The 114,206-nt window shown below is 57.6% G+C and carries 100 protein-coding genes (1 of these 100 running past the window's edge); 51 read left to right on the top strand and 49 right to left on the bottom strand.

Features of this window, described 5'->3' with window-relative positions; translation table 11 throughout:
* Nucleotides 1-386: the 3' portion of a hypothetical protein gene (locus E5J99_RS04960; RefSeq protein ID WP_135496617.1), read on the top strand. The gene continues 208 nt to the left of window position 1, outside the view; the window shows 386 of its 594 coding nt (coding positions 209-594); the start codon falls outside the window, past its left edge; its stop codon occupies nucleotides 384-386.
* A gap of 117 nt (nucleotides 387-503) precedes the next feature.
* Nucleotides 504-989 (top strand): hypothetical protein, encoded by a 486-nt coding sequence (locus E5J99_RS04955; protein ID WP_135496616.1) that lies wholly within the window; start codon nucleotides 504-506, stop codon nucleotides 987-989.
* Nucleotides 990-1,180: 191 nt separating this feature from the next.
* Here E5J99_RS04955 and E5J99_RS04950 read toward each other — a convergent pair whose 3' ends face one another.
* Entirely contained in the window at nucleotides 1,181-2,926 is a 1,746-nt protein-coding gene (locus E5J99_RS04950; protein ID WP_245318714.1) for a M3 family oligoendopeptidase, read from the bottom strand.
* A 180-nt stretch (nucleotides 2,927-3,106) separates the two neighbouring features.
* Entirely contained in the window at nucleotides 3,107-4,210 is a 1,104-nt protein-coding gene (locus E5J99_RS04945; protein ID WP_135496615.1) for a ferredoxin--NADP reductase, read from the bottom strand.
* 165 nt (nucleotides 4,211-4,375) lie between these two features.
* On the opposite strand from E5J99_RS04945, the gene E5J99_RS04940 reads away from it, so the two are divergent.
* Nucleotides 4,376-5,074 carry a peptidoglycan DD-metalloendopeptidase family protein gene (locus E5J99_RS04940; RefSeq protein ID WP_135496614.1) on the top strand — a complete coding sequence of 233 codons (699 nt, stop codon included), beginning with the start codon at nucleotides 4,376-4,378 and terminating at the stop codon, nucleotides 5,072-5,074.
* A 340-nt stretch (nucleotides 5,075-5,414) separates the two neighbouring features.
* Here E5J99_RS04940 and E5J99_RS04935 read toward each other — a convergent pair whose 3' ends face one another.
* The gene (locus tag E5J99_RS04935; protein WP_135496613.1) at nucleotides 5,415-6,629 is read right to left on the bottom strand and encodes an ABC transporter permease; all 1,215 of its coding nucleotides are present in this window, start codon (nucleotides 6,627-6,629) and stop codon (nucleotides 5,415-5,417) included.
* Between the two features lie 48 nt (nucleotides 6,630-6,677).
* On the opposite strand from E5J99_RS04935, the gene E5J99_RS04930 reads away from it, so the two are divergent.
* Nucleotides 6,678-7,913 carry an exo-beta-N-acetylmuramidase NamZ family protein gene (locus E5J99_RS04930; protein WP_135496612.1) on the top strand — a complete coding sequence of 412 codons (1,236 nt, stop codon included), beginning with the start codon at nucleotides 6,678-6,680 and terminating at the stop codon, nucleotides 7,911-7,913.
* Nucleotides 7,914-8,093: 180 nt separating this feature from the next.
* On the opposite strand, the gene E5J99_RS04925 is transcribed toward E5J99_RS04930, so the two are convergent.
* Complete coding sequence (locus E5J99_RS04925; protein ID WP_135496611.1) at nucleotides 8,094-9,482, bottom strand: hypothetical protein; 1,389 nt, start codon at nucleotides 9,480-9,482, stop codon at nucleotides 8,094-8,096.
* Nucleotides 9,483-9,696: 214 nt separating this feature from the next.
* On the opposite strand from E5J99_RS04925, the gene fmt reads away from it, so the two are divergent.
* Both fmt and E5J99_RS04915 read left to right on the top strand, forming a co-directional pair.
* Nucleotides 9,697-10,644: a methionyl-tRNA formyltransferase gene (gene fmt / locus E5J99_RS04920; RefSeq protein WP_135496610.1), complete on the top strand. Its 948-nt coding sequence runs from the start codon at nucleotides 9,697-9,699 to the stop codon at nucleotides 10,642-10,644.
* 73 nt (nucleotides 10,645-10,717) lie between these two features.
* Nucleotides 10,718-11,203, top strand: coding sequence for a dihydrofolate reductase (locus E5J99_RS04915; protein WP_135496609.1), 486 nt, complete (start codon nucleotides 10,718-10,720; stop codon nucleotides 11,201-11,203).
* Here E5J99_RS04915 and E5J99_RS04910 read toward each other — a convergent pair.
* The 3 genes from E5J99_RS04910 to E5J99_RS04900 all read right to left on the bottom strand — a co-directional run bounded on the left by E5J99_RS04910 (nucleotide 11,175) and on the right by E5J99_RS04900 (nucleotide 19,057).
* Complete coding sequence (locus tag E5J99_RS04910; protein ID WP_167851992.1) at nucleotides 11,175-12,446, bottom strand: acyltransferase family protein; 1,272 nt, start codon at nucleotides 12,444-12,446, stop codon at nucleotides 11,175-11,177. The genes E5J99_RS04915 and E5J99_RS04910 overlap by 29 nt on opposite strands.
* 242 nt (nucleotides 12,447-12,688) lie before the next feature.
* Complete coding sequence (gene porU2 / locus E5J99_RS04905; RefSeq protein ID WP_135496607.1) at nucleotides 12,689-17,875, bottom strand: putative type IX secretion system sortase PorU2; 5,187 nt, start codon at nucleotides 17,873-17,875, stop codon at nucleotides 12,689-12,691.
* Between the two features lie 69 nt (nucleotides 17,876-17,944).
* Nucleotides 17,945-19,057: a putative type IX sorting system protein PorV2 gene (locus tag E5J99_RS04900; protein WP_135496606.1), complete on the bottom strand. Its 1,113-nt coding sequence runs from the start codon at nucleotides 19,055-19,057 to the stop codon at nucleotides 17,945-17,947.
* A 324-nt stretch (nucleotides 19,058-19,381) separates the two neighbouring features.
* Here E5J99_RS04900 and E5J99_RS04895 point away from each other — a divergent pair, with 324 nt between their 5' ends.
* Nucleotides 19,382-19,741 carry a PadR family transcriptional regulator gene (locus E5J99_RS04895; protein ID WP_135496605.1) on the top strand — a complete coding sequence of 120 codons (360 nt, stop codon included), beginning with the start codon at nucleotides 19,382-19,384 and terminating at the stop codon, nucleotides 19,739-19,741.
* A 61-nt stretch (nucleotides 19,742-19,802) separates the two neighbouring features.
* A complete protein-coding gene (locus tag E5J99_RS04890; RefSeq protein WP_135496604.1) occupies nucleotides 19,803-22,469 on the top strand; it encodes a PspC domain-containing protein in 2,667 nt (888 codons plus the stop codon).
* A 167-nt stretch (nucleotides 22,470-22,636) separates the two neighbouring features.
* Here E5J99_RS04890 and E5J99_RS04885 read toward each other — a convergent pair whose 3' ends face one another.
* From E5J99_RS04885 to mce, 3 genes are all read right to left on the bottom strand, one after another.
* Nucleotides 22,637-24,067, bottom strand: a complete 1,431-nt coding sequence (locus E5J99_RS04885) for a CCA tRNA nucleotidyltransferase (protein WP_135496603.1) — start codon at nucleotides 24,065-24,067, stop codon at nucleotides 22,637-22,639.
* 241 nt (nucleotides 24,068-24,308) lie between these two features.
* Entirely contained in the window at nucleotides 24,309-24,890 is a 582-nt protein-coding gene (locus tag E5J99_RS04880; RefSeq protein WP_135496602.1) for an L-threonylcarbamoyladenylate synthase, read from the bottom strand.
* Nucleotides 24,891-24,894: 4 nt separating this feature from the next.
* A complete protein-coding gene (mce, locus tag E5J99_RS04875; protein ID WP_135496601.1) occupies nucleotides 24,895-25,314 on the bottom strand; it encodes a methylmalonyl-CoA epimerase in 420 nt (139 codons plus the stop codon).
* A gap of 164 nt (nucleotides 25,315-25,478) precedes the next feature.
* Between mce and E5J99_RS04870 the strand changes: the two genes are divergently transcribed.
* The 4 genes from E5J99_RS04870 to E5J99_RS04855 all read left to right on the top strand — a co-directional run bounded on the left by E5J99_RS04870 (nucleotide 25,479) and on the right by E5J99_RS04855 (nucleotide 28,150).
* Entirely contained in the window at nucleotides 25,479-26,693 is a 1,215-nt protein-coding gene (locus tag E5J99_RS04870; protein WP_135496600.1) for an IscS subfamily cysteine desulfurase, read from the top strand.
* Between the two features lie 108 nt (nucleotides 26,694-26,801).
* Nucleotides 26,802-27,218, top strand: a complete 417-nt coding sequence (gene iscU / locus E5J99_RS04865) for a Fe-S cluster assembly scaffold IscU (RefSeq protein WP_135496599.1) — start codon at nucleotides 26,802-26,804, stop codon at nucleotides 27,216-27,218.
* 95 nt (nucleotides 27,219-27,313) lie between these two features.
* Complete coding sequence (locus E5J99_RS04860) at nucleotides 27,314-27,721, top strand: hypothetical protein (RefSeq protein ID WP_135496598.1); 408 nt, start codon at nucleotides 27,314-27,316, stop codon at nucleotides 27,719-27,721.
* A 102-nt stretch (nucleotides 27,722-27,823) separates the two neighbouring features.
* Nucleotides 27,824-28,150 carry a HesB/IscA family protein gene (locus tag E5J99_RS04855; protein ID WP_135496597.1) on the top strand — a complete coding sequence of 109 codons (327 nt, stop codon included), beginning with the start codon at nucleotides 27,824-27,826 and terminating at the stop codon, nucleotides 28,148-28,150.
* An 87-nt stretch (nucleotides 28,151-28,237) separates the two neighbouring features.
* On the opposite strand, the gene E5J99_RS04850 is transcribed toward E5J99_RS04855, so the two are convergent.
* The 13 genes from E5J99_RS04850 to murI form a co-directional block, all read right to left on the bottom strand.
* Nucleotides 28,238-29,509 (bottom strand): T9SS type A sorting domain-containing protein, encoded by a 1,272-nt coding sequence (locus tag E5J99_RS04850; RefSeq protein WP_135496596.1) that lies wholly within the window; start codon nucleotides 29,507-29,509, stop codon nucleotides 28,238-28,240.
* Nucleotides 29,510-29,767: 258 nt separating this feature from the next.
* The gene (locus E5J99_RS04845; protein ID WP_167851991.1) at nucleotides 29,768-34,489 is read right to left on the bottom strand and encodes a choice-of-anchor D domain-containing protein; all 4,722 of its coding nucleotides are present in this window, start codon (nucleotides 34,487-34,489) and stop codon (nucleotides 29,768-29,770) included.
* 165 nt (nucleotides 34,490-34,654) lie between these two features.
* Nucleotides 34,655-37,816, bottom strand: coding sequence for a T9SS type A sorting domain-containing protein (locus E5J99_RS04835; RefSeq protein WP_135496593.1), 3,162 nt, complete (start codon nucleotides 37,814-37,816; stop codon nucleotides 34,655-34,657).
* Nucleotides 37,817-38,468: 652 nt separating this feature from the next.
* Complete coding sequence (locus E5J99_RS04830; RefSeq protein ID WP_135496592.1) at nucleotides 38,469-40,004, bottom strand: carboxypeptidase regulatory-like domain-containing protein; 1,536 nt, start codon at nucleotides 40,002-40,004, stop codon at nucleotides 38,469-38,471.
* Between the two features lie 45 nt (nucleotides 40,005-40,049).
* Nucleotides 40,050-40,445 carry a curli-like amyloid fiber formation chaperone CsgH gene (csgH, locus tag E5J99_RS04825; protein ID WP_135496591.1) on the bottom strand — a complete coding sequence of 132 codons (396 nt, stop codon included), beginning with the start codon at nucleotides 40,443-40,445 and terminating at the stop codon, nucleotides 40,050-40,052.
* A gap of 108 nt (nucleotides 40,446-40,553) precedes the next feature.
* Complete coding sequence (locus E5J99_RS04820) at nucleotides 40,554-41,147, bottom strand: hypothetical protein (protein ID WP_135496590.1); 594 nt, start codon at nucleotides 41,145-41,147, stop codon at nucleotides 40,554-40,556.
* A 229-nt stretch (nucleotides 41,148-41,376) separates the two neighbouring features.
* Nucleotides 41,377-42,285: a hypothetical protein gene (locus E5J99_RS04815; protein ID WP_167851990.1), complete on the bottom strand. Its 909-nt coding sequence runs from the start codon at nucleotides 42,283-42,285 to the stop codon at nucleotides 41,377-41,379.
* A gap of 309 nt (nucleotides 42,286-42,594) precedes the next feature.
* Nucleotides 42,595-44,007: a CsgG/HfaB family protein gene (locus tag E5J99_RS04810; protein ID WP_135496588.1), complete on the bottom strand. Its 1,413-nt coding sequence runs from the start codon at nucleotides 44,005-44,007 to the stop codon at nucleotides 42,595-42,597.
* A gap of 18 nt (nucleotides 44,008-44,025) precedes the next feature.
* Nucleotides 44,026-44,463: a curli assembly protein CsgF gene (locus E5J99_RS04805; RefSeq protein ID WP_135496587.1), complete on the bottom strand. Its 438-nt coding sequence runs from the start codon at nucleotides 44,461-44,463 to the stop codon at nucleotides 44,026-44,028.
* A gap of 29 nt (nucleotides 44,464-44,492) precedes the next feature.
* Nucleotides 44,493-45,131, bottom strand: coding sequence for a CsgE family curli-type amyloid fiber assembly protein (locus E5J99_RS04800; RefSeq protein ID WP_135496586.1), 639 nt, complete (start codon nucleotides 45,129-45,131; stop codon nucleotides 44,493-44,495).
* A gap of 511 nt (nucleotides 45,132-45,642) precedes the next feature.
* A complete protein-coding gene (locus E5J99_RS04795) occupies nucleotides 45,643-46,821 on the bottom strand; it encodes a glutathionylspermidine synthase family protein (RefSeq protein ID WP_135496585.1) in 1,179 nt (392 codons plus the stop codon).
* 21 nt (nucleotides 46,822-46,842) lie between these two features.
* Nucleotides 46,843-47,520: a hypothetical protein gene (locus E5J99_RS04790; protein ID WP_135496584.1), complete on the bottom strand. Its 678-nt coding sequence runs from the start codon at nucleotides 47,518-47,520 to the stop codon at nucleotides 46,843-46,845.
* Between the two features lie 120 nt (nucleotides 47,521-47,640).
* Nucleotides 47,641-48,468, bottom strand: a complete 828-nt coding sequence (murI, locus tag E5J99_RS04785; protein WP_135496583.1) for a glutamate racemase — start codon at nucleotides 48,466-48,468, stop codon at nucleotides 47,641-47,643.
* A 121-nt stretch (nucleotides 48,469-48,589) separates the two neighbouring features.
* On the opposite strand from murI, the gene E5J99_RS04780 reads away from it, so the two are divergent.
* On the top strand, nucleotides 48,590-48,823 hold the full coding sequence (locus tag E5J99_RS04780) for a hypothetical protein (RefSeq protein ID WP_135496582.1): 234 nt from the start codon (nucleotides 48,590-48,592) through the stop codon (nucleotides 48,821-48,823).
* Nucleotides 48,824-48,942: 119 nt separating this feature from the next.
* Nucleotides 48,943-50,859, top strand: coding sequence for an ABC-F family ATP-binding cassette domain-containing protein (locus tag E5J99_RS04775; RefSeq protein ID WP_135496581.1), 1,917 nt, complete (start codon nucleotides 48,943-48,945; stop codon nucleotides 50,857-50,859).
* A gap of 60 nt (nucleotides 50,860-50,919) precedes the next feature.
* Here the strand turns inward: E5J99_RS04775 and E5J99_RS04770 are convergent, their stop codons facing one another.
* The 3 genes from E5J99_RS04770 to E5J99_RS04760 form a co-directional block, all read right to left on the bottom strand.
* Nucleotides 50,920-51,780: a hypothetical protein gene (locus tag E5J99_RS04770; RefSeq protein WP_135496580.1), complete on the bottom strand. Its 861-nt coding sequence runs from the start codon at nucleotides 51,778-51,780 to the stop codon at nucleotides 50,920-50,922.
* A 500-nt stretch (nucleotides 51,781-52,280) separates the two neighbouring features.
* Nucleotides 52,281-52,628, bottom strand: a complete 348-nt coding sequence (locus tag E5J99_RS04765; RefSeq protein ID WP_135496579.1) for a DUF952 domain-containing protein — start codon at nucleotides 52,626-52,628, stop codon at nucleotides 52,281-52,283.
* Nucleotides 52,629-52,726: 98 nt separating this feature from the next.
* Entirely contained in the window at nucleotides 52,727-53,125 is a 399-nt protein-coding gene (locus E5J99_RS04760; protein WP_135496578.1) for a hypothetical protein, read from the bottom strand.
* Between the two features lie 184 nt (nucleotides 53,126-53,309).
* Between E5J99_RS04760 and hppD the strand changes: the two genes are divergently transcribed.
* The 3 genes from hppD (at nucleotide 53,310) to E5J99_RS04745 (ending at nucleotide 58,190) form a co-directional block, all read left to right on the top strand.
* Nucleotides 53,310-54,443 (top strand): 4-hydroxyphenylpyruvate dioxygenase, encoded by a 1,134-nt coding sequence (gene hppD / locus E5J99_RS04755; RefSeq protein ID WP_135496577.1) that lies wholly within the window; start codon nucleotides 53,310-53,312, stop codon nucleotides 54,441-54,443.
* A 667-nt stretch (nucleotides 54,444-55,110) separates the two neighbouring features.
* The gene (locus tag E5J99_RS04750; protein ID WP_135496576.1) at nucleotides 55,111-56,847 is read left to right on the top strand and encodes a phospho-sugar mutase; all 1,737 of its coding nucleotides are present in this window, start codon (nucleotides 55,111-55,113) and stop codon (nucleotides 56,845-56,847) included.
* Nucleotides 56,848-57,029: 182 nt separating this feature from the next.
* Nucleotides 57,030-58,190 (top strand): hypothetical protein, encoded by a 1,161-nt coding sequence (locus tag E5J99_RS04745; RefSeq protein WP_135496575.1) that lies wholly within the window; start codon nucleotides 57,030-57,032, stop codon nucleotides 58,188-58,190.
* Here the strand turns inward: E5J99_RS04745 and E5J99_RS04740 are convergent.
* Nucleotides 58,187-58,489 (bottom strand): hypothetical protein, encoded by a 303-nt coding sequence (locus tag E5J99_RS04740; protein WP_135496574.1) that lies wholly within the window; start codon nucleotides 58,487-58,489, stop codon nucleotides 58,187-58,189. The genes E5J99_RS04745 and E5J99_RS04740 overlap by 4 nt on opposite strands.
* A 250-nt stretch (nucleotides 58,490-58,739) precedes the next feature.
* On the opposite strand from E5J99_RS04740, the gene E5J99_RS04735 reads away from it, so the two are divergent.
* On the top strand, nucleotides 58,740-59,258 hold the full coding sequence (locus tag E5J99_RS04735; RefSeq protein WP_135496573.1) for a hypothetical protein: 519 nt from the start codon (nucleotides 58,740-58,742) through the stop codon (nucleotides 59,256-59,258).
* Nucleotides 59,259-59,379: 121 nt separating this feature from the next.
* Here the strand turns inward: E5J99_RS04735 and E5J99_RS04730 are convergent, their stop codons facing one another.
* On the bottom strand, nucleotides 59,380-60,447 hold the full coding sequence (locus E5J99_RS04730) for a hypothetical protein (protein ID WP_135496572.1): 1,068 nt from the start codon (nucleotides 60,445-60,447) through the stop codon (nucleotides 59,380-59,382).
* Nucleotides 60,448-60,795: 348 nt separating this feature from the next.
* Between E5J99_RS04730 and E5J99_RS04725 the strand changes: the two genes are divergently transcribed.
* Nucleotides 60,796-61,284 carry a nuclear transport factor 2 family protein gene (locus E5J99_RS04725; protein WP_135496571.1) on the top strand — a complete coding sequence of 163 codons (489 nt, stop codon included), beginning with the start codon at nucleotides 60,796-60,798 and terminating at the stop codon, nucleotides 61,282-61,284.
* A gap of 93 nt (nucleotides 61,285-61,377) precedes the next feature.
* Here E5J99_RS04725 and E5J99_RS04720 read toward each other — a convergent pair whose 3' ends face one another.
* From E5J99_RS04720 to E5J99_RS04690, 7 genes are all read right to left on the bottom strand, one after another.
* Nucleotides 61,378-63,060 carry an ABC1 kinase family protein gene (locus E5J99_RS04720; RefSeq protein ID WP_135496570.1) on the bottom strand — a complete coding sequence of 561 codons (1,683 nt, stop codon included), beginning with the start codon at nucleotides 63,058-63,060 and terminating at the stop codon, nucleotides 61,378-61,380.
* 151 nt (nucleotides 63,061-63,211) lie between these two features.
* Nucleotides 63,212-63,730 carry a phasin family protein gene (locus E5J99_RS04715; protein WP_135496569.1) on the bottom strand — a complete coding sequence of 173 codons (519 nt, stop codon included), beginning with the start codon at nucleotides 63,728-63,730 and terminating at the stop codon, nucleotides 63,212-63,214.
* 233 nt (nucleotides 63,731-63,963) lie between these two features.
* The gene (locus E5J99_RS04710) at nucleotides 63,964-64,953 is read right to left on the bottom strand and encodes an alpha/beta hydrolase (protein WP_135496568.1); all 990 of its coding nucleotides are present in this window, start codon (nucleotides 64,951-64,953) and stop codon (nucleotides 63,964-63,966) included.
* Nucleotides 64,954-65,135: 182 nt separating this feature from the next.
* Nucleotides 65,136-66,302 carry a lysophospholipid acyltransferase family protein gene (locus tag E5J99_RS04705; RefSeq protein WP_135496567.1) on the bottom strand — a complete coding sequence of 389 codons (1,167 nt, stop codon included), beginning with the start codon at nucleotides 66,300-66,302 and terminating at the stop codon, nucleotides 65,136-65,138.
* 174 nt (nucleotides 66,303-66,476) lie between these two features.
* Nucleotides 66,477-67,610, bottom strand: coding sequence for an aspartyl protease family protein (locus E5J99_RS04700; protein WP_167851989.1), 1,134 nt, complete (start codon nucleotides 67,608-67,610; stop codon nucleotides 66,477-66,479).
* Between the two features lie 221 nt (nucleotides 67,611-67,831).
* Complete coding sequence (locus E5J99_RS04695) at nucleotides 67,832-68,902, bottom strand: o-succinylbenzoate synthase (RefSeq protein WP_135496565.1); 1,071 nt, start codon at nucleotides 68,900-68,902, stop codon at nucleotides 67,832-67,834.
* A 154-nt stretch (nucleotides 68,903-69,056) separates the two neighbouring features.
* Nucleotides 69,057-69,341: a KGG domain-containing protein gene (locus tag E5J99_RS04690; RefSeq protein WP_135496564.1), complete on the bottom strand. Its 285-nt coding sequence runs from the start codon at nucleotides 69,339-69,341 to the stop codon at nucleotides 69,057-69,059.
* A gap of 305 nt (nucleotides 69,342-69,646) precedes the next feature.
* Between E5J99_RS04690 and egtB the strand changes: the two genes are divergently transcribed.
* The 6 genes from egtB to E5J99_RS04660 all read left to right on the top strand — a co-directional run bounded on the left by egtB (nucleotide 69,647) and on the right by E5J99_RS04660 (nucleotide 75,900).
* Entirely contained in the window at nucleotides 69,647-70,963 is a 1,317-nt protein-coding gene (gene egtB, locus E5J99_RS04685; RefSeq protein ID WP_135496563.1) for an ergothioneine biosynthesis protein EgtB, read from the top strand.
* A 47-nt stretch (nucleotides 70,964-71,010) separates the two neighbouring features.
* Nucleotides 71,011-71,988 (top strand): L-histidine N(alpha)-methyltransferase, encoded by a 978-nt coding sequence (egtD, locus tag E5J99_RS04680; RefSeq protein WP_135496562.1) that lies wholly within the window; start codon nucleotides 71,011-71,013, stop codon nucleotides 71,986-71,988.
* 190 nt (nucleotides 71,989-72,178) lie between these two features.
* Nucleotides 72,179-73,282 (top strand): pyridoxal phosphate-dependent aminotransferase, encoded by a 1,104-nt coding sequence (locus E5J99_RS04675; RefSeq protein ID WP_135496561.1) that lies wholly within the window; start codon nucleotides 72,179-72,181, stop codon nucleotides 73,280-73,282.
* A 78-nt stretch (nucleotides 73,283-73,360) separates the two neighbouring features.
* A complete protein-coding gene (locus E5J99_RS04670; protein WP_135496560.1) occupies nucleotides 73,361-74,731 on the top strand; it encodes an MATE family efflux transporter in 1,371 nt (456 codons plus the stop codon).
* Nucleotides 74,732-74,882: 151 nt separating this feature from the next.
* Nucleotides 74,883-75,413, top strand: coding sequence for a DUF922 domain-containing protein (locus E5J99_RS04665; RefSeq protein ID WP_167851988.1), 531 nt, complete (start codon nucleotides 74,883-74,885; stop codon nucleotides 75,411-75,413).
* Nucleotides 75,414-75,552: 139 nt separating this feature from the next.
* Nucleotides 75,553-75,900 (top strand): tRNA-binding protein, encoded by a 348-nt coding sequence (locus tag E5J99_RS04660; RefSeq protein ID WP_135496558.1) that lies wholly within the window; start codon nucleotides 75,553-75,555, stop codon nucleotides 75,898-75,900.
* A gap of 7 nt (nucleotides 75,901-75,907) precedes the next feature.
* Here the strand turns inward: E5J99_RS04660 and E5J99_RS04655 are convergent, their stop codons facing one another.
* Nucleotides 75,908-76,273, bottom strand: a complete 366-nt coding sequence (locus tag E5J99_RS04655) for a DUF4296 domain-containing protein (protein ID WP_135496557.1) — start codon at nucleotides 76,271-76,273, stop codon at nucleotides 75,908-75,910.
* A 37-nt stretch (nucleotides 76,274-76,310) separates the two neighbouring features.
* Between E5J99_RS04655 and E5J99_RS04650 the strand changes: the two genes are divergently transcribed.
* The 5 genes from E5J99_RS04650 to E5J99_RS04630 all read left to right on the top strand — a co-directional run bounded on the left by E5J99_RS04650 (nucleotide 76,311) and on the right by E5J99_RS04630 (nucleotide 80,589).
* Nucleotides 76,311-77,213, top strand: a complete 903-nt coding sequence (locus tag E5J99_RS04650; RefSeq protein ID WP_135496556.1) for a DUF58 domain-containing protein — start codon at nucleotides 76,311-76,313, stop codon at nucleotides 77,211-77,213.
* A 1-nt stretch (nucleotide 77,214) separates the two neighbouring features.
* Nucleotides 77,215-78,132 (top strand): hypothetical protein, encoded by a 918-nt coding sequence (locus tag E5J99_RS04645; protein ID WP_135496555.1) that lies wholly within the window; start codon nucleotides 77,215-77,217, stop codon nucleotides 78,130-78,132.
* Nucleotides 78,133-78,162: 30 nt separating this feature from the next.
* On the top strand, nucleotides 78,163-79,212 hold the full coding sequence (locus E5J99_RS04640) for a vWA domain-containing protein (RefSeq protein ID WP_167851987.1): 1,050 nt from the start codon (nucleotides 78,163-78,165) through the stop codon (nucleotides 79,210-79,212).
* A gap of 72 nt (nucleotides 79,213-79,284) precedes the next feature.
* Entirely contained in the window at nucleotides 79,285-79,965 is a 681-nt protein-coding gene (locus E5J99_RS04635; protein WP_135496554.1) for a YggS family pyridoxal phosphate-dependent enzyme, read from the top strand.
* A gap of 246 nt (nucleotides 79,966-80,211) precedes the next feature.
* The gene (locus E5J99_RS04630; RefSeq protein WP_135496553.1) at nucleotides 80,212-80,589 is read left to right on the top strand and encodes a DUF423 domain-containing protein; all 378 of its coding nucleotides are present in this window, start codon (nucleotides 80,212-80,214) and stop codon (nucleotides 80,587-80,589) included.
* Nucleotides 80,590-80,702: 113 nt separating this feature from the next.
* Here E5J99_RS04630 and E5J99_RS04625 read toward each other — a convergent pair whose 3' ends face one another.
* The 3 genes from E5J99_RS04625 to E5J99_RS04615 all read right to left on the bottom strand — a co-directional run bounded on the left by E5J99_RS04625 (nucleotide 80,703) and on the right by E5J99_RS04615 (nucleotide 83,600).
* Nucleotides 80,703-81,245: a DUF1573 domain-containing protein gene (locus E5J99_RS04625; RefSeq protein ID WP_135496552.1), complete on the bottom strand. Its 543-nt coding sequence runs from the start codon at nucleotides 81,243-81,245 to the stop codon at nucleotides 80,703-80,705.
* Between the two features lie 298 nt (nucleotides 81,246-81,543).
* Complete coding sequence (locus tag E5J99_RS04620; RefSeq protein WP_135496551.1) at nucleotides 81,544-82,977, bottom strand: ATP-dependent DNA helicase; 1,434 nt, start codon at nucleotides 82,975-82,977, stop codon at nucleotides 81,544-81,546.
* Nucleotides 82,978-83,162: 185 nt separating this feature from the next.
* A complete protein-coding gene (locus tag E5J99_RS04615) occupies nucleotides 83,163-83,600 on the bottom strand; it encodes a PaaI family thioesterase (RefSeq protein ID WP_135496550.1) in 438 nt (145 codons plus the stop codon).
* A gap of 91 nt (nucleotides 83,601-83,691) precedes the next feature.
* On the opposite strand from E5J99_RS04615, the gene E5J99_RS04610 reads away from it, so the two are divergent.
* The 4 genes from E5J99_RS04610 (at nucleotide 83,692) to coaD (ending at nucleotide 86,586) form a co-directional block, all read left to right on the top strand.
* Nucleotides 83,692-84,279: a DUF4126 domain-containing protein gene (locus E5J99_RS04610; RefSeq protein ID WP_135496549.1), complete on the top strand. Its 588-nt coding sequence runs from the start codon at nucleotides 83,692-83,694 to the stop codon at nucleotides 84,277-84,279.
* A 19-nt stretch (nucleotides 84,280-84,298) separates the two neighbouring features.
* Nucleotides 84,299-84,817, top strand: a complete 519-nt coding sequence (locus E5J99_RS04605) for an NUDIX domain-containing protein (RefSeq protein ID WP_135496548.1) — start codon at nucleotides 84,299-84,301, stop codon at nucleotides 84,815-84,817.
* 93 nt (nucleotides 84,818-84,910) lie between these two features.
* On the top strand, nucleotides 84,911-85,807 hold the full coding sequence (locus tag E5J99_RS04600) for a DUF3822 family protein (RefSeq protein ID WP_135496547.1): 897 nt from the start codon (nucleotides 84,911-84,913) through the stop codon (nucleotides 85,805-85,807).
* Between the two features lie 302 nt (nucleotides 85,808-86,109).
* Entirely contained in the window at nucleotides 86,110-86,586 is a 477-nt protein-coding gene (coaD, locus tag E5J99_RS04595; RefSeq protein ID WP_135496546.1) for a pantetheine-phosphate adenylyltransferase, read from the top strand.
* Here coaD and E5J99_RS04590 read toward each other — a convergent pair.
* On the bottom strand, nucleotides 86,583-87,065 hold the full coding sequence (locus tag E5J99_RS04590; RefSeq protein WP_135496545.1) for a hypothetical protein: 483 nt from the start codon (nucleotides 87,063-87,065) through the stop codon (nucleotides 86,583-86,585). The genes coaD and E5J99_RS04590 overlap by 4 nt on opposite strands.
* A gap of 20 nt (nucleotides 87,066-87,085) precedes the next feature.
* The gene (locus E5J99_RS04585) at nucleotides 87,086-87,790 is read right to left on the bottom strand and encodes an NUDIX hydrolase (protein ID WP_135496544.1); all 705 of its coding nucleotides are present in this window, start codon (nucleotides 87,788-87,790) and stop codon (nucleotides 87,086-87,088) included.
* 204 nt (nucleotides 87,791-87,994) lie between these two features.
* Here E5J99_RS04585 and E5J99_RS04580 point away from each other — a divergent pair, with 204 nt between their 5' ends.
* Nucleotides 87,995-88,501: a metallophosphoesterase family protein gene (locus E5J99_RS04580; protein WP_135496543.1), complete on the top strand. Its 507-nt coding sequence runs from the start codon at nucleotides 87,995-87,997 to the stop codon at nucleotides 88,499-88,501.
* A 154-nt stretch (nucleotides 88,502-88,655) separates the two neighbouring features.
* Here the strand turns inward: E5J99_RS04580 and E5J99_RS04575 are convergent, their stop codons facing one another.
* Nucleotides 88,656-88,973 carry a hypothetical protein gene (locus E5J99_RS04575; protein WP_135496542.1) on the bottom strand — a complete coding sequence of 106 codons (318 nt, stop codon included), beginning with the start codon at nucleotides 88,971-88,973 and terminating at the stop codon, nucleotides 88,656-88,658.
* Nucleotides 88,974-89,089: 116 nt separating this feature from the next.
* Here E5J99_RS04575 and E5J99_RS04570 point away from each other — a divergent pair, with 116 nt between their 5' ends.
* The 3 genes from E5J99_RS04570 (at nucleotide 89,090) to E5J99_RS04560 (ending at nucleotide 91,665) form a co-directional block, all read left to right on the top strand.
* The gene (locus tag E5J99_RS04570; RefSeq protein WP_135496541.1) at nucleotides 89,090-90,130 is read left to right on the top strand and encodes a threonine aldolase family protein; all 1,041 of its coding nucleotides are present in this window, start codon (nucleotides 89,090-89,092) and stop codon (nucleotides 90,128-90,130) included.
* A 223-nt stretch (nucleotides 90,131-90,353) separates the two neighbouring features.
* Entirely contained in the window at nucleotides 90,354-91,013 is a 660-nt protein-coding gene (locus E5J99_RS04565) for a metallophosphoesterase (protein ID WP_167851986.1), read from the top strand.
* Complete coding sequence (locus E5J99_RS04560) at nucleotides 91,000-91,665, top strand: DNA-3-methyladenine glycosylase family protein (protein WP_135496539.1); 666 nt, start codon at nucleotides 91,000-91,002, stop codon at nucleotides 91,663-91,665. Before E5J99_RS04565 ends, E5J99_RS04560 begins: the two co-directional genes overlap by 14 nt.
* Before the next feature lie 40 nt (nucleotides 91,666-91,705).
* Here E5J99_RS04560 and E5J99_RS21170 read toward each other — a convergent pair whose 3' ends face one another.
* From E5J99_RS21170 to E5J99_RS04545, 4 genes are all read right to left on the bottom strand, one after another.
* A complete protein-coding gene (locus E5J99_RS21170; protein ID WP_167851985.1) occupies nucleotides 91,706-91,879 on the bottom strand; it encodes a hypothetical protein in 174 nt (57 codons plus the stop codon).
* Between the two features lie 45 nt (nucleotides 91,880-91,924).
* Nucleotides 91,925-92,152, bottom strand: a complete 228-nt coding sequence (locus E5J99_RS04555) for a hypothetical protein (protein WP_135496538.1) — start codon at nucleotides 92,150-92,152, stop codon at nucleotides 91,925-91,927.
* 273 nt (nucleotides 92,153-92,425) lie between these two features.
* Entirely contained in the window at nucleotides 92,426-92,683 is a 258-nt protein-coding gene (locus tag E5J99_RS04550) for a hypothetical protein (RefSeq protein WP_135496537.1), read from the bottom strand.
* A gap of 5 nt (nucleotides 92,684-92,688) precedes the next feature.
* Nucleotides 92,689-93,606: a DUF58 domain-containing protein gene (locus tag E5J99_RS04545; protein ID WP_135496536.1), complete on the bottom strand. Its 918-nt coding sequence runs from the start codon at nucleotides 93,604-93,606 to the stop codon at nucleotides 92,689-92,691.
* A 266-nt stretch (nucleotides 93,607-93,872) separates the two neighbouring features.
* Between E5J99_RS04545 and E5J99_RS04540 the strand changes: the two genes are divergently transcribed.
* The 3 genes from E5J99_RS04540 to E5J99_RS04530 all read left to right on the top strand — a co-directional run bounded on the left by E5J99_RS04540 (nucleotide 93,873) and on the right by E5J99_RS04530 (nucleotide 96,006).
* Nucleotides 93,873-94,226, top strand: a complete 354-nt coding sequence (locus tag E5J99_RS04540) for a DUF3276 family protein (protein WP_135496535.1) — start codon at nucleotides 93,873-93,875, stop codon at nucleotides 94,224-94,226.
* A 257-nt stretch (nucleotides 94,227-94,483) separates the two neighbouring features.
* Nucleotides 94,484-95,584: a redox-regulated ATPase YchF gene (gene ychF / locus E5J99_RS04535; RefSeq protein ID WP_135496534.1), complete on the top strand. Its 1,101-nt coding sequence runs from the start codon at nucleotides 94,484-94,486 to the stop codon at nucleotides 95,582-95,584.
* A 212-nt stretch (nucleotides 95,585-95,796) separates the two neighbouring features.
* Entirely contained in the window at nucleotides 95,797-96,006 is a 210-nt protein-coding gene (locus E5J99_RS04530) for a zinc ribbon domain-containing protein YjdM (protein WP_135496533.1), read from the top strand.
* A 634-nt stretch (nucleotides 96,007-96,640) separates the two neighbouring features.
* On the opposite strand, the gene E5J99_RS04525 is transcribed toward E5J99_RS04530, so the two are convergent.
* Together E5J99_RS04525 and E5J99_RS04520 are read right to left on the bottom strand one after the other, a co-directional pair.
* Nucleotides 96,641-98,074: a M48 family metalloprotease gene (locus tag E5J99_RS04525; RefSeq protein ID WP_245318712.1), complete on the bottom strand. Its 1,434-nt coding sequence runs from the start codon at nucleotides 98,072-98,074 to the stop codon at nucleotides 96,641-96,643.
* A gap of 294 nt (nucleotides 98,075-98,368) precedes the next feature.
* The gene (locus tag E5J99_RS04520) at nucleotides 98,369-99,823 is read right to left on the bottom strand and encodes a M48 family metalloprotease (protein WP_135496531.1); all 1,455 of its coding nucleotides are present in this window, start codon (nucleotides 99,821-99,823) and stop codon (nucleotides 98,369-98,371) included.
* A gap of 984 nt (nucleotides 99,824-100,807) precedes the next feature.
* On the opposite strand from E5J99_RS04520, the gene E5J99_RS04515 reads away from it, so the two are divergent.
* The 3 genes from E5J99_RS04515 to E5J99_RS22190 are packed head-to-tail and all read left to right on the top strand — an operon-like array spanning nucleotide 100,808 to nucleotide 103,292.
* Nucleotides 100,808-101,806: a DUF2157 domain-containing protein gene (locus E5J99_RS04515; protein ID WP_135496530.1), complete on the top strand. Its 999-nt coding sequence runs from the start codon at nucleotides 100,808-100,810 to the stop codon at nucleotides 101,804-101,806.
* The gene (locus E5J99_RS04510) at nucleotides 101,787-103,013 is read left to right on the top strand and encodes a hypothetical protein (protein ID WP_135496529.1); all 1,227 of its coding nucleotides are present in this window, start codon (nucleotides 101,787-101,789) and stop codon (nucleotides 103,011-103,013) included. Before E5J99_RS04515 ends, E5J99_RS04510 begins: the two co-directional genes overlap by 20 nt.
* A gap of 3 nt (nucleotides 103,014-103,016) precedes the next feature.
* Nucleotides 103,017-103,292: a DoxX family protein gene (locus tag E5J99_RS22190; RefSeq protein ID WP_394345940.1), complete on the top strand. Its 276-nt coding sequence runs from the start codon at nucleotides 103,017-103,019 to the stop codon at nucleotides 103,290-103,292.
* Between the two features lie 258 nt (nucleotides 103,293-103,550).
* Here E5J99_RS22190 and E5J99_RS04500 read toward each other — a convergent pair whose 3' ends face one another.
* A complete protein-coding gene (locus E5J99_RS04500) occupies nucleotides 103,551-104,888 on the bottom strand; it encodes a type IX secretion system plug protein (RefSeq protein ID WP_135496527.1) in 1,338 nt (445 codons plus the stop codon).
* A 275-nt stretch (nucleotides 104,889-105,163) separates the two neighbouring features.
* On the opposite strand from E5J99_RS04500, the gene E5J99_RS22130 reads away from it, so the two are divergent.
* The 7 genes from E5J99_RS22130 (at nucleotide 105,164) to E5J99_RS04465 (ending at nucleotide 113,819) form a co-directional block, all read left to right on the top strand.
* Nucleotides 105,164-105,559, top strand: a complete 396-nt coding sequence (locus tag E5J99_RS22130) for a site-specific integrase (RefSeq protein WP_167851984.1) — start codon at nucleotides 105,164-105,166, stop codon at nucleotides 105,557-105,559.
* A gap of 241 nt (nucleotides 105,560-105,800) precedes the next feature.
* Nucleotides 105,801-106,400, top strand: a complete 600-nt coding sequence (locus tag E5J99_RS04490; protein WP_135496526.1) for a hypothetical protein — start codon at nucleotides 105,801-105,803, stop codon at nucleotides 106,398-106,400.
* Between the two features lie 212 nt (nucleotides 106,401-106,612).
* The gene (locus tag E5J99_RS04485; protein ID WP_167851983.1) at nucleotides 106,613-107,800 is read left to right on the top strand and encodes an immunity 26/phosphotriesterase HocA family protein; all 1,188 of its coding nucleotides are present in this window, start codon (nucleotides 106,613-106,615) and stop codon (nucleotides 107,798-107,800) included.
* Nucleotides 107,801-108,576: 776 nt separating this feature from the next.
* Nucleotides 108,577-108,945 carry a hypothetical protein gene (locus tag E5J99_RS04480; RefSeq protein WP_135496524.1) on the top strand — a complete coding sequence of 123 codons (369 nt, stop codon included), beginning with the start codon at nucleotides 108,577-108,579 and terminating at the stop codon, nucleotides 108,943-108,945.
* Between the two features lie 457 nt (nucleotides 108,946-109,402).
* Nucleotides 109,403-111,067 carry an alkaline phosphatase PhoX gene (locus tag E5J99_RS04475; protein WP_135496523.1) on the top strand — a complete coding sequence of 555 codons (1,665 nt, stop codon included), beginning with the start codon at nucleotides 109,403-109,405 and terminating at the stop codon, nucleotides 111,065-111,067.
* Complete coding sequence (locus E5J99_RS04470; RefSeq protein ID WP_135496522.1) at nucleotides 111,064-111,999, top strand: leucine-rich repeat domain-containing protein; 936 nt, start codon at nucleotides 111,064-111,066, stop codon at nucleotides 111,997-111,999. The genes E5J99_RS04475 and E5J99_RS04470 overlap by 4 nt, the downstream gene beginning before the upstream one ends.
* Entirely contained in the window at nucleotides 111,999-113,819 is a 1,821-nt protein-coding gene (locus E5J99_RS04465; RefSeq protein ID WP_135496521.1) for a cytochrome c peroxidase, read from the top strand. Before E5J99_RS04470 ends, E5J99_RS04465 begins: the two co-directional genes overlap by 1 nt.
* The last annotated feature ends 387 nt before the right edge of the window (nucleotides 113,820-114,206 follow it).

Below are 114,206 nucleotides of genomic sequence, written 5' to 3'. Positions count from 1 at the left end.
GCGCCCTGGAAAGCCAGCCCACCGCCGATAAAGCCCAGCTTAAAGCCCTGGCCCGCGCCAACGACCAACTCAGAAATCGGCGCTACGACCAGCAGTCGATGACAGCCTCCGACAAGATCGACGCCTACGATACCGCGCAGGATTCGGTGCTGCGGGTTGTGTATGCGCTGGCCCTGCCCGCCGCCGGCCAGCCCGATGCCACCGTCCAGCAGCTCACCACCGATATTCAGACGGCCGATAGCCAAGTAGTAGGCTTCCGCCTGCGCTACGACCAGGCGGCCAAGCAGTTCAACAACTATGTTCAGCTCCACCAGGAGGCGCTGACTACGCTGGGCGGCAAATACAGTAAGCTCCAGCCCCTGCCTCTGTTCGAGCTACAGCAATAGCAATAAAAAGGCGGCAAGTAGTTGTCCCATTCGGGCCGGGAAGGCATCGTGCCTATAGCTGCCCACCCACGAGGTTGGAGGTAGCTGCCGAGTACGCCCAACTACTCAACTGCACCTATGAAATTCCTCCTTCTCTTACTAGCACTGCTGACTGCAGGCACAGGCCACGCCCAATCAGCCGGCGAAATCGTGCATGGCAACGAGTATCACGGCGTTATTTTCTCCGCCGCGCTCAAACTGCAGCCGGAGGACACCGTGCGCCGCTGGACCCCAACTGCGGCCGATATTCAGCGCCTTGAGCAGGACCTCATCGGGTTTATGCATAAACAGCCGAAAAAATCACTCGTAAACCACGCCACCCAAGGTCCGTCAATTCGCCAACATCTGGGCCAGTATACCAGGCAATACGCCGGCTATATTTCCCCCAAAGGAGAAAGAATAATCTATGTAAACTGTGTTTGGGACGTGGACAACGACCCTTTCGCTAAAGACTGGCCAAGTCGTTTCATTCAGGTATTTGACGGTGGCAGTTCTTACTGGCACATCCACTACAATGTAGCCAAACGCAAGTTTTTGGCGCTGGCCATCAATGGCGTTGCGTAGTACACGGCGACCAAAGCGCAGCTTCTGCACTCCAACCCCAGCCGAAACAAATTCGCAATGTTTTTTGAGCGGTGCAACCTGACCCAGTTTCCGGGCCTCTTCCAGGCAGTGCTTATGGGTTGAGTTGGTTATAAAAAAAGCCTTTGGATGGTTCCAAAGGCCTTTTTTATGTTGGATTTCGGCTCTGGCGGCTACAGCTTAGCCATTTCCTCGCGCACAAAATCAGCCAGCGTCCGCAGATACGCGGTACTGAAGTCGAAGCGGATGCCAGCGGCGGCGTAGATTTCACCGATGGGCGCAGTATAGCCCAGGGCTAGGGCCCGCTTATACGCATCGAGGCCCTGCTCCGGATTGAGGCGGAAGTTGCGCCACACGGCAATGGCCCCGAGTTGGGCCATGGCGTACTCAATGTAATAGAAAGGCACTTCGTAGAGGTGCAGCTGTTTCTGCCACAAATAGGGCTTATAGCCTTCCAGGCCCTTCCAGCTCACGGTGCGCTGGTTGAACTCATCGAAGGTTTTTGTCCATTGAGCGTGGCGCTGCTCCGTGCTGTGGGCGGGGTTTTCGTATATCCAGTGCTGAAACTTATCAATGGTTGCTACCCAAGGAAAGGTTTCCAACACGCTTTCCAGATGGGTTTTCTTGGCCCGGCGCAATTCGTCAGCATCGGGGAAAAACAAGTCCCACTGATCCATCGAAATAAGCTCCATGCTCATCGATGCCAGCTCGGCTACCTCGGATGGCGGGTGCTTGTCGGCCGACAGCGGCAGGGAGCGAGTCAGGAATGAATGCACCGCGTGGCCTCCCTCGTGCAGCATCGTAATCACGTCGCGCAACGAGGAAGTGGCGTTCATAAAAATGAACGGCACGCCGGTTTCATCCAGCGGATAGTTGTAGCCGCCGGGCGCTTTCCCCTTGCGCGACTCCAGATCAAGGTGGCCCATCTGCCGCATGGTTTTCAGGCAGTCGCCCAAATACGGGTCGAGGCGCTGAAATACGGTGATGGTCTTTTCGAGCAGTTCCTCCCCGGTTTCAAACGGCCGCAGCGGGGCTTTGCCCGTCACGTCCACATCCAGGTCCCAGGGCCGCAGCTCGGGCAGCCCCAAATCCTGGCGACGCTCCAGGTCAATATCGTCAAGCAGCGGCACTACCGTTTCGCGAATGGCGCGGTGGAAGGCAAAGCAATCCTCGGGCGTGTAGTCGAAGCGGCCCAGAGCAGCGAACATATAGTCGCGGAAGTTGGGAAAATCCGCATTGCGGGCCACTTGATGGCGCAGCTCCACCAGCTCGTCAAACAGCTGATCGAGAGGCTTGGCATCCTGCAGGCGGCGCTGCTGCACGGCCCGGTAGGCCTCTTCCCGCACAGCCCGGTCGGGGCTTTTGAGGCGGTCGGAAGCGCGGGGCAGGGTTATTTCCTCGCCGTCGAGCAGCACCGTCATGGCTCCCACCGTGGCCGCGTACTGCTGCTGCTTGGTGCTGATTTCAGTTTTGAGGGGAATGTTCTCGGGACGGTAGATTTCCAGCGCTTGCCGCACCGAGCGCACAAAAATGCGGTAGCGCTGCTGGTCGAGTCCGGGCAGAAACTCCGACTCCACCATCTTCTCGTTGAGGGCGTGGTCGTAGGGCGCTACGTTGGGCTCAATCTCGCTCACGAAGTACTGAAACGAGTCGGCCCGCTTCGCGTCCTGGGTGTCGCAGGTCATCCGGATGTAGCGCCAGGCCAGGTCTTCGCTCAGCACACTCTCCAGCTCGCTGCGGTCGAGCAGCCACCGCTCCAGCTCGTGGGCCGAGCCAATATTCCGGTCGCGCAGCTCTACGAAATAGGGCTCCAACGATGCCCAGTCGGTCACGGAGAAGGACTCGGGTAAATATTGCCGGGGCGGACGCTGGGTATCGGTAGCCGAAGCAAGCGCAGTTTCGGGGGCGGAATTCATCATAAAAAACAAGATACGTCGGGAGACGAAACTAGCGAACCAAAGCCAACACAGCCTTAGTGAGCGACGACAATAACACCAGAAATCTCTCCCGATGCGCAAGCTTATTTCTACGGGGCTAGGGCGAAGTCGTTGACTTATTCCGACCAGAAAAACGAGACCTTCTACGAGCAGCGCTACGAACTAGTCGATTTCGATAACTACGTCGTTCGTCATGGGGTGCCCCACGCAGGTCAGGATGTAGCCCTGCTTCATTTCCGAGTCGGAGAGGCCCTCCCGCTCATCCAGATGCACTTTGCCCGACAGGCACTTGCCCCGGCAAGCCGTGCATAAGCCAGCCTGGCAGCTGTAGGGCAGGTCAATATCCTGATTCAAGGCCGCTTCCAGAATCGTTTGGCTGGGCTTCACGACCAGCTCATACTCCGTGCCTTCGTAGTGAATGGTGACGGTGCGGGAGCTGATGGCATCGGAGTCGTCGGACGATACGTCGCCGTGGCCGTTGGGCTGGCCCGCGGCAGCTTCGATGGTTTCGGCGGCGGCTACGAAACTCTCGCGCCGGATGCGGGCCGTGGGCACTCCCAGCAACTCCAGGGCGGAGCGCGCTTCGGTCATCATGCCCTCGGGGCCGCACAGAAAATACTCGCCCTGCTCGGCCGGGAACTGGTGGCGCTGTTCCAGAATGCGCAGCAGCATCGTGCGGTTCAGGCGGCCGGTGTGGCGGCTGGTAGCCGGATTAGTAGGCTGGCTGAATACGTGCTCTACCTGGAGCCGGCCGCCGGCCTGCGCTTCAAGCTGCTGCAGCTGCTGCCGAAAAATCACCGATTCCTCGTTGCGGTTGCCGTACACGAGCAATACATGGCTCTGGGGCTCGTCGCGCACCACCGCTTTCAGAATAGACATGAGCGGCGTGATGCCGCTACCCGCCCCGACCAATACCACCGAGCGGGCGGCTTTGGGGCTGGTTTTGAGCGTAAAATTTCCCAGCGGGGCCATTACTTCCAGTTGCTGGCCCACCTGCACGGTATCGAGCAGGTAGTTGCTCACCAAACCTCCGCTGACACGCTTCACCGTTACGGACAGGCGCGGTGCTTCGGAAGGAGTACTGCTGAGCGAATACGCCCGGCGTTCCTTTTTGCCACCGGGTCCGCAGGGCAAAATCAGGGTCAGAAACTGCCCCGGCTCGCAGGCCACGGGTTGGCGGTCGGCCCGTTCGAGGTGAATAGTGGCGGCATCGGTGGTTTCGTGGGTGATTTCCACGACGTTAAGCGTCAGGTACGGGCTGCTCATCGGGGGGGAGAAACTTCGGGGATTAGGAAGGAGTAAGCGGGTGTTACGGTAGCTTTTTGGCTACGGGCGTGCAAAGTACGGCAAATAGGGCATCTTGGTCGGCATCGGGGAAGGGTTTAGCTTGCATCCTCGCTCGCCTCAACTCCAGCAATAACCAATTTTTGTATGCCTGGTTCTGCCCTCGCCTCACTTCTTGCCCGCCATCAATCCACTTTCGGCCCGGTTCTGCCCGTTGATCTGAACTCTGCGGCGGTTGCCCGGCTCGATTTTACGGCTCATAACCCCACCCTAGCCAGCGCCGACCTGCGCGACACAGCCGCTTTCGAAGCGCTGGTAACCCAGCTGCTGGCCGAGCAAAACGCCCTGATTGGCGTGGGCGGCTACCTCGAAAACCGCGTTATCTACCGCCGCAGCCCCGGCCTGTTTGGCGACCCGGCCGTGCCCGCCCGCTCCCTGCACCTGGGCGTAGATGTGTGGCTTCGGGCCGGCACCCCGGTGCTGGCTCCGCTGGCCGCCGTAGTTCACAGTGTGGCCGACAACAACAATTTTGGCGACTACGGCCCCACCGTTATTCTGGAGCACCAGCTCGAAGAAACTGCGTTTTATACACTCTATGGCCACTTGGGCCGGGCTGAAGTGGCGCTGCTACGCCCGGGCATGACCCTGGAAAAAGGCGAGAAATTCGCCGAAGTCGGTCCTCACCCCGAAAATGGCGACTGGCCGCCCCACCTGCACTTCCAGGTGATGGCCGATATGCAGGGCCGCGTCGGCGACTTCCCCGGCGTAGCGCTGCCAGAAGAAAAAGCACAGTGGGCCGAGCTATGCCCCGACCCGAATTTGCTATTACAAAGCAAGTGGCTGTAGTCCCTCCCGATCATTACCAGCGGCCGTTAGCCCGAGCAGAATCAGGAGATTTATCGTGTTCAGGCCAGGCTTATCAACGAAGCTGTTTAGGAAGTTGCCAACCCTAATCAGAACGTCATGCTTCATCTGGCGTCCGCTTGTCGAAGCATCTCGCGTACAGCAGTAATTAATTTTACCACGGCGGTAGAGATGCTTCGGCAAGCGGGCGCCAGATGAAGCATGACGTTCTTTTGACTTTCTAAACAGCTTCAACACAAAAAAAGCCCTTTGCCATGATCTGGCAAAGGGCTTTTTCTAGTCAGAATAGCAGCTGCGAAACCCGTCAGGCGCCGGGCAGCGCTTAGTCGAACTTGATGGCGGCCACGGGGCGAATCCGGGAAATGAGGTAGGTCGGAATCAGGACGGCCAGCAGGGAAGTGAGGAAAGTGGCCACGTTGAGCACCACCACCATCGTCAGGTCCCAGTAAATCGGCACGCGGTCCATGTAGTAGTTCTCGGGATCCAGCGGAATCGGGTGGAAAAAGTACTGGATGGCGCAAAAGCCGATGCCGACCAGATTGCCGTAGAGCATGCCCCGCAGCGTGAGGCTCAGGCCGCGGTAGAAGAACATGCTCCGGATCTGGTTATCGGTAGCCCCCAGCGCTTTGAGCACGCCAATCATGTTGGTGCGCTCCAGAATCATAATAAAAATAGTGGCTACCATGTTGAAGGTGGCCACGAAGATGATCAGAATCAGGAAGATGACTACGTTGCGGTTCAGCAGCTTGAGCCAGTCGAAAAGCTGGGCGTACTGGTCCGTAATTTTGTCCAGCTTGAGGTCGTAGCGCAGGTTTTCGTACATGTTGTCCGAAACCGGGTCGAGTTGGTTGAAATCCTTGAGCACAACTTCCACGCCGCCCACCAGCGAGTCGGGCCAGGCATTGAGCTCCCGAATCTGGCGGATGTCACCGATGATATACACCTCATCGAACTCGTCGAGGCCGGTTTGGTAGATGCCGCGCACGTTGAACTTGCGGATGCGTGGCGGATTCTGAATGAAATAGAACAGGGCCTCGTCGCCCACGTTCAGCCGCAGCTTATCGGCCACTTTGCGGCTGAGCAGCACGTCGTTGCTCGCCGCCGAGTCGGGGAAAGACAGAAATTTGCCGGCCACCATATTGGTGCGCATCGGCGAAATACCGTCTTTTTCATCAATGCCCTTGAGCACCACGCCCAGCACTTCCTCCTTGGTCTTGATGATGGCCGTTTTGCGGGCAAACGACTGCGTGGACTTCACCTGCCCAAAGCGGTGCAGATCCTTAATCAGGCGCGGCCCGCCGATGGGCTCCACTTCCAGCGAATTGTTGGTATCGTACTTGCTGACCTGCAGGTGGGCTCCGAAGGAAAAGATCTTGCTTTGAATCTCATTGCGGAAGCCCTCCAGAATGGCAAACGACACAATCATGACGGCCACGCCCAGCGCAATGCTGATAATGGCTATTTTTGTCACCGACGAGGTAAAAGACCCGGTGTCGGCCCCGTCAATCTTATTGGATATGTACCGCGAGATGTTCACTGGCGTAAAGCTACGCGTCTACGTTCAGTTTCCTAGCTTCGTTTCCCGATGGCCTCTTCTATCTTCTGTAGTCTGCTCAGCTTAGCGCTGTTTCTGGGCGATTGTACCCGCCCCGCCGCCAGCTCGGCCACTGCTCCCACCGGCCCGCAACCGCCCGTAGCCGCCGCTACGCCGGCTCCTGCCGGCCTGCAGATGGGCGCGGCGCAGTTCAATAGCTACCTGCCCCAGCTGCGGGGCAAGCGCGTCGGGCTGGTCGTGAACCAGACTTCCCTGGTGGGCCGTACGCACCTCGTGGACACGCTGCTGGCCCAGGGCGTGGCGGTGAAAGCCATTTTCGCGCCCGAGCACGGCTTTCGGGGCGAAGAGGCCGACGGGGCTACGATTAAGGACGGGCGCGACACGCGCAGCGGCCTGCCGGTGAAGTCGCTGTACGGGAAAAGCAAAAAGCCCACTCCCGAAATGCTGGCCGACGTGGATGTGCTGATCTTCGACATTCAGGACGTGGGCGTGCGGTTTTACACCTTCATTAGCACGATGCACTACGTGATGGAAGCGGCCGCCGAGCAGGGCAAAACCGTCATCGTGCTGGACCGCCCCAACCCCAACGGCTTCTACGTGGATGGCCCGGTGCTGGAACCCAAGCACAAGTCGTTCGTGGGCATGCACCCGATTCCGGTGGTGCATGGCCTGACGGTGGGCGAGCTGGCCCAGATGATAAACGGCGAGAAGTGGCTGGCCGGCGGCCGGCAGTGCCCGCTGACGGTGGTGCCGGTGCTGGGCTACACCCACGCCACGCGCTACGAGCTGCCGGTGCGGCCTTCGCCCAATTTGCCCAACGCCCACGCGGTGCTGCTCTACCCTACGGTTTGTCTGTTTGAAGGCACCAATGTGAGCGTCGGGCGGGGCACAGATGCCCCTTTCGAGCAGATCGGGGCACCGACCCAGCCGGTTTCCCGGCCCTTCAGCTTTACGCCCCACCCTACTACCGGCTCACCTACCCCGCCTTTGAACGGGCAGAAATGCTACGGCCAGGATTTGCGCCAGCTTTCCAGCGCCGAATCCAGCGGCTTTACGTTGCGCTACCTCATCGACTTTTACCAGCAGAGCACCGCCAAGGACAAGTTTTTTGGTAAGTACTTCGAGCAGTTGACCGGCACGAGCTCCCTGCGGGAAATGGTAGTGGCCGGCAAGTCGGAAAAGGAAATTCGCAAGGCCTGGGAGCCGGGTCTGAAAGCGTACAAAGCAGTGCGCACAAAGTACTTGCTGTACCCTGACTTCAAGTAGCAGAATTGCCTGCTAACACGCCAACAGCCGCTAACAACACAGGTCGTGGAACCTGGCTGTTAGCGGCTGTTGGCGTATAGAGCCATTGGAACATTATGCTACCGAAGCATAACGAAACGGCTCTTTTTGTAACGGCTAGAATCTGCTCGCTGCGCTTATGCGCTAAGCCACGCAGTCGAATCAGAATACGATACTGGCGTACATCTTGGCCACGTTCACGACTTCCACCGTTAGCCGGTCTTGCACGCCGCCCGCGCCGCCCGGCACGGCAATAGTCACTTTCGACATGCCGTCGGGTAGGGTCACCGTGTTCGTTTTGGTGTAGCCATCGGTACCCACTACCATGATGATAGCCTTGGTGCCGGCTTTGCCACAGTATATCTGGGCCGAAGCAGTATAGCTTTCCTTGGGCGAAGGATCGGCCGGAACCGTGGCGAAGTTCTCTATTTTAGGCTTGTTGGGCAGCATTACGGTAATTTCAGGAAAGGGCCCGGAAACCGGGAAGCTGGCCGTTTTTTCTCCTTCGAACACTGGTTCGCCCTGCACATACACCATGGGTTTGAAAGTGAAAGACTGTGGGGTACTTTCTGCTTTCTTAGCCAGCTTGCACAGGTTTTCCAGCAACGATGGCGCGAGGATATCTGCACTGCCGCCCAAGGTTTCGCAATAGATAGTCAGCGCCCCGAATATGGATTCACAGCCCGCGAACAGTGGAATGGACTCTCCGGTCGGACCAAAAACCGCAAAGTCGATGGCGAGAGATATCTGCGTGCATACGAGGACTTGGCCAGCCAGATCCTTTGTAAAAGGATTCACAAAATTACACAGACCGCCCAGCACAGTTTCAATGCCGCCGCACACATCCGATAGCTTAATATTGTCGTTGGGATTCTCAATTCTGAAGGTGGAAACCCCATTTGCCAGCGAAGTACCATACTTATGACCGGTATATTTTCCGTCGTTGCTACTCATCAATAGGTTTACATAGCCGCTGTTGAAAGGCTGGCCGCAGCGCATCACTTTCACTTTCAAATCGGCGGCTTGCGCCCCTTGCACTACTCCACTGCCCGCATCGACCGGGTTGACGGCCACGGTTAGCTCCCCGGTTCTTTTTTCGGCCGTTAACCCGGTTGAAGTGCCTCTCTTACCTATTTGCTTGAGGTTGACCGGAATACTGACCTGCACTTCTCCCTTGGGGGTTACGGCCAAAATGCGTACCTCCTCATTCGAGAGCCAGTCCATTTTCACGAACGAGCCATCGGGAGAATGAATTACCACCGGTCTTCCGGTTTTGTCTATTTCGATTAAGGTCGGGAAAAGAGCATCCGCCTTTTGCACACTTATCGTGTTGCAATTCAAGGCCACGCCGGTGGCTGATTTTTCGCCGAAATACTGAACCACCGTTTTGTCCTTTCTGGTTACGCGCAGCAGCAGCGGGTCGGCAGGATTCGTGGATACCTCGGCAGAGCTTGTTACTTCCTCCGTCGGCGGGTTCTCATCCGCATCCTTGCTACAGGCGGCCGGAATAAGTAAAAGCAGGAAATACAGCAGGTAGTGTTTGTGTGTCATGGTGTGCGAGTTTAAACGTCAGAAATCAGTTGGTCACTTGTGTTTTTTCATGGCATTATGGCTTATCCATCAAATACTTACCTCTTTTTTCACAAACTTAATTTAAGGTCGATTCAGACCAATAGCTATACCTACAACTAGGTATTTTTAGGAGATTTTTCACGTATATCGTTGTAGTTTTGCGGGCTTCTTGTGCTATTCTATTACCCACCGCATGACTCCTCTCCGCCTCGTCTTTATGGGCACGCCCGAATTTGCCGTGCCCACGCTCACCACGCTGCTCACCTGGCCGGGCTGTGCGGTAGTAGCCGTCATTACGGCCCCCGACAAGCCCGCCGGGCGCGGGCGGCAGCTGGCCGAGTCGGCGGTGAAGCAGGCGGCAGTGGCCCACGGCATTCCGGTGTTGCAGCCCACCAATCTGAAATCGCCGGAGTTTCAGGCGGAGCTGCGCGGCTACGCGGCCGATCTGCAGGTCGTCGTGGCGTTCCGGATGCTGCCGGAAGCGGTGTGGAATATGCCCCGGCTGGGCTCCATCAACATTCATGCGTCCCTGCTGCCGCAGTACCGGGGCGCCGCGCCCATCAATTGGGCCCTCATTCGGGGAGAGAAGCAAACCGGGGTCACCTCGTTTTTTCTGCGGCACGAAATCGATACCGGCAACCTGATTTTTCAGGATGTGGTAGCAATTGCCGACGAAGATGATTTCGGCATGTTGTATGAAAAGCTGAAAGCGGCCGGTGCACAGTTAGCTCTGCGCACCGTGCAGGCCATTGCAGCGGGCAACGCGCCCAGCATTCCGCAGGTGATGGACCAAGAGCTGCGCACGGCCCCCAAGATTCAGAAGGAAACCGGCCGGCTGGATGTGGCGCGGCCCGCTTCGGAGCTCGTAGATCTGGTGCGGGGCCTCTCCCCGCTTCCGACGGCATTTACGCAGCTACCCGACGGCCGCACGCTCAAGATTTTCCGGGCCCAGGCACTACCCGAGCCTGAGAGTGCCGCACAGCCCGGCACCTGGTCTACCGACGGCCGGACCCAGCTGCGACTGCAAACTTCGTACGGCCGACTCGACTTGCTAGACGTGCAGCTAGAGGGCAAAAAGCGGATGCCGATAGGTGATTTTTTGCGCGGCTTCAATCCTTCTGCTTTGGGCGGCCAAGCCTAACTGCCCCCGTCTTCCGCGCTTCGCAGCAACGTTTTGGTGGCTGCCGCTGCTTCCATATTAACCGACGAAACCAATGATTGCTTTAGTAGTTGCCGTAGCCGATAATGGGGTCATTGGGCGGGATAACCAGTTGATCTGGCACCTGCCGGCTGATCTACGCCATTTCAAAAAGCTCACCCTGGGCCACCCTATTATCATGGGCCGCCGCACGTTTGAGGCCATCGGGCGGCCGTTGCCAGGGCGGCGCAACATCGTGGTTACCCGCCAGGCCAGCTGGCAGGCCGAGGGCTGCGAAGCCAGCTTCTCCGTGCCCGCTGCCCTAGAAGCGGCCCGCACTTCCGACGAGCAGGTATTCGTGATTGGCGGCGGCGAAATCTACCGCCAGGCCTTGCCCGCCGCCGATGTAGTATACTTGACGGAAGTGCACCACGACTTTGAAGGGGACGTAGTCTTTCCGGATTTATCGCCGGCGGAATGGCGCGAAGAAACCCGGGAACGTCACGAGCCCGACGACAAGCACGCCTACGCGTTTAGCTTCGTAACGCTTCGGCGGCGCTAGCGGCCGGTATCGGCACTAGGGGCGCAGCTGGCTTTTGGGGCCGAAAAAATGTATCGTATAGCCACTGGGCCAGCCGGATGCCGGGCAAGTCGACCAGCCGGTACATGGCATAGGAAACCAGCAGCAACACGGGCAGGGAGGCCAGAATGGTGAGGGCGACGCTGGTAGCGTAGGTGAACTGCGCTTGCAGGGCCAGAAACACGGCGCTGGAAAAGGACCCCAGCACCGGAAAATGCAGCAGGTAGAGCGAAAAGGAAATCGCACCGAGGCCGCGCAACCACCGCAGGCTGAGCAGTCGGCGCAACGTCGGCAGCCTGAACACGGCCAGCAGCAGCAGCGCGGCTCCCAGCAGGTGCCACATCTGAATGGCGCGCTCATTGCCCAGCCACTCGGGACGCAGAAAGCTATAGATGGTATCCTCCACCCGAATCAGCTCGGCCGTAGGGTACGAGCCCAGAAACAGGCCACCCGCCAGCAGCAGCCCGCCCACTGCCACACGCAGTCGGCCGGACACCTGCAACGAGGCCGAATTATGCCGACGGTCATTGATCCAGACGCCCAGAATAAAGCCGGCGTAGTAAAAATTCAGCTCCGATACGCACAGCACCAGAATAGCCACGGCGTAGACAACGGCGCGGTGGCGTAGGGTGCCAAACAACGCCAGCAGCGTGAAGACCACGAACGAGCCGAATAGCTCGATGGTCAACGTCCAGAACACCGGGTTATAGCTCGACTCGCCGCTGAGGGGAATTCCGACTACCAGGTCGTGCAGCACTTGTTTCCAGCCCGGCAGCTCGGCCCAATACTCGCCGAAGCGTCTGGCTCCGGTAATTTCTCCTACTTCCGTGTTGTAGTAGGCACCGGCCCACCACAGCAACAGGGCCACGCAAGCCGCGAAGGTTACGGGCAGCATCAGGCGCACGTAGCGTCGGCAGGCCTGCGAATACAGCGCTTCCATAGTGCCGGCGCGCCAGAATTTTTCGCTCAGCACCAGCCCGCTCAGCACGAAAAACAGACACACGGCGAAGTTGCCTCCTAGCAGAATGCTGGCGGGACTACTCGCCACGGCTACCTCCACGCCGGCCCCCAGCCGCGCCGAATACTGGTCGCCGGAGAGCAGTGCGGGGTAGAAAAAGCCCGCGAAATGGTGCGCCACCACCACGGCGGCAGCCAGACCGCGCAGCCCGTCGAGGTAGCTTAGCGTGTGTTGAGTGGTGGTCGAAGAAGGCAAGGAAGCAGGCACGGCAGAAATTCAGGAGGTACTTAAGGATGCAGCACCACAGTGCCCGGCAGCAGCGCCGGCGCGGGCATCGGGCCATAGCGCAGCACTTCCGGGCCGCCAAACGATTCGAAGTACAGGGCATTCATAGTATCGGTAGACATAAGCTCGACGGGAAAGGTATCGGCACCAAGGCCGGATGACTACAAAGTAAAAGAGGCAGCCGGACTTGGCTGCCTCTTTTGGGGAAAGTAGTGCGGAAAAGCTTAGCGCAGCAGCACCAGCTTGCCCCAGCCATTCTTGAATGCCTTGTCGGCCACGGTGGTACGACGCTCAAACTTGTTCTGGGCATCATCCATCACCACGCGGTAGAGGTAGGTACCATTGGCCAGCCGGTCGCCAAACTCGTCGGTGCCGTCCCAGGCGTACTCGGTCATATTGTTGCCGATGCGCAGCAGCCCCATTTCCTCCATCATAATTTGCCGTACCACTTTGCCAGTGAGCGTCATGATCTGGATCTTCATGTTGCGCGGCAGCTCGGCCCCGGTTAGGGTAAAGACGAACTTCGCCTTGTGCGTAATCGGGTTTGGATAGGGGAAGAAATTCGTGATGGTAGACGCATTAATGACTTCGAAGGCCACCTTGTAGGCCTCGGTGCCAGCTGAGCGGCCACTGGCGTCGCGACCCTGTACTTCCAGCGTATACTGGCCGTCAGCCAGCGGCGTCGTTTGCCCCGGCTCGTAGTCGATGCGGGCAGTACCCTTGGCGGCGTCAGCCGTGAAAGTCACGTTGGGCGAGTTCAGGTTGATCTTTACCGGCGTACCGTTGCGCGGCGTCAGAATCAGGTCGAAGGCACTCCGGTCGGTGATGGGCCGCAGCTTATCCTCGTCCGTCATTACCACCGAAATGATAGGCCGGGGCGAAATAATATCACCATTGAGAATGTGCTGCCCGTCGAAGGCCACATCCAACACCGGTGGAATGCTAGTGTCCTCCACCCGGAAGGTCGGAATGGCCAAGTCGTTGTTGAAATAGAACAGCTCGGGCAAGCGGCGGCCGTTCTTGTTGCGGTTCAGCGTTACCGAGCCGCTGATATCTCCGAACAGATCGAGTACGCTCAGCGTAGCGTCGAAGCTCACACGGCCACTGGCGTCGAAGGCCGGCACGTCTATTTCTTTCGTGGCTTCCTTGGTGCCGCTACGGAGCGTGATGGTGGCCTTCAGCGGGGTGCCAAAGGGCAGGTCTGATACGTTCTGGAAGATAACCGGCACCGTTACGGTTCCTTTCTCCGAGGCTTGCTTCGCCAGCGCAGCCGGGGCAAAAGCGGCCGGAGTCTTGGCTAGTATCTCATCGAGCCGCACGATGCCTTCCGGCGTGCCCTTATAAGTTACCAGCAGCTGCTCCAGCTGGGGGGCAGTCCGGTTGAGCGTGTCGCGCAAGGTTAGCTCCAGCTGCAGATATGGGTACTGCTTGGCCGGAATACCCGCCAGCGAGAAGCTCCTGGCCGTCACGTTCGGATACCACACTTTGGCCGCGCCCAGCGTATCAATGCCAACCACGCGGAGCGTGTAGCTATCCGAAGGCTCGGTGCGAATAGTGTGGTGCAGCGTGGTCCACTCCTGGGCTGGCCCGATGCGCGTAGACGTGACGCTGCCACTGCCGCTCTTGGTACCCATCGTGCCGCTCAGACTCACTATCTGTTCGGAGCGCGGTACCGAGCTCGTCGGGTCGGCGGTAGCTTCAAACGCCGCCTGGCTTCCGGAGCCTTTCTGGCCCACGAACACGAACGGGTCACTATCCTGCAGCTGGGCAATCTTCTGGGAACCCAGCGCCGTTAGCGCCGTTTTCAGCGCCGCCGGAAAAGAAGAGAAATTCACCTTATTGACCGAGGTGAGAGCCACATAGGCGCCCTGCGGCACGTTGTTCAGCAGCGTAAGCAGTTGCTGCTGGCGGGCGGGCGAGTTAATATTATCAGTAGCTGAGCGGGCAAACTGGTAGATACGATTGGGAGCAACGCCACAGGAATCGTAGGAACCGGGCACCGTGCGCAGAGACTTCAGGGAGCTACCGTCAAAAACGCTAACCAGAATGTTAGGGAACGTGACGCCGCACTCAAGCACCGACACCGGAGTATTGCCAACCTGAATACCGTAGGAATCCCGGAACGTAACGCCCGCGCCGCTGCCACCGCCCTGGGTTTGCAGCGTCAGCGTGCGGGTTATGTCGTCGAAGCTCCACTTGCCGCCGGGCTCCGACACGCTGATGCGCTTGCGCTCATTGCGCTTAAACTGCCCGTGGTGGCTTTGCGACCATCCGCCGGGGCTGCCATTGATAACGCGGAACGACCGGACGGTCCACTCCACATTCTCATCGGGCGAGAGCTTGGTTTCGAACCGCATACGCCAATACCACACCACACTGTCGCGGCCCGTGATGACGGGGAGCGTGGGCTGCCACTCGGCTACCAACGGCGCTTGCACGCTGGTGCGCTGCACCAAGGTACTGTTGAAGGTCAAGGTCGTATCGGCTTCCAGCAGAAAGGTGCGCCGGGGGCCGGCGGGGTTATTGGTTTGCCCTACCAGCCGGGGCGTGCGGTTGGGCACGATGGCAAATTCGGGCGGGCTCAACAGCGTAACGCCGTCTTTCAAAAACACAAAGCTGGTCGTTGCCTGGTTGTTGGTCTCACTCAGCTCATCGACACGGTTCTGATAGTCGAGCGTGACAGTGAACTGGTTGTTGCCAAACACGTTGCCGTTGTTGTTCAGCACCAGCGTGTAGGTGGTATCGTGCAGCGCCTGGCGCAGATTATTGAAGGTGTACGTCGTGTCGGCGCGGGCGGGCAGCGTCGTGTTGTCATAGCCACGCTTCACCGAGATATCCAGCCGGTCGTAGGTTACTTTACCGGGGTTGCGCACCTGCACCAGCAGCTTAAACTGCTTCGAATTGGTACGCACCGGCTCAGTCCCGATGGGTGCTACGGTCGGAGGCGTGGTCCCGAAGGCGAAATCGGGCTTCAGCGGCGAGAACAACCGCACAGCCGGGTCGGCGTGCCAGATGGTATTCATGATGGTAGAATACAGCACCGGGTTGTTTACCGTGCTGGGCTGCAAGCGCCGGGCAGCCTCATTCTGGACTTCCGCTATCGGGCGACCATACCACACCGGGTCGTTCAACAACAGAGCAAACACCTGTTTTTGAATGATGTGCATTGGATTCTGGAACCCGAAATACGATTCGGACATAAAGCCGATCAGGCCCTTTTTCGGGACCAGCAGCCAGTCTTCCGGATACAGGGCCGTAGCGATGGAGTAGGTATTGCCGGCGGCACAGCCATTGGCAAACATCACGGGGTATTTGCCCCGGTTGTTGTATCCCTTAGACGGGTTTGTGCGGATGTTGCCCAACGACAGGGAAAGATCCCCAATAGCGCCGTGGCCAAAATAATTGATAATGGACAGCCCCTCGTTCAGCTCCTTGCCGATGTTGATATCCTGAGGCAAGCCGGCGGTGGTGCGGGCGTAGGTTTTCACTACCCTGCCGGCGAAGAAAGGCCGCTCGATTTGCGCCTTGTACTCATCCAGGTAGTCGCCAAACAGCTTGTATTCATACGGTTCTTGACCGCCACCCAGATGCAGCACATTTTTCCGCCACGTCAGGTCGGGGGCATCGGGGCGGCTGATGACGGCTTCATGCTCGACGAGCTTGTTGAGATAATCGAGAACCTCCCGGGGGGTCTGGGCCGCAATACGGCCCGTGGCCATGCGGGCCGCGTAGTTATCGTTCGGCCAGTCGGCCGTGAAGAAGGAATCGGAAGCACCCAACGTACTGGTGGGCACCAGGTCCCGTACAGTAGCCGAATACCCTATCGGATCTTTCCGGTGGTAGATGAAGGTGGGGGCGTATCCTGCCTCCCCGGTTATCAACCCCTTACCTAACAGCAGCAAATACTTCGGCCGGTTGTTGGTGAGCATGTAGAGGGCGAACTGGCGAATAGCCAGGGCCGATTTTTCCCCGTAGTGAAACTGGTTGTAGAGCTGGTCGGAGGTAACGACCAGCGTGTCGTAGCGCCCGCCCGGCGCGGAGGCCCGGTAGCGGGCATATTCGCGTACGGGATTCAGCGTGTCGCCCGCGGGCTTCATCAACGCCTGGTGGCTTACAATCAGAAAGTTGTGGGCAGCGGGCGAAATAGCGCGGAACCGTACGGGCTGCGCCTTCAGCGGCGTCAGAGGAACGGTCACATCGGCCAGCATCAGATTCCGCGTGCGGTTGCCGGCTATAGCATTCGGAAACACGTAGCTCCGACGGCGGCCCGTACCGGCGATGCCCTCGATGCGCTGGATGTTGTACGGGTCCGTAATATCGAACCCGCGCACCGTGGCCGGAATGCTGTCGAGCGTGTAGTAGGCCGGGGCAGAGCCCAGCGTGGAGTCGTTGCTGAATATGTGGCTCCGCCGATTGGCAAACCAGCGGGGCGTCTGCGAGTACGATACTTTCAGATAGGCCAGACTGACGAGGTTGTTCTGGTCGGCGGGCGTGGCGGCTGTATTCACCTCTATCAGCATCAGCGCACTGCCGTTATCCTTAATATCGGTCCGTTGCAGGCGCTCCACTATTTTGCGCTGCTCGTAGCCTTGCAGCACAAACGTCCGGAACAAGCGCCACTGCGTGGTTCCCTGGGGCTGCACATACAGGTTCACCGTATGCGACGAGTTGCTGGCACCTACCACCAGCGTTTCCAGGAGCGGAAGCGGACCGCTGGCCGACTTGCTTTTGATGGAATCTATTCTATAAACGTCGCCGGTACGAGTAACGGTACCGAAATTATCAAATCCCCGGCCCCAATGCTGCGACAGGAACCCCTCGCCAACCTCGGCCCAAGGCTGATTGACAAAAGCCTCCAGCGCTACGTTGTTGTAGCGGTCGGCAATAATATTCGTTTCCGGCTTCATCCAGTAAGGATGCTGCCCGCCCACCGGGTTCAGGGCCGGCTGGGCCATGCGCTTGCCCTGGGCCGTAGCCGACCAGGTCAGGAAATAGGAAGCCGTGTCGGTGTAGAGGCTGTAGCCGCGCTGTGCCTGGTCGCCCGGGTTTTTGTACATGCCCCGGTCAAGCGCGCCATCGTTGCGCTGGCCATAAAACTCAATGTAGGTTGAGTTATCGAGCACGGTGGCGCTGTTGCCACCCACGAAAATGGCAGCCTCCCGGCCGCGCCGCCACAGCTGAAACCGCTGCGGATTGACGCCGCTAATGCCCGCCTGCGTCAGGTAAGTGTAATCGAGGCGGTAGAGGCCCTCACGGGTCACGCGAATCTTATAGTACTGTTGGCTGGGCACAATCCACTCGTTGCCATAGGGCCCCGATTGTGCCGTTGCCGCATTGCCGCTCAGCAGCACGATTCCCATCAGGAAAACGCACCAGCCAAGCAGACTGTGGAAACGGTAAGGGTGTTTCATAGATGCTATTCGAACAAAGCCCGGCGCGGCCTACGCCCATATGGCGGGACGCACCGGGCGTTTTTGTGGTTACTTAAAGGCGTAGCCCAACGAAACGATGACGGAGTTGGTAGCGCTCTGGTCGCCCACTTTCTCAATGGCTAGGCGCGACAAGGCCAGATCCAGACGCAGGCCGCTGAAGGCCACGCCGACGCCCAGACTGGGCTGCGGCCGCCAGCCGCCCTTGCCGTCAAACGATTTGCTGGCGTCGATTTTCTGCACGTTGCTGACACCGCCCCGCAGGAAGATGAGGTTTTTGTAGCCCAGCTCCAGGCCCACCTTGGGGTCGATGCTGACCACGTCGCTCGACACGAGCGTATTGCGCTTGCCGTCGGTGGTCATTTCCAGATCGACGGCTACCAGGGCTGTGAGCGAGCCGGGCAGCTGCACGCTGCGGCCGACGCCCAGCACGAACCGGGGCAGGGTAATTTCGGTGCTGTTGGTCGGAATGGAGTCGTTGGTGGCGGCCACGCCCTGAAACTCCTCCGAATTAATAGACCAAGCGTTGAAGGTGGTCGTAATGTCGCGGGCCATCAGGCCCAGCCGCCAGCCTTTGTAGTCGTATTGCAGGCCGGCGTCGATGCCGAACCCCCAGGCGTTGGCAAACTTGCCCACGTTGCGGTAGATAATCTTGCCGTTGCCGGCCACCTTGAGGCCCTCAATAGAGCCAATCCGACGGGCATACGACAGCAGCAGCGCATAGTCAGCCACCGAGAAGTAGCTGATCCGGTCGTAGGAAATCTGGCCGTACTCATTCACCAGCGCCCGGGTATCGGCAATGTTGTCGACGCCCACGCGAATAATGCTGGCCCCAATGGCGCTCTGCTCGTCGAGCGGCATGGAAAAAGCCGCGTAGTCGTTCTTCACAATACCCGAAAACAGCTCGGAGTGCATCAATACCGCGTCGTACTTGGCCTTCTGGTTCAGCAGGCCGGCGGGGTTCCAGTAGCCGGCCGTGGCATCACCCACCAGGCTCACCTGCACGTTGCCCATGCCGAGGGCCCGGCCCCCTACCCCAATATTGAGAAAGTCGTTGCTGTATTTGGGCGTCAGGTCTTTGGTTTGGGCCAGGCCAGTAGTAGCCAGGCCCAGACTCAGGCCAACCCCTACGAGTGCAGAGGCAGTTCGGGTAAAGTGCAGCATAGAGATGAAAGAATAAAAAGAAGAATTTGTCCGCAGCAGCAACGCAAGATACTTATTAATAGTGCGCTGCTGCGCTATTAACTCCCCCTCTGAGTCCGGCCCAACAGCACAAATCGGGCCGAGTAGCGCCCCTCAGCCGGTGTGAAGGCCAAGCAGATCAGGCAGATGCCGGGCGTCACCGTTTCACTCCTTCTTTACGACAGCCGGCCCAACCTAGGATTGGGGGCTCCACCACAGCCGAAAAATAAATTTCGCAAGTACCTTGCGTCACATAGTACCTTCTGTTATCTTTGTTTCATTCTTCACCGATTTCTGCCCCAGCCCATGAAAGTAGAGAACACCCAAGTGCAGATGCGGAAGGGCATCCTAGAGTTCTGCATTCTGGAAATTATTGCCCGTGGCGAGGTGTATGCGTCCGACATGCTGGAGGAGCTTACCGCTGCCCGCATGATTGTAGTAGAAGGCACGCTCTATCCACTGCTGACACGCCTCAAAAATGCCGGCTTGCTCGATTACACCTGGAAAGAGTCCACCTCCGGGCCACCGCGCAAGTACTACACCCTCACCCAGGACGGCCAGGACTTCCTGCACCAGCTGCGCCTGACCTGGGAGGATGTGCAGGATTCGATCCGCATTATCCGCCAGAAACCTCACCTCAATGGCGCCGCAACCCCCACGCCCTAGCGGCACTTAGTCGGCCCGGTCCATTCCTTCTTTCGAGTTACTCTTGATTTGCAGCACTGAGATGAAAAAGAACATCAGTATTAACCTCCAAGGTCTTATCTTCCATATTGAAGAAGATGGCTATGAAGTGCTCAGCCGCTACCTGGCGGAAGTACGGGCACATTTTTCCGGCTACCGGGGACACGAGGAAATCGTATCCGACATCGAAGGCCGTATCGCCGAGCTGTTTGCCGCCCGCACTTCCGCCACCAAGCAAATCATTTCGCTGGACGACGTGCAGGAGATGGTCGGTAAGATGGGGCGGGTCAGCGACTTCCAGTCGGCCGATGATGCCGAGGAAGAGGAAGAAGCCCTTGCTGGCGGCCCCACCGTGTATACCAACTACGCCAAAGCCAGCGCAGCCACGGCTGCTGCCACGGCCACTGAAACGGAGCCCAAGCGTCTGTACCGCGACATGGCCAACCGCAAGATTGCCGGCGTGGCCGCTGGCGTAGCCCGCTACTTCGCCGTCAACCCGCTCTGGATTCGGTTGGGCTTCCTGGCAGCGCTGCTCTTCCCGCCCATTATCTTCGGCGATAACCATAATGACTTCGGGGGTAACATCTCGGGTATTGCCCTGCTCAGCTACATCATCCTCTGGATTGCGCTGCCCAAGCGCTACGACACAACGCCGGCCGAGGAAGATCCGACCTTCAAAAAGCTGTACCGGGACACCGATACGGGTAAAGTAGGGGGCGTTTCGGCGGGCCTGGCGGCTTACTTCAAAGTTGATGTAGTGCTGATCCGGGTGCTGTTCATCATCTTCATCTTCGCCGGCGGCTTCGCTATTCCGCTCTATATCGTGCTCTGGATTCTGCTGCCCGAGGCCAAAACCGTATCCGACCGGATGCGGATGCGCGGCGACGCCCTCACCCTATCGAGCATCGACAGCACATTGCGCAGCAATACGTACGACGAGGGCGCGGAAACCATGGGCAACAACCGCCCGGTGGGTACTTTCCTCGAAAACGGCTTCCGCAACATCCGGCCGCTGCTCAACTTCCTGGGCACCATTCTGCGGGTATTCATCGGCATAATGATGACCATCGTCGGCTTCGCCATCGTGCTGGCCCTCACCATTATGCTGGGCATGGGCCTGGGCATGATTCCCGAGTCTCAGAACTTCGTAATGGGCGACGTACCAGCCTACGTGCTGATGAACGAAGTACCGGGCTGGGCTCTGTTGGCCTTCTATCTGGTGGGCGTTATTCCTCCCCTGGCCTTGATGCTCTCCGGCCTCGGCCTACTGCTGCGCCGCTCCATCCTGAGCCGCACCGCCGGCCTGACGATGCTGGGCCTGTGGCTGCTGGGTGTAGTGGGCTCGTCGGTGGCTGCCACCCGCATCAGCCGTGAGTTCCAGGAAGAGTCGCAGGTAGTACAGAATCAAAGCTTCCCGGCTCTTTCGGCCGCACCTGGCATCTACCTCGATGCCCGCAACGTTGACCGGGGCTATTCCCAGTGGGTGGATGTGGAGCTGGCCGCCGCCGACAGCGGCACGGTAGTGCAGGTCGACAAGACATTCTCGGCCACTGGTGCCACGGAAGAACAGGCCCGGCAGACGGCCGCAAGCTCTATTGCCTACACCGTGCGCCAAGGCAACGACACCACCCTGCTGTTCGACGACCACTTTTCCTTCCGGCCGGGAGCCAGCTTCCGCGAGCAGAACCTGAGCTTGCTCGTGCATTTGCCCCGCAACAAAACGTTCCGCATCAGCCGCGGCTTCAGCTCCATGCTCGGCACCAATGATTTCGTGAATGAGCAAATGCCCACCGAGCCCCAGGCGCACGCCTACCGACTGCGCGGCAACCTGCTGGAGTGCATCGATTGTGACCCGGAAGATCTGGAAAACGATGATTTCGGCAACTTTGACGAGGACGAAGACCAGCAGGAAGGCGACACGACCGTAAACGTGGACACCGGCGACGAGAACTACCGTATTCGGATTAACACCGACGACGACGAGGATGGCAACGTGGGCGTTGACATTGATATTGATGACAAAGGTTTTCCCACCGATCTGGGCCGCTACGGCTCGGGCCGGCGCACCTTCAACCTGCGCAGCTTCCGCACCATTGAGGCCAGCGGTGCCTACCGAGTATATGTTCGCCAAGGGCCCGAGTTTAAGGTCGATGCCGCCGGCGAGGAGCGCGACCTGCGCAACCTGCGCGTAGAAACCAATGGCGACGAGCTGTTTGTCCGCACCCGCGACCGGAACTCGTTTATGCCCAGCTTCAGCTTCAACCGCAAGCCCGTTCTGATTCGGATACAAATGCCCGAGCTGACCAATCTCGACCTGAACGGGGCCTGCCAAGCCAACGTGGCCGGTTTCAAGGACAGCGCCCTGCACGTAGAGCAGTCGGGGGCTTGCAACGCGGTACTGAACGTAAACGTGCCGCGCCTGGACCTGGATTTGAACGGATTCTGCCGCACCGACTTGCGCGGTACCGCCACCGACCTGAACGTGGACGGCTCCGGAGCCTGCTCGGTGCAGGGCCTGCGCATGAGCACGCAGACCGCCGACTTCGATCTTTCGGGTGGGAGCAAAGCACGCATTCGGGTAGCCCGCCGGCTGCGGGCCGAGCTAAGCGGGGCCAGCCGGGTAGAGTACGCCGGCAACCCGGACAAGATTCAGAAAGAGCTGTCGGGCTCTTCGCGCGTAACACGCCTGAATACTTCTGATGGCGAGTAGGGAATTTGCCGGCAACGCCTACGCTTCAGCTTGGCCCTGGCACAGCCCGGCGGCCCCTGCCTGCGCGCTGCCTGCCTAATAGGATAGCGGTATACTGATGCTGGCCGGGCAACCTTTAGGCCCCGGCCAGCATCTTCCCACAGTGCAACGCGAGAAAATGGGTTTACTTACTGGTGAGTAAGAAGGTGACCCGGAGGAAGTCCTTTTGCCTGGCCGAGCTGCAACAGGTAGGCAAGGGCTTCCTCAAACTCGTTGCGAACCTTACCATCCAGAATAGCCTCCAGCACGGCTTCTTTCAGCTCGCCCACTTCGCGGGAGGGCTTCAGCCCAAAGGTTTCCATGATGACTTCGCCCGTAATTACGGGCCTGAAGTTGCGCAAATGGTCTTTGGCCTCTACTTCCCTCAGCTTTTCTTCCACCTGCCCGAAGTTGCGTAAATACCGCTCTTTGCGCAGGTGGTCTTTGCTTGTAATATCGGCCCGGCACAGCAGCATCAGGCGGTCAATGTCGTCGCCGGTTTCAAACAGCAGCCGGCGCACGGCCGAGTCGGTCACGGTTTCCTTAACCAAAGCAATAGGCCGCAGATGCAGGCGCACGAGCTTCTGCACCTGCCGCATTTCTTCGCCCAGCGGCAGTTTCAGATCCGTGAAAATCTGCGGTACCCAGCGGGCACCTTTGTCTTCGTGGCCATGAAACGTCCAGCCCACTTTTTTGTCGTAGCGCTTGGTGGCGGGCTTGGCGATATCGTGCAGAATAGCTGCCCAGCGCAGCCACAAGTCGCCGCCGGCGGCCACCACGTTGTCGAGCACTTGTAGGGTGTGGTAGAAATTATCCTTGTGCGCGTGCTGGCCCACTTTTTCCACGCCGTGGAGCTGGGCCATCTTCGGAAAAATCAGCTGCAACAAGCCCGTCTGAAACAGCAGCTTGAAGCCGTAGCTGGGCTTGGGGGCGTTAATAATCTTGTTCAGCTCGTCGGTAATGCGTTCCTGCGACACGATTTTGATGCGGTCCTTATTGCGGGCAATGGCATCGTAGGTATCGGGCTCGATATCGAAGTCGAGCTGGGTGGCAAAGCGCACGGCCCGCATCATGCGCAGCGGGTCGTCGGAGAAAGTTATATCGGGGTCGAGGGGGGTGCGGATGATTTTCTGCTGCAAGTCCTGCATGCCCGCGTAGTGGTCGACGAGCGTGCCAAAATCCTGGGGATTCAGACTCAGCGCCAGGGCGTTGATGGTGAAGTCGCGGCGGGCCAGGTCTTCTGCCAGCGTGCCGGCCTCCACTTCGGGCTTGCGCGACTCGGCCCGGTAGCTTTCCTTGCGGGCCCCTACAAACTCCAGCTCAACGGTTTCGGTGGGCAGCATCGCCGTGCCAAAGTTCTTGAACACCGTTACCCGCGGTCGGCCCGGCAGCTTGCGGCCCACGGCCTGTGCCAGCGTTATACCATCGCCCACGCACACCACATCCACATCTTTGCTGGGGCGAACCAGGGCTAAGTCCCGCACGAATCCCCCAACGACGTAGGCCGGATAGCCCAGCTCACCGGCAGCTTCGGCAATAGTCTGAAACAGGGGATTTTCGGGAAGCCGGGGAATATTCATGCGCGGATACGTAAAACGGAACGGCCGCAAAGGTAACGTACCCCGCCGGCATTGGCAGCTTTGCCCCTGTCGGGGCGAGGCACAGGCCCAAGCAATCCGTGCTCTGGGCAGCACAAAATGACATTTCACCACCGCGCCCCAACGCCTACGTAGGCGTTGGGGCGCGGTGGTGAAATTGGGTAGCACGTTTTACAGGCTGGGTGGCTCGCTCTGTGGCTCTACAAGGCCTGACACGGCTTTTTTACTCCCGCACCACCTCCAGCTGCCCATCGGGCAGCACCCGCACCACTCGGGAAGGCACGGCACGCGTCTGGTCATCCTGCCGCCAGCTTACCACATAGTCGACCGTCCGCACGATGACCGGGTTTACCTCGGAGTATACAGCTGCCGTGGGCTCCCCACTGATGTTGGCGGAAGTCGAAACGAGGCCGTGCCCTAGGCGGCGCACTACTTTCTGGGTAAACTCATCCTGTTGCACCACGCGCAAGCCAATTGTACCATCAGGGGCCAGCAGGTTGGGGGCTAGGTGGCGGCTGCCAGCTACTATGTACGTGGTGGGCCGCTCCTGCGCGGCCAGTAGCGCCGTCAGGTTCGGGGGCACCACGGCGGCATATTTGGCAAACATCACCTCGTCGGCTACCAGCACGATGCCCCCCTTGTCGGCGGGCCTTTTCTTCAGCGCCAAGAGGCGGTCTACGGCCGGCGGCACCTCGGCATCACACCCTAAGCCCCACACCGTATCCGTGGGATAGAGAATAACCTGCTGGAGTAGCAGCGCATCAACGGCGGAATCTACTTCCTGGCGAAAAAAATTGCTACTCATTGTCTTACTCATGATCAGTGGGGCCTATAGTCTGACAGAGCTCGACCAGCACACCCGCCGCACTCTTGGGGTGCACGAAACACACCAGCTTATTATCGGCCCCGCGCTTGGGCTCCTCGTTCAGCAAAGTAAAGCCTTCCTGCCGCAGCCGCTGCATTTCGGCCCGAATATCGGCTACTTCGAAAGCTACGTGGTGGATGCCTTCCGGCTTTTTGCCCAGGTATTTGGTAATGGCGCTATCGGGCGTGGTGCCGGCCAACAGCTCTATCTTGGAGCCGCCAACCTGAAAAAACACGGTATCAACGCCTTCACTGGCAACATGCTCCTTTTTATAGGGAGCCTGGCCGAGCAGCGTGGTATACAAGGCCGTGGCAGCTTCGAGGTCGTGTACGGCCAAGCCGAGATGTTCAAGGTTCGCAAACATGAAAGTTGGGGTGAGAAGCTGGTGTACCCTATTTGGAATATATCTACTTTTGTGAGGGCAAAGTAAAACCTGTTCTCCGGTTTTGGTGTTCTACCTACGAATCATTCTCCACTAGGATTCGCCTGGTTCCTCTGGTTTTTTCGCTGATTTTCATACTCCGAGCCATGCTCAAGCTACCTATTTACCTCGATAACAACGCCACCACTCCGCTGGACCCACGCGTGTTAGAGGCCATGATGCCGTATTTGACGGAAGTGTTCGGCAACGCCGCTTCCCGCAACCATCCCTTCGGCTGGGCTGCTGAAGAGGCAGTAGACTACGCCCGGGAGCAAATCGCCGCCCTTATCAGCTGCGACCCCAAAGAGATTATCTTTACCTCCGGCGCTACCGAATCGGACAATCTTGGTATCAAGGGGGTTTTCGAGATGTACGCTCAGAAAGGCAACCATGTTATTACGGCTACCACCGAGCACAAAGCCATTCTGGATACCTGCAAGCACCTTGAAAAACTGGGGGGCCGCGTTACCTACCTACCCGTCGACGACCAGGGCCTGATCAGCCTCGCTGATCTGGAAGCGGCCATGACGCCTGAGACGGTGCTGGTAACCATTATGTACGGCAACAACGAAACCGGTACCATTCAGCCGATTCGGGAAATTGCCGCCATTGCCCACAAGCACGGCGCGCTGTTCATGACCGATGGCACCCAGGCAGTCGGTAAGATTCCGGTTGATGTCATTGCCGACGGCATCGATATCATGGCTTTCACAGCCCACAAAATGTACGGCCCTAAGGGTGTAGGCGCGCTGTATGTGCGCCGTAAGAACCCACGGGTGAAAGTGACGGCGCAGATGGACGGCGGCGGCCACGAGCGGGGCATGCGCTCCGGCACCCTGAACGTACCCGGTATCGTTGGTTTGGGCAAAGCCTGTGAGTTGGCCCGCCTGGAAATGGCAGCCGACACCGAGCGCCTTTCCGCCATGCGCGACCGGCTGGAACGAGAGTTGCTGACGTTGGAAGAAAGCTACGTGAACGGCTCGCGGGAACGCCGTCTGCCGCACGTCACCAATATCTCCTTCAAATATGTGGAAGGCGAAGGCCTGATGATGGGCGTAAAGGACCTGGCTGTTTCGTCGGGTTCGGCCTGTACGTCGGCTTCGCTGGAGCCCTCCTATGTGCTCAAGGCTCTGGGGCTGAGCGACGATCTGGCCCACAGCTCGCTACGCTTCGGCCTGAGCCGCTTCACGACGGATGAGCAAATTGACTATGCCATCAACCACGTGAAGGAAGCCGTGACCAAGCTCCGCGAAATGTCGCCGCTGTGGGAGATGTTCAAAGAAGGCATCGACCTGAGCAAGATTGAGTGGGCTGAACATTGATTCAATCAGCCGTTAACAAGCAGTGGCCGATAGTCATAACAGACTGGGATTCTCCTTCGCCTTGTTAATCTCTAATTCCTACATCTTACTTCTCTTCAAAGAATAGTCATGGCTTACTCCGATAAAGTAATCGACCACTACAGCAACCCCCGCAACGTGGGCACGCTGGATAAAAGCAAAAAAAACGTAGGTACTGGCTTGGTTGGAGCTCCTGAGTGCGGCGACGTAATGCGTCTGCAGATTGAGGTAGACGAAGCGACCAACACCATCACCGACGCCAAATTCAAAACATTCGGCTGCGGCTCGGCTATTGCTTCCTCTTCCCTCGCTACCGAGTGGCTGAAAGGCAAAACCGTGGATGAGGCCTTGGCTATCGACAACATGGAAATTGTGGAAGAGCTGGCGTTGCCGCCGGTAAAAATCCACTGCTCGGTGCTGGCGGAAGATGCCATCAAGTCGGCCATCAACGACTACCGCGTGAAAAACGGGATGCCCGCCTTGGAAGAAGCCAAAGCCCACCACTAATGCAAACTAGGTAGTGCGTGGGTCTGGTGCAGGTAATTCGCGGAGCGAATTGTCGGTACCAGGCCCACGCACTATGCGTTTAGCTACCAGAGCACATGGAAGTTTCGTCCGATATTCACGTCGAAAGCAGCCGTATCCAGAAACAGATTGAGGATTACCTTGGCATGGCTCCCGGTAATCTGCTGTTTGAGTTTCGACAGTTGGATAACCTGGTTCGCCTGGATCTGATTACCGTCAATCCGCGGCATCACCAGAGCTTCCTGTTTCGCTACGAAGAGGGCTACGACAAGCTGGATGCCCTGCGTAAAATGCTGACCTATGTGCAGCGCCTGCGCGATACGGAAAGCTCCTACACCATTCAGTGGCGCGCCCACGGCGGCAAAGAGCTCCAGACTTCCTACTTCCGGGCGCACAATGCCTATGAAGCCCTCGACAAATTGTATTACGGCCGCGACCTGAATACCATTACGGTCTTTAGTGTCGTTCTAAATCCTTCCTCGTAAGAACCTCGGATTGATAAACAGGTGTTAACGCAGGACGTGGAGCACTTTTCGCCTCGTTGAATTGTTTAATCCGTAAGACTTTCTTACTCAATACCGCTCCCCATGATTACCGTTTCTGACAAAGCCAAAGATAAAGTTGAGCGTCTGATGACCGATGCCCAGCTCGATGATACGTACCGTCTCCGGGCTTCCGTAGCTGGTGGTGGCTGCTCCGGTCTTTCCTATAAGCTCGACTTCGACAACGAGGTAAAGCCGATGGATCAGGAGTTTGAAGACAAAGGCGTACGGGTAGTCGTGGACATGAAAAGCTTCCTGTATCTGGCCGGTACCGAGCTCGATTTTTCGGACGGCCTCAATGGTAAAGGCTTCTACTTCGACAACCCCAACGCTTCCCGTACCTGTGGGTGCGGCGAGAGCTTCTCCGTATAAGGGTTGATTTGCTTCGGGGCGAAGACTACAGGTCATAAAAAAGGTCCTCTTCAATAGAAGAGGACCTTTTTTATGACCTGTAGTCTTCTATTGACGGATAAACCGCTGGGAGACTTGGTTTTTCCCTGTTCCTACTTCTAAAAAGTAGCTACCTGGTACCAGCCTCTGTACGTTGACAGCGCCAGTAGCTGAAACCTTGCCTTCCAGTAACGTCTGCCCCAGCGCATTAAATACCCGGTAAGAGCTTCCAACGGCGGAAGCTGGCAGATTCAGCAGATCATAGGTTGGGCTAGGATAGGCAGCGGCTACTACTGCGTTTATAACCCGCACCGGTGAGTATGAAACAGTGCCATCTTGGTCAACCTGCTGCAGACGGTAGTAGCTTACGTCGGAAAGAGGCTCAGCGTCTTTGCTGGTGTATGAGTTGCCTGTGGTGGTAGTGCCGCTGCCCTGCACGGTGCTGATAGTTACGAATTGTTGCCCATCGGCACTCCGCTGCACTTCAAACCGATCATTATTCTTTTCACTGGCCGTGGCCCATTTCAGCAGCACCACTCCGGTTTGGCGAGCAGCCTCGAAGGAAGTCAGCTCAACGGGCAGCGGACCATCACTGCCGATACGCACGTCATCAATGAAGAGGGCCGTTTTACCAATTGAGTTCAACGTAATTTGAACTTGTATGCTCGTAATAGCAGCTCCAAAACGCAGGCTTACGTTTGACAAGCCCGCCGTACCCGTCAGGGCTACCGTTTGCCCATTACCCGTAAGATCAGTCGGCGAGGTAACCGTGGTCAACGATGGTGTAGTTGTATTGATTGGTGCACCAGTAGTGGCCGTACCGGTACCTGAGTACCCGAAGACAGATCCACCGTTCAATCCTACAACGCGCAGCGTTGGGATGTAGCTTTGAGAGCCATTATAGGCAATGCTCACTGTCACCCCATTATTAGTGGCGGTATTATCAATACCGCCATTGCCATTGGTCTGGTAAGAAACCAATCGAAAGGTCAGGTAATTTCCGGAAGTGGCAGTAAACGTAACCGGATCAAAGGTCAGGGTGGAAGTTACCAATCCGTTACCCTGGTTATTTACGGCACCAAAAGCAGTGACGCCCTCAGAATATACGGGAGCCGTAATAGGGGCGGCATTAGTATTCTGAGCTGTAGTTGCTGCGGCAAAAGTACCGGTATAGGTTTGTCCTCCCACGTTGCTATACACGAGCTGCGTGCGAGTACCATTCGGGTTGGAGTTGCCGTTTACTTCAAACGTCTGCTGAAGAAAGGATTGACTCCAACCTAATGTTGGAACCAGAAAGAAGCTGGCGAGTAACAGGCGCTGTGCAGTAGGAGTAGGCTTCATGGGAATAGGATTAGACAAGAAATTTTGTATGTCGCAACGCTGAGCGGTTGACACCAAAAACAGGCAAATGAATGAAAGCCAAGAATGAGAGTACAGAGGGCTCCATCCTAAAACAGAAACCAAAGACTGACATGTAGTTGAACCAAGTTCTACTTTACTACACTTTAGTGCTAGTTACATGTAAGCTACTGATAAATTGAAATAATAAAAAAGCCCCTTGCTACGCAAGGGGCTTTTTTATTATATAGGGCATATTATTTAATTTGCGCGTACTATTCGTTGGGTGATGTGGTACCCACTTTGCCTGATATGCAGCAAATAAGTTCCTGGCTGTAGCCAGCCCATACTTACCTGTCCGTTTAGGCCGGGGCCTGACCATAGTTGCCGGCCCGTCAGATCAGTAATCACCACATGTGCTGATCCGGTGCTAGTATCTAAGCCTTGGATAGTAAGAATATCCAGTACCGGGTTCGGATACACGGCAATTGCTGCCCCCCCCACGACGCGTACTGGCGAGTAGGCGAAGCTGCCATCCTGATCTACCTGCCGCAAACGGTAGTAGCTCATCCCTGGCAAGGGCTCGGTGTCTTTCATGGAGTAGGCGGTGCTTTTGCTGCTGGCGCCCATGCCACGCATCGTATAAACAGTGCTGAATTCCCGTCCGTCAGCACTGCGCTGCACGTCGAAATAGTCGCTGTTTTTCTCACTGGCCGTTACCCAGCTCACCGCTACTGCCTGCGGCTCACGCGTAGCCGTAAACCGCACGAGCGTAACAGGCAGCGGGTTTTCAGCTATGTCGGCAGCTGTGGTAGCCAAAGCAAAATCACCCAGGTTGGTAGCTCCAATAGCCGCCGCTACAGTACCGTTGGTGGTAGTTCCAGTTAGTGCCGGAGCGCCCGGATCGGGGGTGGCGTCGGTCCAGGGCGTACTGGTGCCAGGAGAAAGAGCCAGGCGTAAGGATGCCAGCGTCGTTACCGCATCATCAGCTCCAAAGCTCAGCGTCAGCGTTCCACCCTGAAAAGTAGCACCACCTGTTTCGGCGGCCACTGTGAAGTAGCGCATCCGGGAAGCCCGCGTTAAGGGTGCAGTCACACCCCGGTCGATCAATGAAGTACCAGCGGCCCGGTCCGTCTGGCGGGCAGTGTAGCTGGTCGCCGATGCCGCGCTCTGCGTCAGGGCCAGGGTCAGTGGCCGGTAAAAACCGGCTTGGCCGCCCAGTGGGAAGTTGAGCGTGGTAGTAGTAGCTGCCGCCGTACGCAGGGTCAGCGCATTCACAAAACTATCGTTTCCCCCACCACTAACAGCGGTGGCTATAGCGCGGGTAGCAGGCGTGAACAGCAGTGAGCCTCTCGTAAGCGTTAGGGTACCAATGGTTAGCGTGCTGCTTACTGGTATAAGCGTGTTGAGGGCCCGGTTCAGCATCAGGCTTTCGAACTGGCTACCCGCACCACTGGCCACGGCCAGCTTATCGATGGCGCCCGCGCCCGTCAGCAGCAAGTTGCTGGTGGCCGAGCCCTGCAGCACTCCGTTACCGGTCACGACAGCGCCATCAATTCGTAGCGTGTTGTTGCTAAGAGAAAGAGTGCCTTCACTCAGCGTTAAGTCACCGATTACGGTTGTACCGGAAGGTATCGTCAGCAGGTTATTAGACCCGGTAGCATTAAGCACCAGCGCTCCTAGCCGCTCATTGGCCGCCAGGCGCAAAGCACCTAACGCCACACCACCGTTCTTGTTTATCGTGACGGTGCTAGTGGCCGTAGTGCGAAGCAAGCCAGTGCCGGAGCTGCCCGTAGTTCCGCCGAGGTTGCCGAAGCCCACCAGGGTGAGGTTGTTGCCATTGAGGTCGAGGACTGTGTTGGTATTGAGGGCCAGACCGCCGCCGCCTAGCAGATTGCCGACCACAAGATTACTCGATCCACCCGCTGCCGACAAGCTACCGGTAGTGGTTCCAAGGGTCGTGAGGCGGAATAAATGAAAGTCGCGCCCGTTGCCCGTTAGCGTCTGCGCCCCATTGCTATTCAGGCGTACAGTAAAGCGTTGCGTGGCAGCATCGGCCAGAGCGGGGAAAGTAGTGCCCGCCAACAGAATAAAGTCACCGGTCAGATCGACTGTTGTGAACGTGCTGCCGGCCATCGAGCCATTTAGGTTCGTAACGCCTGTGGCGGTGAGGCTACCGCGTACTAAGATGGTGCCGGCAGCCAGGGTTTTGGTGCCGTTAGTCAGCTTGAGGTTACCATAGCCGGGGGTAGTCAGTTCCGGCACCGTATAGGTTCCGGCCTGGGCGAATTCGATGGTGCTGGCGGCATCTACCATACCCAGAGTATAGCCGGGAGTCGCATGCTGTACCACCAGCGTGCTAGTGGTCAGTAAGTCCAGAGGGCCAGTGAAATTAGCGTTAACCGGAATTACCAGACTGGCTCCTGGTTCCAGAACGACCTTAGAATTGGCCCCGGAAACCACCCAGTTGGCAGTAAAGGTACGCCCAGCGCCACTAACCCGGTAGGTTTGGTTCAGCAGCGAGAAGTCGGTTGGAGCAGTACCCGAGCCATCCGGATTGGTACCATAGGTGGCCAACTCATTCAGGTTGCCGGTAGCTTTAGTATAATACGTCGCGGCTGGCACGCTGCCCGTGGAGGAGAAAGCCAGTACGTATGGGTTCTCATCCTCATCATTGTTGACAATAGAAAGGGAACCGGTTCGGATGCCGCCTTGCTGCGGCTCGAAGCGCACCACGAAGGTGCTGCTGCCACCAGGTGCAACCAGCGTCGGCGTCGGGCCAACCAGGCTATACTCACCGGTGACCGTGAAGTTGCCGAGCGTCAGGTCCAGTAGGCCCGTATTTTCAACCGTAAACGTAGCATCCGTAGTTGCTCCCACCCCGGTGTTGGAAAATGAGAACGTGGCGCCGCTGGCCAGCGAGGTGCTGCCCTGCTTCAGATTCATCTCCGGGGCAGGCTGGCAATACACGGCAACATCATCGAGGCGCCACACGGCGGCTGTACCGCTAATTTTCACAAACCGAACCCACACCTGCGGGCTTGTGGCATAGGCCGATAAATCGACGGAGTACAAATCGTAAGACCCATTAACGACATTCTCGTTTTCGATGGTGGCAACCGCTGTGAATGAAGTGGTTTGGTTAGTGGTGGACACCTGCACCTGAAAAGACTTTGGAGAAATGTTATTGGTACGTCCCAAATAGAAGCTCAGCAGGGTTGGCCGCACTAGCTTAGTCGTAGTCAGGCTGGCATTGAAGGAACTGAAAGTAGCGGCGGTGGCTCCGAATTTTACATCCGCTGGCGCAGTCGAAAAGCTCACGCCCGTTTGCAGCCAGCCCGTGGGGGGGAGAGTGGAGCCTTCGAAGCCCTCCGTAACGCAGGCAGTCCCCGAGGGCGCAGGTGTCACCAGGAAGTTAACTGCGGCTGATGATCCCGCAGTAGGCGCCGGGTTCAGCACCGTAACCGGATAAGTGCCTGTCGCGGCTACATCGGCCGCTAAAATGGTGGCCGTTACCTGCGTCGCTGAAGTAAAAGTAGTAAGCCGGTCAATCCCATTAAAGCGAACTGTAGCTCCGTTGATAAAACCAGTACCGGTGACGGTGAGAGTGAAGCCAACACTACCCGCCACGCGCCGGTCAGGAGTCAAAATAGTGATGACAGGCACCGGATTCGAGGCGACATCGACCGTAAAGCTGCTGGCACTAGTAGCCGTTGCGCTACCAATTGTAACGGTAATTGGACCCGTAGTTGACCCCACCGGAATCGTAGCCTTAAGCTGCCCGGTATTTACGAAGGTTACCGTTACGGCTGCTGTCGTATTAAACTTGACGCTGGCGGCACTAGTGAAATTGGTCCCGTTGATCGTAACTTCTGTTCCAACCGGGCCATTGCCAGGTGTGAAGTCGGTAATGGTTGGAGTGGCGGCACTGGTCGTAGTTACGGATAGAGTCACCACACTGGCCTGTAGGTTCGGTACTGCATCCTCCGCCACCACATACACATCGTAGGCAGTAACAGCAGCGAGGCCACCGATAACAGCCGTGGCAGCCGTATTGGCTGTGGCATTGGCAATGCTACCCTTACGGTTAGCCGCCAGACTAACATCAGCGGCATTTGTTCCAGCCTTCACCTGGGCCGGCGTCGGAGCAGCGGCTCCACTGGCCAGCACTACATAATAAGTAGTACCAACCTCGTTGATGGTGGAGGAAAGCGTGAAGTCGGATGCCGTGATGCCTGAAATAGCGGGTGAGCCGGTAGCAAAAGCAGGTGCTGTTTCGTCAGTAGCAGCTGTACTGGTCACGCTGATGTTGTCGACAGAGATTTTAGGCCGTGAGCCGCTTCCGCTTGCCGGTCCGTTGTGGTTATAAAAGCGAAGCCGGGCCGTAGCTACTCCATCCAGCGCCTGCGGTAGTACTACATTGATAGTACCTGAGCTGGCCACGTTGTTATTGACAGTAATTGTGGTGCCCGCAATTTCCGTGAAAGCGATACCATCAGTGCTATAGTAGACGCGCAACAAGCTTGGCCTGTCACCAGTCTGGTTGCTTACCTGGGCATAGTCAAAGGATAAGGAACCGGCTATGCGGCCTGAGAAGCTCAAGTTCAGGTCTGCTGCTACAGCTGATGTGTTATTACCGGTACCAGTCGAGAGAAACACCAGATTCTGCGTCCCCTTCTGCACTCCACCAGTGGAGCTGGTTACAAAGGCTGCCGAGCTAACGGTCGTCCTGATACCATCCGGAATAGTACCCGTGGTAGTGACGGCAACACTGCTGAAGTAATTGACCGCGCGACCCGAAGTAGCGATGCTCGTCCAAGTGGCAATATCAGCGAAGCTTTCGGAGTAATTCCCGCTGCTAAGCGGATAATAGGTTTGCCCCCACCCCACCAGCGGGCTCAACAACAGCAGCACCAAAAAGCACACTTTGGCTTTGTGCAAAAAGCGGAGCTTATGAAAAGATTGAGTAATGATTGTCAGCATGCAAGCAAGGAATAGAAGAAAGTAAAGAAACTCAGGGCATTAAAGATACAAATCCACCTTAACTATATCCTATAAGTAGATTGTTATCTAATAGTTACCTCACGCTAAGGCATAAAAAAAGGCCTCCCAAATGATGGGAGGCCTTTTCAACAGTAGTCACTAACGTTAGTTCTTAATCAGCTTGCGGCTTACTTTCGAAGCACCTTCACCGATTACGATGATGTAGGTACCAGCTTGTAGATCCTGAGTGTTCAACTCACCCTGGCTGCCCAAGCGCGTCTCCCGTACCTGACGACCCGACAGGTCGGTGATACGAACCAGCAGGCCTTCCGTCGAACCGGATGGCAGTGCTATGGTCACGACATCAGTGCCTTGGGTTGGGTTTGGATACAAGCTTACCTCCGTAATCTTGGCCTTCACCACTACTGCTTTCGAGTACGATACTGTTCCATCCTGGTCGATCTGCTTCAGACGATAGTAAGAAACACCGGACAGCGGCTTGGTATCTACTGCTTCATAAGCTGTGCGGCTAGTTGCCGTACCAGCACCATCCTTAAAGAGCACCGTAGTGAACTCCTTGGCATCGGTGCTACGCTGCACTTCGAAACCGCGGTTGTTGGTTTCGCTGGCCGTAGCCCAGTTCAGCACTACGCTGTTGTCGCGCAGCTTGGCAGTGAACGAAACCAGCTCAACTGGGAGAGGGTTCTGCGGCTCGTTGCTAGGCACACGGTAGTTCTCTGCGTTCAACAAGCCATCGTTGTTGAACTCGAAAGAGAAGAAGTAATACGTCAGACTCGGATTCAGATTGCTTACCGTGAAGTTATCCGAGGCTGCACTGAATACGACGTACGTGTTAGACGAAGCTTCAATAGCCGTACCGCTACCGAATTGGTAAGCACCGTTTATCGTAGTACCGGGGTTGAAGTTCTGCTTGTCCCGTGGGAACAAGCTAGCAGGCAACTGCGGGTAAGTGGTGGTGGCAATTACTAAGCGGTTCTGTCCGTAGCTGGTGCCCGCAGGCGGGTTCGACAGGTTGAAGGTGATGGTAGCTGAGCTGCCATTGCGCGTGATAGAAGCCGTCGATTGAACGGTAGGTTCGGTGGCGATGCTGAAGCCAGTGGTACGACCAAAGCCGCTGCTCAAAGCAAAGAAGTTACCGCCATTGAAGCTGTTGTTTCTAAACTGCAGCTCCTGAGCAGCATTACCTACACGTGTGGGAGCATACCGCACCAGCAGGTTGCGGGTGAAATTGCCTTCGCCATCCGGAATAAGGGTAGCGCTCTTCACGTACGATGCACCACCATCCAAGGAAAACTCAAATTGAGGAGTCAGGGTGGGGTTACGCTCTGTGTCATCGGCGTCTGGAGGGAATTGCAAATCTACGTTCCCAGCCAACAGGAAGCCATCCAAGCGCACCGTTACTGGCGCTGAAGACGTGCCTTTCACGATATTATCAGGGAAAGCACCAATACCACGGTCCAAGCGAATAGTTGGCTCACTGATACCGCTTACCGATACGTCCTGGTTGTTAGCAGGAGCACTTGAGTTACGGATGTTGGCACTGATAGTCACGGAGTTTACACCCGGAACGAAGCGCACAAAAATCTCGCGCTGGGTTACGTTACCCTGTGCATCAGGCGTGAACGACAGCTGCGACGAATAAGGACCATTTGCGGTAGTTGCTACCTCGAAGAAGGAAGCATTAGGACCGATAGGCCGAACGACTAATGGGTCGATCAGGTTGGTACCAGCCAACAGATATGATTGAGGAGCCGACTGCGTGGTAGGGCGGGTAACGAAGGTAAACTCGTTGCCGTTAGGGTTCGATACCGAGATGTCGGAAATGGCACCGCTGTTATTGACAGCCGTTACCGATACCGCCGTTGGGGTAGCGCCAGTGCTGGTTACGGCAATGCTCTCGTTAAAATTGCCTTGAGCAATAAGTGCTACCAAGCGAACCTCAATGATTTGCGCCGACACCGTGCCAGCAATTGGGTTGATGGTTAGCGGGCTTGAAGAGAATGCACCGCCAGCCGAAGCATTACGAATCTGGATGTTGCTGATGCTAGGCGTCAGAACGATAGGAGCCGTCAAGTCTGTGCCGCTCACTTCAAAGCTTTGCGTGCTGGTACCACCGCTGCTGGTTACGGGGCCGAAGTTAACCGAGCCAGGAGCAGCAGCTACCACTGGAATACCGGAGCTTGGGGTACCTTCACCCGTCACCCGCACCAATTGAGTAGTAGCGTTGGTAGAAGCTACCGTAATGTCACTGGCGTAGAGCTGAACAGCCGTTGGGCTGAAGCGCACATCGATTGTGGTATTAGCCAGTGTACCATTAGTAGGCGTCAGCGTGATAGCAGCCGTCGAGAAGAAGTTCGTACCCGTCCGGATACGGAAGCCAGCGGGAGGCGTGATAGTCACAGGACCTTGCAGGGACTGACCGCTCACGGTGAAGGAGCGAGTAGCAGTGCTGGAAGAGCCAACGGTTACCTGACCAAAGTCAGCCAGTGTGCTAGGAGTAGCCGTCAGAACTGGGGGAGGCAATACACCCGTACCTGATACAGCTACGTTTACAGTAGTGGCACTCGGGCTGGCAACGGTTACGTTACCGAAGTAGCTCTGAGCAGCCGGGGGCAGGAAGCGAATGAAAATTGTGGTAGGAGAAACCGTGCCGTTTACGGGCGTCAGGGTCACCGTCGAGCCAAAGCCAGTAGTGCTGTTGGTGCTCACTTGAAATGCCGTTGGGGCCGTTACCGTAATAGGGCCGGTCAGCGACGTTCCCGATACCATAGTAGTTTGGGGAGCGGAAGGCGTGTTGATTACCTGGTTACCGAAAATACGGGAAGTAGGATCAGCAGTAACGGTTGGAACACCTGCGATGCGAGTACCGGTCAGATTGAAGACAACATTAGGAGACGCCTCATCTGACGTAAAGTTCAGAGTCCGGTTTACAACAGCGGGGGTAGTACCTGCTACAGGACGGAAGCGGGCAAATACCGTAGTGTTGATATTACCAGTCCCGTCAGGCAGCAAATCGAATGCGCTACCCGAAAAGGAAATGTTGTCGCGGCTGATTTCGTAGTTGGTTCCACTCAATGCCACGGAAACCGGACCCGTCAAACGGGAGCCGGTCACGGCATATGACTTGGAGGCCGAGAACGAGCCCACGGCTACTGAGCCAAAATTCTGCGGATCGGCAGCGTCGGAAGGAACCACAGAGAAGGTCTGTGCTTTTCCCACAAAAGGCAAGGCCAGTAACAGCAGGAGCAAAAACCGCAGGTGCGGCTTTCGTACCCACTGCAGGGCACTCATGTAAGAGTTTTTCATAGTATGGTTAGGTAAGGGTTACGAAGGGAGAAAAGGAAAATTTTACTTAGTTAGGGCAGCTGCCTAAACTCAACGTCATTACGTCAAAACTGAAAGCATAGATTACTAACTTTCACAGTTTGTATGGCATTTTTTCATGACAAAAAAGGACAGGAGTATTTTCGTGAGTTGCATATTGCGACCATATTTCGTGCCAAAGGCAGTATTAGGGAAAGTTTAGCACAATAAAACGTTGCAGGGTAAGCAAGTATTCAAATTTAACTTTATAGATAAATTATAGTATTCCAGTAAACATGTATTTAACATGATATTTGGCTTCATGCCGCAAAGTTGCATCATTTTTTGTACATCCATAGCATTTGATTTGAGCAAGAACCCACAGCACGATACGTGTAGAGGACAATAGGGCAATGACAGGCCGGACATATGGCCGGGGTTCATACAATCATAGCCGCATAGTAGTTCAGACTGAATCGCGGTTTAATATCGATGCCGGTAAAGTTGTTATTCACTGTATATGATTACTCCATATACCTGCGTTTCTACATATACATACTCCCACTAGCGAAAGCACCACAAACGAAATCCCGAAACTGAGGCTAGTAGTTTCGGGATTCCATTTGTGGTACTCGTAGCAGTGTGCTACACGTCTTTATTTCCAGTCTGGAAGGCTAGCATTCTGAAATAGGCGGGTACGGTTACGACCATCTAGGTCCATCATCCATACTTCCGGCGGCGATTGGTTGTCGTTGCTTGTGTTTACAAATATAACCTTAGCTCCATCGGGTGAGAAGCGCGGGAATAGATCATTCGTCCCGGCGGGCTTGCCGGTGTTCGTAGAGGTGCCCGATACACCCGTTGACAAATCTATAAGCCCTGTTCCATCGGGGCGCTGCATGATGATATGCGCATTAAGCTGGCGGCCGCTCGCATGCTCATAGCCATCTACGTCCCGACTATACAAAATCATGCGGCCATCGATGCTGTAGGAAGGGGAATCCATTCGACCAGGTAGGTTTCCAATTACTTGCGTCAGGCCGGTACCGTCGGCATTCAGTGTATACAGCTCGGCATCATACACATTGGAACCCACGGTTTGTACTAGAATCTTGTTATTCTGCGCGCTCCAGTCACATTCGCGAAAATGCCGGCCATTGGGGGCTGTCGCCAATTGTACTAGGCCCGTCCCATCCCGGTTGACACGCCAGAGCTTGTCGTAACTGGCATAAATTAACTGCGACCCGTCGGGCGACCAACGGTAGCCGATGCCAAAGTTATTATAGCCTTCTACGGGCACCATATCGGGTGTAATCTGGCGCTGGTCGGAGCCGTCGCGGTTCATCGTATAGAGCTGGTAGCGACCAGTGACGTTGGAGGCGTAAGCTATGCGGGTCCGGATTGGGCTCAGCTGCGGAGCCGTTTCGATGAAAACCGAGCTGGTCAGGCGCAGCAGGCTAGTGCCCGCGTTATCCGACGAGTAGATATCGGTATTGCCGTCGACCTGACGCGTATAGAGGAAACGGTTGTCGGGAAGCGAGCCGGTTTGGAAGCTCCAGACATCCCCGTGCACGGTTTCCCCGGCCTTGTCCCGCGCAGTTACCTGCCAGAAGTAGGTAGTATTATATTTCAGATCAGAAACCGTAACTGTAGTATCGCGAGCATTGGTCAGTAGCTGCCGACGGTTCAGAGAGTTACTTTCAAATAAGACCACATCCGAGCGCAGCGAATCACCTTTATCCGGATCGGTCACCCGCCAGCGCAGCGTGACCTTGGTTGCCTGCCCCAGGGCCTGGTCGGCCGGGCTCGGCTTCGTTGGCGCATTGGGCCGTCGATTGGAGCCCGAGGCTTTCTCCAAGGGAATCCGAACTTCAGTCAGAGTCCCCTCCCCTACCTGTACGTTTACGCTCTCCGTCTTGAAGTCTGTTTTCCGAACTGAAATAGCATACTTACCAACCGGCAGACTGGGCAGGTAGAATTTCCCTTCGGCGTCCGTCGTAAAGGAGGAGGTTGCCGGATTGGTAGTCACGACTGCATTGACCAAGGCGGTATTGGTGCTGGCATCGAGCACTACTCCCTCCAAAGAGCCATACTTGGCTGGTTCAATGGTCGCGTCCTCACAAGCAGATAGAGTTTGCCCAAGCACCAGGAATAGCAACAGACGGAATACAGCACGCAGAGAAAGAAGCATACATCAGAAGAGAAAGGGCGGGGAGGAATAGGTGAGCGGCAAAAATCAGGGCTGGGTGATGGGGTGATGCACCAGTGAGTCCTCTGAAACGACGATGCCCTGACTGGTTAGCAGCCGTAGCTTTACCCGACAGAAATCGGCCGGAACTATCGTAATCGTAGTTTTAGACAAGGTGGTGGTCTGTTGGGCAGCAACGCTGAAGCTGCCCGACTGGGAATTCGTGGCGGTTCCGGACCGCCCTTTTTTATCGGTGAGCAATTCGTAGCGAAGCGTTAGGGGTTGCGCCCCGCTGTTTTGGCAGTAGCCGACCAGCGTAAGTTGGTTTCCATCGAGCCGGGATTCCAGATGTGCCCGACATGCCGGAGCACCATTGTTAGGAACACCGACCTGCCATAAGGCAGCGCTTAAGGGAGCAAGAGCAAAAAACCAATAGTTGTTCATGGGTAAGGACCTGAAAATCTAGCAAAAACAGAATAGTGCAACCCCGAAACAGGGCAATAAAAAACCCCGATCAGCAGTAGCAGATCGGAGTTTTTTATGCTTGTTGCGTTAGGGCAGGCTAGAAACCCGGCCTTGCTCCACGATGATCCGGATACCGTTGCCTTTCATACTCACTTCGTAGCCAGGCGCCGTGCTGCCACTTTCGCGCTGCACCAGAGTGTTGTTGCTACCCATCTGTTCGACGGTATAACGACGGTCATCCACATTCAGGCGCTGATCTACTCGGTTGTTATAGCCTTTTTGCGTGATGTCGGACTCCGCATTGTACCCACGCAGCTCGCTGGAAGCTATGTTGCTAACTCCAATTTGAGAAATGCTGGTGCGGCTGCCACTACCGGTTTGCAGGATGGCCGCTACGTTGCTCATCCCATCCTGCGTTATTATGGCAGCGTTGCCCTGCCCTACCCCAATCATGCGTTGATCGATGCTGCCTCGATTTGCGCTGCCATACTGCATCAAAGTGGCTCGGTTGGCTGGGTTCGTACTACTAGCGTCATCACTACTTGCTTGTGCAACGCCCAGGCGCTGTTGTAGCAGCTGACCGGTGCTGATATCCTCGGGGTCACGGCTTGCCTGTGCCCACGCGCCGTGGCTGGCGAGGGAAAGCGCGACCAGTAAGAAAGTCCCTAATACTGTTTTCATAAGATGATGAAAAAGCGGGTTGAGAGAAGATAAATAAGGAATAGCACACCTATGTAGTTGATAAAGCAACTATTGTGCTGCTATAAAAATAAGGTTATTTTTTAATAATAAAATACAATAAAGAAATTTATTTTTCCTTTTGTAAGAACAAAAAGCACCTTGTCAAGCGAAGTGCTTGCAAGATGCTTTTTGTTGGTTTGCGAAAGCCACCGAAGCAGCTATCCAGTGGTTATGGGTGGTTTTGCTTCACCACGCTCATGTTGTTGTTGCCAGTCTGCGTCACGTCGCTGTTGTTGCTGCTGGCACCCTGCCACGTATCGGCTTGGTTGCCTACACCGGTCTGGATCTGCCGAGCAAAGTGGCCATCACCATCCTGGTCGATATAGGCCCGGTTGCCGATGCCGCCAATACTGTTGCCTTGGCTCTGAATGGCAGTGTTCATATCACCATCCTGCTCAATGGTAGCGCGCTGGCTGTCGCCGCGCTGCGCCTGGCCGGCTTTGTTGAAGCTGCCGAGCTGGTCGATGGTAGCAACGCTACGGAAGCTGCCATCGAAGTTGCTACCCTGCGACTGCGCTGCTTCGTTGAACGCACCGTTCTGGGTGGCAGTGGCTTGGTTTTCGACGCCCCGCTGCTCCTGGCCACTCTTGTTAAAGTTGCCCGTTTGCTCAATGGTAGCTTTGTTGTCGTTGGTGCCGTAGCCGGAAGTAGCATCGCGCTGTACTTGGCGGGCGTCGTTGAAGTCACCGCCTTTCTGCATTATAGTCACCTCGTTGCGGCTACCATCGCGCTGCTCCTGCGAGGCAAAGCTCGAACCGCCAATTTGCGTAGCTCTGGCTTTGTTACGCTGCCCAACCTGAATTTGGATAGCCTCGTTGGCATTGTCGCTTGATAGACCGTCGCCCTGCGTAATCGTTGCCTCGTTGCGTGAGCCGGTCTGCGACTGAGTAGCTTTGTGATCATTGCTTCGCTGAGTAGCAGTAGCAGTGTTCAGCGTATTGCCATACAGCATATTGCCCGATTGGGTCTGGGTCAGATCGTTGTTGTTGCCAAGCTGGGTGCCAGTGGCGGTGCTGAAGCTACCTGACTGCGTGACGGTTACGTCGTTGGAATTACCCGTGGACGTTGAACTCTGCATATTGTTCTGAGCATAAGCGCTACCAGCAGCGAGCAGAGATGCTGCGAAGAAAGAAATCTTTTTCATGGGTGAGGACTGAATAAGGTTGAGGAAGGGGAGTTTACTGTTGTACTTTAATATGATTATTTATTCCCTCCGGAGGAATGAAACAAATTTATATTAAAAAAATTAAATCGCAAGAGCTGATCAATAAAAATTGTTAAAATATTTATTGACTTAATTATATAATATATCTTTAGCACTCACAAACGAAGAAAGCACTATACCTAGTACTTTCTTTATCAAATACTTATGAATATCCTTACATCCTTATCGTCTGGCACGATTGGGAGCGGGCATGCCTGAGCGGCCCAGGTAAAAGACGATGCTCGCCTTAGCGGCCCAATACGAATCGTTGTACTTGCCCAATTTGATACGATCCAGCTTGTCGGTGAAATAGTAATGATTATCGATGCCTACGCTAAGCCCTAGCCGATCAGTGGGCAGAAACTCCACTCCCAGGCCCGTAGTGACGTGCCCCAGCACCGCCCGAATGTCGGTAGACTGGCCGCGCGAGCTGACTCCGCCCCCCGCGAGCAAATAGGGAGTTACCCGGTCGCGCGGGAAGAGTCGGTAGTGGCCACATAGTTCGGCGTAGTTAAAGGTTTCCCGGTAGAAGTCTCCCGCTGCCAGCTCAAACCGGCCAATGTTGACCGCCGCCGAGAGCTTATGCTCCACCGAGCGGGCATAGCGAATAGTTAGCTCGGCACCGCCCCGCAGCTGCGGGTTGCTGAAGTCGCCGTTGTAGCGTACGGTGGCGGCACTGAGGCCAATGCCGACCGTACCACGCCGGTCGTGCTGCACCCGGCCTAACACATCAATATCCTGATTTTCCCACTTTTCCTGCTGATAGGCGACCATGCTGGGCCCGTTTCGGTCCGTTTCGTTCTGGGGTGCCCACAGCTGTTCCTGAATACCTTCATACACTAGTGCCTCCACGGCCTTCTCGATGGCTTCCTTCACCGCCATTTCCGTGGGCTCATTATAGGTAAAGCCGGTTTCGGTTTCGAGCAGGCGCTTGAAGTTCACGAAGCGGAACAGGCTGGCGTCGACCTGCTGTGAAAGGATGGTTTTGGAGGTGTAAACCGTTTTAAGAATTTCGCCGGTGCTGGTGCTAATGGCCCGCAGATACACCGTGACCCGGTCTTGCCGATACTGGCCCGAGGCGCCCGCGCCAAAGTAGCGTAGGCCCGCGCCCCCCGTAATAACGTTGGCATCGTAGGATACAATGCCACCTTCCAGAATAATGCCGGCAAACAGCAAAGAAGGAAGGTTGGGCTGGCGCTGGCCGGTCTGTTCCTGATACTCGGCGCGGCTCGAGCGGATGATTTTGCGCTCGTTGAGCAGGTTGCCCAAATTTTCGCGCTCAATGGGATTAAACCAGCGCGACTCTTCCAGGGCCCGCAGCAAAATGCTGGTACCACCCTGCGTGATGGCCGTGGAAAAACTGGAACCGTTCTGGCTGGGCTTGTATTGTCCCGTCTGATCCCGAAACTTATAAACGGCCGCTACGATCCGCTCTTTGGGCTGAGGCAACCCGCGCAGCTCCTGATTGGCCCGAACCTCGGCACCCAGGCGGGCTTTCTCGGCCGAAAATGGCTGATGAAAGTATGGCGCACAGCCGGCTACGCCGCTCACCGCGAGTATACCCAGCAATAATCGACGGCAGAGAAGGCGAAGCATGGAGAGGCGGGACAAGAATTAGAAGTAAGGAATGGTGACGGTAGTCTGGTTGCCCGTATTGGTGTCGGTTATCTGCACCGAAAAGCCCCCGCTGGTTGGCACCACGTTGATATTGTAGGCTCCTACTGAGTAGCTTCCCTCCTTCAGGCCTTGATTCTGATTACCGAGCTGGTTGCCAATCAACCGCTGGGCCAGCTGCCCTAGAATCTGCTGGTTCAGGTTTTGCTCAAATTGCTTGAGCGGATCCTGCTGGAAGGGATTGCTGCTGGAAGAAATGGCAGGGTCGGCAATGGTGTTCTGGGCTTGGGCCGAGCTTAGCAGCCAGGAATAGTTGAACGTGTTGCCGCCCCCAAATGAGGGGTTTTTGGGTTCGTAGACCAGATCCTGGGCGGTGGCCTGGTGGGCGCCACTCAGCAGTAAAATGGGCAACAGCCAGCGGAGCAGAAGTTGATTCATAACAAGGGGATAAGACGGTGAGGTGCAGATCAAAAAACTTCGGTGCGCTGCTTGTTGCCCTGCTGCTCCAGGTTGCGACTGTCGTTGCGCGACCGTACCAGGAAATCGGTGGCTACTTCAAAGGCATAGGTGGCCATTTCTTCAATCACCTCGGCCTTGGGCTGCAACGGCAACTCCAGCAGCTCGTTTTCATTCACTTCCACCGAAATCAGCGTGCTGGTGCCACGCGAGGGTTTTTCGTGAATGATGATGGTAAAGTCGCCGGCTTCGGCCGGGGCTTCCCATATACTGTAGAAGGCGTCGTAGAAATCGTGGCCTACTTTTGTAATTGTCTGGTCCATCACCAGCCCTTCGATTTCGGTGGGCCGGAACCGGCGACGCTGGTTGCTAACCTGCGAGCTATCCTGGGTAGTGGCTTTGAGTAGCAGCTGTAGGGCTTCCTCCAGCTTTTTGGCCGGCAGCGGTGCCGCTTCCGACTCTTTTGTCACCTTTTGCGGCGCGGCGGGCAGTTGTTTCTGTCCGTATCCAGCCGTGCATGTCGCCATAAGGCACAGCCAGCAGCCAAGGCCCATCATCCAGGGCCGCCACCAGAGCGCCATCAACACGTAGGGCGAAGCAGGGGGTACAATTGGCGGAATCGTTTTTGGTGGCCGGACACGAGTAGCCATAGCTATAGAGCTTACAGTTGACTTTTGAGAGAAAAGCTCAAAATGGATGGAGCAGCCGATTTTGGAACGACCACTCGTTTTGCGGAATAAACTTAATTATTTAAAAGAATAATACAAGCTATGGAGGCTTATTTTTGTAAACTTTTTTAATAGAATGTTTATATAAAATGAAATTCAGCCATTCAGCCCTCCCATGAGGGTACTAGCTTTGTGAGCCCCACCATGTATAAGCTTGTGTCAGGCACACTGCTTTAGCCTTCAGTTAAAACACCGACACCTTTCACTACCGAATAGGTATCAGACTTGTTCCTGAAGTAGGAACCGATGCTAAAATTCGGCAGTCATACTCATCTGGCGTCCGCTTGTCGAAGCATCTCTACTGCAGTGGTAAGTAGCATTGCGGTAGAGATGCTTTGACAAGCGGACGCCAGATGAGCATGACGGCCTTTTTTCGTTTCGCTTTATTCAGGAACAAGTCTATCATATGATCCAGCAAAGCGCGACTAACCAGCTAGTGCAGGATATGCGGTACAAACTCTGAAAGATTGGTAATCACGCCCAATTCGCGGCGAAAGCTGATAGCACACGCCTCGCCGGCCCAAAACACGCCGGCCTGATAGCGCCGGTTCTGCGCGTCGGTGGGCAGCTCGGCCCAGCGTTGCCGCACCTGGGGCTGGTGTGCAAACTCGCCGGGCTGCTCCCGCACGATGCTTCCCGCTTGTACTTCCGTCACATTCTGGCCCTCGCGCCCCAGGAGCGGCTTACGCACATAGCGGCCGGGCAGGTCTTCCAACGACGCTTCGAGTAGTAGTGGGTGATGCGGATACACTTGCCAGAGCCAGGCCAGCAGCCCTTTGCTCTGGAACAGTAAGGCGTAGGGCGGGTTGGCAATAATTACGTCCCGGCTCTGCAACAATTGACTTAAGTCGGCGGTAAGCTCCGGCTCTTCCTCGGCCAGAATCTCCCACGGTACGAGCTTAAACACGAAGCCAAACCGCACCCATTGCTCGGGGGCCACTTCGGCCCACACGCCGCGCTCCTCACCCGCCACCGATACCTGCATGGCATCGACGGCGCACACGTGCACCTGACTAAACCCGGCGGCTCGGGCAGCCTCGGCCACTACGCTACAATTCGCTTCGTCTTCGGGGCTGTCGGGCAAGTGTACCAGCAGCAGTGAGTTGTCGAGGTCGGAATTGAGGCCTTGCCAGTGGCTTAGCTGCGCTTCCAGGCCTTCGAACAGACCGTTGGCCTGCCGGTCTTCATCATCCTGCTGGGCGGCCACCAGGCTGGCCCACTGCACCACGGCGGTTTCGGGAATACTGGTGGCCGTGTCGGCGTTGAACTCAATCAGCTTCGGGCCTTCGGGCGTGCTGGCCAGGTCGAAGCGGCCGTACAGGTGCCAGTGCCGGTCGTCGTTCCAGGAGTGGCGCACGGCGGCCCACAAGTTGCGCGGAATGGCCAGCAGCTGCAGCAAATCGTCGGGCACGACGTCAGGAATAGCCCGCACCATCATATCGTAGAGTGTGTCGGCGGCGGCCAGCAGGACATCGGCATCCGCCTCGGGCAGCCGCACAGCCTCCTGGGCTACGTAATTTTCGCAGGCTTCTTCTACGGCCCACGCCCACCCCAGGGCGCGCACGGCTGGCCCTACGCTGCCGGTTAGCGGCAGTAACTGAATTGTCTGCATCGGCCTTTTTTATTTGTGTATCTAGCCGCCGAACCCCCGGGAGCCGCTCCGGCTGCCAAACCCGCTGCTGCGACTGGCGCGCGGCCCGCTGCTGCGTACCGCCGAGCGGGCTACCGATGTGCTGGGGCTAATGCCGGAGCCGTTGCGGCCGGCCGTGCCACTGAAGCCCCGGCCAAAAAAGCCCCGACCCCGCTGCCGTTCATTCTGTACCTGCTGGCGCCATTGCCCATTCTGCTGCATCACTCCTGAGTTGGCATAATAGCCCGCGTTGGGCATCAGGAACCGACCGGCCATGTAGCCGATGCTGCTCCACATGAGCACATCCATCATGCTAGTGCCGCCCACCCGATTCTCGGAGTGCTGGCGGCTATAATCCTGCATCTGGCGTTGCAGCGCCGCACCTTGCAGCGTGTCCACTTTGCCATCGTAATGGCGCATAATAGCCGCCACTTCCTCTTTGCCAGCGGGCCGCTCCGCCGTGATTTTCCACTTTCCGGGTTCCGTTTCGGTCATTTCCGTGACCACGCCCTGAGAGAAGCTGCCTTCGTTGCCACTGCCCCACTCTTCCTGATTAGCCTCCGCATCGGAGCCGGAATCAGAAGAGCAGGCAGGCAACAGGCCCAACCCCAGGCTGGCGGCGGCGGCCACCAGCAGCACGTTGCGGCGCCAGTCGCCCAGGCGGTGATAGTTCTTTTTCATGGCTGAGTAGTCGGAGTGGGAAAGAAAACGGGATGTGGTGGGGCCGCTGGAAATCCGGGAAATATAAACGCTTCTCGCGTAGTAATACGAGTAAGCCGAAGCCAGTGGCCGGCCAAAGCCTTACTCCCAGAGCGGGTAATGCTCCAGATGCACTTCCTGACCGAAGAAAATGCGCGTGCTTTCCTCGAACGAGCGAGTGAAATCGGAGACGTAGAACTGGTGCCGGGGGGGTGTTTTGTGGGGTTTGGCAGCCAGCCCATTGGCTTCCAGATAGTTTTTGACGTGCGTAGCCACTACATCCGAAGCATCGAGCACAGCCACCCGCCCCTGGTAGTGGGCTTTAATTTGCTCCTGAATAAGCGGGTAGTGCGTGCAGGCCAGCACCAGGGCTTCGATGTCGTCCAGCACGGGCTGCGCCAGATAGGCGCTGATGATGTTTTCACTGATGGTATTGTTGAAGAAGCCTTCTTCCACCATCGGGGCCAGCAGCGGCGTGGCCAAAGAGCGTAACTCTACTCCTGCGTCCAGGTCATCAATCTTCTTTTTGTATACGTTGGAGTTGACGGTTTGCTTGGTGCCAATAAGCCCCACGGTGCGCCCGGCATAGGTTTCGCCTACATGCGCCACAATGGGGTCGATAACATTGAGTACCCGGGCTTTGGAGCCCACGTACTCGCGCACCAGCTCGTAGGCCGCCGCCGAGGCCGAGTTGCAGGCAATCAGAATGACTTTGCAGTGCTGCTTCAGCAGTAAGTCGCAGATTTTGACGCTGTATGCCTGAATGGCAGCCGTCGATTTGTCGCCGTAGGGCAGGTGGGCGGTGTCGCCGAAGTACACCAGCTGCTCGTGGGGCAGCACGTGGTTCACGGCGCGGGCTACGGTGAGGCCGCCGATACCGCTGTCAAATACGCCGATGGGCCGGGTAGTAAGTTCCGATGATGATGCCATACCAAGCGAAGGTAAGGGCTTTTTTGGCGGCTGGCGGCCCTTCCCCTCAAACGCCGGGGGTGGTGAATTACTGCGGCAAAATTCTATATTACGGCCACTCTGCACGACGACCACTTTACTGATGAGTAAAATTCTGGAAGAAATTGACCGTGCCCTCGTCGCTTTCGACTCCGGCCGTGGCCGCCCCATTGCCATCGAATTGGGCGAGCGTAAGTACACGCAGCTCGTACTCGATGTGGCGCATCAGCACAGTGCCGGCGGCGACCTGACGACCAACACCGGCCGGCCACTAGCCTATAAAGGCCTGGAAATTCTGCGCGACGAGCGCAACACCGACCGGATTCGGGTTATCTGAGGCCGACGTGTTGGTCAATTTCACGCCTGTTAGCAGCTCCTGACAGCGCTCGAAACGGCCGTAACGGTTATTTCCCCGCTACTTCTGGCTTCCCGCTTTTAGCGCCGTACCTTTGCGGCATGAATCTGCTTTCCGGGGAAAACCTCTCAAAAAATTATGCTGACCGCTGGCTCTTTCGGGAGTTGGGCTTTGGTCTGAACTTAGGACAGCGCGTGGCGCTGGTGGGCATCAACGGCACCGGCAAAACCACGCTGCTGCGTATTCTGGCCGGGCTGGAGCAGCCCGATACTGGCTCGGTGAGCGTGCGCAAAGGTATTCGGGTGGCTTTTCTGGGCCAGCAGCCGGTATTCGACGAGAACTTATCGGTGGAGGCTACCATTTTTGCCTCCCAGAACGACACGCTGGCCGCTATCCGCGACTACGAGCACGTCGTGAACGACCCCAACCACAAGTCGGATGACCTGCAGCGGGTGATGGAGCAGATGGATGCGCTGAATGCCTGGGACTACGAGGCCCAGGTGAAGCAGATTCTGGGTCGTCTGGGCATTTTGGGTGAGCTGCTGGAACGCAAGGTGAGCATGCTCTCGGGCGGGCAGCGTAAGCGCGTGGCCCTGGCCCGCGTGCTGATTGAGGAGCCCGAAGTCCTGATTCTCGACGAGCCTACCAACCACCTGGACCTCGACACGATTGAGTGGCTCGAAAGCCGGCTGGCTTCCCCGTCGCTCACCCTGCTCATGGTAACCCACGACCGGTACTTCCTGGATAAAGTCGCCAACGAAATCGTGGAGATGGACCAAGGGAAGGTGCACCGCTACCAGGGCAACTACTCCTATTTCGTGGAGAAAAAAGCCGAGCGGGAGCAGATTGAGGTGGCCGAAGTGGAAAAGGCCCGCAACCTGCTGCGCAAGGAGCTCGACTGGATGCGCCGCCAGCCCCAGGCCCGCGGTACCAAGCAGAAGGCCCGCATCGACGCTTTCTACGAAACCCAGGAAAAGGCCAAGACCAAAATCAGTGGGCCGCAGCTGGAGCTGAGCGTGAAAACGACGCGCCAGGGCGGTAAGATTATCGAAGTCGAGCACCTGCACAAGCAGTTCGGCGATACCGTGGTGCTGGATGATTTCAGCTACGTGTTCAAGAAGAAAGACCGCATCGGCCTGATCGGACCAAACGGCGCGGGCAAATCGACGCTGATGAACATGCTCACCGGTCGGCTTCAGCCCGATTCGGGCGTGGTAGACGCGGGGCAGACCACCGTGTTTGGCTACTACACCCAGAATGAGCTGGAATTCGACGAGTCGCAGCGCGTTATCGACATCGTGAAGGAAGTGGCCGAAGTGGTGGAAATGGCCAACGGCGAAATCGTGACGGCTTCGCAGTTTCTGCAGCACTTCCAGTTTCCGCCGGCCCAGCAATACACGCTGGTCAGCAAGCTCAGCGGGGGCGAAAAGCGGCGCTTGCAGCTGCTGCGGGTGCTGATTAAGAATCCGAACTTCCTGATTCTGGATGAGCCCACCAACGACCTGGATATCATCACGCTCAACATTCTGGAGGATTTCCTGCTGAATTTCAGCGGCTGCCTGCTCATCGTATCGCACGACCGCTACTTCATGGATGCCTTGGTAGAGCACGTATTTGTGCTGGAGCCCGGCGGCCACATTCGGCAGTTTCCCGGCAACTACACCGACTTCCGTGAGTGGCAGAAGGAAAACAACTCGGTAGAATACGCCCGGGAGCAGGCTAAAACGGCTAAAGCGGCAGCGGGTGTAGCCCCATCGGCCGCCCCGGTAGCCGTGGCTCCGGCCGCAACGGCCGCCGCCTCGAAGCGCAAGGCTACCTTCGCCGAGAAGAAGGAATACGAAACCCTGGAGAAGGAGCTGGAGAAGCTGGAGGGGCGCAAGCAGCAGTTCATCGAGCAGCTCAACGCTGGCAGCGGCTCGCACAAAGAGCTAGCCGACTGGGCCGCCGAGCTGAAGCAAACTGACAAAGACCTCGACTCGAAAGGGGAACGGTGGCTGGAGCTGGCAGACTTGCTGTAGGCGGTTTTCGTGCTAAAATGAGAGAGGCCCGGTCAGCATGCTGACCGGGCCTCTCTCATTTTAGCGAACCGACGGCGCGGGGGGCGCTGCCGATACAGAAGCAGGAGTAGTGGGCTGGGGCTCGTACTGGGCCTTTTTGCGTTCCTGGTCGAAGTCGAAAATCAGCGTACGCTCGCCAACGGGCATCGCCACGCGCAGCAGCAGCGTCTGGTCGATGGCGGGAAACGTGACGTAGCCATGCACCAGCTCACCGGGCTGCAGGATGTGCTTGCGCAGCATTTTTGTTTCCCAAAACTCCTTTTCTATCACCGTCTGGTCGGCTTTCACGGCGTGGTCCATGCGCTGGTCTTCAAAGTAGATACGACTGTCTAGCCGGGCTTGCTCGCGGCGCACTTCTTCGGCCTGCTTTTCCTTTTCCGTGCCTTTTACCGGCGTCAGATCCTCGGCCAGGTTTCCCACGAGTGACAACCACTCCAGGGCACTGGTGCCGTTGGCCTTGCGGGCCTCAGAATCCAGCTTGGTCCGTAGCTGCTCCAGCCGATGCTCGGGGTCGATGGCATACACCTGGGCTGGCACGAAGGTGACGCTTGCATTCATCTGAACGGCGTTTTGCTTGGCCGTCGCCCGGTCCATCATGACGGGCTGGTAGTAGAACGTGCCCGGATTCACTGCCACCGCGCTGTCGGAGCCGTTGCGGATTTCCACCTCCAGCAGCAGCTCTTTGTCGCGCAGGTGGGAATAGCACACCTGCACTTCCACCCAGTCGAAGTTGGTGCTCATCGACGGCCGCCCGTCGGGCCACTCACTGTCGGGCTGGCCGGGTTTTACCGCCAGATAGTAAGAAGGCGCGCAGCTGGTGAGGCCGGCAGCGGTAATGAGGGTAGCCAACGCCCCCCGAAGCAGAGAATAACGCAGGTTCATAGCGCGCAAGATATAGAGGCTGTTTAGAAAGTCTGCCGGACGTCATGCTGAGCTTGTCGAAGCATCTCGCGTGCCACAGTAATCATTTAGAGCGTGTTTGGGAATTTAAAAAAAACGCCGATTCCGTCGTGCTGAGCGTAGCATAGCGCAGCCGAAGCATGACACGAAAGGCAAAATCCCAAACACAATCTTACCATGGCACGCGAGATGCTTCGACAAGCTCAGCATGACGTTCTAGTGGATTTTAGCGACTTCCTGAACAGCTTCGTTGATAAAATGTGGTTGTCGTGCTTCATCTGGCGTCCACTTGTCGAAGCATGCCGTTTTTTTTCGTTGTTGCTAATTCAGGAACAAGTATAATGACTGGTCGCCAACAGGCCCTGAGCAAACCTAGTGATTCGGTCCGTTAAAACCAGCGGCTCACGCCCTGCTCATGCTACGAAAAAACGCCCGAGAATATTGGGGTCAACGCTTGCCTCCGCTAAGCGGAAGTCTCCCTCCTACTCTACCCCATCGGGCAAGCTGAACTGTCCGTCCGGGCCGGGCTGAAAGGCAAAGTGCCGGGTAATGGCGGCCAGCGGAATCGGACCGAACACATGGGCGAAGGCCTCACCCCGCGCCGCAACCCACTCCCGTGCTACCCGCACCCCGGCTTGGGCCAGCGTGGCCTCATCGATTTCCAGCAGTAGCATATCGGTGCGCCCGGCGTAATAGCGCCGGGCCGTCTCCAGAACCTGACCCATTTCCGAGCCATGAATAAAACCATCCGCAGCGAGGTCGGCGCTTACGAAAAAGCTGGTTTGCAGGGCCTGCTGCCAGTCGGTGAGGTCGGCAATGCGGTAGAGCATGCTGGCTTTGAATGAAGACGGGAAAATAAGCGCACAAAAAAACTGTCATCCTGAACCCAGCTCAGGATGACAGTTTATCGGAGCACCGAAACGCGGACTTACGCAGTCCAGACTTCCTTGCGCACGGTTTTGCCTACCGACAAAATCAGGCGCGTAGGGTTAGGCACCAGCACCAGGCGGGCTTCTTTGCCGGGAAACTCGTCCGAATCGACCCAGACGCCTTCCTTGTGCGAAGGCAAGTAGCCCGTGTCGCCTTTAATATCGTTGGGCAGATACGCCGTAGGCAGCAGCACATCGGTATCGGGACACAGCTGCTGGTGTACTTTCTCCAGCACTTCCTCCAGATACTGGCCGTATTCCTCGTTGAAATCGTCTTCCAGGTCGTGCAGCTCTTCTTCCACTTCGTCGTAGCGGACATCGTCGTAGGTCAGCTTGTGCAGCTCCTGCTTTTTTTCGATCAGCGCTACGAGGCCACGGTTGAGTTCCTCCTTGTTCATAACTACGGGAAAAAAGGTTCAGGCGCAAAGGTGCGTAGGATTCTGCAATTGTACGCACCAAAACGCGCAAACGCATACCCTTCCCCGGAATCGGCCCGGGCGGGCGAAATGGGAACGAATTGCGGCAAACGCGTATTTTTACCCAGACAACGCCTTTTCCACCCGATCCTTACCCGTTACTGCCATGCAAACGATGACTTCGCCTGAGGTGCAGGCTCACCCCGCCCACGATTTCCTGCCCCTGAACGGCACCGATTACGTCGAGTTTTACGTCGGCAACGCCAAGCAGGCCGCCTACTACTACCAGGCGACTTTCGGTTACGAGCTGGTGGCCTACGCCGGCCCCGAAACCGGCCTGCGCGACCGGGCCAGCTACGTGCTCCAGCAGGGCAAAATCCGGTTGGTGCTCACTACCTCGCTGCTGGTCGATTCCGACATCACACGGCACGTAGCCCAGCACGGCGACGGCGTAAAAGTGATGGCCCTGTGGGTCGATGATGCGCGCAAGTCGTACGAGGAAACCACCAAGCGCGGCGCCCGCTCGGCCTTCGAGCCCTATACTATTCGCGACGAGCACGGCGAGGTGACGCTGGCCGGCATCTATACCTACGGCGAAACCATCCACACCTTTGTGGAGCGCAGCCAGTACAGCGGCCCGTTTATGCCCGGCTTCGTGGCCAAAACGAGCGCCCTACCGCAGGGCGCGCCCGTGGGCCTGCTGCACGTCGACCATTGCGTGGGCAACGTAGGCTGGGGCGAAATGAACCAGTGGGTGAAGTTCTACGAAGACGTGATGGGCTTCAAGCTGCTGCTCACCTTCGACGACGACGACATCAGCACCGAGTACTCGGCGTTGATGTCGAAAGTGGTTTCCAATGGCAACGGCTACGTAAAATTCCCCATCAACGAGCCGGCCGAAGGCAAGAAAAAGTCCCAGATTGAGGAATACCTCGACTACTACCACTCGCCCGGCGTGCAGCACATTGCCATTGCCACCAACGACATCCGCAGCACCGTCACGGAGCTGCGCCGCCGGGGCGTGGAGTTCCTCTCGGTGCCAGCCACCTACTACGACGACCTGCTGGACCGCATCGGGGCCATCGACGAAGACCTGGAATCCATCAAGGCACTGAACCTGCTCGTCGACCGCGACGAGGAGGGCTACCTGCTCCAGATTTTCACCAAGCCTGTGGAGGACCGGCCCACGGTATTCTATGAAATTATCCAGCGCAAGGGCGCCAAGAGCTTCGGCAAAGGCAACTTCAAAGCCCTGTTCGAAGCCATAGAGCGGGAGCAGGCCCTGCGCGGCAACCTGTAGGCCGTAGCGTTTCGCTTTGTTTCCGGAAAGCCTCGGCCCGCAAGGCCGAGGCTTTTTTGTAGCTGCCAGCAGCTGGGCATACTACCTTTTTAGAGCCGTTACCAAGTGCGTGTACACTTTTTAGCGTCGAGCAGGAGGAGCGCGAACTGGGAAACCGCTTTAGCTACCCGAAAAAAAACAATGAAGCTGTTTAGAAAGTCGCCAGAACGGCGTAGAGACGCATATTTGCGTCTCGTCGTTGGGTGATATCCGCAGTTTCCGTTCAACGACGAGACGCAAATATGCGTCTCTACATCGGCGGACCGACTTTCTAAACAGCTTCACTAGCAAGCCGGTGACCTTACATCTTTTCTGCCAGCCCGGAAAAGTGTAAGGAAGCCGATGACCTTACATCTTACTTCTGAGTTCAAAAAAATGTAAGGTCACCGGCACTCAGACCGCTGCCTATGCCCGCTCAAAAACGGCTACAGCATCCCTCCTGTCCGGCGCGCAACGCCGGTAAAAAGCCCCGCTGCGTAACCAGCCGCCGGGGCTTTTGCGTTATTTGCGGGCCGCTGCCGTCACTTTTGCGCCCGTGGGGCTAGGCACCGGTAGCGGCGGCAGCCCTTGCCGCGGTTTGCCGGCAATATTTATTTTCTTTACCCGCACAACTTCACTGTTCCCACTCATGGCCCTCACTCCCGATATTCAAGCCAAAATCAACACCTGGCTTTCCGGCAACTACGACGCCGCTACCAAAGCCAACATCCAGCAGCTCATCGACGCCGACCAGAATGAGGCCCTGAGCGACGCCTTTTACCGCGACCTGGAATTCGGTACCGGCGGCCTGCGCGGCATCATGGGCTCGGGCTCCAACCGCATGAACCGCTACACGCTGGGCATGGCTACCCAGGGCCTGAGCAACTACCTGCTCAAATCCTTTCCCGGCCAGGAAATCAAGGTTGCCCTGGCCCATGACTCGCGCAACAACAGCCGCGAGTTTGCCCGCATTGCGGCCGGCATTTTCTCGGCCAACGGCATCACGGCTTACCTTTTCGAAGACCTGCGCCCCACGCCCGAGCTATCCTTCGCCATTCGTCACCTGGGTTGCCAGAGCGGCTGCGTCATCACGGCTTCGCACAACCCCAAAGAGTACAACGGCTACAAAGTGTACTGGCAGGACGGCTCCCAGGTGGTGGCCCCCCACGACCAGAACATCATTGCCGAGGTCAACGCCATTACGAGCGTGGATGAGGTAAAATTCCAGGCCGACGAGTCGCGCATTCACCTCATTGGCGCGGAGCTGGATGCGGCCTACCTGGCCCAGGTGAAGTCGCTGAGCATCAACCCCGCCGCCATTGCGCGCCAGCACGATCTGAGCATTGTGTACACCCCGCTGCACGGCACCGGCATCACGATGGTGCCCCAGGCGCTGGCCCAGCTGGGCTTTACCAACGTGCACATCGTGGAGGCCCAATCGACACCCGATGGCAACTTCCCCACGGTGCTCTCGCCCAACCCCGAGGAGAAAGTAGCCATGCAGATGGCCCTCGACCAGGCCCGGCAGCTCGATGCCGACCTCGTTATTGCCACCGACCCCGATGCCGACCGCGTAGGCATTGCCGTGAAAAACAACCAGGGCGAATGGGTACTGGTCAATGGCAACCAAACCGCCGCGCTGCTCACGCACTACCTGCTCTCGGCCCGCCAGAAAGCCGGCAAAATGACCGATCAGGATTTCATCGTTTACACCATCGTTACCAGCGAGGTGCTCGGCGATATTGCCCGCGCCCACGGCGTCGCTTCCTACCAGACCCTGACCGGCTTTAAGTACATTGCCAGCATCATCCGGGAGCTGGAAGGCAAGCAGACGTACATCGGCGGCGGCGAGGAAAGCTACGGCTACATGATCGGCGACTTCGTGCGCGACAAGGATGCCGTATCGGCCTGCGCCCTGCTGGCCGAGATGGCCGCCGTAGCCAAAGACAACGGCCAGACGCTCTACCAGGCCATGGTGGAGATGTACGCTACCTATGGCCTTTACAAGGAAGATCTGATTTCGCTGACCAAGAAGGGCCAGCGCGGGGCCGAGGAAATCCAGGAAATGATGCGCGAGTTGCGCGCCAATCCGCCCCACACCATCGCCAACTTACCCGTAGTGGAGCTGCGCGACTACAAAACCGGCTTCATTAAGAACCTGCAAACCGGCCAGGAAACCCCTACCGGCCTGGAAAGCTCCAACGTGCTCCAGTTTATCCTCGCCGACGGCAGCAAGATTTCGGCCCGCCCCTCGGGCACCGAGCCCAAAATAAAGTTCTACTTCAGCGTGAAGCACCCGCTCAAGTCAGTGGTCGATTATGACCAGGCCAACCAAAAGCTGACCGACTACATCAACCTTATCATCGAGGATATGCAGCTCAAGTAAAGCTGCTTGGTTGAAAACACAAAAAAGCCCGGTTTGCCCGGGCTTTTTTGTGGCCGGCCCGCAAAGCTGGCCCAGCCCATAGGTTCCTGGCGGCGCAGGGCAGTACCTTTACAGGACTAGCCAGCCGGTGCGGTTGGGGTTCTGCCGCTTATTGCTTCACTTATTCTTTACAACTACTCTTCTTGAAGAAGCTTTTCCTGTTGCTGCTGGTGCTCGGCACCCTCACCCACGCCCGGGCCCAGGGGCTGCCCGGCTACGTTATTACCCTCGCCGGCGATACCCTGTGGGGCACCATCGTCGAAAAGTCCCAGCAGCGGGTGGTCCTATACCGCGCCAAGCAGCCCACGATTATCTACCGCCCCAGCCATCTGCGCGGCTACGGGGTGGGCCGGCAGGAAGCCTTCCGCAGCCGGGTGGTGCGCCTCAGCTCCGGGGTCGATTCCGTGCGTATCGTGCGCCTGGTGCAGCAGGGCCAGGTCAGCCTGTATTCGTCGGGCACGGATGCGCTGCTGCAGCCCGCCGGGCAGGACGAGCTCTACGAGCTGACGCCCCTGAACTGGCACCTGCTGTTTCACCGCTACTTATCGGGGTGCGCGAAGCTGCCGGTTTCCAGCCCTGAGGCTCTGCAAGTACCTTTTTCCCGGGAGGAGATAGAGCGGCAGGTAGTAGTATACAACAATTGCATCCCGACCAACCGGGTTTCTATGCTCACCGAAGACCGCAGTCAGGGGTGGCTGGGCCGCTACGGCATCTGGGGTGGAGCCACACGCACCGCCATGTCGCTCCAGGACGAGTTTCGCGACTATCTGCCCAAGCGCACGCAATTTGGCAGTGGCTACGGACTGGGGCTGGAAGCTATGGCCGTGCGGGCCAATGGTCTGTTTGTCGGCGGGCAGGTGGCCTTCAGCCAGCACCACACCGCCACCGACCGGTATAGCTACTCGCTCTACACCGATTCTGGTTTCAAGCCTTACACCGAGCAGCTGGAGTTTAGCTACGTACAAAGCTCCATCCGAGCCAACTTTGGCAGCAGCTTCGGTGCCGTAGACATCCTTACTCCTTATGTCGCCCTGGGCGTTGCCCTGACCAAGACCTACCGCACGAAAGAAGTCATAACTCGCTCGCCGGGCTCTAGCAAGCAGGAAGTGCTGGAAAAACAGCTGGGCGATGGCGGCAATTTATTCCTGGAAGGCAACGCGGGCGTCTGGATTAAAGCCACCGCCACCACCAGCCTGCGGCTCTCGCTGCAATACAGCTGGGGCTACCTCACCAACCCTACTTTCAATGCCTCATCCACGCAGGTAGTTATGGGCCAGGTCGGGTACTTTTTCTCCGCCCACTAGGGCCTGTGGGAAGTAGCGCTTGGGGTGCTTTGCCTGCTTTGGACGTCCTGCCTGGTCTGGCGTCTGCTTGCCGAAGCAGCACAACTCAAGGTAGTATCGAGCAGAATGTGACGGGTTTTGACCAGTTCCACGCCCAGGTTCGGGGTCGGGATAAACTCGTTTTCCTCATCGTTGTTGCGGTTCAGAATGAAGCCGCCTACCTGGTAGCTGGTATACAGGTTCCTAAACCGGCGGCCCCGGCCAAAGTTGAGGACAAAAAGCTCATTCACGAACCCGCCGTCGGTGCTATTTTTCGTCACCGGCTTCTACCTGCACAAGTTGAAGTAGCCCAGCCGCAGGTAAACAGGCAATTGGTGGCGCAGCCCTGATAAGCCAATAAGGTCTGTTTGGGAAGTCGTCACAGGATACAATGCAAATCTGATCTATTATCCAGATCCTGCAACAGGTAAATTGGAGACGGGAGATGGAGTCACTATGCTTGCTAATTCACACTACTCAATACCTCTAACGGGTTGCAAATAATTCTTTATCATCTCATCACCATCAGCCATGCAGATCTACTTCCTTCGACTGTTGTTCATTGCCACTCTATGCGCCTCCTCAATAATAAGCTACGGCCAAGCAACGGCCACTAGCCAGGCATTGAAACAAATACCAGAGCCTTTGTTCATCATAAATTCAGTCATCATTGCTAATGGGCGTATTGCGACCATTGATCCAAAAGACTATAAGGATCTTGTTATCTATAGAGAGCAAACCGCGCCAGATTTGTTAAAAAATTTAGCGGCAGGTATTATTGCCATCACCTATGATGGGCAAATTGAGAGCAAATCATTTGCCGAAATAGGCCGTCAACATGGAGTGCGAGGTCCGCTAAGCGTGGTCCTCAATGGCCGTAAGCTTAGTGCTGAGCAAGTAGCCACCCTCCGTATTGCCCCTGAGGCCATCGGGCAAGTACAGGTTACCCGCGCATCCAATGACAGCTCGGAGACGATAGTAGCTATCCAACTGACAGTGTTGAAATCAAATAGCAAGAAACATCCTGCTGGTACTATAATGATTCGCTGACCCCTGTCGTAGTTGTGCAGCGAGTCGGCCCAATGGAAGCATTGCTGCCTTTCTCAACGGCCCCGAAAACGTGGTTTTCGGGGCCGTTTTTTAACCACCTGAATTTGACCTCCGGACCGCTCTAAAACACGAAGTTGAACGAAGCCTGGCCCAGGATGCCGCGCAGGTCGCGGCTGCGGCTGTCGAGAGGCACGAAGTAGCTGGCTTTGGTATCGAGCAGGATGTGGCGGGTTTTGACCAGCTCCACGCCCAGGCCTAGGTTCAGGTTCGGGATAAACTCGTTTTCCTCGTCGTTGTTGCGGTTCAGAATGAAGCCGCCTACCTGGTAGCTGGTATACAGATTCATAAACCGGCGGCGGCCCCGGCCAAAGTTGCGTGGGTAGAAGTCTTGGCCGAAATTGATGACAAACAGCTCATTCACGAACTCGCCGTCGGTAGCGTTCTTCGTCACCGGCTTATACACGCCCAGGTTGAAGTAGCTCTTGCCACGGGTAAACAGATATTTGATGGCATAGCCCTGATAAGCCAGCGAGGTACGGCCCACGGCCGGGTTATCGAGGCGCAGGTAGCTGTACTCCACGCCGGGCATGTTCACGAAGCTGATTTTACGGTTGCCCGTCGGGAAAGTCACTTCGTCGTAGAGGCGCAACGACACGTAGGCCTGGCCCTGGTGGCTGGTAATGCTTTGCTGGCGCTGGCGCAGCCGCCGCAGGCTGCTTTCGTGGCGCTCCACAGCATCGTGCAGCTTCTGGCGCTCGGCAGCATCCAGCCGGGTGTTGCGCAGCTCCTGTTCCAGACGGTCCAGGTCGGCGGCTTCGGTCTGTTCTTCAGCCTGCAGCTCCTGCAGGCGCGAGGTCAGATTGTGGGCGTTGAGGTTGTTTTCCAGCACGTAGCCCAGCGTAGCCGTGAGGGAGTCGAGGCGGGCCAGGTAGCGCGTGGGCAGGGCAAACTCGGCCGTGAGCTGGTCGGGTGTTTCTTCCTGCTTCTGCACCCGCACCGCCGTTTGGCTGATAAAGACTTTGAGCGAGGTCCGGGCCTCCGCGAATTTGGTGACGCCCACGGTCAGGCGCTTCTGGGTTTCAAACAGCTCCTGGTCGTCGGCCGACTGCGCCTGAGCCGCAAGCCCAAAAACGCTCAGAAACAGGGTTGCCGTCCAGCGGCTCAACAAGGTATCAGGCAATAGGCGCATAGAATTCGTCCTTTGTATTCACCCCACCAAGCAGCGGTAGGCCAGGGCAAGTTGCGCTTTATTCAGCAAGCCATATATAATTTCCAGTGACAAAAACACCCGAATTCAGACTTTGAAAGCGAAATACAAGTCAAATCAACTATCTATACATCAGCAGTATACATGTTATAAATCCGACCTCAGCAAATTTGAAAATAGCTAAAGTCTATAAAGTAGAAGTACGGTAGCGGCACAACGATAACGCTTGAAATCCTATTTTATATAAAATTTTTACTATATTAAAGAGTGCTGCGGCGTTGTGAGGTGGTTTCAGGATGCGTGCGGCGCTACACCCTAACCCCATGCCCTATGAAACGCACTTTCTGCTTCCTGTTGCTCGCCTTCTGCTGCACAACTGCGGTAGCCCAGCAAAAGTCGACCACTAAAATGCCCGGCGACACCGAAAAAATGAAAGCGGCCCTAATCCAGCTCGATAAGGACTGGGCCGCCGCCACCGTGCGCAACGACCTAGACTTCGTGAAAAAGCTCGTGGCCGATGATTGCCTGTTTACCGAGGCCGACGGCACCATAGCCACCAAAACCGAAGTAATCCGAGAAATGGAATCGGGCACGTCCAGCACCACTACCAACCAGCCCTCCGAATACAATGTGCGCTTCTACGGCCCCGATATGGCGGTCATTCGGCACAACATGACCACCACCGGCGTCGAAAAAGGCAAGGATGCCAGCGGCGAATTTCGCCGCATGCACGTGCTGACCCGCCGCGAGGGCCGCTGGGTAGTGGTCGACAGCCAGTCAATACGCGTAGGACCCGTGTCGATGGCCACGAAGCAGTAGCAGCCTCCGGCAAAGCAACTGCCAGCCTGACGCTTGCTATGGGTCGGGTGAAATGGCCAATTTCGCGGCGGGTAGTTGGCTTAGGCTACTGGCCTACTCCCGCCGCGACTTAGTCCCCAGAATCAGCAGAATCAGGAACAGGAAGCCGGTGATGCCTAAGCCCCACCAGGTAATAAGCGGAATACCGTGCGAATAGCGCATTTCCGGCGAGTAGCGCCCTAGCAAACTCAGGCCCGAAAACAGCAGAAAGGCCACCGCAATGAGAGCAATGATACTGCGCGACACGAGCTGGTCGGCGGTGCGGATTACGGCCTGGTAACCGCTTAGCTCCACTTTCAGGCGCAGGTCGCCGCGCGAGATTTTGCGCACGATCTGGCGCACATCGGTCGGCAGCGTGGTGAGCAATGCCAAGAGCTGAGAGCCAGTATACTGGGCCTCGCTCATGATATTTTCGGGCGAGTACTGCTCGGTAATAATTTTGGCACCGTAGGGCCGCACAAACTCGAAGGTGTTGAAATTGGGATGCAGCACCTTGCCGATGCCTTCCAGAATCACCAGCGCCCGCAGAATCAGGAACACCGCGCCGGGTACCTGCAGCTTATAGTCGTAAATAACGGTCTGGAGCCGGTCGGCCAGGTCCGACATGCTCATTTCCTTCACGTCGAGCACCGTGAAATCCTCAATCAGGTCGTTGAGGTCGGCCTCGAAGCGGCGCATATCCGGAATATCGGCCGTGAGGGCCAGGCGGCGAAAATTAAGGGCCATGCTGCGCGCATCCTGCCGGGCCATCCCGATAAAAACGCCCGCAAAGGCATATTTCTGCTGCTTGGTAAGCTTGCCCACCATGCCAAAGTCGATGAGCACCACCGTGCCGTCGGGCCGGATCAGCACGTTGCCCGGGTGTGGGTCGGCGTGGAAAATACCAAACTCGAAGATCTGGGTCAGATAAATATCCATGCCGACTTCGGCCACCTTTTCCGGACTCAGGCCCCAGGCCAGCAGCTGCGGCTTATCCGTAATCTTGCAGCCGCTGACGAACTCAATAACCAGTATTTTGGCCGTGGAGAGCTCCCGGTAGGGCTTCGGAATGTAGAAGGTCTCGTAGCTCTCGTACAGCTTACGAAACTGGTCCATGCTGCGCGCCTCGGAGGTATAGTCCAGCTCCTTCATCATGCTGCGCTCGAAGGCGTCCACGATATCCTGGGGGTTGCTCAGGCCGTGGTTGCGCAGGAAGCCCGCCGTGAGGCGCACCAGCTCGTGGAGCAGGCTCAGGTCGGTACGCACTTTCTCCTGCACATCGGGGCGCTGCACTTTCACCACCACGTCTTCGCCCGTGAGCAGCCGGGCCCGGTGCACCTGCCCGATGCTGGCCGAGCCCAGCGGCTTCTCCTCAAACTCGCTGAACACCTCCGTGATGGGCCGGCCCAGCTCCCGCTCGATAATCTGGCGGGCCACGCGCACATCGAAGGGCGGCACGTCGCTTTGCAGCTTCTGAAACTCGTCAATCAGGGCTTCGGGCAACAGGTCGGGCCGGTTGCTCATGGCCTGTGCCAGCTTGATAAACGTGGGCCCTAAGTCCTCAATTACCATGCGCACCCGCTCCCACCGGCTGGTTTCGAACACTGGCCGCTCGGCGTGCTGCCACGACAGCCGCCGCTTTTGCGTGATGAGGCGGCGCAGGGCCGTACTGGTTACTACATCCTCAAACCCGTAGCGCACCAGCACCTCCACTACCTGCCGGATGCGGCCCAAGTTGGAAATCGTGTTTTTGAACATGCGGCTGGTGATGGGGGAAAGAGAAGTTCAGAACTGCAAAATAAGCGCTAAGCCCAGCAATACCCGTCGAAGCACAAAAAAGCCAGCGTCCCGCTTTCGTGGACGCTGGCTTTTTGCCCGTACTGAGTAGCTAAGCGGAAGCGAAACCAGCCTACGAAGCCGCAGTGTCGCCGCTGCCGGCCGGAGCCGAAGGAGCGGCTTTTTTCGCGGCGGGCTTGGCGGCACCTGCTTTGGCGGCGGCCGATTTCTGGGCCGTGCCAGCGGCGCTGCTCACGCTGTCGGCTGCCTTTTTGGTAGCACCAGCCGCTTTGGCCGTAGCGCTCGAAGCTGGCTTGGCCGCCGATTTAGAACCGTTGCTCTTGCTCGACGAAGCCGTTGAAGCCGACGATTTCGAGCCGCCTTTTACGCTGCGCTTCAAATCTTCTACATCCGAGTTGGAAGCAACGCCCACGCTTTTCATCAGCTTGGAAGCAATGCTGCTGAACTGCTGCTCCAGCTCTTTGCGCTTGGTTTCGGAGTTCTTTTTCAAGTCGTCCATAATCTTCTTCCCTTCCTGCTCCGACAGCTTGCTCTCCTTTACCAGCGAGTCAATCGTGGTTTGCACCCGGTCGCTGGTGAGCGAAACGAAGCCTACACCGGCATTGATGAATTTTTTGAATAAATCTTCCATGGTGCTAAACGGTTAAAAAGAGGTGAGGTGAATGAAGAAAACAATGCTGTGGCTTCGTCAGGCAAGAAATATAGTATGCAAGCCGACTAGTTTCGACAAACCTACAAAAACATAGCTATATAGTTGGCAGTGAGAGCAAATATTTTCCGGCGGTCTGGTCACCCGAGTCATTTTTGCTGCTCAAAAGCCGAAATGGGCGCCGTTTTTTTCCACTTAATCAACTTGATTTTCTATCAGAAACGGGCACGAGGACGTGACGCAGCTACGCCATTCTGCCCCGCACGCTGCGCAGCGCGCATCACCGCCGCCGCCGCCGCTTGCGCCGCCCAGATACCACGCGTGAAAGCAGCGACCTGGTCGAGTGCATGGCGGGCTTCGGGCAGGAAGCGCCAAAATAGGTGCCACCAGTGCACCAAGCCCGAAAACGTCTGGAGCGTGACCGGCACGCCGGCGGCTTTGGCTTTGGCAGCAAACTTGACGACGTCATCGTAGAGCACTTCCGCATCCGAGGTTTGGAGCAGCAGTGGAGGCAAGTCGTGCAGATCGGCTTGCACGGGCGAAACCAGCGGGGCCGTCAGCGGCATTTCGGCGGCGTAGAGCGCACCCCAGCCCCGGATGGCCAGGGCCTCCAGCAGCTGAATCTCTTCGTCGGCCACGCGCCGCAGGGTACTGGTAGGCAGCATCAGGTCGGTCCAGGGAGAGAGGCCGATGGCGGCGGCGGGCATCGGGTCCTGACTCTCGCGCAGCGCCAGCAACAGCGCCAGGGCCAGACCACCACCGGCCGAGTCGCCGGCCAGCATAATATCGTGCGGCTGGTAGCCTTCGCGCAGCAGCCACCGATAGGCCAGCAGCGCATCGTGCAACGCAGCGGGAAACGGGTAGTCCGGCGCTTTGCGGTATTCAATGGCCAGGGCATGCATGCCACAGCGCTGCGCCAGGGTGCCCACTACGCTGCGGTGCGTATTGAGGGAGCCCAGCACGTAGCCGCCCCCGTGCAGATACAGCAACACGCGGCGTGGGTCGGCTTTGGTGGGGCGAATCCACTCGGCAGCCATACCATCGAGCCGGAATGCCTCGAGGTGGACGCCCCAGGGCAGAAATTGAAACAGGCTCCCAACCTCCAGGGTGAGGCGCATGGCCTCGATGCTGGGCGGGCGACGGGCCAGGGGCCCGGTGGCGGCCGTCAGGAATTGTTTGAGCAACAAATGCTGGGGGGAAGGCATTTGGGGGCGGGAAATAAAGGGCGGGGAAACGAAAGAAGCACGCTGACGGAACGCCGCCAAACGCAGGAATTTTGACGGGCAAAAGAGTGCCACGGAGGGCAGTACTTTGGTAAGTTATTATCTTTTACTGTCTGAAACAGAACAAGTTTCGCCAATACAGACCAATTTATACTTTATAGATTTTACGTCACATTCTTTTTGCCCAACCGGTGCCCTTTATAGCCACGAATGGCAATAGGAATCCAGCCCAGAATGGGAATAAAAAAACAGATGGTAAACGGATTGCGCCAGATCATGCGGAGCCAGCTGCCGGGGCTGGTAAGCTTCAGGTCGATGTCGCGCTTGCCTTTGGTGGTGTATTGGTGCTCAAACTCATTGAACGCCGCTGGCCAGGCGAAAGGCAGGAAAAAGGGAAAAGAGCGCCAGTCCTGGCGCATGCGCTGCCAGATTTCGGCCCAGCGGTAGGGCTGCTGGCCGTAGCGCTGCACGGCAGCATCCATCTCGACCTGCATCTTCTGCCGCACCTGGTCGGAAAGGGCCGCGTATTCTTCCCGGCTCAGCTCGTCGTGGGCCTTCTCGGTCAGCTCGTAGGGTTTGATGCGGGTGCCCAGCACGAAAGTGAGCTTGGCGGGAAAAGCCATGTAGAAAAACCACGGCTGCAAGAGCACCATGAGCACGATGGGGCCCACGGGAATAAAGGGAATACCGATTTTCTTACTCAGATTATTGAGCCAGTCCCAGCTGTAGGCGTACGGGTTGAGGTATTCGCCGTTGATGGTGTAAAACGGGATGATATCGGTGCGGTGCTGAATTCCGAGCCGGATCATGCTGGTGGCCAGCCGCTGGAGCTGGTACTTGCGGTTGAACCCCTTGCCGATGCCCGGCACCCCCTCGGGGTACAGCATCAGGTTGTGGTCGTTGTAGTACATCATCGTCTCGAAGTTCAGCGTGGTGGCATCCACGCAGCCGCAACGCTTCCAGAAGTTGCGCACCAGAAACGGATTCATCAGGGCCGACTGCGAGAGCATGGGGGCCGATAGCGGCCGGGGCAAGTCACGCAAGCTGGGCAGCTTGCGCCACAGGTGCGAGAGGGCCACCATAGCATCCCAGGGAAAAGCCATGCCGGAGTGGTTGGAGGCAAAAATGAGGGGCTTGTCGGGATTGTTGCGCACCGGATAATCGTCGAACCCCACCAGCTCGGAGCGAAACCACACCCGGTCGAGGAGCTGCAGAATGTTCTTATCCAGCTGCCAAACGAATTCTTCGTCGAAGTAGTCGGAGTAGATATGCTGGTTGGCCCGGATTTCGGGCGGCGGGGTGGGCAGCGCGGGCGAAGGGGCCGTGGGCATCAGGCAGAATCGGGCGAGAAGATGGGTAGCCTGGGTAGGCCGGGCTTCTAATGTAGGAAAATATACCGTCGATTGGCCCGAAATGGCTTTCCGCCGGCCTATACTTTCCAGCAAGCTACACGGCAGCCATGCACAGCCAAGCCCAAACCGACGGGCCACACACTGGAAAACAGCTTAAATCTCACGCTTGAGCTGTACCTGGGTGGTAGCCAGCTCGCCATCGGCGTGGCGCACAATGAGCAGAATCTTGCGGCCGTCGGCAGAGTGCAGCAGCCGGCTGATCTGGGTGAGGGAGAAAGCGCTGGCCGGCAGCAGATTTATGGATAAAATCTCGTCGTTGGTCTGCAGCCCGGCTTTGGCCGCCGGGGAGCCCGGCACTACGTGCGCAATAACGTAGCGCCGGTAGTCGGGGCCGCCCGCAATCAGGTCCATGCCGCACATGTCGTGCTCGAAGGGCTCCCGGTACAGAAAATTCGGGCGCAGCATCAGGTAATTATTCGTGTAGTTGATAACGACATCGAAGCGCTTGAGCAGCTCGAAGCCGATGTTTCCGTTGCGCGGCACGTCGGCCCGCATGGCGACGTCGGCAGAATCGGGGAAGGAAGTGAGCAGCGAATTTATCTGGTAGCGCCCCAGCTTCATGCCACTGACGCGCCCCAGATAGCCGTTTATGAAGCCGTTGAGACCTTTGCCCAACTGGGAGCGAAGCCGCTTGGGTGGCAGCCGCAGCTGGCGGCTGGAGGTGGTTTCGAGCGACAGCGCATGGCCAGCCCCGGTATCGAGAATAAGCTTGAGCGGCAGCTGGAGCGAATCCGTAATCTGCACCTGGGTGGTGAGGTAGGGCTTATTGCCTTCCAGATCGAGGGGCAGCGCCGTCCAGCGCCGGCCGCGCGGCTTGCGGTAGTGGGCTGGGTCGTGAAAAAGTAACAGGCTTTCCGACGGGCGTATTTCTACTACGAAGCTGCGAAAAACATCGGAACCCAGAATGCCATGAATAGGCATACCGACGTAGCCGGAAAGGTTTAGGATATCCTCCGAAAGCGCCAGAAACAGCATCGAGGTAGTTTCGACGCCCGGCAGCCCCACCCGCACGCTGTCCGTCTCGAAGGCTTCCAACGGGGCCTCGTTGCCAACACCGGCCACCCGGAAGCTGCGCCCCACGCGCAGCTTGAGCGTAGTGCGCAGCGAAGGATCGGTGATGATGGAAGTGCCGACGCCGGTATCGAGCAGAAAGTTATACGGTCCCTGCCCATTCAGCTGGGCATTGATGACAATCAGGTTGCGCTCCAGCTCGAAGCGAAATTTCACTTTATGGGCCCGGGGCTTTATGAAATGAAAGGCAGCGGCGGATTGGGCGGCAACGTCCGGGGCCAGGCTCACCCAAGTCAGGCAAAGGAATAGAATCACCCATCGCAGCCCACGAAGGCAACGACCGATGAATGTATACACTCCTGAGCGGGACATAAGACAGCGGTGACGGTCTGGTAATATAGCAAAAAAACCCCGGGCTATCCAGCCTTCAGGTATGGTTATTCCAAGTCGCCCCAGCCACTGCCGCTATCGTAGTGCAACTGCCCGTGCCGGATAGCCAGCGGAGAGGCAATATTGTTGGTGTAGAGCTGGCCCGTACCCAGCCCCTGCGGAAAATTGGGCGATGCGAACCGCGCCGCAAATTGGCTCACGGCATTCAAGCCCACGTTCGATTCGAGAGCGGAAGTCAGCCACCAGTCGATGTGGCGGGCGCGGGCGGCCTGAATCCAGCGTTGGGCAGCGGCCAGCCCGCCCACCAGCGTCGGCTTCAGGATGATGTATGCCGGTTGGATACAGGCCAGCATGGCTTCCTGCTGGCTGAGCTCGGTCACGCCGATCAACTCTTCATCCAGGGCTATTGGAATGGGAGACTCCCGGCACAGGGCCGCCATCTGGTCCCATTGTCCGGCCCGAATCGGCTGCTCGATGGAATGCAGGTGAAAGCGGGCAAGCTGCGTAAGCTTCCCTAAAGCTTCCGCAGGATGGAATGCGCCGTTCGCATCTACGCGCAGCGTGAGCCGGTCGGGCCCGGCCACGGCCCGGATTTCGGCCAGCAGCCGCAGCTCGGTGGCAAAGTCGATGCCCCCGATTTTGAGTTTCAGACAGGAATAGCCCTCGGCCAGCTTTTTCTGAATCTGGTCCCGCATGAAGGCAGCATCGCCCATCCATACCAGGCCATTGATGGGAATGCCCGCTGCGCCGCGACTGAAAGGAGTGTCGTAGAGCAGGCGCCGGCCACCCTGTTCCCAGTCGAGGGAGGCCGTTTCGAGGGCAAAGCGTAGGGCGGGCTGCCCGGCGGGCACCAGCGCGGGCGCATCATCTGGGGCTAGGGTGAGTAGCTGGTGGCGGTTAAACTCCTGGCAAAAATCGGCGACGCGGGTTTCCGTAGCGGGTCCGTAATCGGGACTCAGATCGGCCAGGGGTGCGGCTTCGCCCAGCCCCTGCCGGCCGGGGTGCTCCGTATCGGTCAGGTGCAGGTAGTAGACGTGGTGCTCGGTGAGGGCTCCACGGGAGGTGCGGGCAGGGAAGCTAAAGCGCAATACACGCTTGGAATAGGAAAGACGCAGCATGCGGCGGAAGAAACAGGTGGGCGGGCAAATAACAAAGGAATCGGCCGGCTGGCCACGCAACTCCGGAATTTGCTATAAACGACAAGCCCCCGTGCAGGGCACGGGGGCTTGTCGGGGTGGTGGCGGCTAGGAGCGGCCGCTACTGCACAGGAAACTATCGGGTGGCGCCGCCCTGGGTGCTCCGTACGCGGCTTGCTTGGCCCCCCTTACGGCCCGCCTCACGCGCCTCCTCTGAAGTAAAACGATGACCACGGCCACTTTCATGGGAAGCTTTACCGCCTTCACTGGCAATGCGGCGCTGTTCGGTGGGGTCCATGGCAGCGAAGCCGCGCGGGCTCTTGCCAGCAGGCGTGGCTTTACCATTGGTGCTACGGGCTGGCTGGCGGCCGGCTTCGGTCTGGCGGGTAGCGCCGGCTCGGGTTGTGTTGTTGGTAAGCATGGTTTAGTAGCGTTTGGCAGTAGAAAGGAAAAGCGTGGAATTGCGTCTCTCTTAACGGAAGCATGCGCGCAAGGATGAGCTAACGGATGGTTAATTCGGGAGCTAACCTTCAAAATACCAACTACTACTGATGAGTTACTGCGTACTTAAAATACCGGGGCGCGATAAGTACTCATCTTCGAAATCTCAGCCGCTACTTCAGCGTCGTTTGGGCGCAGGATCGTATAGGGTTCGGGTTTGCCTGATTAGGCTCAAACCCCGTGTCGCTTTTCCGGTTACCTTTCGACGCCCTCCTCCCGTTCCATATGGCTCCTTCCTCTCTTCTTGCGCCTGCGGTTGCCGCGCCCCTGACCACCACGCTACTGGCGCGCTACCGCGCCGTGCGCCAGCAAACGGAAGCCCTGTGCCGCCCGCTGCTGCCCGAAGACACCGTCGTTCAGCCCATGATTGATGTGAGCCCGCCCAAATGGCATCTGGCGCACACCACGTGGTTTTTTGAGACCTTTCTGCTGGCCGCGCACCAGCCGAACTACCAGGTTTTTCATCCGGATTACGCTTTCCTGTTCAACTCCTACTATAACTCGCTGGGCAGCCGCGTCAATCGGGCCGACCGGGGCACGTTGTCGCGCCCCGCCCTGGACGAGGTATATGCCTACCGCGCCTACGTGGATGCCCAAATGGAGGAGTTGCTCCGCACTCAGTTCGGGGCGGAACAGACGCCACCGGAGTCGTTTGCGATGCTGCTGGAGCTGGGCCTGCAGCACGAGCAACAGCACCAGGAGTTGCTCGCAACTGATATCAAGTATATTCTCAGCACGAGCCCATTGGCCCCGGCTTACCTGCCGGCTTCTTCCGACGCCCCGGCGACGACGACATCCCTGCTGCCGGCCACCTGGCTGCCGGTGCAGGGCGGGGTATACCGCATTGGCTACGAGGGCTCAGATTTTTGCTTCGATAATGAGCAGAACCCGCACGACGTGTATGTGGCCGACTTCGCCCTGCAAAACCGGTTGGTTACGAATGCCGAGTACCTGGAATTTATGGAAGCCGGCGGCTACCGCGACTTTCGCTACTGGCTGGGCGAAGGCTGGGAGCTGGTGCAGGAGCAGCACTGGCAGGCTCCACTTTATTGGGTGCGGCAGGATACGGGCTGGTTCCGCTTCACCCACCACGGCCTGCGGCCCCTCGAACCTGCCGCACCCGTCACGCACGTTAGCTTTTATGAGGCCGATGCCTACGCCCACTGGGCCGGGGCACGCTTGCCCACCGAGCAGGAATGGGAAATTGCGGCCCGGCAGTTTCAGCCCGAAGCAGCAGCCGGCACCTTTCTGGAAAGCCGCAGCTTCGACCCGCAGCCGCTGCCCGCCGATGCGGCTCCCGACCAGTGCCACCAGCTGCTCGGCGATGCCTGGGAGTGGACCTACTCAGCCTATCATCCGTACCCGGGCTACGCGCGGGCAGCCGGGGCGCTGGGCGAATACAACGGTAAGTTTATGCTCAACCAGCTCGTCTTGCGCGGTGGCTCGTGCGCCACGCCCGAAAGCCACATCCGACTAACCTACCGCAACTTCTTCCACCCCGATAAGCGCTGGCAGTTCACGGGCATCCGGCTGGCCCGCTAAGCCGCTCCGGTTCGCATCGTTCCTTTCTTTCTCACCGTTTTGCTCTCATGTCTGCTCCCACTCTCCCAGCGGTTTCCGCTGATCTGGCCCGGCACGTAGCCCAAGGGCTGCGTCACTCGCCCAAAACGTTGTCGTCGATGTACTTCTACGACGATATCGGCAGCCAGCTTTTTCAGCAGATTATGGCGCTGCCGGAATATTACCCAACGCGCACGGAGTTCGATCTGCTCACCCTCCACCAAGTCGCCATTGCCCGGGCGCTACGGCCGGCCATGGCCGATGAGCCGTTTTTTCTGCTGGAGCTGGGCGCGGGCGACGGGCTGAAAACCAAGATCCTGCTGCGGCATCTGCTCGACACCGGTGCCAACTTCACGTATGTGCCCGTCGATATTTCGGCCGCCGCCCTGGAAGGTCTGGAAGCCAGCCTGCGCCAGGAGCTGCCGGCGCTGCGGGTGGAGCCCCAGGTGACGGACTATGCCACGGCTCTAACGCTGATGGCCGCCCGCCCGGGCCGCAAAGCGGTTCTTTTTCTGGGCTCCAATATCGGCAACTTCCTGCCCGCTGACCGGCGAGAATTTCTGAGTAAGCTCGCCCAGCCGCTTACGGCCAACGACCGGCTGCTCATTGGCTTCGACCTGCAAAAAGACCCGCGCCAGATTCGGGCGGCCTACGACGATACCCAGGGCGTGACGGCAGCTTTCAACCTGAACCTGCTCACGCGCCTGAACCGGGAGCTGGGGGCCGATTTCGACCTGAATTACTGGCAGCACTACACCGATTATGATCCGCTTAGCGGGGCAGTGCGCTCCTTTCTGGTCAGTACCCGCCAGCAGGAAGTGCAGATTGAGGCCTTGCAGCGGACGTACGCCTTCGAGGCCTGGGAAGTCATTCATACCGAAAACTCCTACAAATTCACTCCGCACCTCGTGCAGGAGCTGGCCGACGAGGCAGCGCTGAGCGTGCAGCATTTCTTCACCGACGCGCAGCAGTATTTTGCCGATGTCGTGCTGGCCCCACGCGTTTAACGGTTTCCTTAGAGCGTGTTTGGGAATTGATAAAAACCACGTTTGCGTCATGCTGAACTCAGTCGAAGCATCTCTACCGCTTTGGCCATAAGCTGCTAACTGCGCGGTAGAGATGCTTCGACTCCGCTCAGCATGACAATTTCCAAACACGCTCTTGCCCTTTTCAGGTTTCCTGCCCGAATCTCCGCGTATGCTCTCGTTTCCGGATAGTATCAGCCTGGCTTCGGGCTACGGCAGCTTTTTGCCACCTGCTGTAGTTGTGGGGCAAGTAGCTACGGCGCTGCAAGCGGGAGCCGCCGCCGCCAGTTCCATCGAGGGTTTGCCGGAGTTGCGCGCCGCCATTGCCCGGCGCTACCAGCGGCAAGGAGCCCGTGTGGAGCCCGGGCAGGTGGTGGTTACGCCCGGCGCGAAGCCGGCGCTGTTTGCCTTGTTCAACTCCTTGCTGCAACCCGGCGACGAGGTGCTGCTGCTCACGCCCAATTGGTTCGGGTTTCGGGGCCTGGTGGAAAAAGCCGGGGGCATCCTGCGCAGCCTACCGCTCGACCCGGCTGATGACTATGCTTTCCACGCGGAAAAACTTGAGGCCGCTCTCACGCCGCGCACCCGGATTCTGGTGTTCAGCAACCCGAACAACCCCACTGGCCGCGTCTACAGCCGCCCGGAGCTGGAAAGCCTGCTGAGCATCACGCGCCAGCACCCCGATCTGGTGGTGCTGGCCGATGAGATATATGACGGCATTCACTTTGGCCCCGGGCGAATGACGTCCCTGCTGGAATTTGATGACTCCCAGCATCAGCACGTAGTAGTCAATGGCTTTTCCAAGTCGCTGGCGCTGATTGGCTGGAGCGTGGGGTACCTGGTAGCGCCGACAGCCATAGCCCGCCACTGCTCGGCCTGGCTATTCACTACCGCCACCGCCGTGGCCGCGTTGTCGCAGGTGGCAGCGCTGGCTGCTACCGAAAACGCCGAGGCTATCAGCCGGGAACTATGCGCTGGCTTGATATCGAATCGGGAGATGCTGCGGGCGGGCCTGGCAGCTATACCGCAGGTGCAAAATCACTTCCCGGCGGGCACGTATTACGCCTTCCCCGATTTTCGCGCTTTCCTCAATTCCGAGCTGGAGCCGACTACGGGTTCTGCCGAGTTGGCGGCGCGGCTGCGCGGCGCAGGCGTGGAAGTGGTAGATGGTGCCAGCTGCGGCGCGCCGGGATTTTACCGCCTGTCCTATGCCGTACCCGAACCCCTGCTGCGGGAGGCGCTGCGCCGCCTCACCGTGACGCTGGCGGCTGGGTAGCGGAGCGGCTTTTTCTGGTTTTTGGCGGCGTGGCGGGGTTGTCCTCGTACCTTTGCGCCTCGTTTTGCTCCTTCCGCCATGCCACTTGCCCTGATTCGCCCGCACATCAAACCTACACTGCTCCTCGCCTACCCCGTGGTGCTGAGCCAGCTAGGCCACATCATGGTGAGTGTGTGCGACAGTGTGATGGTGGGCCAGACCGGCAAGCTGCCGCTGGCGGCCGTGTCGCTGGGCGTCAGCGTCAGCACGGTGGTCATGATTTTCGGCATGGGGCTTTCCTTCGCCATCACGCCGCTGGTAGCGGCTGCCAATGGCCGGCGCGATATTCCGGCCCTGGGCAATCTGCTGACCGGCGGCGTGTGGCTCAGCACCGTGGCGGGCATCGTGCTGGCCGCCGTAGGCTTTCTGGTGGCTCCTTTTCTGGGCTACCTGGATCAGCCCAGTGTGGTAGTGGCGCTGGCCGCGCCCTGGGTGCGGGTCATGTTTATTTCCCTGCTGCCGCTCATGGTTTTCCAGGGCTTCAAGCAATTCGCCGAAGGCCTGGGCCTCACCCGGCAAGCCATGATTTTGTCGCTACTGGCCAACGTGGTGAATGCCTTGCTGTGCTACGCCCTGATTTTTGGTCATTTTGGCGCTCCTGCCATGGGCATGATGGGCGCAGCCTGGGCCACGCTGATAGCCCGCGTGCTGATGGCCGTATTGATGGCGACGTACGTGCTGCGCGCCAAACGCCTGCAGCCCTACCGGGCCGCCGCTACCCACTGGCTCCGGCCCGATGGCCCCACGCTGCGCCGCCTGGTGGCCCTGGGTTCACCTATTGGGGTGCAGATGATGTTTGAAATGGGCGCTTTCAGCTTCTCCGCCATCATGATTGGCTGGCTGGGGGCCACGGCGCTGGCTGCCCACCAGATTGCCATCAACGTGGCTTCCGTCACCTACATGGCAGCCAGTGGCATTGCCGCCGCCGCCACTATCCGGGTTGGTAATTTCCGGGGACTCGGCGACGCCACGGGAGCCCGGCAGGCGGGCTTCACGGCTTACCTTATTACGTTCCTGTTTATGAGCGCTATGGCGCTGCTGCTCATTGCGGGCCGCCACCTGGTGCCGCACTTTTACAACCACGACCCCGAGGTAGTGGCGCAGGCTTCGCTGCTGCTGCTCATTGCCGCCCTGTTCCAGATTTCCGACGGGCTGCAGGTGGTGGGCCTGGGGGCGCTACGCGGCCTGGAAGACGTGAAAATTCCGTCTATCGTGGCGCTCTTGGCCTATTGGGCGGTGGCGCTGCCCTTTGGCTACTGGCTCGGCTTCCGCATGCACATGGGAGCCACCGGCGTCTGGATTGGCCTGCTGACTGGTCTGACTCTGGTAGCCGGCATGCTGCTCTGGCGCTTTCGCCACCATAGCGCGGCGCTGGCCGCACCGGCAAACGCGGCCTTGGCGCACCGCTAGCCTACCTCAGCGAAGCCAGAGAATTTGTGTGGCACGGAATTGAATGGCAGTAAAAACAGTTGTCTTGCCAAGCCAAGTCGTATTTTCTGCTGATTGTACTTTCTCGTTGTAGCCAATGCCTCTTTTTTCATTTCTACTCTCCTTTTTACTTGTGCCGCAAGGTCCGCAGCAAGGCGTTGCCAAACCAGCCGCCAAGCCCGCCCCGGCTCTCATTACCTGGTCGGCGACGCGGCCACTCACCTGGGCCGACTTCCACAGCAAGCCAATGCCAGCCGAACAGCTGGCGGCGCTTACCTCGGCCACCATCGACGTGCAGGTGGGCTGCAAGGATTACGTGTTTTCTTCCGAAGTGAAAGCCGTGTTTATTCCCCACGAGTCGTGGGTGCGCGACAAGGTGAAGGCCTCGCCGGAGCTGCTGCGCCACGAGCAGCTTCATTTTGATATTACGGAGCTGCACGCCCGGATGCTGCGGCAAAAAATCAGCTTCCTCAAGCTGGACTGCGAGCATCTGAATCCGGCTTTCAACAACCTCAGCAACGCGGCTTTTTCCGCCTGGAAACGGGAAGAATTCAACTACGACCGGGAAACCAACCACGGCCTCAGCCCTACTAAACAGGCTTTTTGGGAAGCACAAGTAAAACAGCGCCTGGCGCTGCTGGATAAGTTTGCCTCGCTGCCTTAGCCGGGGGTTGGGTTGTTGATTTGCTAGGTTTGCCTTCTTTGTCCTGCTTGATCTGTCGTCCGCTTACCAAGACAGGACAGAATGGACTTTTTGTCAACTCCGAACCCGCCCGTAGCCGGCGCGGGGCTAAGTTGCGCTTATGAATACTCCCGCTACTATTTCCTGGGCCGACTTTGAGCGTGTCGACCTACGGGTGGGCACCATTGTGGAGGCCCGCGAGTTTCCGCAGGCCCGCAAGCCCGCCTACCAGCTCCTGATAGATCTGGGGCCGGAGCTGGGCTCCAAACGCTCCAGCGCCCAGATTACGCACCACTACTCCCCCGCCGACCTGGTGGGCCGGCAAGTGCTGTGCGTGGTTAACTTTCCGGTGAGGCAGATTGGGCCGTTTCGGTCGGAGGTGCTGGTAACCGGGGCCCCCGATGCCGAGGGCCACATTGTGCTGGCCGCGCTAACCGGGGCGGTGCCCAACGGTAGCCGGCTGGCCTAAGCCCAAGCTAGGGTTTGGGCATGGTTTGCATCCGTACTTTGCGCATCGAGAGACTGTCGAGCACGATGCCGTACATCTCGTCCAGGTCCTTGTTGTGCACGGCGTAGTAGCGGTAGCTCTGCCAGAAGGCCGAATCCGAGATTTCGAAGCGCCAGAACATATCTTTCTGGAGCTGATTGAACAGAGCCTGCGCGGAATCGGGGCGAAGCTTGGTGCCTTCCACCCGGCTCTCATTCAGGTGTACTTCAACCAGCATCCGAATCATTTTGTCTTTGGGCACCAGCGTAGACGGCGGCACGGCTTCTTCGGGCCGCTGACAGCCGGTCAGCAACACGCTCAGAATCAGGGCCAGGCAGGGAAGAAGCTTTTTCACGGCTGCAAAGTTAGGAGGAACCCGTAGTTTAGAGGAAATGAATTCACCGGCCGCTACTCCTTTTCAACAACTGGTACGCAGACTTCGGCAAATGGAAATCCGGATTCTGAAGGCTGCTGATGCGCAGCTGCAGGGCGATTTTCATTCCGTTTTCAAAGGCACCGGCCTCGAATTCGACGACGTGCGCCTCTACCAGTACGGCGACGAAGTGCGGGCCATCGACTGGGCCGTATCGAGCAAAGGCCACGGCACGTTCGTCAAAACCTACAAGGAGGAGCGGGAACAGTCGGTGGTGCTGCTGCTCGATGTGAGTGCCTCCCAGCAGGTGGGAGCCGAGGGCCGGCGCAAGCTGGACGTGGGCCGCGAAATATGTGGTATTCTGGCCCTGGCCGCCGCCCGGCAGGACGCGCAGCTCGGCATCCTGGCTTTCTCCGACCAGAAGGAAATGTACCTGGCCCCGGGCAAAGGCATCCGGCACGCCTACATGCTCATCAAGCGGCTGTTTGAGCTGGAGCCCCGCTCCCGGCACACGGCCGTGGGCAGCGGCATCAAGCAGGCGCTGGGCATCCTCAAGCGCCGCAGCATTATCCTGCTGATTTCCGACTTTATCGATACCAACTACGAGCGGGAACTGACGATGCTGGCCCGCAAGCACGACCTGATTGTGGTGCAGCTGCTCGACAAGCGGGAACAGGAATTCCCCCCCCTGGGCATTGTGCCGCTGCTCGACCAGGAAACGGGCCGCACGGTGTGGGTCAATACCTCGGCCGAGAGTTTCCGCAAGCGCTACCGGGCTACCTACGAGCAGAACCGGGAGCAAATCGGCCAGATCTGCCGCCGCCACCGCACCGAGTACCTGTCCGTTTCCACCGACGCCGACTTCGTGCCCCAGCTGGTACGGCTGTTTCGGCGGCGCAATCAGCGGGGCGGGCGGGCGTAGCATGCGGCACTTCCTGACGTATATCGGGCTGCTGGCCATGGTGCTGGGCAGCACTGTGTTCAGCGCCCGCGCGGCGGTGGCCCAGGAGCCCCGCAGCCGCTTCATGCGGCCCACCACCCGCGTCGGCGACAGTATCGACTACGAGCTGAGCTACGTGCACGCGCCCGGCCTGGAGGTTATCTTTCCCGACTCTACGGCCGAGTTCAAACCGTTTGAGTACGTGGGCAAAACCTATTATCCTACCCGCACCCGCCGTGGCCAGAGCCTCGACCGTACCATCTATCACCTGCGCACGTTTGCCCTCGACTCGGTGCAGCGCCTGAGTCTGCCCGTTACCATCCTGCGCGGCAACGATACGGTGACGGTGCCCAGCACGGCAGCCTCGCTACGGCTGCGGCGCACGGCACCGGCCCTGAGCGGCGCCGTGCCAGTGCTGCGCCAGAACACGGTGCTGCTGCCGGTGCCGGCGCGGTTCAACTATCCGTACTGGCTGGCGGGCACGGGGCTGCTGGCGCTGGCGCTGGGCGGCATCTTCATCAGCTTTCGGCGGACGCTACGGCGGCGCTACCAGCTCTATAAGCTGCGAAAGAACCACGTGTACTTTCTGGCGCAGTATGCCCGGCACATCGAGCGGTTCGCGCTGTCGAGGTCTCTCACCAATATGGAGCGGGCCATTACGCTCTGGAAGAACTACCTCACCGGCCTCGAAGACAATACCATTAATAGCCTGACGACCAAGGAAATAGTGGCGCATTACGAAAACGACCAGGACATCAATACCGCGCTGCGCATCGCCGACCAGGTTATCTATGGCAATCAGTTTAATGAGGAAGAAGCCGAAACGGACCTTGCTTTCGAATTGCTGCGCACCTTTGCCGAACGGCGCTACGACTTGGTTTCGGTGCGCTCACGGGCGTAGATTGCTCGCTTCTCTCCTCACTCCCTCCCCATGAATCAGCTCTGGCAACGCTTCCTGGCTCCGCTGTTGGATGGGTTGCGCTATGCCACGCTCACGAGCTACACGTGGCAGCAGCCGCGCTTATTGCTGCTGATTCTGCTCATTCCGGGGCTGTTTCTGGTGCGTTGGCTGCTGGTGCACCGCCGCCGGCCGCGCCTGGGGGTGGCCTTCGTAGCGGGCGAGCTGCGCCGCGACTGGAGCGCGGGGTTGCGCTTTCTGCCCGATATCGTGCTCGGGCTGAGCCTGGCGTTTGGCGTCGTAGCTCTGGCCCGCCCGCAGCGCACCGACGAGCGAGTAGTGCAAACCGGCCAGGGCATCGATATTCTGGTGCTGCTCGATGTCTCGTCGTCGATGGAGCTGGAAGACCTGAAGCCCAACCGCCTGGAGGCCGCCAAGCGCGTGGCCCGCGAGTTCATCGATGGCCGCACCGGCGACCGGATCGGCTTGGTCGTGTTTGCCGGTGATGCGTATTCCCTGGCTCCGCTCACCACCGACTACGAGCTGCTGCGCGAAAGCCTGCAAAGCCTGAAGCTGGGCATGATTGCCAACGATGGCACGGCCATTGGCAACGCGCTGGGCGTGGCCACCAACCGCCTGCGCGACTCCCGCAGCCGCACCAAGGTTTGTATTCTTATTTCGGATGGCGAGAATACCGCCGGCAGCCTCGATCCACTGACGGCGGCCCAGCTGGCCCACGCTTTTGGCGTCAAGATTTATACCATCGGGCTGGGCAAGGATGGCTACGTGCCCTACGGGCGCGACGCGGCCGGCCGGCCCCGCTTCGTCGAAACCCAGCTCGACGAAACCACCATGCGGCATCTGGCCCAGGCCGGCGAAGGGCAGTTCTTTCGGGCCACCGACAACGGAGCGTTGCGCAAAGTGCTCCAACGCATTGATCAATACGAAAAGTCAGAAATCAAGCAGACGCGCTACCGCAACACCAAAGACTATTACCGCATTTATCTGTTGTGGTGCGTGGGCCTGTGGCTGCTGTGGCTGGCCCTGAAAAACACGTTTCTCACTAATTCCCTGGAAGACTAACTTTCCGGTATCATTCCCAAGAGCTTACGCCGGGCCGCAAGCAGGCTCAGGCACGGCTTTACTCCTCCATAAATGCCCATTACCGACAACCTCCACTACTTCGAAAGCCAGCTGCAAGGCACCCCTGCCCGGCTGGTAGCCGTAACCAAAACGCACCCCTTAGCGCTGTTGCAGGAAGCCTACGATGCCGGCGCACGCCTGTTTGGCGAGAACAAGGTGCAGGAAATGGTGGCCAAGCAGCCCGAGCTGCCCGCCGATGTAGAGTGGCACCTCATCGGCCACCTGCAAACGAACAAGGTGAAATACATTGCTCCGTTCGTGCACACCATCCAGAGCGTCGACAGCCTGAAGCTGCTCCAGGAAATCGAGAAGCAGGCCGCCAAACATGACCGGGTGGTGCACTGCCTCTTGCAGTTCCACATTGCCACCGAGGAAACCAAATTCGGCCTTTCGCTGCCCGAAGCGGAGGAAATACTACAGTCGGAGGCCTACCGCGCCATGCGCCACATACAGATTGCGGGCGTGATGGGCGTGGGCACCAACACCGACGACGAGCCGCAGCTACGCCGGGAGTTTGGGGAGTTGCGGGGCTATTTCACGCATCTGCAAACGCACTACTTTGCCCAGCAGCCTACATTCCGCGAAATATCGATGGGCATGAGTGCCGACTACGCGGTGGCTATTGAGGAAGGCAGCACGCTGATTCGGGTGGGCAGCGCTATTTTTGGGGCCCGCAATTACCAAGTAAGCTAATGCCTGACCGCCGCCATTGTGCGGCATACCACGAAGCTGTTTAGAAAGTCGCTCGAAACAAGTAGCACGTCATGCTGAGCGAAGTTGAAGCATCTCTACCGCTTCGTTGAACGGCGCGGTAGAGATGCTTCGACAAGCGGCCGCCAGATCAAGCATGACCGAAAAACGACTTTTTAAACCGCTTTTTTACTAACAAAGCGGCTGTATGTTCGCCACTCGCCTGTTTTTTTCACTTGTTTTTCTACTATGACTGCTCGTCTCATCCTACAACTAGCTGCTTTGCTGGGAGCTTCCGGCGTGGCTATCGGTGCCTTCGGGGCGCACGGCCTGCGCAAGATGCTGGAGGCTTCCGGCCGCTTCGAAACCTTCGAAACCGCCGTGCGCTATCAGTTTTATCATACGCTGGCGCTGCTGGCCGTCGGCATTCTGCTGGCCCTGCGCCCCGACCTCAAAACGCTGAGCACCACGGCCTGGCTTTGGCTGGGCGGCATCCTGATTTTCAGTGGCTCCCTCTACACGCTCTGCTTCACGGGCATCACCAAGCTGGGTGCCGTAGCTCCCCTGGGCGGCTTACTACTAATTGCGGGCTGGATTAGCCTGCTGCTGGCCGCCCGGCAGGCATAGTCGCCGGTAAAACGGACGCGGTCCGTCATTACCCAGGTAATTTCTTCCCCACAAAAAAAGGGCGTTCCGCAGCTGCGGAACGCCCTTTTTTACTGTTTCAGCTCGTTAGCAAATTACGATTTGCGCTTCGCTTTCATTTTGCTGTCGCCCATCTTCATCTTCTGCTTGGCGTCCTTTTCATCCATCACGCCGTTTGTCTTCGACTCGGTCGGCGTGGTGGGAGCGGCACTGGCGGAGGCAGCGTCTTTTACTTCGCCTACCAACGACACCATAGCATTGCCAGCGGCTGAGTTCGACTCCACAGTCAGCACTTTGTTCTGCATGCCCATCTTACCGGCGCTGTTGAACTTGGCCGAGATGCTGCCGGTTTTGCCGGGCATAATAGGGTCTTTGGTCCAGTCGGGAGTGGTGCAGCCGCAGCTCACGCCGATGTTGGAAATCACCAGGGGCTGGGTGCCTACGTTCTTGAATTTGAAGGTGTGGTCGACCACGTCGCCTTGCTTGATGGCCCCGAAGTCGTACTTCAGCTCATCAAACTGAATCTGGGGGCCAGCTACTTTCTCCTGCGCGTTGGCGGGCTTCACGGCGGATGACTGTGCCTGCGCGGCTACGCCCGCCAGCGAAAACGACAAAGCCAGAATGAGTGCCTTTTTCATGAGGTAGTTTCGTTAGTAAGGTGAGGTAAACAAATTTAGGGGTTTTGCGGTGCCAGCCAACTATCCTGCCAGTTTTCATACCTCCGAAACCGTCCATTCAACAGAGAACCTGCTGCTGCCGAATGAGGTTCCGGAGAAGGTCGCAACCCGCGCTACTGGATAGCCTTTCAACTCCTTTGGAAAAGGGAATTGCCGAGCCTGCCAGGAGTGAGCTTTCCCAGAAAAACGGGTTAAGAAGAGGAGCTAGACTGAACATTACAGAACGCTAATCATGCTTATAATCACCGTCTTGTGCGGCTTAGTATTCCTTTTCCACCGGAGCATCGCCGACGAGCTTCTGGTTGAAGTTGAGCAGAAAAAGCTGGTCGGAAGCCCGGGTGACGGCCGTATAGAGCCAGCGCGCAAACTCGCTGTTCACCATTTCGTCCTTCAGAAAGCCGTGGTCGACGAACACGGCCTGCCACTGGCCGCCCTGCGCTTTGTGGCAGGTCAGGGCGTAGGCAAACTTCACCTGTAGCGCATTCAGGTAGGGGTCTTTGCGCAGCGCAGCGCTTTTCTCCTTCTTGGTGGTGAGGTGAGCATAATCGGCCGCAATCGTCTGGTACAGCTCGTTGCTGCGGTCGGCGGGCAGCGCCGGACTTTCGGTGTGCAGCGTATCGAGCATCAACTTCACCTCCTGCTCTTCCTCGGCGGGGTAGTCCACGAATCGTACGCGGGCATCGGCGAAGCGGAAGCCGAACTCATCCTGCCGCCGCACGATTTTGGTGACCTGTACAAAATCACCGTTGGCCAGAAAGCCCATTTCCGAGTCCTTGGGCAGCCAGAAATAGTTGTTACGCACCACCATCAGGTAGTCACCGGCCTCAATTTCCTCTTCGGCATCGAACAACGTGCGCCGAATCATCTGGTTGTAGAGGTTGGCGTTTTTGTTGGAGCGGCAGATAATAGTCGTGTTTTCGTGCCCGAATTTCTTGTAGGCCCAGCGCAAGCCGTCTTCGAGCTTGTCGCCGCCGATGCGGAAAATATCGGGGTAGCCTTTGGTGAAAAACTGGATGTGGGGCGCGTCCTGGCGCAGCTCCTCGCGCAGGGCCGTGGCATTCATCAGAATACCCGATTCCTCGGCCTGGCGCATTACCTGGCGCAGCTCCACCCCATCGACTTTGGCATGAAAGCGGTGCGCGAGCAGCTCGGGGTCGAGGGCGGGGCTGAGCAGCTGGCCCACGGGCGGCAGCTGGGCCGTGTCGCCGATAACGAGCAGCTTATTGGACGGCTTTTCAAAGACGTAGCCCATCAGATCATCGAGCAGGCCGTTTTCCCCGAACGACTTCTCGTCGGAAATCATCGAGGCCTCGTCCACGATGTAAAGCGTGTCGGTGGTGCGGTTGGGCTGGCGCTGAAACGAGAGGCTCTGCGAGGGCGTGCCCGACGTCTGCCGGTAAATCTTCTTGTGAATGGTGCTGGCGGCCACCCCCGAGTAGGCACTCATCACCTTGGCCGCGCGGCCGGTGGGGGCCATCAGCGTGTATTTGCGCTGCATGCGGTGCAGCCACTGCACCAAGGCACTGACCACGGTGGTTTTGCCCGTGCCGGCGTAGCCGCGCAGCACAAACACCTTGCGGCCCGGCAAATCGTCTTTCAGAAACTCGTCCAGCTTGTGAAATAGCGTAGCCTGGTCCTGGGTGGGGTCAAAAGCAAAATAGTCGCGAACGGACGGGGTTCTGATGGAAAGCATTTTTAGTTACTGATCTGCTTCAAATTCTTCTTTCAACTTCAGCGGTTCAGATACTAGCACCACTGATTTTAGCTTATTATCTTCAACAAGCTTAGCCGCATACCTATCCTACGAAGCACAGTTTATACAGGCGTTTTCGGCTATTTCCTCAACTCGTACCTGGCAGGCTCCCATCCTGTATTCTCCTACTGCGCCTCCACCACGGCCATCGTAGCCGACGCCTTAGCTACCAGCACCTCGTCGCACCACACCTCAGCCTCGCAGAAGTGCAGGCGGCGGCCCGGCTTCAGTACCCAGCCCACGGCTCGCAGCGTTGCTCCCACTCCCGGCCGCAGATACGTCGTTTTCAGCTCCGCCGTCACGACGGCCAAACCGTCGGGCACCAGCGTAACGGCCGCAAAGCCCGCCGCCAGGTCGGCCATGGTAGCCACCAAACCGCCGTGCGCAAAGCCCATATTCTGGTGGTGCTGCTGCTCCAGCTTTAGCTCGGCTACCACGCGGCCGGGCTCAATGGTGGTCAGGTCGGCGCCGATGAGGTGCATGAAATGCTGGCGCGCCAGCTTGCGGCGGATACGGACTTCCAGGGTTTCGACGTTCAGGTCAGGCTGTGCAGTACTACTCATGAGCCAAAGGTACGTACCCGGCGGGCGGCAGCCGCAATGCGCCGGCTTACGTATCTTCCGGCCACGGCCTGCTGCGGGCCGTCCAACTCATATGACAACACTAGACTATTTGGTGGCCGGGGGCCTGGGAATGGCCCTGGCAGCGTGCAGCGGCTTTCGGGTGTTCGTGCCGCTGCTGGCGGCTAACCTGGCCTATCTCACCGGTTTTATGGCTCCCTCCCCCGGCTTTGCGTGGCTGGGCACCTGGCCGGCTTTCGGCATTTTGGCCACGGCTACGCTGGCTGAAATGCTGGCCTACTACGTGCCCGTCATCGACAACCTGCTGGATACGATTACCACGCCCGCCTCGTTTATTGCCGGCACCCTGCTCATGACCTCTGCCCTGCCCGACCTCGACCCGGTGGTGCGCTGGGGCCTGGGCGTGCTGGTGGGCGGCGGCACGGCCGGCATGGTGCAGTCGGGCACGGCACTGCTGCGGGCGGGCTCCACGGCTACCACGGCGGGCTTGGGCAATCCGCTGCTGGCCACGCTGGAAAACTTTCTGGCCATTGTCGGTTCTGCACTCGGCCTGTTTTTGCCGTTGCTCATGGCCGGGCTGGTGGTAGTGCTGCTGCTGTACCTGGGCGGCCGGTTCCGCCGGCTTTTTTTCCGGCGAGCCGCCCGTTCTACCAATCCGTAACTTTTAGTACCCATTCCTGATGATGCTACCTCCTTCTTCCCCGCCCGACGCCCTATCCGAGTCGTTGCTACAAGCCTACACCGGCCAAGTACGGGTGCGGGCCTGCGGCCTGCTGATTCGGCAGGGAGCGATGCTGCTGACGGCCCACCGGGGAATGCTGGCCGGCGACGCGCCTTTCTGGTCGCCGCCGGGCGGGGGCTGGCAGTTCGGCGAAACCATTCGGGAGTGCCTGCGCCGCGAATATCAGGAAGAAACCGGCTTGGAGGTTACTGTAGGCCGCTTTCTGCACCTGCACGAGTTCAAGAGCGACTCGCTGCAAGCCCTGGAGCTGTTCTTTGAGGTGAAGCCAGTAGATGAAATGGCCATTCCCCGTCTCGGCTCCGACCCCGAACACACGCCCGAAACCCAGCTCCTGACCGAATTGGCTTTTCTCACGCCCCGGCAGCTGGGCGCATTGCTGCCGACTCAGGTGCATCCCATTTTGCGCCACGTCATCAGCCCCGACGACGTATTCATTCCCTACATCATGTTCCAATAATTCCCCGCCGAACTCCGGTTCAGCCCTTCAGCAGTTTACGGGGCTTTCGTACCTTTAACAGCCTGATCAGCGTTTTCTGCCTACCCTTCCGCCGTGTCTTCTACCGCTTCGTCTACCGCCTTGTCTCTTCCTGCCCCGCCTGTTGCATCGCAGTCTTTGCGCGACGAAACGCTGGACCCCGCGTCGCCGTCCGACTACAACCTCTACCTCACGGCCGGCGGCAACGGGCTGCGGCTGGGAGTGGTCGATACGCGGCGCAATAAATTCGTGGCCCTGGAAGACTACCCGCTGAGCACGGCTGCTTCCTGGGCCGAGCAAGTACAGGCCCTGGCGCAGGAACATGACCTGCTAGGTCTAGATAGCTGGAATCAGGTACGGCTGGCGGTGCAAAACCGCTCGTTCACGCTTCTGCCCAAGCCTCTGTTCCGCTCCGGCGACGAGGCCGACTACTTGCGCCTGCATCATACCGTGCACCCCGAGCACGAAACGGTAGGCTGCTACGTGCATTCGAGTCTGGAAGTCGTAAGCGTATTCGCGGCCGAAAAGGCCCTGGCCGACTGGTTTCACGCCACCTACCCGACTGGCAAGCTCTTGCACCAAACCAGTGCCCTACTCGAAGGCGTGATTCACCAGAGCGAGCTGGCCGCCCCGCGCCGCCTTTACCTCAGCCTGGGCCACCAGGAAGTCACCATCGTGGCCGTGCGCGACAAGCGGCTGGAGTTCTGCAACGTCTTCGCCTTTACCACGCCCGAAGACCTGATTTACTACACCATTCTGGTAATGCAGGAGCTGCAGCTCAACCCCGATCAGGACGCCGTTGTCGTGTGGGGCGACCTGATGCACGACTCCGAGCTGTTCACCATCCTGCGCAAGTACATTCGCACTATCCGTTTCGGCAACCGCCCCTTCGACCTGGCCTACAGCTACCGCCTGAATGATGTGTTTGAGTACCGCTATTTTGAACTCTACAGCTTGCATCTGTGCGAGTAGTGCAGCTGAAGCTGTAGAAAGTCGCCAACCGTAATCAGCACGTCATGCTTTTGACTTTCTAAACAGCTTCGCTGTCATTGCGAGTAGCCACGCTATTTCGCTTATCAGTGAAGCGTCAACCGGGGCGCTGCGAAGTATAGAAATACTGTTTTACCAGAAAGCCCTTTCCCATTATGACGGGAAAGGGCTTTTCGCTTTAGGATGCAGAAACAGTCACGCTTGCAGAAGCCAAAGTGTGTAGTGCACAATAACCCGGGTTTTTCCCACCTTCGCGTTGTCAAAAACCATCTATTCCGCGACGCATGAAGCGCATTGCCCTCTTCCCCGGCTCTTTCGACCCCTTCACCAACGGCCACCTCGACGTGGTACGGCGCGGCGCGGCGCTGTTCGATGAGGTCATCATTGCCATTGGCAACAACAGCAGCAAGTCCCGCTACTTGCCCGTGGAGCAGATGGTGACGATGATTGAGGCGGTATTCCGGGACGAGCCGCACGTTTCGGTGCGGGCCTACAAGGGCCTCACCGCCGACTACGCCCGACAAGCAGGCGCTAAGTTTTTGCTGCGGGGCCTGCGCAACACTACCGACTTTGAGTACGAAAATACCATTGCCCAGGCCAACCGCCACCTGAATCCGGAGCTGGAAACCGTGTTCCTGATTACTTCCCCGGTACTAGCGGCTATCAGCAGCACCATCATCCGCGAAGTGCACCGTTTCGGAGGCAACGTGGACGACTTCGTGCCCTTCGCGCTGCCGGCCTACGAAGCACCGGCTAGCTAGCGCCGCGACACCATCCGGACGCCCGATATGGACTGCTTGTTCTTGGGGTCGGGCACGGGCAACACTATGTACTCGGGAGCCGTCATCACGAGGTTGCCGCGCCGCATCAGCTCATCCTCATCCGAGCCGATGAGCACCATGTCGAGCACCTTGCGCGACTTGGCATTGTAAGTAACCACGATGGTAGAGCCGCTGCGCTCGAACGTATTGATCCAATCGGCTCCTTTGGTAGACTTCATCTGCTCGGGAGTCGGGTCCAGCCCGATGGCTTCATCCTTCGTTTCGAGCGGCGTGCCCAGCACCCGCCGTACTTGGTCTATATTCTTGCCGACCAGCGAGGGCAAATCGAGTTGGCTAGGGTTGGCGGCAGTGCCCTGCTCGGTTCGGGGAGCACTATTTTCGGTAGCATTCTGGCTGCCGGTGCAGGCGGCAACCCCGCTCAGCAACAATACGAAAGGCAAGTAGCGGAACGGGCGCATAAGCAAAAGCTCGGGTTAGGTTATTTTTCTTTGGCTGACTCCTTGGCCGACTCCGTACCGGACGTTTCGCCCAGGTAATGGCGCACGACTAAGGCAATGGAGGCGTAGGCTTCATCGAGTACGGCCAGAGCCTCCAGCGGAGTCATCCAGCGCACTTCTTCGATGTATTCCTCGGCCTGCGGCTTCATCAGCGAATCGTCGGTACAGGTCATGATGTACCAATTCGTTTTTTTCAGAATTTTGTTGCCGTTGTAGGCATACGAATGCCAGGTGCTGGGTAGCTCTTCGCCCATATCCACTTTGATATTGCACTCCTCTTCCACTTCGCGCAACGCCCCCAGGCCCGGGTCTTCGTCTTTTTTGAGCTTGCCCTTGGGCAAATCCCACTTGCCGAGGCGATAAATCATCAGCACCATACCATCCTTCACAACGAGGCCGCCGGCGGCCTTCACAATGCGAAACTGGTCTTTGAGGTGGAGAATGAGCCGCTTTTTCTTGCGTGCCAGCAGCGTCAGCGACTTGAGCTTCTTGAGCTTCTTGACTTCCATGAGCCGCAGAATCCGGTCGATGAACGGGTCCGTGACGTCGCGCACGAGCACGTCGCCGATCAGATCTTTGGAGCTGAACTCATCCTCCGCGTTCAAAATCAGGTCGTAGCGGTGCTTGTAGACTTTCTCGCTGGTCTTTTTGATGATCAGCGGAATATCGTTGATGAATACGTTCATCGCAGGGTAATCAGAGGGGCAAGTAAGAGGAAATAGCTCCGAGGTCTGTTGCAAAACACAACATAAATATCGGCAATCAAAAATCGGAGAAAGCTGGGCAAGATACGGGATGCAGCCGGTTCCGTTGCCGGGTCACAGCCACTTGCCGCATTTATGAACCCAGATTATTCGTAAGCTTCAGACTGGCCCTACTTTTACGGTGCAATGAAAAAAATCGGTTTACTTTCTGACACCCACAGCTACTGGGATGAGCGCATCCTGCACCACCTCGATGGCTGCGACGAAATATGGCATGCGGGCGACTTTGGCACCGCTGAAGTAGTTGAAGCCTTGGAAGCCGTGGCCCCGTTGCGGGGCGTATATGGCAACATTGACGGCCGCGACGTGCGCCTGACCCAGCCGATGGTGCAGCGCTTCGAGGTAGAGGGCCTGGTGGTGCTCATGACCCACATTGGCGGCTACCCGGGCTACTACTCCCCCGCTGCCCGGCCGCTGGTGACGCAGGAAAGGCCCGGCCTGTTTATTTCCGGCCACTCGCACATTCTCAAAGTAATGCCCGACCCCAAGCTGGGCCTGCTCCACCTGAACCCCGGCGCGGCCGGCCGCCACGGGTTTCACAAAATCCGGACGATGCTGCGCTTCGAAGTGGCCGGCGGCAAGCTGCAGCAGCTGCAAGCCATTGAGCTGGGGCCGCGCGTGGCCGCGAAGTAAGTTCAGTGGTCAGGCGGCCATACGCCTGGCGTAAGCACGGCGGCCCGCCGGATCTGTGGCTCGCACGTAAACACAACAAAGCGCCCCCTTCTTGCTGAAAGAGGCGCTTTGGTGAAATCTATAGAAGCCAACCGACGCGGGATGGCAAGCTGATTTACAGGGCGATTTCCGGCTTGGGATGCTCGCCTTCCTGACCGTCTTCGTTTACGGGCTTGGTTACAGCTTCCGCATCATCGAATGCGGCGGCGTTGTCCTGAGCCGTAGCCGTCTTAGCCGTCTTAGCCGACGGGGCAGTTTTGGCTTTGGTTTCGGTGGCTACCGGAGCAGCACCGCCGTTGAAACGGGACTTCAGTTCATCAAGATCCACGTTCTTCAAAACGGGGGTTAGCAGCAATTGCTTGATGATACGCTGCTTGTTGTTGGCGCGCGCAATGTTCTTGCGGTGCTTCCGCTTCAGTCGGGTGATGCTCATATCCGGGTCGGTTAAAGTCTTTTTGTAAAGGAGGGGCAAAAGTAAGTCTTATTTTTGAATCGGGAAACAGTTGTTTGTTCTTCCTTGTCTTCTTCATTTCCTCTTCGCTCCCAACTATGGCTGAACCTATTATCGATTTGCGCTCCGACACCGTCACCCGCCCCACGGCGGCCATGCTGCAGACCATGCTCGAAGCCCCCGTGGGCGACGATGTATACGAGGAAGACCCCACCGTGCGGGCACTGGAAGAAACTTCGGCCGCCCTTTTTGGGCTCGAAGCCGGCCTCTTCTGCCCTTCCGGTACCATGACCAATCAGATTGCCATTAAAGCCCATACCGAGCCACTATCGGAGGTAATTTGTGAGCAGACGGCTCATGTGTACCTCTGGGAAGTAGGGGGCATTGCGTTTCACTCGGGTGCGTCGGTGGCCCTGCTGCCCGGCGACCGGGGCCGCGTGACGGCCGCGCAGGTAGAAGCCGCCATCCGGCCGGCCAACAACGTGCATTATCCGACCTCCAACCTCATCTGCCTGGAAAACACCAGTAACCGGGGCGGCGGCAGCTGTTACTCGCTCGAAACCATTGCCAGCATTGCCGAGGTAGCACAGCGGCGTGGCCTGGCCCTGCACCTCGACGGAGCCCGTATTTTTAACGCCCTGGTGGCTACCGGCCAGCGCGCGGCCGACTACGGCCAGTATTTCGATTCTATTTCGGTGTGCTTGTCGAAGGGCCTCGGGGCGCCGGTGGGTTCGGTATTGCTGGGCAGCAACGCGTTTATTCACAAGTGCCGCCGCATTCGCAAGGTGATGGGCGGCGGCATGCGCCAGGCGGGCATTTTGGCGGCGGCGGGCCTCTACGCGCTGGCGCACAACGTGGAGCGCCTGGCCGACGACCACCGGCGGGCCCAGGACCTGGGGGCCACATTGGCCACGCAGCCCTACGTAGCCGAGGTGCTGCCGAGCGAAACCAACCTGGTGATTTTCCGCCTGCAAGCCGAAATGAAGTCCGAAGTCTTTCTGGCGCATCTGGAGCAGCTGGGCATTCGGGCATCGTCGTTCGGCCCCCAGATGATTCGCTTCGTCACCCACCTGGACGTGGACGATACGATGATAGAGCGCGTAAAAAACGCGCTGCAAACACTCAGCGTACCCGCGTAGCGTAGCGCTTTGATTGGATACAGGCCCGGTGGCGGCACAGCTGTCACCGGGCTTTCTTCGACTGAGAACTGGTATAGCAGTGGGGCCGCTCCCTTATTCATTCGGCCGTGGCATTAGCTGCAGGGGCGCTGTTCCGAACTAACTCTCATCTTTACGCCAACTCTGGCAGCAACGGTACCACCCGGCGGTTCGGTGGCCCAGCCTTCACGCCAGACCCATGCGTATGAATCTGTTTGTTATTGGCGACGTGCACGGCTGCTACCACACGTTGCTGGAACTGCTCCAACACTGGCAGCCCGAGCACGAGCTCCTCATTCAGGTGGGCGACCTCATGGATCGGGGCAACTTCGCGCCCGAAACCATTGCCTTGGCCATCAGCCTCGATGAGCAGCACCCCGGCCAGACCATGTTTCTGAAGGGCAACCACGAAATAGGCATGCTTCGGCACTACGGCCCACAAGGGCCCTACCCCAACTGGCTGCAATGGGGCGGCCGCCACACGTTTCTGCAATATGGACACCGACGTGAGTTGCTGGCTACGCACCTGCCCTGGCTGGCCCAGCGCCCGCTGTTCTGGGAGAATGAACACGTTTTCGTCAGCCATGCCGGCGTGGCCGACACGCCCGACCCGCTGGACGAGGACAACATCGACGGGATTTTGTGGCGGCGCGGCGAGCTGCGCAATCTGGGCAAGCTGCAGGTTATTGGCCACACGCCTACCGCCGATGGCCGCCCCGATTTTGACCCCGTGGCGTACGTGCTGAACCTCGATACCGGTGCGGTATATGGCCGGGCGCTTACCGGGGTAAAAATTACGCCCACTGGCGACGTGCTCCAGGTAATTTCTATTCCCACTCATTCCGTCGACAGTGACCAAGCCTGATCTACCTGCTGCCAAATCAGCCGCTGCGGAAGCCGCTATTCGTCATTTGAGCCAAGCTGACGCGGTGCTGGCAGCACTCATTGCCCGAGGCCGCGCCATTGAGGCCAGCTCGCACGAAGACCTGTATCTGGCATTGCTGCGGGCCATCGTAAGCCAGCAGATTTCGACCAAGGCAGCGGCGGCCATCTGGAAAAAGGTGCAGGCTTTGTTTGCTCCCGATGGCTACCCCGAGCCCGCCGCGCTGCTGCTACTCACCGACGAAGACCTGCGCACAGCCGGCATTTCGCGCCAGAAAGCCGGCTATCTGCGGGCTATTGCCAACTTTGCCCAGCGCGAACAACTCGACCACAGCTACCTCAGCCAGCTCGCCCCCGACGAATTCACCCAGCACCTCACCCAGATAAAAGGCGTCGGCCGCTGGACGGCCCAGATGCTGCAAATGTTTGCCCTGGACCAGCCCGACGTATTTCCCGAAGGCGACCTGGGCATTCAGAATGCCATGCGCAAGCACTACGGCCTGCCGGAAACCGGCCGCGCCCTGCTGCGGCGCATGACTGAAATTGCCGAGCCGTGGCGGCCTTACCGTACGCTGGCCAGCAAGTACCTCTGGCAGTCGTTGGATAACGCGCCGAACGAGAAGCCGCCCGCATAAGCAGACCCGGCGGAGCAGCTGCAGCTACAGCGACACTTTCTTACGGTCGCGGCGTACCACGAGCATCGCGACGAAAAGCGACACGTAGGGTAATCCGCACCCCCACCAGGAACCAGGGCCAAAAGCGGCGGCCGTTGGTATGGGCCATATACGCCGTCAGGAGAGGCAGCAGAAACAGCGCGCCCAGCACTCCGGCCAGAATAAGCTCGGGCATACAAACCTATTGTGAAGTAAAAAGCAGCAGCAGCAATAGAACCGGTCATTTTTCTGTCTCCGCGCTACCAGGAGCTGCGCCTTCCCCGCGAGCCGCCCGCTTTTGGTCGAAATACGTGACGATCATGGCGACAAAAGTGGCGATGAACGGTAGGGCTGCGCCAAACAGCATCCAGCGCCACAATGAGCGGTTGTTCATGTGGGCAATGTAGCCCGTTATCAAGGCCGAGGGCAAACACAGAAAAACCAGTGCAAACAGGGAATCAATCAGCATATAATCAGGCAGCCCGAAGCTGTAATGGGTACAAAAGAAGCTCGTGGAGCGTGTTTGGGAGTATTCAATAGAGCTGATTTCGCCCTGCTTGCTCTGGCAGGACCATTCTCAAACACACGCTTAGAAGCTGTTTGAGTTAGCGTAAGAGCCGTCAAACTGATGTAGAGACGCATACTTGCGTCTCGTCGTTGAACGAAAATCGTTGTGCCGGCGCGGCCGGTGAGACGCGAGTATGCGTCTTTACACCCTTCCAGCCCTAACTCAAACACATGCTTAGCGGTAGGGTTCCGGAATCTGGGCGAGCTGGGGCTGCAATTGCCAGTCACTTGGCTGCATCCTGGGGTAAAACCACTTTCCCCCCGCCTCCAACCAGCTGTTTCGATAAGCGGTAGCGCTGGCGGCGGTTTGGTCGTCGTAGCCGAATACGACTCCGCAGCATGCGCAGGTAGAGTAGTCGGGCGCAGCTTCCTGCGGCCCCCACGGCGACACATCATAATCGAGGCCGCATACCCGGCAATACCATATAGCCATAGCCCCTACCGTACTTTGCCGCGCTTCACCAGGTAAGCATACAGCACTTTGTCGAATGGCTCCCGAATATCAACCGGCACAAAATCGATACGATACTGCCCGCAGCGCAGGGCCAGCTCCTGCTCGTACTGCTGCATGGCGGCGCGGTATTGCTCGCGCACCTGCCCGGGCTGCAGCTTAATCTGCTCGCCAGTTTCCACGTCCTCAAACAGGTAAGGCCGCTCCGCAAAAGCGAATTCCGACTCCGTGGCGCGGTCCATGACGTGGAACAGCAGCACCTCGTGCTGCTGGTGCCGCAGGTGCTGCAGCGCCGCCAGGCTCGCGGTTTGCTCTGCCGGGCTCCGGCCCAGCATGTCGGAGAACAGAATCACCAACGACCGTTTCGGAATCTGCTGGGCTATCTGGTGAATCACGCCGGCCACGTCGGTGGGGCGACGGGCGGCGGCGGGGCGCTCCAGCAGCTGTTGCAGCGTCAGCAGCAGCGTGTGGCGGTGCGAGGTAGTAGACCGAACCGGCGTTTGCAGCTCTATCTGGTCAGCGAAAGTGACCAGGCCCACGGCGTCGCGCTGCTTCTGGAGCAGTGTGGTAAGGGCCGCGGCGCAGAGCACGGCAAAGCGCAGCTTGTCGTGGCCCGGCGCGGGATAGTACATGCTCGGGCTCACGTCGAGCAGCAGGTGGCAGCGCAGGTTGGTTTCCTCCTCGTAGCGCTTCACGAAGAGCTTGTCGGTGCGGGCAAACACTTTCCAGTCGATGTGGCGGGTGCTTTCGCCAGGATTGTAGAGCCGGTGCTCGGAGAATTCGACTGAAAAGCCGTGGTAGGGCGACTGGTGCAGGCCCGTGATAAAGCCCTCCACGAGCTGGCGGGCCAGAAACTCCAGGTTCTCAAATGAGCGGACGGCGGCCAGATCCAAAGGTTTCGACATCGGGGAAGGCGTAAAGGGATGAACAAGGGAAGCAGGAACTAGCGGCAGATAGCAGAAACCCTAACTATAATCCTGCTTTGGGCCGGATTATGAAACCGTTGCCCGGCCGCGCCAAATTCTTACTTCCGATTCCGGAACACTGTAAAACAAAGGTACCTGGCATTTTGCGTAAATAATTTGACCTCAATATTTTTATATACGCCTCTAACACTTTACTTTGGGTTGCAATTCAATCATCTTGGAATAATCAACCTATTGAAGGCCCCGTGGAAGACCGTCACGATCAGGAAGAAATTTACTCCCAACGCATCAAAGCAGGCAAGCGCACGTACTTTTTCGACGTAAAGGCGACGCGCGGCCAGGACTACTACCTCACCATCACCGAGAGCAAGCGCAAGCTGCGGGATGATGACACGTTTTCCTACGAGAAACACAAAATCTTCCTCTACAAGGAAGACTTCGCCAAGTTCTTGGATGCGCTGCAGGACGCCGTGGAATATGTGCGCGAGGAGCTGCTGACCGAAGAGGAAGTGGCCGAGCTTGACCGCCCCCGCCCCACCTACGATAACTTCGAAGGCGAGAAGGGCTTCAACCCCAACCGCTCCGACGACAACTACTAACCCCCGAGCCTAGCGAAACACGCCTCTACTCTCGCTGTATTCAGAATCTTCGCGCGGCGCGCTTTGGCCCAAGGGTTGAAGCGCGCCGTTTTTTGTGCTTTACCTGTTCTTGTCATCGTCCGTCATCCCGAACGGCGATGGTAAAGCCCGCGCCGGATTACACTAAGGATTCCCCAAAAAACAGCCGTACCTTTGCCCCTCAAATTGCGCCTATAGAGCGTGATTTCACTAGTACACACCTTCATAAATTCACTTATATGGGTCTCCGCTGCGGAATCGTCGGTTTGCCGAACGTGGGTAAGTCCACGCTGTTCAACGCCCTTTCGAACGCCAAGGCCGAATCGGCCAACTATCCTTTCTGCACCATCGAGCCCAACGTGGGCGTGATTACCGTGCCCGATGAGCGCCTCCAGATCCTGGAAGCCCTGGTGAACCCCAAGCGGGTATTGCCCACCATCATCGAGTTTGTGGACATTGCCGGCCTGGTGAAAGGTGCCTCCAAAGGTGAAGGCTTAGGCAATAAATTCCTGGCCAACATCCGCGAGGTCGACGCCATCATTCACGTAGTGCGCTGCTTCGATGACCCCAACATCGTGCACGTAGCCGGCGGCGTCGACCCCGTGTTCGACAAGGACGTAATCGACACCGAGCTGCAGCTTAAGGACCTGGAAAGCATCGACAAGAAGCTGCAGAAGTCGGAGCGCTCGGCCAAGGCCGGCGACGCGGCGGCCAAGAAGGAAGTAGCCGTGCTGCAACGCTTCAAGGAGGCCCTGGAGGCCGGGCAAAACGCCCGCGCCGTAGCCGCCGACGAGCTGGAGCTGGAGGCCGTAGCCGATTTGCAGCTGCTCACCATCAAGCCCGTGATTTACGTGGCCAACGTGGACGAGGCCAGCATCAAGACCGACGGCAACCACCACGTAGCAGCCCTGCGCGAGCATGTGAAAGCCGAAAGCGCCCAGGTGGTGCTGGTATCGGCGGCCATTGAGGAGCAGATTGCCGACATGGAAGACCCCGAGGAAAAGGAAATGTTCCTGGGCGAGTACGGCCTCACCGAGTCGGGCCTGAACAAGCTCATCCGCGCTTCCTACGAGCTGCTGAACCTGATTACCTACTTCACCGCCGGCGTGCAGGAAGTACGCGCCTGGACCATTCACCGCGGCGACAAAGCCCCGGCCGCGGCGGGCGTTATCCACTCCGACTTCGAGAAGGGCTTCATCCGGGCCGAAGTTATCAAGCTGCCCGATTACCAGGAGTACAAGACCGAAGTGAAGATTAAGGAAGCCGGTAAAATGGCCGTGGAAGGCAAAGAGTACGTGGTGCAGGACGGCGACATTATGCACTTCCGCTTCAACGTGTAGTTGCGGAGCCTATCAGAACGTCATTCCGAGCAACGCGAGGAATCTCGCGTGCTGACGTTGTTGGGCAAAGAACGTCATGTCGAACAAAGTGAGACATCTCGCCTGCAATGGTAATCAGGTTACTATGGCAGCATCAGCAGGCGAGACGTCTCACTTTGTTCGACATGACGTTCTGAAAACACGACTTCGTCCTTCCCCAAAACACCTTTCCTATGGATGTAAAAGACAGCAACGGCAACCTGCTCGCGGAAGGCGACTCGGTGACGCTCATCAAGGACCTGAAGGTGAAAGGCTCGTCGCTGACGCTCAAGCGCGGCACGGTGGTCAAGAACATCCGGCTGACCAATAGCCCCGCCGAAATCGAAGGCCGCGCGGGCGGCTCCACAATGGTGCTCAAAACCGAGTTTGTGAAGAAGGCCTAGCTACGGCTAGCGCGTGAAGACGATCAATGACTTGTAACGCGAAGCTCTGCTTCCCGACCGTTAGCACGTCGCGTAACAACACTTGCCGGGCAAGTAGCGCGAACGGCCGCGAAGCAAAGCTTCGCGTTACAATCTTTTGACGCCTCCTCCCGCTAATTGTCCTCACGCCCTAGTTCTTTGGCAGCAACTCGTCATTTCAACGCCCCACCCGATGTTAGGGTGGGGCGTTTTTGGTTGCATTGAAGCTGTTTAAAGAGTCGTCAGACGATCATGCTTCGACAAGCGCAGCATGGCGTTCAAGCGTGGGCTGAACGACTTCTTAAACAGTCTCATTTACCGCCCACAATGAAGCGCACCACGACTCGAACAGCCTTTAGCATTATCCTTCCCTAGAAGCTGAAGCTGTTTAGAAAGTTAAAAGAACGTCATGCTGAGCGCAGCCGAAGCATCTCTACCGCTTCGTTGGAGTGGTAATTACCATTGCGGTAGGATGCTTCGGCTGCGCTCAGCATGACGTTCTGAAGTGATTAAACCGACTCTAAACAGGTTCCTCGCCAGTATCGAAGCCATGCTACGGGCATAAAAAAACGCCGGGAGAAAATCACCCGGCGTTTTTCAGTTTGTCACTTCACTTCTACTTCCCAACCGCCTTAAACAGCGTTCCAGCTGGCAGCCTGGTCGTAAGCTGCATGCCGTTCAGGATGGCCAACTCCTCGCGGCGGGCGCTGGGTACGCCGTTGGCGGCTAGGGCGGCGGCCAGCGTGGTGCTGGTTTTCACGGTTTTGATGCGGATGCGCTCCGGCTGGCGGTTGAGCTTGCTGGCGTCGGTGAGGCGGGCAAAGCCCTGGGCGGTGCGCTGAAACTGCGGCGCATAGGTATCGAACGAGGCCGGCGACGTCAGGCCGACCATGGCGTAGATGCTCTTGCCGTCCTGAATCAGGTAGGTGAGCGTGCGGGCCGTGACGCCCTGCTGGCCCGACTGGTCCTGGCCGACCTGGTCGCCCTGGATAGCAATGGCGGGGAAACCATTAACGGTAGTGCGGCTGGCCTGCGGCGACTGCAAATTCAGCTGTTTCGACAACGACTCGGCGGCGGCATCCAGCGAGGAGCCCCCGGCAGGAATCAGGAGTATTACCGCCTTGCCGCCGGGCTCGCCCATCTGGAACTGCGAAGGCGAGTTCTGCGACTTCCAGCCCGCAGGAATCGGGAAGCTGAACTTGAGGTCGGGGTGGTAAAAGGCCCCGCCTTCCACGAAGCCCTGGCGCGGATCTTCGCCGTAGGGCAGGCCTTCGATCAGGCGCAGGTACTTGTCGCGGTTCACCGACAGCGTGGTTTTGCCCAACTGCTGCTTTTGGGTGGCGGCGAGCTGCTGCACGGTCTTGTAGCGGTCGGCGGAGTTGGGGTGCGAGGAGAGAAAAGCCGGTACGCCGCCCGCGCCGCTGGCCTGCTCGTTGCGCTGCAAGGTCAGGAAGAAGTCGGCCATCTGGGCGGCATCGTAGCCGATTTTGGACGAATACTTCACGCCTAGCTGGTCGGATTCGCGCTCATCGTCGCGGCCGTATTTCAGAAATACCAACCCTACGCCCTGCGACAGGGGCTGGGCTATCTGGGCCACGCGCTTCGAGAAGATGGAGCCGAGCAGCAGCGCGCCGCTGGCTACGGTGGAACGGGTTTGCTGCTTCTGGCCGTGGCGGGCGGTAATGTGGCCGATTTCATGGCCGAGTACGCCCGCGAACTGCGCCTCATTGTTGAAGTGAGCCATGATGCCGCGCGTGAAGTACACGTGCCCATCGGGGGCGGCAAAGGCGTTGATAACCGGCGAATCGACGACCGTAAAGCCTTTTACGTCGGCTGGGCGGTCGGATATACGGCCCATCTGCATGCCTTTGTCATCAATGAAGCGTTGCAGCGTGGGGCTTTCCAGCAGGCCAAACTGCGCTACGATCTGCGGATCGGGCTGGGCACCCTGCACCGGCGGCGCGCTGATGGAAGAAGTGCGGGCGGACGGGCCAGGCGTAAGAGGATTGGCCGAAGGCAAAAACAGCAGCCCCAGGGCAGCCAGAGGCAAAACGTGAAGTGTGGAAATAGGCATGAGTGGCAGGCGGCACGGGCCGCGTATCGTGGGGAAGGATGAGCTTGCAACGGCCAGTGTGCCGGCAGGGTTGCAAACCGGGAGAACCGCTCCCTGGCCGCCGGAAAAAGACGCGGCTGGAGTGGACAAGCCAAAAAACCTGCCAACCTTGCCCCACCCCAACCCCTGCCCTCGGGAGAGGGGCTTTACGTTGGTGCTGCAATGTTCTCTGGAGTTGTCATTGCAACAGTAAAATAAGCCTCTCTCCCGAGGGGAGGGGTTGGGGTGGGGTTACTTGCCTACTACCTTAATCAGCGAGCCGGCATTTACCTGCTCATTGAGCTGCATGCCGTTGAGGATGGCCATTTCTTCGAGGCGCTTCTCGGGCACGCCGTTGGTTTTGAGGGCCTGGCTCAGCGTGCTGCGCAGCTTCAGCGTTTTGACGCGCAGGTGCTCGGGCTGGCGGTTTAGCTTGTCGGGCTCGGTGAGGCGGGCAAAGCCTTCCATGGTGCTGCTGAACGTGGGCTGGTAGCTGGGAAAGTCGGCCGGCGACGAGGCCCCGAGCAGGGCGTAGATGGTTTTGCCGTCCTGAATCAGATACACCATCGTGCGCACTCCGGCTACCTGCTGGCCGGTCTGGGGGTCCTGCTGCACCTGGTCGCCGATAAAGGTGATGGCCGGAAAGCCGTTGACGGTGACGCGGCGCGAGTCGGTGGGCTGGAGGCTAAACTGCTTCACCAGCGCTTGGGCGGCTTCATCGAGCGAGCTGCCGGGAGCCAGGGCCAGCATCATGAGGGCTTTGCCGGCGGGGTCGGCCATCTGGAACTGCTGGGGCGTGTTCTGGTGCTTCCAGCCGGCGGGCACCGGGAAGCGGAACTTCAGCTCGGGATGGTAAAAGGCATTGTTTTCCACGAAGCCCTGGCGTGGGTCTTCGCCGTACACGATGCCGTCGATGAGGCGCAGGTACTGCTCCCGGTTGACTTTGAGGGTGGTCGGGTTGCCGTTTTTCTGCTTCCACTGGTCGGCCAGCTGGTGCACACGGTTGTAGCGGTCGGCCGGGTTGGGGTGGGTGGAGAGGAAATCGGGAATGGCTTCCGCGCCGCTCTGCGCCTGCTGGCGCTGTAGGGTCTGGAAGAAGTCGGCCATCTGGGCCGCGTCGTAGCCGATTTTGGACGAATACTCCACGCCCAGCTCGTCGGACTGGCTTTCATCGTCGCGGCCAAACTTCAGGAATAGCAGCTGCATGCCCTGGGCCGCCTGCTCGCCAAACTGCGCCAGCCGGGGCGAGGCTATCATGGCCCCCATCATCCCCACCTGCCCGATGATGGCATTGGTTTGCTGCTTGGCCGAGTGGCGGGCCGTAACGTGGCCGATTTCGTGGCCCAATACGCCCGCGAACTGGGCCTCATTGTTGAAATGAGCCATAATACCGCGCGTGAAATACACGTAGCCGCCGGGAATGGCAAAGGCATTGATAACGGGCGAATCGACGACGCGGAACTGGTAGGCCAGGTCGGGGCGGTGGGAAATAGCGCCCATGGCCTTGCCCTTGTCGTTGATGAATTTCTGGATCTTCTGGTCGGGGTAGAGGCCAAACTGCGCCGTCACGGCCGGGTCCGACTGCTGGCCCATCGCCAGCTCCTGCCCTTTCGAGACGAGCATCACTTCTTTTTTGCCAGTTACGGGGTTCACGGAGCAGGACGAGGCCAGCAACAAGGCGGCGGCGAGTGGGAGGGTGTGTTTCATGGTGTGGAGCGGAGGAGGAGAACCGGGTGTTGCTGCAACGCGAGGCCGGCGCTTTGGTTACGGCCCAGCTGTGCCGGCACCTGTACCCCATCGGCATAAGGAGCTGACATGTTGGAGGGAATGTGAGAAAAAATTTTACATTCCCTCCAAGACTGAAGGGAATATGAATTATTTTTTCACATTCCCTCCAGAATCTGACTCGTGCTTGCTGGCTTCGGGATTGTTCGGGAGTGGCGCACTTAGCGCGAGTTTGGGATTTTACATTTCGTGTCATGCTCATCTGGCGTCCGCTTGTCGAAGCATCTCTACCACAATGCTAATCACCACTGCGGTAGAGATGCTTCGACAAGCGGACGCCAGATGAGCATGACACAAACGGGGTTTTCACCGATTCCCAAGCACGCTCTTAGAGCGTGTGGACCGTAATCAAAAAAGCAGTCCTGAATGCTTTGTGAACGTCATGTCGAGCAACGCGAGACATCTCGCGTGCGGTCGTATGAGTAGTAATCCAGCGACTGCACACGAGATGTCTCGCGTTGCTCGACATGACGTTCTTTATTCTTACTGTCCACACAGCCTAGAACGCATCTGGAATTTCAATTTTCGTGTCATGCTGAGCGCAGCGCAGCGGAGTCGAAGCATCTCTACCGCCAGAGTAACTCTGATTAGAGCGGTTTCGGGGTCAATGGCTAGTAGCGCGAACTGTGTAGTTCGCGTCCCCACGCCGTTCGCACACGTTCTATCGGCGCGGGGACGCGAACTACACAGTTCGCGCTACTGCTGCTCCGTACACGGAATCCGAAACCGCACTAGTGTGGCGGTAGAGATGCTTCGACTCCGCTGCGCTACGCTCAGCATGACGTTCTTTCTGTTTGCTGGCCGCACGGCCCGACCCGCTCTTTGGGAGGGAATAAGCGCATAGTGGGAAAACCTTATGTTTACCGCCGCAATACCCTACCCTCCTCTGACCTTCCCCCACGGGCTATGACGGATAAAATACTGGCCGCGCTGCGGAAGCTGGACCTGATTTCGGGTGAGCAGGCGGCCACCATTGCCCGCCACGAGCGGGAAAAGCCGTTTTCCCTCTACTACGAGCTGCGTACGCTGCTCTCGCTGGGCGTCACACTGCTCAGCACTGGGCTGGGGCTGCTCATCTACCAGCATATCGACACTATCGGGCACGGGGTTATCGTGGCCAGCATTGCGCTGCTGACTGCGGCGGGCTTTGCCTACGCGTATCGGAAGCGGCAGCCGTTTACTTGGCACATAAACCCGCGCAGCTCCGCCAGCGCCGACTATGCCCTGCTGCTGGCCTGCCTGCTGCTGCTCACGTTGGTGGGCTACCTGCAGTATCAGTATACTTTTTTCGGTACGCGCTACGGCTTGCTGGTGCTGCTGCCCACGGTGGTGTTCTTCGGCTGCGCCTACCGCTTCGACCACCGGGGCGTGCTCTCAATGGCCCTCACGGGACTGGCCGCCTGGGTGGGCGTGGCCATTGCGCCGGTGTCGGCTTTCACCCAAAACGACTACTCCCTCCCCCACCTCGACTCGGCGGCCATCGGGCTGGGCTTGGTACTGGCGGCCGTGGGGCTGGCCTCCGACTACCTGGACCGCAAGAAGCACTTCAGCTACACGTACATGTTGCTAGGCAGCAACCTGGCGCTGGTGGCGGCTACCAGCGCATTGTGGCGGGGCTACAGCGAGCCGGGGCTGTTGTCGCCGGGGCTGGCCGTTGTCCTGATCCTGGGGCTGAGCGCGGCCCTGGTCTGGTACGCCCGCCGCACCCACTCTTATCTGTTTCTGCTGCTGGGCGCGGTTTATGGCTATGTGGCCGTTACGTATGCGTATTTCCAGTTGGAGAATATGGGTTCGGGCTTTCTCGCGCTGGCTTGGTTCTACTTCCCACTTTCCAGCATAGGTATCGTCGCCTTATTGCTCAACATGAAAACCATTCTGGGCAACCATGAACACAAAGGCCTATAACGAAGAGTGGATTTTCAACCGGGAGGTGCAGCGCATGGCGCGCCGGTGGCACAAGCGCGGCTTTGTTTCGGCGGAGCAAAACGGTGCTATTGCGCTGATGTTTCCCAGCGGCTTTCATGAGCGTCATTTCTTTGTCAGGATTACCCTGTTCATCTTCACTGGTATTGGGGCAGGAATAGCCGGAAGCCTGATTTTCGGCACCATCCTCACGGCTGTTTTCTCTGGTCATTCCTCTCAGGAAACCGGCTTTCTGGTGTGCTGCCTGCTGTGTGGCGGGGGCACTATTTTTTTACTGGAGCAGCTTATTCACGCCAACCACTTCTACCACTCGGGCCCCGATAACGCCTTGCTGTACATCGCCCTGAGCTACTTCCTGACCGCGCTGGGGTTTTTCTACGCGGCAGTGCTGCCCACGCAGCTCCTGGACCCGGAGCTGCTGCTGGCCCGGGGGCTGCTGGGGTGGCTGCTACTCCCGGCCTGGGTGCTGCTGCTGGCCGCCGTCGGGCGCTACGCGGATGCGTTTGTGACCCTGGCAGCCCACCTGCTCTATCTGGTCATTGTGGCGGTATTCACGCTGCAGCTCAGCTGGGGCAAGGCGCTGCTGCCCTTCGTGCTGATGCTGGCTTGCGCGGGCAGCTACCAGGCCGGGCAATGGTGCGCCCTTCGCCCCGATTCGCTTTACTACCGCACCTGTTTGCGCGTCACGAAGGTGGTGTCGTTGGCGGGCTTTTATCTGGCCGGCAACTACCTGGTGGTGCGCGAAGCCAACGCCCTGCTCAACGACCTACCGGCTTCCATCCAGATAAGCTTTGCCCCGCTGTTCTACCTGTTTACCGGCGCTATTCCACTGACCTACATAGTGCTGGGCCTGCGCCGGGCTGACCGGATTTTTCTGCATACCGGCCTGCTCACGCTGGCCTTTTCGCTCTACACCTACCGCTTCTACCGCTCGGTGCTGCCCCCGGAGTGGGCCCTCACGCTGGGCGGGGCGCTGCTCATCGTGCTGGCTGGCGCGGCCCTGCGCTACCTGCGGCCCGCCCGGCACGGCCTCACCGCCGAACCCGCCGACAGCCCCCAGCTCAGCGTCCTGGATCTGGAATCGGTGGTCCTGTCGCAGGTGGCGGAAGCGGGCATGAAAGTGCCGGAGCCCGGCTTCCGGTTTGGCGGCGGCTCCACGGGCGGCGGCGGTGCGGAGGGCGCGTATTAGGCCCTGGACTTTTCCCACCGTACTAGACCACCTCAGGGACGTTCACCAAGCATTCAGGACTGCTTTTTCGAGTACGGTCCACACGCGCTGACAACCGGACTACTGGCTTTCGGGATGCTGGCCGGCGGCACCGCCCAGCTACTGCGCGCCCAGTTCAAGGTGGACGGAATGCGGCACCTGAGCTACCCGCTCCGTGTGTTGTCGATAGTGGGCGCGTGGAAGCGGGTTGGCATCCTAGAGCGGTTTCGGGGTCCATGGCTAGTAGCGCGAACTGTGTAGTTCGCGCTACTGCTGCCCCGTACTCCGAAACCGCTTTACCGGCCTGCTTGCTCTGGCGTCCGCACGGCCGAAGCAGACTCTGCCTGTCCCTATCCCTTAGAAGCTGCTTGAGGTAGCATTTAAAGCGCTCAGCACGATGTAGAGACGCATACTTGCGTCTCTACATCGTGCCGTTGTTCCAATATCGTTCAACGACAAGACGCAAGTATGCGTCTCTACATCGTTCGGACGACTCCACAAACTACCTCAAGCCCCTACTCAGGGCCGGCGGCTGTTGACAGTTAGCATCTGATAGCCAATGAGTAGGTCGGCGCGGGTTCCGGGTGGGCGGTAGTACACCAGCAGATCGTACTGGTTTTCGGTTTCCTGGTGGCTGCCTTCAAAGTACACGGCATCGGGCGCGCCGGTGGGCTTGCCCACTACATAATAGTAATTGTAGTAGCCTTGCTTGAGCAGCGCCGTGCCGGTGTACTGCTGCTGTTCGGGGCTGTAGGTCAGCTTGAACTCGTCCTTGAGCTGCCAATCGGATAACGCCCCGAACACATACACCGGGCCGGGCGCGGCCTGCGCGGCCCGCAGCTGAAACGTGACATCGGCGTAGTCGCCATTGGTAGCGCCGTTGCCAAACTCCCGGCTTTCAAACAAGCGCTGCCCGTTGATGTCGTCGAACTGCGAGTAGCCCTGGCCGTTGCGGGTAGCTTCGGGGCTCAGCACTACGGCCCGTGGGCTGGCCGCCGCGTCGAGCTGGGCCAGGCCGGCCCCCAGCACGCGCAAGGAGCGCATATCGAAGAAGCGGAACTCGCTGCCAGCCACAAAGGCGTTTTCGAAATTGAAGTACTGGTAGTCGAGGCGGCGCTCGGCGTCGCGCACGAAGGTGGGGCGCAGATTGATTTTGGCATTATCCCACCGGAAATTCTGCCGGAGCGTCACCTTCACTTCCTGGCTCGGATTCACGAGGTTGAGCCCGCCGTAGCCGATAGAAAAATCGACCTGCTGCATGGTGTAGCGCTCCTGCCCGGCCACTGGTATGCCTTGCCGGATGGCTACTTCCACGTCGTTCTGGTACACCAGCAGGCGGCGGCTAACGACCGGCGTACCGCCCGCGCTTTGCACCACCAGCAGGTAGTTGCCGCTCAGCTTTACCCGGGGCACCTGCATGCGGTAGTGGTAGTAGGGCACTTTCACGTTGACGCCGGTGCGGTAGTCGGTGATGAGAAACTCGTTTATCTCACTCAGAAACTGCATATCGGTCAGCACCGAGGGCTTCCAGTCGGCGTCGCAGTGCACGAGCTTGGCCGTGAAGCGCTGGGAGTTGGTGCCCAGCAGGTCGAACTCCAGCACAATGGGCTGCTGCTGGCTCAGGGGCACCACCGGTGGCTGAAATATCTCCGTGTTCTGGCTCGTGCCTACGTAGCACTGCACCGAGCGCACATCGGGTGAATAGATGTAGTCGTCGTAGCGCAGGGTTTTGTCGGCATAGTAGTCCGGGGGGCGCTGCTGGCCGGGCGGGCGGGCGGCGTTGGGGTCGGTGATGGGCGTGCCCAGCGGCACGCAGGCCGTGGCCAACAGGAGCAGAAGCGAGAGAAAACGAGGCATAAGGGCGAATGTAGGGCGAAGCTTCCGCTTCGCCCGGCGGCCGGCCTGTTTTTCTGCGCCGGAGCCGGATCTGCGCCGGCTCTAGCCGGTATATTCCATGACGCGGTGCAGAAAGCCGAACGTGATGCTCATCTGGCATCCGCGAAGCGGAAGCATCTCTGCCGCCTCGTTGAGTGGTTCCTGCGAAGCGGGAGAGATACTTCCACTTCGCGGACGACAGATCAGGCAGGACGTTCTGATTGCGGTTGGCAACTTTCTAGACAGGTCCATCGTCTATGCGTGGCCTCAACAAAGTCACCCTGATCGGCAACCTCGACCGGGGCCTGCGCCGGAACGAGGTGCCAGCCCTCACGCCTACCGGCATCGACAGCCAGCCCATGGCCTTGATAGGGGTGCGGCGGCAAAGGCGAAAAGGCCGGAATTTGCCACTATTCGCCAGGTTGCTATATTTACTACGTGAGCAGTACCGGCAGTTTCGGCCCGTTCCGTTTCTGTTTGAGGGCCAGCAGCCGGGCGAGCACTACAGTGAGCGAAGCCTGCAGCTGGTGGTGAAGCAAGCGGCAGCGCGGGGCCGGCATCCGGTGTCTCCTAACGCTGCACATGCTACACTACGCATCTGCTCGAAGCGGGCACTGGTTTATTCGTATCATTCAGGACTTGCTGGGCCATAGCAGCATCAAAACCACCGAAATTTCCACCCATGTTGACCACCGCACCCGCCCGACCTCTCCCCCCGACAGTCTCAGGCTATAATCAGACGAGTTGCGGAAAGCATACCAAATGAGTATGCTTCCCGCAACTTACTTGCGCACTAAAGATGTATTGCCGCAACTTGCAGGACCGTCGAGTTGCGGCAATACAGATGTTGGTGGCAAGTTAAAACGACATCACGTAACCATTAAAATTTAAAAAATGAAAGCAGTATTGATATTGGCAATTGTCATTTGGTCGACAAATACTTTTGGACAGACTCCAACAAATAAAATTAATGGTCTTATCATCAATCCAAGCAAAGTGTTAGAAAGTGACACAATCTTAAAAGTTGTTTATTCAAAAGAGGAAAATCAATTAAATAAACCAGCATTCTTTTTAAATGAAAAATTCGTACACGAAACATTATTTACTACATTAAACCCAATGCAAATAGATAGCATTAATGTTGTGAAGGACAGTATATTAATCGACAATATTCTATACTACGGACAAATTCATATAAAAACAAAAAGCAGCTATACTCTTAAATTAATTTCCCTAACTGACTTAAAGGACAAGTACACAAACCTAAAAAACAAGTCTGTGGTGTTTATGATTGACGGGAACATTATTAATGCCGATTACGACAGGTATATGGTGGATGAAAATTATTTGTTGACAATCATTGTTGACAAAATTGAAAACTCAAAGGAAAAAATTGATTTGGAACTTATTAAGCTGTTGACAAAATCAGAGCAAAATATTAAAAACTCAAAAAAAATTATGATAAGAGGAACTGAGGTGGCATTGACAAAATAACCTGCCACCAACAAAAGTATTTGCAAAAGCAGGGCTGGACGTTGTTATCTTCGGCTATAGTTCGCTGTCAGCTTCAGTTTCGGCTGGGCGTTAGTAATTTGACTTTTAGTTGTTATCTTCAAATTCAGTTTTTCAATCAGCATTTGTTCCGGGCTGGACGTTCAATGAATTCCCTGCCTTCGCAAATACTCGTCCGTTATAAGCCATTCTATATGACAACATTTGAACTGACAAATAATCAACGAAAATATTTCGGACTTGACCCAATAGAAAGTCATTGGGACAGAGTTATTTTTAAAGGTGACACTTATCGTCCAGAAAGCATTCTTTATTATGACAAGGACACAATTAAAAGACATATCATTTCGACCGACAATAAATACTCTGAACTTCATTATAATGAACTGACGAGCGATAGAACTATCCTTTTGCCCAAGACTGATAAAGGAAAAGGAAAGAAATTATCTGCATCAGTTTTAGAGCAACGACAACCCTTAGGAATATATTTAAGTGTAAGCAATGGTGACTTGACAATAGGGAGCTACAATACACAAACGACTTTTTTTTCAAATCGATGGGTTAGTGAAATACAATCAGAAAAAAGCATTTCAGAATTAGTATCTGATTTTATAGAACAATCACCTGACAATCATTTAAAAGAAATCGAACTATTTAAGAACGCAAAAAGAAAAAATATAAAATTTAAAACGGGTGACTATTTCTGCTTTAAACTTAGCAGGACAAGTTACGGCTTCGGCAGAATTCTTCTTGATGTGAACAAGATTAGAAAAAGCAAGTTAATTGAAAGCCATCATGGATTGAGTTTATTAATGGGGCCGCCCGTAATAATTGAACTTTTTGTTTATAAATCAAACATAAAAAAAGTTGACATTGCAATTCTTGATAAACAGCCGAAACTACCAGCGGATGTAATGATGGATAACTTGTTTTTGTATGGTGAATATGAAATTATTGGACACAGACAAATCAAAGATGAAGAATTTGATTTTCCAATTTCTTATGGTAGAAGTATTGACCAAAGAAAGATAGTGTTCCTTCAATGGGGTTTAATACATAAAGAACTTCCACAAGACATTTATCAGAAGTATATTTTCACAGAAGAAACACAAGTAGGACAAAATCCATATGAATATTACTCAATTGGGTTTAGACCTCATTATGACACTTATGAAATCATAAAGACATTAAATAATAATGGTGTTTATGACTTTGCAAATTCCAAACACTATAAAGCAAAATGGGACTTGCGAAATCCTAAAAACAAAGACGTTAAAAATGAGTTGTTCAAAGTTTTTGGGCTTGACTCCAACAAAAGCTACTTTGACAATTCAAAACTAACAGCAACAAAATTACCAAACGAAATAATCAAACAACTTTGAGAAGACGACGAACGGCCAGTTAACAATGGGTTTGCTTCTATGCCAGCTGAAGAATAAATCCTCAACTTTTTTCTCTATCAGCAGTTGTTCCGGCTGAAAAATATCAATCAGCTTTTTGCTGTTAACTTCAACTTTAGTTTTTCAATCGGGCTGCGGTTACGGGCTGAACGTTCAATGAATTCCGGCACAGCAGCAAGCCCTACCTTTATGGGCAAGGCCAGGTAATCACATCATGACAAGAGCAGAAGAAAAATTTAGTTTATATTCAGACAGTCCTGAGATTTCTTCCTTATAAAATCACAGTTAATCTAAGGCGAATTTATCTTGACATTGACGCTAATATTAATCGTATGACCTTAATTGCGATATACCAGGACTCTCCTTCAGAATTGGAGCTTGAATTGTTCGACGATATAGTGACAAATAGTAACGCTCACATATCGGATTATTTTATAGAACAAAAATTTCGATTAGTCAAGGACTTTGAGGAGAGCGAAAAACACGATTTCATTATCTTCGCTTTCCATGAATTGTATAGCCCATGGTTAAAGTAACAACTCGTAGTGTGGAAGGCCCTGCACATAACAGCGGCTTGGCAAAACGGCGGCTTCTCGCTTCGCCTGAAAGATTTTCGTAAGTTTGAACTTTACGGTTCCGGTGGAACTTCGCGGTGAAAATCCGCCGCTTCGCCAAGCCGCAAAACGTTGTGTGCTATGTTGCCACTCCGCTAGGACAGAATTTGCAGTAAGGAGGAACATTCTTCAACATACAAATGTATGGAAACAAATATTTATAGTATAATAGAATCCGCAGTAAACCTGCCATCTGATTTCCATCTAAAAAATATATCAGCCTTTACTTTATTACAAGAATCTAATTACTTTGAATCATATAATAAAATTCATGAGGAATCGATTATAAGTAAATTGAACAGTAATCCCAGCTTAGTTGATCAGTGGTTACAGTGGTCAGAAGATCAACGCACATCGTCAGGTTGGTATTTTAAGAAACTGGCTTTTGGCAGACGGTTTGTCGGATATTATCCAAAAGTTGAGGAATTTTTCGAAATCAAATCATTTGATAAATTTAAGGTCTGCGCAGCTTATATAAAACTCCAAGCGGAAAGGATTAGGACGCTATTCTAAAAAAAGCAGCTCTCTTATTAGCACTAATTTGCCGGGTATGCCTAACAATATTTCCTTATAAATAAATTCTACTGCTCGTCAAACATCCACACAGCACACAACAGGTAGCTTTATGCAAGTGTGGCTCTTGGGAATGCAATGAGCATTTGCTCAACATTGAACATTTGTTCGGGCACTAGTTCAATAATCGGCGGTTGAACAGACAATGAACATTTAGTTATAAATTGAGCAGCAGTTAATCAGCATTTGGAATTCTAATTCCACACCTTCGCCATGCCGCAAAACGTTCTGTGCAGAAAAGCCACCACTGCTTCTGAGGCAACGGCAGCAGCATGACAGCCGGGTGCGGGGTAACAGTAGCGTCACAGCTCCTTTATGCAGCCTTAACCCAGCAGTAAACCAGGCGCAACAGTGCGTTTCGTACTTGCGGCACCTTTCAACCCCTACGCAAGCTTCTATGAAACACACGACTACGCTACTGACGGCCGCCCTGCTGAGCACTGCCGCCCGGGCGCAAACGGCCTGCCCCACCCTGCCCACCGACCACATCAGCCGCTTCACGTCGGTGCAGCCCTCCACCCAGCCCCAAGACCTGCGCCTGCCGGCTACGCACACGTTCCAGATGCTGGTGCAGGGAGGTGACGCCTACTCCACGGCGGCCGATGGCGCGGTAAAGGAAAGCTTCGACTTCACGGGCTACGTGCCGGTGGGCACCAGCAGCACCAACGGCTACCTGTCCATCAACCACGAGGGCTCCTCGGCCGCTACCTCCGGCGTGAGCATGCTCGACCTGGGCTTCAACGCCACGACCAAGCTCTGGAACGTGACGGCCAAAAACCCGGTCAACTTCGGGCCGGTGGTGGGCACTTACAACAACTGCTCGGGCGGTACCACGCCCTGGAACACAGTGGTGACCTGCGAAGAAAACACGCCCACCACGCCCACCGACAGCAACGGCGACGGCTACCTCGACTTTGGTTGGAACGTGGAGCTGAATCCGGCTACGCACACCGTGAAAGACCAGGACGGCAACGGCACGCCCGACAAGCTCTGGCGCATGGGCCGCTTCAAGCACGAAAATATCGTGGTGGCCGCCGACCGCCGCACTGTATACGAAGGCGCGGACGAAGGCGCGGCCAATAGCTTCGTGTATAAATATGTAGCTACCACGGCCGGTCAGCTGGCCAACGGCACGCTCTACGCGCTGCAGCTCAGCGGCCCCATCGGCACGGCTACCACCGGCACCTGGATTCCGGTGCCCAACACCACGCCGGCCGAGTGCAACAACAGCGCCGCGGCTGCCCTGGCGCTGGGTGCCACCAGCTTCAGCGGGGTCGAAGACATCGAAATCAACCCGCTCAACGGCCAGATCTACTTCACGGCCAAAGGCCCTGGCACCACCTACCGCTTCACCGATGCCGGCACCGCCATCAGCGGCTTTGGGGTATTCGTGGGCAACTCGCCGGGCATCACCAACCAGGCCTACACCATCAACTACGGCGGTGGCACCGTAGCGGAGGCCTGGGGCACGGGCAACGACAACCTCACTTTCGACTCGCAGGGCAACCTGTACGTGTTGCAGGATGGCGGCCGCAACCACGTGTGGGTCGTGAAGCCCTGCCACACGCAGGCCAACCCGGCCGTAGAGCTATTTGCCGTGACGCCCGCCGGCTGCGAGCCAACCGGCATGACGTTCTCACCCGATGAGCGGTTCATGTTCATCTCCATGCAAAACCCCAGCGCCACCAACACGCTGGCTACCGTCGACGCCGCCGGCAAATCGGTGGTCTTCAATAAGTCTACCACGCTCGTTATTAGCCGCAAAGGCGTATTGGGCACTACGCTGGCCACCAAGGAGAAGGTAGAGCTGGCCAAAGCCGACGTATTCCCCAACCCGGTGAGCAGCGCCGAGCTGACCGTAGAGCTGACCCACAACCGGAAGGAAGCTGCCACGCTGCAGATATTCAACACGCTGGGTGGCCGCGTGCTGGAGCAAGCCACCGTGCTACACCAGGGCCTGAACAGCGTGAAAGTGCCCGTGAGCAAGCTCGGCAGCGGCCACTACACCCTGGTTATCAAAACGGCTACCACCACGACCACTCGTCCTTTCATCAAGCAGTGAGGCTACTTCTGGGTATCCTATTCGCTATTCTAGGTGTTGCCCCGCAGCTATTGCGGGGCAACACTGGTTTGGCCCAGACGGCTGCACCGGCCCCCTGTACCGCGCCGGCGGCCTTCACCCTGGCCGATGCGCTGAGCCGGCCGGCCTGCATCCGGGAGCTGAACCTGCGGGGGCAGGACCTGGAGCTGCTGCCCGCCAGCCTGGAGCAGCTGCGGGGGCTGCGCCGCCTCTACGCCCACGAAAACCACCTGCGCCACCTACCCGAGGCCATCACGCGCCTCGACAGCCTGCGGGTGCTGTTTGCCAACAAAAACGGCCTACTCGATTTGCCCCCGGCCCTGGGCAAGCTGCACCGGCTGCGCCAGCTCCAAATCGACCAGAATGCCCTGACCGAGCTGCCGCCCAGCATCGGCGGCCTCGACAGCCTGCGCTATTTGCTCGGCGCTTACAACAACCTCGCTTCCCTGCCAGAGCAGCTCGGCGAGCTGGCGGCGCTGGAGTATGTCGATCTGTCGCACAACCAATTGTTGTTTTTGCCCGCCTCTACGGGCCAGCTGCGCGGCTTGCGCTACGCTTACCTCAACGACAACAAGCTGCAGCAATTACCCGCCCAGCTTGGGGCCCTCACGCAGCTACAGGAGCTGAACCTATCGAACAACCAGCTGGAAAGCTTGCCCGCCAGCCTCGGCAGCTGCCAGGCGCTGAAGGTGCTCATCCTCTCCGGCAACCAGCTGAAGGCCTTGCCAAAAAGCATCGGCAAGCTGCGCAACCTGGAAATGCTGATCGTCAACGACAACCAGCTCACGGCGCTGCCGGCCTCACTTGGTAAGCTGAAGAAGCTGAAAACAGTCATCGTGAAGCGCAACGCCCTTACGCCGCAGGCCCGCCGCCAGGCGGAAGCCGCGCTGCCGGGCGCTCATTTTTACTTCTAATGAACCTGCATTCGATTCATTCCCGGACTCTTGTTCGCCCGCTGCTGCTGGGGCTGGCGGGGCTGCTGTTTTCGTTTGCCGTGCTGCGCCCAGCACCCGCCGAGCAGGTGAAAGAGTACTACAGCTACCACCTGAGTCAGCTGCACACCACGCTGACCCGCTTTCAGGATGCAGGGTACCGGGCCGATACCACGGCCCTGCGCCGCGAGTTTGCCGCCTGCCGGGCCGAGTACAAGCATCTCGAATTTGCGGTCGAGTATTATTACCCGCACGCCGCCCAGCGCATCAACGGCGCGGCCCTGCCCGAAACCGAGCCGGGCGAGCCGGGCGAAGTCATTCCGCCCACCGGCTTTCAGGTGCTGGAAGAATACGTGTACGCCGCCCCCGACAGCCGCGCCAACCGGGACCTGATCCACCAGGAAATCGATAATCTGCTCTACCAGGTGCGCCACCTGCGGCAGCAAGCCCCGGTGCTCTCCTTTTCCGACGCTGAAGTGTTCGATGCCGTGCGGCTCAATCTTTACCGGTTGGCCGCCAAAGGCCTCTCCGGCTTCGACTCGCCAGCGGCCCACGCCTCCCTGCCCGAGGCCGCCGTCACGCTGCAGTCCAGCCGGCAGGTGCTGGCCCTGTTTGCCGTGCCCCCAGCCCTGACCACGCAGCTGGAGCGCTGCCAGGCGGCCGTTGCCGCGCCCCGGCACGATTTCAACAGCTTCGACCGCGCTATATTCTTCGTGCGTTATTTCAACCCCGCGCTGGCCGCGCTCCGTCAGGCGCAGGTGGCCCAGCAGATTCCGTTTCTGGCGGCGCGCCGGGCCGTGCGCGTCCAGGCAGGCGGCTATTTCGTGGCCGATGCTTTCGATCCGGGATTTTTCGCCCCGGCAGATGCCGCCGCGCCTACCCCCGCAGTGCTGGCGCTGGGCAAAGCCCTGTTTCAGGAACCGTTGCTGTCGGGGCGCGGGGGCCGCTCATGCGCCAGCTGCCACGTGCCCGGCCGCGCCTACACCGATGGGCTGCGCGTAAACAGCTCGCTGCTGGGCAAAGAGAGCCTGGAGCGCAACACGCCGACCCTGCTCAACGCGGCCCTGCAACCCGACCAGTTCTACGACGGCCGGGTACATTTCCTGGAAGATCAGGTCCACGCCGTGGTATCGAACAAGGCCGAAATGGGCGGGCAGCTGAGCGAAGCACCGGCGCTGCTTCGCAAAAAAAGCGCCTATGCAGCGCTGTTCGCGCAAGCCTTTACCACCGAGCGGCAGCCCGTCACGGAGCGCAATATCCGGCGCGCGGTAGCCACTTACGTCCGCTCGCTGGTGCGCCTCAACAGCCGCTTCGACCACTACCTGCGCGGCGACACCACGGTGCTCAGCCGACAGGAAGTCCTGGGGTTCAACCTGTTTATGGGCAAGGCCCAGTGTGGCACCTGCCACTACATGCCGCTGTTCAACGGCACCGTGCCGCCACTTTACGACAAGGCCGAAAGCGAAGTACTGGGCGTGCCGGCCACCGCCGATACCCTACGCCCAACCCTGGATGCTGACCAGGGCAAGTTTCTGCTGTACGGCGTGGCCCACCAGCAGCACGCTTTCAAAACGCCAACCGTGCGCAATGCGGCCCTCACCGCGCCCTATATGCACAACGGCGTGTATCACACCCTGGAGCAGGTGCTGGATTTCTACAACAAAGGGGGCGGTATCGGGCTGGGCCTGGCTGTGCCCACCCAAACGCTGGCCGAAGACCGGCTCCACCTCAGCACGGCCGAGCAGCAAGCCATTATTGCCTTCATCAAGGCGCTGAACGACACCCAGGAATCAGCTTATTGACGGTTCCTGCCAAGCTGTTGTGGGCAAGCTGTAGTGAGAACGTCGTGTCGAGCAACACGGGACATCTCGCGTGCCCGGGTAGTCAGATGTACTATTGCCCGCAATATGCCTTGTTCTCCGATTGATGCGCAGAATGTTCGACAGGAAGTCTCAAGAAGGCAAGAAGGCAAGAGGTGCCACAAGCACTTCTATCCACTCGGCCTGGCACCTGGCAAGAGTGTGTTGAGGAATTTCATCCTTGTCTTAGCTTGACTTTAGCCTTTTGGGGGTTGGTAAGGAGGCAAAAAAGAAACCCGCCGGGTAGGGCAGGCTTAGCTTTGGGTAACGACACCGTTCTGCTATGCCCACCTTCCCCCGCGAGTTTCAGACCGTAATAGTACCGTACGC

This window comes from Hymenobacter elongatus, assembly GCF_004745955.1.
Lineage (GTDB): Bacteria > Bacteroidota > Bacteroidia > Cytophagales > Hymenobacteraceae > Hymenobacter > Hymenobacter elongatus.
This window is presented reverse-complemented; position numbering and strand designations above follow the sequence as displayed.

What these genes read in the sequence shown, in the direction of transcription:
- E5J99_RS22130 (WP_167851984.1), top strand. Translation starts at nt 105,164, where the DNA reads ATGCGTGGCCTCAACAAAGTCACCCTGATCGGCAACCTCGACCGGGGC.
- E5J99_RS04480 (WP_135496524.1), top strand. Translation starts at nt 108,577, where the DNA reads ATGGAAACAAATATTTATAGTATAATAGAATCCGCAGTAAACCTGCCA.
- E5J99_RS04870 (WP_135496600.1), top strand. Translation starts at nt 25,479, where the DNA reads ATGCTCAAGCTACCTATTTACCTCGATAACAACGCCACCACTCCGCTG.
- E5J99_RS04735 (WP_135496573.1), top strand. Translation starts at nt 58,740, where the DNA reads ATGCAGATCTACTTCCTTCGACTGTTGTTCATTGCCACTCTATGCGCC.
- E5J99_RS04885 (WP_135496603.1), bottom strand. Translation starts at nt 24,067, where the DNA reads ATGAATATTCCCCGGCTTCCCGAAAATCCCCTGTTTCAGACTATTGCC.
- E5J99_RS04890 (WP_135496604.1), top strand. Translation starts at nt 19,803, where the DNA reads ATGAAAAAGAACATCAGTATTAACCTCCAAGGTCTTATCTTCCATATT.
- egtD (WP_135496562.1), top strand. Translation starts at nt 71,011, where the DNA reads ATGTCTGCTCCCACTCTCCCAGCGGTTTCCGCTGATCTGGCCCGGCAC.
- coaD (WP_135496546.1), top strand. Translation starts at nt 86,110, where the DNA reads ATGAAGCGCATTGCCCTCTTCCCCGGCTCTTTCGACCCCTTCACCAAC.
- E5J99_RS04635 (WP_135496554.1), top strand. Translation starts at nt 79,285, where the DNA reads ATGCCCATTACCGACAACCTCCACTACTTCGAAAGCCAGCTGCAAGGC.
- E5J99_RS04545 (WP_135496536.1), bottom strand. Translation starts at nt 93,606, where the DNA reads ATGTCGAAACCTTTGGATCTGGCCGCCGTCCGCTCATTTGAGAACCTG.
- E5J99_RS04645 (WP_135496555.1), top strand. Translation starts at nt 77,215, where the DNA reads ATGCGGCACTTCCTGACGTATATCGGGCTGCTGGCCATGGTGCTGGGC.
- E5J99_RS04510 (WP_135496529.1), top strand. Translation starts at nt 101,787, where the DNA reads ATGAACACAAAGGCCTATAACGAAGAGTGGATTTTCAACCGGGAGGTG.
- E5J99_RS04565 (WP_167851986.1), top strand. Translation starts at nt 90,354, where the DNA reads ATGAATCTGTTTGTTATTGGCGACGTGCACGGCTGCTACCACACGTTG.
- E5J99_RS04475 (WP_135496523.1), top strand. Translation starts at nt 109,403, where the DNA reads ATGAAACACACGACTACGCTACTGACGGCCGCCCTGCTGAGCACTGCC.
- hppD (WP_135496577.1), top strand. Translation starts at nt 53,310, where the DNA reads ATGCAAACGATGACTTCGCCTGAGGTGCAGGCTCACCCCGCCCACGAT.
- E5J99_RS04570 (WP_135496541.1), top strand. Translation starts at nt 89,090, where the DNA reads ATGGCTGAACCTATTATCGATTTGCGCTCCGACACCGTCACCCGCCCC.
- E5J99_RS04500 (WP_135496527.1), bottom strand. Translation starts at nt 104,888, where the DNA reads ATGCCTCGTTTTCTCTCGCTTCTGCTCCTGTTGGCCACGGCCTGCGTG.
- iscU (WP_135496599.1), top strand. Translation starts at nt 26,802, where the DNA reads ATGGCTTACTCCGATAAAGTAATCGACCACTACAGCAACCCCCGCAAC.
- E5J99_RS04940 (WP_135496614.1), top strand. Translation starts at nt 4,376, where the DNA reads ATGCCTGGTTCTGCCCTCGCCTCACTTCTTGCCCGCCATCAATCCACT.
- E5J99_RS04650 (WP_135496556.1), top strand. Translation starts at nt 76,311, where the DNA reads ATGAATTCACCGGCCGCTACTCCTTTTCAACAACTGGTACGCAGACTT.
- E5J99_RS04900 (WP_135496606.1), bottom strand. Translation starts at nt 19,057, where the DNA reads ATGCTGCACTTTACCCGAACTGCCTCTGCACTCGTAGGGGTTGGCCTG.
- E5J99_RS04835 (WP_135496593.1), bottom strand. Translation starts at nt 37,816, where the DNA reads ATGAAAAACTCTTACATGAGTGCCCTGCAGTGGGTACGAAAGCCGCAC.
- E5J99_RS04945 (WP_135496615.1), bottom strand. Translation starts at nt 4,210, where the DNA reads ATGAGCAGCCCGTACCTGACGCTTAACGTCGTGGAAATCACCCACGAA.
- E5J99_RS04675 (WP_135496561.1), top strand. Translation starts at nt 72,179, where the DNA reads ATGCTCTCGTTTCCGGATAGTATCAGCCTGGCTTCGGGCTACGGCAGC.
- E5J99_RS04670 (WP_135496560.1), top strand. Translation starts at nt 73,361, where the DNA reads ATGCCACTTGCCCTGATTCGCCCGCACATCAAACCTACACTGCTCCTC.
- E5J99_RS04855 (WP_135496597.1), top strand. Translation starts at nt 27,824, where the DNA reads ATGATTACCGTTTCTGACAAAGCCAAAGATAAAGTTGAGCGTCTGATG.
- E5J99_RS04485 (WP_167851983.1), top strand. Translation starts at nt 106,613, where the DNA reads ATGACAACATTTGAACTGACAAATAATCAACGAAAATATTTCGGACTT.
- mce (WP_135496601.1), bottom strand. Translation starts at nt 25,314, where the DNA reads ATGTTTGCGAACCTTGAACATCTCGGCTTGGCCGTACACGACCTCGAA.
- E5J99_RS04815 (WP_167851990.1), bottom strand. Translation starts at nt 42,285, where the DNA reads ATGCAGAGTTCAACGTCCACGGGTAATTCCAACGACGTAACCGTCACG.
- E5J99_RS04575 (WP_135496542.1), bottom strand. Translation starts at nt 88,973, where the DNA reads ATGAGCATCACCCGACTGAAGCGGAAGCACCGCAAGAACATTGCGCGC.
- E5J99_RS04790 (WP_135496584.1), bottom strand. Translation starts at nt 47,520, where the DNA reads ATGAAAAAGAACTATCACCGCCTGGGCGACTGGCGCCGCAACGTGCTG.
- E5J99_RS04720 (WP_135496570.1), bottom strand. Translation starts at nt 63,060, where the DNA reads ATGTTCAAAAACACGATTTCCAACTTGGGCCGCATCCGGCAGGTAGTG.
- E5J99_RS04640 (WP_167851987.1), top strand. Translation starts at nt 78,163, where the DNA reads ATGAATCAGCTCTGGCAACGCTTCCTGGCTCCGCTGTTGGATGGGTTG.
- E5J99_RS04810 (WP_135496588.1), bottom strand. Translation starts at nt 44,007, where the DNA reads ATGCTTCGCCTTCTCTGCCGTCGATTATTGCTGGGTATACTCGCGGTG.
- E5J99_RS04630 (WP_135496553.1), top strand. Translation starts at nt 80,212, where the DNA reads ATGACTGCTCGTCTCATCCTACAACTAGCTGCTTTGCTGGGAGCTTCC.
- egtB (WP_135496563.1), top strand. Translation starts at nt 69,647, where the DNA reads ATGGCTCCTTCCTCTCTTCTTGCGCCTGCGGTTGCCGCGCCCCTGACC.
- E5J99_RS04605 (WP_135496548.1), top strand. Translation starts at nt 84,299, where the DNA reads ATGATGCTACCTCCTTCTTCCCCGCCCGACGCCCTATCCGAGTCGTTG.
- murI (WP_135496583.1), bottom strand. Translation starts at nt 48,468, where the DNA reads ATGGCATCATCATCGGAACTTACTACCCGGCCCATCGGCGTATTTGAC.
- E5J99_RS04780 (WP_135496582.1), top strand. Translation starts at nt 48,590, where the DNA reads ATGAGTAAAATTCTGGAAGAAATTGACCGTGCCCTCGTCGCTTTCGAC.
- E5J99_RS04800 (WP_135496586.1), bottom strand. Translation starts at nt 45,131, where the DNA reads ATGGCTACTCGTGTCCGGCCACCAAAAACGATTCCGCCAATTGTACCC.
- E5J99_RS04690 (WP_135496564.1), bottom strand. Translation starts at nt 69,341, where the DNA reads ATGCTTACCAACAACACAACCCGAGCCGGCGCTACCCGCCAGACCGAA.
- E5J99_RS04860 (WP_135496598.1), top strand. Translation starts at nt 27,314, where the DNA reads ATGGAAGTTTCGTCCGATATTCACGTCGAAAGCAGCCGTATCCAGAAA.
- E5J99_RS04610 (WP_135496549.1), top strand. Translation starts at nt 83,692, where the DNA reads ATGACAACACTAGACTATTTGGTGGCCGGGGGCCTGGGAATGGCCCTG.
- E5J99_RS04620 (WP_135496551.1), bottom strand. Translation starts at nt 82,977, where the DNA reads ATGCTTTCCATCAGAACCCCGTCCGTTCGCGACTATTTTGCTTTTGAC.
- E5J99_RS04715 (WP_135496569.1), bottom strand. Translation starts at nt 63,730, where the DNA reads ATGGAAGATTTATTCAAAAAATTCATCAATGCCGGTGTAGGCTTCGTT.
- E5J99_RS04725 (WP_135496571.1), top strand. Translation starts at nt 60,796, where the DNA reads ATGAAACGCACTTTCTGCTTCCTGTTGCTCGCCTTCTGCTGCACAACT.
- E5J99_RS04660 (WP_135496558.1), top strand. Translation starts at nt 75,553, where the DNA reads ATGAATACTCCCGCTACTATTTCCTGGGCCGACTTTGAGCGTGTCGAC.
- E5J99_RS04830 (WP_135496592.1), bottom strand. Translation starts at nt 40,004, where the DNA reads ATGCTTCTTTCTCTGCGTGCTGTATTCCGTCTGTTGCTATTCCTGGTG.
- E5J99_RS04895 (WP_135496605.1), top strand. Translation starts at nt 19,382, where the DNA reads ATGAAAGTAGAGAACACCCAAGTGCAGATGCGGAAGGGCATCCTAGAG.
- porU2 (WP_135496607.1), bottom strand. Translation starts at nt 17,875, where the DNA reads ATGAAACACCCTTACCGTTTCCACAGTCTGCTTGGCTGGTGCGTTTTC.
- E5J99_RS04760 (WP_135496578.1), bottom strand. Translation starts at nt 53,125, where the DNA reads ATGAACAAGGAGGAACTCAACCGTGGCCTCGTAGCGCTGATCGAAAAA.
- csgH (WP_135496591.1), bottom strand. Translation starts at nt 40,445, where the DNA reads ATGAACAACTATTGGTTTTTTGCTCTTGCTCCCTTAAGCGCTGCCTTA.
- E5J99_RS04530 (WP_135496533.1), top strand. Translation starts at nt 95,797, where the DNA reads ATGGATGTAAAAGACAGCAACGGCAACCTGCTCGCGGAAGGCGACTCG.
- E5J99_RS04880 (WP_135496602.1), bottom strand. Translation starts at nt 24,890, where the DNA reads ATGAGTAGCAATTTTTTTCGCCAGGAAGTAGATTCCGCCGTTGATGCG.
- E5J99_RS04710 (WP_135496568.1), bottom strand. Translation starts at nt 64,953, where the DNA reads ATGCCTTCCCCCCAGCATTTGTTGCTCAAACAATTCCTGACGGCCGCC.
- E5J99_RS04555 (WP_135496538.1), bottom strand. Translation starts at nt 92,152, where the DNA reads ATGCTGATTGATTCCCTGTTTGCACTGGTTTTTCTGTGTTTGCCCTCG.
- fmt (WP_135496610.1), top strand. Translation starts at nt 9,697, where the DNA reads ATGACTCCTCTCCGCCTCGTCTTTATGGGCACGCCCGAATTTGCCGTG.
- E5J99_RS04820 (WP_135496590.1), bottom strand. Translation starts at nt 41,147, where the DNA reads ATGAAAACAGTATTAGGGACTTTCTTACTGGTCGCGCTTTCCCTCGCC.
- E5J99_RS04770 (WP_135496580.1), bottom strand. Translation starts at nt 51,780, where the DNA reads ATGAACCTGCGTTATTCTCTGCTTCGGGGGGCGTTGGCTACCCTCATT.
- E5J99_RS04590 (WP_135496545.1), bottom strand. Translation starts at nt 87,065, where the DNA reads ATGCGCCCGTTCCGCTACTTGCCTTTCGTATTGTTGCTGAGCGGGGTT.
- E5J99_RS04625 (WP_135496552.1), bottom strand. Translation starts at nt 81,245, where the DNA reads ATGAAAAAGGCACTCATTCTGGCTTTGTCGTTTTCGCTGGCGGGCGTA.
- E5J99_RS04465 (WP_135496521.1), top strand. Translation starts at nt 111,999, where the DNA reads ATGAACCTGCATTCGATTCATTCCCGGACTCTTGTTCGCCCGCTGCTG.
- E5J99_RS04520 (WP_135496531.1), bottom strand. Translation starts at nt 99,823, where the DNA reads ATGAAACACACCCTCCCACTCGCCGCCGCCTTGTTGCTGGCCTCGTCC.
- E5J99_RS04750 (WP_135496576.1), top strand. Translation starts at nt 55,111, where the DNA reads ATGGCCCTCACTCCCGATATTCAAGCCAAAATCAACACCTGGCTTTCC.
- E5J99_RS04615 (WP_135496550.1), bottom strand. Translation starts at nt 83,600, where the DNA reads ATGAGTAGTACTGCACAGCCTGACCTGAACGTCGAAACCCTGGAAGTC.
- E5J99_RS04795 (WP_135496585.1), bottom strand. Translation starts at nt 46,821, where the DNA reads ATGCAGACAATTCAGTTACTGCCGCTAACCGGCAGCGTAGGGCCAGCC.
- E5J99_RS04955 (WP_135496616.1), top strand. Translation starts at nt 504, where the DNA reads ATGAAATTCCTCCTTCTCTTACTAGCACTGCTGACTGCAGGCACAGGC.
- E5J99_RS04730 (WP_135496572.1), bottom strand. Translation starts at nt 60,447, where the DNA reads ATGCGCCTATTGCCTGATACCTTGTTGAGCCGCTGGACGGCAACCCTG.
- E5J99_RS04925 (WP_135496611.1), bottom strand. Translation starts at nt 9,482, where the DNA reads ATGACACACAAACACTACCTGCTGTATTTCCTGCTTTTACTTATTCCG.
- E5J99_RS04950 (WP_245318714.1), bottom strand. Translation starts at nt 2,926, where the DNA reads ATGATGAATTCCGCCCCCGAAACTGCGCTTGCTTCGGCTACCGATACC.
- E5J99_RS04775 (WP_135496581.1), top strand. Translation starts at nt 48,943, where the DNA reads ATGAATCTGCTTTCCGGGGAAAACCTCTCAAAAAATTATGCTGACCGC.
- E5J99_RS04585 (WP_135496544.1), bottom strand. Translation starts at nt 87,790, where the DNA reads ATGAACGTATTCATCAACGATATTCCGCTGATCATCAAAAAGACCAGC.
- E5J99_RS21170 (WP_167851985.1), bottom strand. Translation starts at nt 91,879, where the DNA reads ATGCCCGAGCTTATTCTGGCCGGAGTGCTGGGCGCGCTGTTTCTGCTG.
- E5J99_RS04805 (WP_135496587.1), bottom strand. Translation starts at nt 44,463, where the DNA reads ATGAATCAACTTCTGCTCCGCTGGCTGTTGCCCATTTTACTGCTGAGT.
- E5J99_RS04765 (WP_135496579.1), bottom strand. Translation starts at nt 52,628, where the DNA reads ATGCTCTACCGCATTGCCGACCTCACCGACTGGCAGCAGGCCCTGCAA.
- E5J99_RS04930 (WP_135496612.1), top strand. Translation starts at nt 6,678, where the DNA reads ATGGCCTCTTCTATCTTCTGTAGTCTGCTCAGCTTAGCGCTGTTTCTG.
- E5J99_RS04515 (WP_135496530.1), top strand. Translation starts at nt 100,808, where the DNA reads ATGACGGATAAAATACTGGCCGCGCTGCGGAAGCTGGACCTGATTTCG.
- E5J99_RS04695 (WP_135496565.1), bottom strand. Translation starts at nt 68,902, where the DNA reads ATGCTGCGTCTTTCCTATTCCAAGCGTGTATTGCGCTTTAGCTTCCCT.
- E5J99_RS04915 (WP_135496609.1), top strand. Translation starts at nt 10,718, where the DNA reads ATGATTGCTTTAGTAGTTGCCGTAGCCGATAATGGGGTCATTGGGCGG.
- E5J99_RS04705 (WP_135496567.1), bottom strand. Translation starts at nt 66,302, where the DNA reads ATGCCCACGGCCCCTTCGCCCGCGCTGCCCACCCCGCCGCCCGAAATC.
- E5J99_RS04550 (WP_135496537.1), bottom strand. Translation starts at nt 92,683, where the DNA reads ATGGCTATATGGTATTGCCGGGTATGCGGCCTCGATTATGATGTGTCG.
- E5J99_RS04845 (WP_167851991.1), bottom strand. Translation starts at nt 34,489, where the DNA reads ATGCTGACAATCATTACTCAATCTTTTCATAAGCTCCGCTTTTTGCAC.
- E5J99_RS04850 (WP_135496596.1), bottom strand. Translation starts at nt 29,509, where the DNA reads ATGAAGCCTACTCCTACTGCACAGCGCCTGTTACTCGCCAGCTTCTTT.
- E5J99_RS04580 (WP_135496543.1), top strand. Translation starts at nt 87,995, where the DNA reads ATGAAAAAAATCGGTTTACTTTCTGACACCCACAGCTACTGGGATGAG.
- ychF (WP_135496534.1), top strand. Translation starts at nt 94,484, where the DNA reads ATGGGTCTCCGCTGCGGAATCGTCGGTTTGCCGAACGTGGGTAAGTCC.
- E5J99_RS04490 (WP_135496526.1), top strand. Translation starts at nt 105,801, where the DNA reads ATGAAAGCAGTATTGATATTGGCAATTGTCATTTGGTCGACAAATACT.